General features: G+C 67.4%; 89 protein-coding genes (1 of these 89 cut by a window edge). 62 read left to right on the top strand and 27 right to left on the bottom strand.

All coding sequences use genetic code 11. The features are described from left to right. The first annotated feature begins 238 nt into the window (after window positions 1-238). From rplU to proB, 4 genes are all read left to right on the top strand, one after another. Complete coding sequence (gene rplU / locus H0X90_RS20430; protein ID WP_006025184.1) at window positions 239-550, top strand: 50S ribosomal protein L21; 312 nt, start codon at window positions 239-241, stop codon at window positions 548-550. A 24-nt stretch (window positions 551-574) separates the two neighbouring features. Further along, window positions 575-838: a 50S ribosomal protein L27 gene (gene rpmA / locus H0X90_RS20425; RefSeq protein WP_006476999.1), complete on the top strand. Its 264-nt coding sequence runs from the start codon at window positions 575-577 to the stop codon at window positions 836-838. 186 nt (window positions 839-1,024) lie between these two features. Next, window positions 1,025-2,137, top strand: a complete 1,113-nt coding sequence (obgE, locus tag H0X90_RS20420; RefSeq protein ID WP_006489254.1) for a GTPase ObgE — start codon at window positions 1,025-1,027, stop codon at window positions 2,135-2,137. An 89-nt stretch (window positions 2,138-2,226) separates the two neighbouring features. After that, window positions 2,227-3,345 carry a glutamate 5-kinase gene (proB, locus tag H0X90_RS20415; RefSeq protein WP_006476997.1) on the top strand — a complete coding sequence of 373 codons (1,119 nt, stop codon included), beginning with the start codon at window positions 2,227-2,229 and terminating at the stop codon, window positions 3,343-3,345. 95 nt (window positions 3,346-3,440) lie between these two features. On the opposite strand, the gene H0X90_RS20410 is transcribed toward proB, so the two are convergent. Continuing rightward, a complete protein-coding gene (locus H0X90_RS20410) occupies window positions 3,441-3,998 on the bottom strand; it encodes a CNP1-like family protein (RefSeq protein ID WP_006489238.1) in 558 nt (185 codons plus the stop codon). A 63-nt stretch (window positions 3,999-4,061) separates the two neighbouring features. Further along, on the bottom strand, window positions 4,062-4,706 hold the full coding sequence (locus H0X90_RS20405; protein WP_006496762.1) for an RNA pyrophosphohydrolase: 645 nt from the start codon (window positions 4,704-4,706) through the stop codon (window positions 4,062-4,064). Window positions 4,707-4,934: 228 nt separating this feature from the next. Here H0X90_RS20405 and H0X90_RS20400 point away from each other — a divergent pair, with 228 nt between their 5' ends. Then, window positions 4,935-6,671: a proline--tRNA ligase gene (locus H0X90_RS20400; protein WP_077189466.1), complete on the top strand. Its 1,737-nt coding sequence runs from the start codon at window positions 4,935-4,937 to the stop codon at window positions 6,669-6,671. 21 nt (window positions 6,672-6,692) lie between these two features. Continuing rightward, the gene (locus H0X90_RS20395) at window positions 6,693-7,301 is read left to right on the top strand and encodes a MarC family protein (RefSeq protein WP_006496761.1); all 609 of its coding nucleotides are present in this window, start codon (window positions 6,693-6,695) and stop codon (window positions 7,299-7,301) included. Window positions 7,302-7,381: 80 nt separating this feature from the next. On the opposite strand, the gene H0X90_RS20390 is transcribed toward H0X90_RS20395, so the two are convergent. Together H0X90_RS20390 and ffh are read right to left on the bottom strand one after the other, a co-directional pair. Continuing rightward, window positions 7,382-7,933, bottom strand: coding sequence for a hypoxanthine-guanine phosphoribosyltransferase (locus H0X90_RS20390; protein ID WP_006489240.1), 552 nt, complete (start codon window positions 7,931-7,933; stop codon window positions 7,382-7,384). Window positions 7,934-8,027: 94 nt separating this feature from the next. Continuing rightward, window positions 8,028-9,395, bottom strand: coding sequence for a signal recognition particle protein (gene ffh / locus H0X90_RS20385; protein ID WP_006476982.1), 1,368 nt, complete (start codon window positions 9,393-9,395; stop codon window positions 8,028-8,030). A gap of 89 nt (window positions 9,396-9,484) precedes the next feature. Between ffh and H0X90_RS20380 the strand changes: the two genes are divergently transcribed. The 7 genes from H0X90_RS20380 (at window position 9,485) to H0X90_RS20350 (ending at window position 17,415) form a co-directional block, all read left to right on the top strand. Further along, on the top strand, window positions 9,485-10,378 hold the full coding sequence (locus tag H0X90_RS20380; protein WP_006489256.1) for an inner membrane protein YpjD: 894 nt from the start codon (window positions 9,485-9,487) through the stop codon (window positions 10,376-10,378). 13 nt (window positions 10,379-10,391) lie between these two features. Continuing rightward, a complete protein-coding gene (locus H0X90_RS20375; protein WP_006496759.1) occupies window positions 10,392-10,706 on the top strand; it encodes a PP0621 family protein in 315 nt (104 codons plus the stop codon). After that, window positions 10,703-11,293, top strand: a complete 591-nt coding sequence (gene ampD / locus H0X90_RS20370) for a 1,6-anhydro-N-acetylmuramyl-L-alanine amidase AmpD (protein WP_196438161.1) — start codon at window positions 10,703-10,705, stop codon at window positions 11,291-11,293. The genes H0X90_RS20375 and ampD overlap by 4 nt, the downstream gene beginning before the upstream one ends. A gap of 451 nt (window positions 11,294-11,744) precedes the next feature. Further along, the gene (locus H0X90_RS20365) at window positions 11,745-14,750 is read left to right on the top strand and encodes a ribonucleoside-diphosphate reductase subunit alpha (protein WP_006496756.1); all 3,006 of its coding nucleotides are present in this window, start codon (window positions 11,745-11,747) and stop codon (window positions 14,748-14,750) included. Window positions 14,751-15,115: 365 nt separating this feature from the next. After that, window positions 15,116-16,327 carry a ribonucleotide-diphosphate reductase subunit beta gene (locus H0X90_RS20360; RefSeq protein WP_006476978.1) on the top strand — a complete coding sequence of 404 codons (1,212 nt, stop codon included), beginning with the start codon at window positions 15,116-15,118 and terminating at the stop codon, window positions 16,325-16,327. Between the two features lie 82 nt (window positions 16,328-16,409). Then, window positions 16,410-16,736 carry a hypothetical protein gene (locus H0X90_RS20355; protein ID WP_077021886.1) on the top strand — a complete coding sequence of 109 codons (327 nt, stop codon included), beginning with the start codon at window positions 16,410-16,412 and terminating at the stop codon, window positions 16,734-16,736. 28 nt (window positions 16,737-16,764) lie between these two features. Next, window positions 16,765-17,415, top strand: coding sequence for a histone H1-like DNA-binding protein (locus H0X90_RS20350; protein ID WP_006490719.1), 651 nt, complete (start codon window positions 16,765-16,767; stop codon window positions 17,413-17,415). A gap of 230 nt (window positions 17,416-17,645) precedes the next feature. Here H0X90_RS20350 and H0X90_RS20345 read toward each other — a convergent pair whose 3' ends face one another. The 10 genes from H0X90_RS20345 to H0X90_RS20300 all read right to left on the bottom strand — a co-directional run bounded on the left by H0X90_RS20345 (window position 17,646) and on the right by H0X90_RS20300 (window position 25,929). Beyond that, window positions 17,646-18,119 carry a glycine zipper 2TM domain-containing protein gene (locus H0X90_RS20345; RefSeq protein WP_006476977.1) on the bottom strand — a complete coding sequence of 158 codons (474 nt, stop codon included), beginning with the start codon at window positions 18,117-18,119 and terminating at the stop codon, window positions 17,646-17,648. A 19-nt stretch (window positions 18,120-18,138) separates the two neighbouring features. Next, window positions 18,139-19,077 carry a carbohydrate kinase family protein gene (locus H0X90_RS20340; RefSeq protein ID WP_006490717.1) on the bottom strand — a complete coding sequence of 313 codons (939 nt, stop codon included), beginning with the start codon at window positions 19,075-19,077 and terminating at the stop codon, window positions 18,139-18,141. 85 nt (window positions 19,078-19,162) lie between these two features. Next, window positions 19,163-19,666, bottom strand: coding sequence for a thiol peroxidase (gene tpx, locus H0X90_RS20335; protein ID WP_006476975.1), 504 nt, complete (start codon window positions 19,664-19,666; stop codon window positions 19,163-19,165). Between the two features lie 71 nt (window positions 19,667-19,737). Next, on the bottom strand, window positions 19,738-21,135 hold the full coding sequence (locus tag H0X90_RS20330; RefSeq protein ID WP_077189464.1) for a zinc-ribbon and DUF3426 domain-containing protein: 1,398 nt from the start codon (window positions 21,133-21,135) through the stop codon (window positions 19,738-19,740). 45 nt (window positions 21,136-21,180) lie between these two features. Further along, on the bottom strand, window positions 21,181-22,083 hold the full coding sequence (prmA, locus tag H0X90_RS20325; RefSeq protein WP_011544529.1) for a 50S ribosomal protein L11 methyltransferase: 903 nt from the start codon (window positions 22,081-22,083) through the stop codon (window positions 21,181-21,183). Window positions 22,084-22,085: 2 nt separating this feature from the next. Further along, window positions 22,086-23,453: an acetyl-CoA carboxylase biotin carboxylase subunit gene (gene accC / locus H0X90_RS20320; protein WP_006490723.1), complete on the bottom strand. Its 1,368-nt coding sequence runs from the start codon at window positions 23,451-23,453 to the stop codon at window positions 22,086-22,088. Window positions 23,454-23,538: 85 nt separating this feature from the next. Continuing rightward, the gene (gene accB / locus H0X90_RS20315) at window positions 23,539-24,012 is read right to left on the bottom strand and encodes an acetyl-CoA carboxylase biotin carboxyl carrier protein (RefSeq protein WP_077189463.1); all 474 of its coding nucleotides are present in this window, start codon (window positions 24,010-24,012) and stop codon (window positions 23,539-23,541) included. Between the two features lie 66 nt (window positions 24,013-24,078). Then, the gene (aroQ, locus tag H0X90_RS20310) at window positions 24,079-24,531 is read right to left on the bottom strand and encodes a type II 3-dehydroquinate dehydratase (protein WP_011350880.1); all 453 of its coding nucleotides are present in this window, start codon (window positions 24,529-24,531) and stop codon (window positions 24,079-24,081) included. A gap of 194 nt (window positions 24,532-24,725) precedes the next feature. After that, window positions 24,726-25,277 carry a TlpA disulfide reductase family protein gene (locus H0X90_RS20305; protein ID WP_077019911.1) on the bottom strand — a complete coding sequence of 184 codons (552 nt, stop codon included), beginning with the start codon at window positions 25,275-25,277 and terminating at the stop codon, window positions 24,726-24,728. Window positions 25,278-25,284: 7 nt separating this feature from the next. Then, window positions 25,285-25,929, bottom strand: a complete 645-nt coding sequence (locus tag H0X90_RS20300) for a hypothetical protein (RefSeq protein WP_034201043.1) — start codon at window positions 25,927-25,929, stop codon at window positions 25,285-25,287. Between the two features lie 246 nt (window positions 25,930-26,175). Here H0X90_RS20300 and mpl point away from each other — a divergent pair, with 246 nt between their 5' ends. From mpl to H0X90_RS20210, 18 genes are all read left to right on the top strand, one after another. Continuing rightward, window positions 26,176-27,561: a UDP-N-acetylmuramate:L-alanyl-gamma-D-glutamyl-meso-diaminopimelate ligase gene (mpl, locus tag H0X90_RS20295; RefSeq protein ID WP_006489410.1), complete on the top strand. Its 1,386-nt coding sequence runs from the start codon at window positions 26,176-26,178 to the stop codon at window positions 27,559-27,561. Further along, on the top strand, window positions 27,558-28,127 hold the full coding sequence (locus H0X90_RS20290; protein ID WP_006489407.1) for a YqiA/YcfP family alpha/beta fold hydrolase: 570 nt from the start codon (window positions 27,558-27,560) through the stop codon (window positions 28,125-28,127). Before mpl ends, H0X90_RS20290 begins: the two co-directional genes overlap by 4 nt. Before the next feature lie 79 nt (window positions 28,128-28,206). Next, window positions 28,207-30,291 carry an RNB domain-containing ribonuclease gene (locus H0X90_RS20285; RefSeq protein ID WP_006496746.1) on the top strand — a complete coding sequence of 695 codons (2,085 nt, stop codon included), beginning with the start codon at window positions 28,207-28,209 and terminating at the stop codon, window positions 30,289-30,291. Further along, a complete protein-coding gene (gene aroE / locus H0X90_RS20280; protein WP_006496745.1) occupies window positions 30,288-31,154 on the top strand; it encodes a shikimate dehydrogenase in 867 nt (288 codons plus the stop codon). Before H0X90_RS20285 ends, aroE begins: the two co-directional genes overlap by 4 nt. Window positions 31,155-31,168: 14 nt before the next feature. Beyond that, on the top strand, window positions 31,169-31,906 hold the full coding sequence (mtgA, locus tag H0X90_RS20275; RefSeq protein ID WP_006484660.1) for a monofunctional biosynthetic peptidoglycan transglycosylase: 738 nt from the start codon (window positions 31,169-31,171) through the stop codon (window positions 31,904-31,906). A 425-nt stretch (window positions 31,907-32,331) separates the two neighbouring features. Beyond that, the gene (locus tag H0X90_RS20270) at window positions 32,332-33,942 is read left to right on the top strand and encodes a S10 family peptidase (protein ID WP_006496743.1); all 1,611 of its coding nucleotides are present in this window, start codon (window positions 32,332-32,334) and stop codon (window positions 33,940-33,942) included. A gap of 84 nt (window positions 33,943-34,026) precedes the next feature. Beyond that, window positions 34,027-34,428 (top strand): EF-hand domain-containing protein, encoded by a 402-nt coding sequence (locus H0X90_RS20265; RefSeq protein ID WP_006496742.1) that lies wholly within the window; start codon window positions 34,027-34,029, stop codon window positions 34,426-34,428. A 350-nt stretch (window positions 34,429-34,778) separates the two neighbouring features. Continuing rightward, complete coding sequence (locus H0X90_RS20260) at window positions 34,779-35,678, top strand: IclR family transcriptional regulator (protein ID WP_012492967.1); 900 nt, start codon at window positions 34,779-34,781, stop codon at window positions 35,676-35,678. Then, a complete protein-coding gene (locus tag H0X90_RS20255; protein ID WP_006487542.1) occupies window positions 35,675-36,700 on the top strand; it encodes a 2-dehydro-3-deoxygalactonokinase in 1,026 nt (341 codons plus the stop codon). Before H0X90_RS20260 ends, H0X90_RS20255 begins: the two co-directional genes overlap by 4 nt. A 22-nt stretch (window positions 36,701-36,722) precedes the next feature. After that, window positions 36,723-37,400, top strand: coding sequence for a 2-dehydro-3-deoxy-6-phosphogalactonate aldolase (locus H0X90_RS20250; protein ID WP_034201041.1), 678 nt, complete (start codon window positions 36,723-36,725; stop codon window positions 37,398-37,400). Continuing rightward, a complete protein-coding gene (locus H0X90_RS20245) occupies window positions 37,400-38,179 on the top strand; it encodes an SDR family oxidoreductase (protein WP_034201040.1) in 780 nt (259 codons plus the stop codon). The genes H0X90_RS20250 and H0X90_RS20245 overlap by 1 nt, the downstream gene beginning before the upstream one ends. A 111-nt stretch (window positions 38,180-38,290) precedes the next feature. After that, on the top strand, window positions 38,291-39,286 hold the full coding sequence (locus tag H0X90_RS20240) for an arabinose ABC transporter substrate-binding protein (protein WP_006491025.1): 996 nt from the start codon (window positions 38,291-38,293) through the stop codon (window positions 39,284-39,286). 67 nt (window positions 39,287-39,353) lie between these two features. Continuing rightward, window positions 39,354-40,865, top strand: a complete 1,512-nt coding sequence (araG, locus tag H0X90_RS20235; protein WP_034201039.1) for an L-arabinose ABC transporter ATP-binding protein AraG — start codon at window positions 39,354-39,356, stop codon at window positions 40,863-40,865. A 69-nt stretch (window positions 40,866-40,934) separates the two neighbouring features. Beyond that, window positions 40,935-41,951, top strand: coding sequence for an L-arabinose ABC transporter permease AraH (gene araH, locus H0X90_RS20230; protein ID WP_006491027.1), 1,017 nt, complete (start codon window positions 40,935-40,937; stop codon window positions 41,949-41,951). Window positions 41,952-41,979: 28 nt separating this feature from the next. Then, complete coding sequence (locus tag H0X90_RS20225) at window positions 41,980-42,786, top strand: SDR family NAD(P)-dependent oxidoreductase (protein WP_006491029.1); 807 nt, start codon at window positions 41,980-41,982, stop codon at window positions 42,784-42,786. 50 nt (window positions 42,787-42,836) lie between these two features. Then, window positions 42,837-43,898 carry an aldose 1-epimerase gene (locus tag H0X90_RS20220; protein ID WP_034201038.1) on the top strand — a complete coding sequence of 354 codons (1,062 nt, stop codon included), beginning with the start codon at window positions 42,837-42,839 and terminating at the stop codon, window positions 43,896-43,898. Window positions 43,899-43,937: 39 nt separating this feature from the next. After that, window positions 43,938-44,765 (top strand): orotidine-5'-phosphate decarboxylase, encoded by an 828-nt coding sequence (gene pyrF, locus H0X90_RS20215; protein ID WP_006483119.1) that lies wholly within the window; start codon window positions 43,938-43,940, stop codon window positions 44,763-44,765. 239 nt (window positions 44,766-45,004) lie between these two features. Next, the gene (locus tag H0X90_RS20210; RefSeq protein ID WP_034201870.1) at window positions 45,005-46,063 is read left to right on the top strand and encodes a hypothetical protein; all 1,059 of its coding nucleotides are present in this window, start codon (window positions 45,005-45,007) and stop codon (window positions 46,061-46,063) included. 32 nt (window positions 46,064-46,095) lie between these two features. Here H0X90_RS20210 and H0X90_RS20205 read toward each other — a convergent pair whose 3' ends face one another. Genes H0X90_RS20205 through thiL form a run of 3 tightly spaced genes read right to left on the bottom strand, consistent with a single transcriptional unit; the run spans window position 46,096 to window position 48,161 of the window. Beyond that, on the bottom strand, window positions 46,096-46,596 hold the full coding sequence (locus tag H0X90_RS20205; RefSeq protein ID WP_034201037.1) for a CinA family protein: 501 nt from the start codon (window positions 46,594-46,596) through the stop codon (window positions 46,096-46,098). Between the two features lie 31 nt (window positions 46,597-46,627). Next, window positions 46,628-47,173, bottom strand: a complete 546-nt coding sequence (locus tag H0X90_RS20200; protein WP_034201036.1) for a phosphatidylglycerophosphatase A — start codon at window positions 47,171-47,173, stop codon at window positions 46,628-46,630. Continuing rightward, window positions 47,163-48,161 (bottom strand): thiamine-phosphate kinase, encoded by a 999-nt coding sequence (thiL, locus tag H0X90_RS20195; RefSeq protein WP_077189460.1) that lies wholly within the window; start codon window positions 48,159-48,161, stop codon window positions 47,163-47,165. The genes H0X90_RS20200 and thiL overlap by 11 nt, the downstream gene beginning before the upstream one ends. Before the next feature lie 134 nt (window positions 48,162-48,295). Between thiL and H0X90_RS20190 the strand changes: the two genes are divergently transcribed. The 3 genes from H0X90_RS20190 to H0X90_RS20180 all read left to right on the top strand — a co-directional run bounded on the left by H0X90_RS20190 (window position 48,296) and on the right by H0X90_RS20180 (window position 52,026). Beyond that, window positions 48,296-50,638 carry an NADP-dependent malic enzyme gene (locus H0X90_RS20190; protein WP_034178301.1) on the top strand — a complete coding sequence of 781 codons (2,343 nt, stop codon included), beginning with the start codon at window positions 48,296-48,298 and terminating at the stop codon, window positions 50,636-50,638. Between the two features lie 376 nt (window positions 50,639-51,014). Then, window positions 51,015-51,446 carry a ribonuclease domain-containing protein gene (locus tag H0X90_RS20185; RefSeq protein WP_006490731.1) on the top strand — a complete coding sequence of 144 codons (432 nt, stop codon included), beginning with the start codon at window positions 51,015-51,017 and terminating at the stop codon, window positions 51,444-51,446. Between the two features lie 16 nt (window positions 51,447-51,462). After that, window positions 51,463-52,026: a barstar family protein gene (locus H0X90_RS20180; protein ID WP_006476945.1), complete on the top strand. Its 564-nt coding sequence runs from the start codon at window positions 51,463-51,465 to the stop codon at window positions 52,024-52,026. 154 nt (window positions 52,027-52,180) lie between these two features. On the opposite strand, the gene H0X90_RS20175 is transcribed toward H0X90_RS20180, so the two are convergent. The 3 genes from H0X90_RS20175 to speE all read right to left on the bottom strand — a co-directional run bounded on the left by H0X90_RS20175 (window position 52,181) and on the right by speE (window position 54,328). After that, window positions 52,181-52,948 (bottom strand): 16S rRNA (uracil(1498)-N(3))-methyltransferase, encoded by a 768-nt coding sequence (locus tag H0X90_RS20175; RefSeq protein ID WP_006493615.1) that lies wholly within the window; start codon window positions 52,946-52,948, stop codon window positions 52,181-52,183. Between the two features lie 17 nt (window positions 52,949-52,965). After that, the gene (locus tag H0X90_RS20170; protein WP_006485715.1) at window positions 52,966-53,382 is read right to left on the bottom strand and encodes a glyoxalase/bleomycin resistance/extradiol dioxygenase family protein; all 417 of its coding nucleotides are present in this window, start codon (window positions 53,380-53,382) and stop codon (window positions 52,966-52,968) included. Window positions 53,383-53,470: 88 nt separating this feature from the next. Beyond that, window positions 53,471-54,328 carry a polyamine aminopropyltransferase gene (gene speE, locus H0X90_RS20165; RefSeq protein ID WP_006485711.1) on the bottom strand — a complete coding sequence of 286 codons (858 nt, stop codon included), beginning with the start codon at window positions 54,326-54,328 and terminating at the stop codon, window positions 53,471-53,473. A gap of 215 nt (window positions 54,329-54,543) precedes the next feature. Here speE and tkt point away from each other — a divergent pair, with 215 nt between their 5' ends. Next, on the top strand, window positions 54,544-56,616 hold the full coding sequence (gene tkt / locus H0X90_RS20160; RefSeq protein WP_006485709.1) for a transketolase: 2,073 nt from the start codon (window positions 54,544-54,546) through the stop codon (window positions 56,614-56,616). An 87-nt stretch (window positions 56,617-56,703) separates the two neighbouring features. Beyond that, the gene (gene gap / locus H0X90_RS20155) at window positions 56,704-57,714 is read left to right on the top strand and encodes a type I glyceraldehyde-3-phosphate dehydrogenase (RefSeq protein ID WP_006485712.1); all 1,011 of its coding nucleotides are present in this window, start codon (window positions 56,704-56,706) and stop codon (window positions 57,712-57,714) included. A 77-nt stretch (window positions 57,715-57,791) separates the two neighbouring features. Here gap and H0X90_RS20150 read toward each other — a convergent pair whose 3' ends face one another. Next, on the bottom strand, window positions 57,792-58,682 hold the full coding sequence (locus H0X90_RS20150; RefSeq protein ID WP_077189459.1) for a LysR family transcriptional regulator: 891 nt from the start codon (window positions 58,680-58,682) through the stop codon (window positions 57,792-57,794). A gap of 149 nt (window positions 58,683-58,831) precedes the next feature. Between H0X90_RS20150 and H0X90_RS20145 the strand changes: the two genes are divergently transcribed. Both H0X90_RS20145 and H0X90_RS20140 read left to right on the top strand, forming a co-directional pair. Beyond that, on the top strand, window positions 58,832-59,605 hold the full coding sequence (locus tag H0X90_RS20145) for an SDR family NAD(P)-dependent oxidoreductase (RefSeq protein ID WP_034201869.1): 774 nt from the start codon (window positions 58,832-58,834) through the stop codon (window positions 59,603-59,605). A 13-nt stretch (window positions 59,606-59,618) separates the two neighbouring features. Continuing rightward, window positions 59,619-60,677 carry an L-idonate 5-dehydrogenase gene (locus H0X90_RS20140; protein ID WP_077189458.1) on the top strand — a complete coding sequence of 353 codons (1,059 nt, stop codon included), beginning with the start codon at window positions 59,619-59,621 and terminating at the stop codon, window positions 60,675-60,677. Window positions 60,678-60,802: 125 nt separating this feature from the next. Here H0X90_RS20140 and H0X90_RS20135 read toward each other — a convergent pair whose 3' ends face one another. Then, complete coding sequence (locus H0X90_RS20135) at window positions 60,803-62,002, bottom strand: MFS transporter (RefSeq protein ID WP_012492961.1); 1,200 nt, start codon at window positions 62,000-62,002, stop codon at window positions 60,803-60,805. Window positions 62,003-62,314: 312 nt separating this feature from the next. Between H0X90_RS20135 and cynR the strand changes: the two genes are divergently transcribed. Then, window positions 62,315-63,205 (top strand): transcriptional regulator CynR, encoded by an 891-nt coding sequence (gene cynR / locus H0X90_RS20130; RefSeq protein WP_077189469.1) that lies wholly within the window; start codon window positions 62,315-62,317, stop codon window positions 63,203-63,205. Between the two features lie 30 nt (window positions 63,206-63,235). On the opposite strand, the gene H0X90_RS20125 is transcribed toward cynR, so the two are convergent. Beyond that, window positions 63,236-63,928, bottom strand: a complete 693-nt coding sequence (locus H0X90_RS20125; protein WP_034178446.1) for a FadR/GntR family transcriptional regulator — start codon at window positions 63,926-63,928, stop codon at window positions 63,236-63,238. Window positions 63,929-64,170: 242 nt separating this feature from the next. Between H0X90_RS20125 and H0X90_RS20120 the strand changes: the two genes are divergently transcribed. From H0X90_RS20120 to H0X90_RS20110, 3 genes are all read left to right on the top strand, one after another. Further along, window positions 64,171-65,490, top strand: a complete 1,320-nt coding sequence (locus H0X90_RS20120; RefSeq protein WP_006484664.1) for a C4-dicarboxylate transporter DctA — start codon at window positions 64,171-64,173, stop codon at window positions 65,488-65,490. Between the two features lie 104 nt (window positions 65,491-65,594). Next, a complete protein-coding gene (alc, locus tag H0X90_RS20115; protein WP_077189457.1) occupies window positions 65,595-66,602 on the top strand; it encodes an allantoicase in 1,008 nt (335 codons plus the stop codon). A 14-nt stretch (window positions 66,603-66,616) separates the two neighbouring features. Further along, entirely contained in the window at window positions 66,617-67,150 is a 534-nt protein-coding gene (locus H0X90_RS20110; RefSeq protein WP_006484667.1) for an ureidoglycolate lyase, read from the top strand. 94 nt (window positions 67,151-67,244) lie between these two features. Here H0X90_RS20110 and fur read toward each other — a convergent pair whose 3' ends face one another. Continuing rightward, entirely contained in the window at window positions 67,245-67,673 is a 429-nt protein-coding gene (fur, locus tag H0X90_RS20105) for a ferric iron uptake transcriptional regulator (protein ID WP_006400349.1), read from the bottom strand. Between the two features lie 141 nt (window positions 67,674-67,814). On the opposite strand from fur, the gene bamE reads away from it, so the two are divergent. From bamE to H0X90_RS20060, 9 genes are all read left to right on the top strand, one after another. Then, the gene (gene bamE / locus H0X90_RS20100; RefSeq protein WP_006496725.1) at window positions 67,815-68,612 is read left to right on the top strand and encodes an outer membrane protein assembly factor BamE; all 798 of its coding nucleotides are present in this window, start codon (window positions 67,815-67,817) and stop codon (window positions 68,610-68,612) included. A gap of 65 nt (window positions 68,613-68,677) precedes the next feature. Beyond that, window positions 68,678-69,475: a 4-hydroxy-tetrahydrodipicolinate reductase gene (gene dapB, locus H0X90_RS20095; protein ID WP_006485630.1), complete on the top strand. Its 798-nt coding sequence runs from the start codon at window positions 68,678-68,680 to the stop codon at window positions 69,473-69,475. A gap of 18 nt (window positions 69,476-69,493) precedes the next feature. After that, a complete protein-coding gene (locus tag H0X90_RS20090; protein ID WP_058901257.1) occupies window positions 69,494-70,162 on the top strand; it encodes a MotA/TolQ/ExbB proton channel family protein in 669 nt (222 codons plus the stop codon). Window positions 70,163-70,186: 24 nt separating this feature from the next. After that, window positions 70,187-70,645 (top strand): biopolymer transporter ExbD, encoded by a 459-nt coding sequence (locus tag H0X90_RS20085; protein ID WP_006496723.1) that lies wholly within the window; start codon window positions 70,187-70,189, stop codon window positions 70,643-70,645. Window positions 70,646-70,909: 264 nt separating this feature from the next. Then, window positions 70,910-73,504 carry a leucine--tRNA ligase gene (leuS, locus tag H0X90_RS20080; protein WP_059721662.1) on the top strand — a complete coding sequence of 865 codons (2,595 nt, stop codon included), beginning with the start codon at window positions 70,910-70,912 and terminating at the stop codon, window positions 73,502-73,504. 38 nt (window positions 73,505-73,542) lie between these two features. Further along, window positions 73,543-74,094 carry an LPS assembly lipoprotein LptE gene (gene lptE, locus H0X90_RS20075; protein WP_006483412.1) on the top strand — a complete coding sequence of 184 codons (552 nt, stop codon included), beginning with the start codon at window positions 73,543-73,545 and terminating at the stop codon, window positions 74,092-74,094. An 18-nt stretch (window positions 74,095-74,112) separates the two neighbouring features. After that, window positions 74,113-75,207 carry a DNA polymerase III subunit delta gene (holA, locus tag H0X90_RS20070; protein ID WP_077189456.1) on the top strand — a complete coding sequence of 365 codons (1,095 nt, stop codon included), beginning with the start codon at window positions 74,113-74,115 and terminating at the stop codon, window positions 75,205-75,207. A gap of 223 nt (window positions 75,208-75,430) precedes the next feature. Further along, complete coding sequence (locus H0X90_RS20065; protein ID WP_006483406.1) at window positions 75,431-76,702, top strand: glutamate-5-semialdehyde dehydrogenase; 1,272 nt, start codon at window positions 75,431-75,433, stop codon at window positions 76,700-76,702. 23 nt (window positions 76,703-76,725) lie between these two features. Beyond that, window positions 76,726-77,148: a CopD family protein gene (locus H0X90_RS20060; protein ID WP_089434541.1), complete on the top strand. Its 423-nt coding sequence runs from the start codon at window positions 76,726-76,728 to the stop codon at window positions 77,146-77,148. Between the two features lie 108 nt (window positions 77,149-77,256). Here the strand turns inward: H0X90_RS20060 and H0X90_RS20055 are convergent, their stop codons facing one another. After that, window positions 77,257-78,105, bottom strand: a complete 849-nt coding sequence (locus H0X90_RS20055) for a MurR/RpiR family transcriptional regulator (protein ID WP_006483414.1) — start codon at window positions 78,103-78,105, stop codon at window positions 77,257-77,259. Window positions 78,106-78,399: 294 nt separating this feature from the next. Between H0X90_RS20055 and edd the strand changes: the two genes are divergently transcribed. From edd to H0X90_RS20035, 4 genes are all read left to right on the top strand, one after another. Continuing rightward, window positions 78,400-80,256, top strand: a complete 1,857-nt coding sequence (gene edd / locus H0X90_RS20050; RefSeq protein WP_006483415.1) for a phosphogluconate dehydratase — start codon at window positions 78,400-78,402, stop codon at window positions 80,254-80,256. A 19-nt stretch (window positions 80,257-80,275) separates the two neighbouring features. Beyond that, window positions 80,276-80,902 (top strand): bifunctional 4-hydroxy-2-oxoglutarate aldolase/2-dehydro-3-deoxy-phosphogluconate aldolase, encoded by a 627-nt coding sequence (eda, locus tag H0X90_RS20045; protein ID WP_006483410.1) that lies wholly within the window; start codon window positions 80,276-80,278, stop codon window positions 80,900-80,902. A 219-nt stretch (window positions 80,903-81,121) separates the two neighbouring features. After that, window positions 81,122-82,483, top strand: a complete 1,362-nt coding sequence (locus tag H0X90_RS20040; protein WP_006483417.1) for a GntP family permease — start codon at window positions 81,122-81,124, stop codon at window positions 82,481-82,483. Window positions 82,484-82,496: 13 nt separating this feature from the next. After that, window positions 82,497-83,000, top strand: coding sequence for a gluconokinase (locus H0X90_RS20035; RefSeq protein WP_077189455.1), 504 nt, complete (start codon window positions 82,497-82,499; stop codon window positions 82,998-83,000). A gap of 71 nt (window positions 83,001-83,071) precedes the next feature. Here H0X90_RS20035 and H0X90_RS20030 read toward each other — a convergent pair whose 3' ends face one another. Continuing rightward, complete coding sequence (locus H0X90_RS20030) at window positions 83,072-83,719, bottom strand: TetR/AcrR family transcriptional regulator (RefSeq protein ID WP_034201027.1); 648 nt, start codon at window positions 83,717-83,719, stop codon at window positions 83,072-83,074. Window positions 83,720-83,996: 277 nt separating this feature from the next. On the opposite strand from H0X90_RS20030, the gene H0X90_RS20025 reads away from it, so the two are divergent. Further along, window positions 83,997-85,418, top strand: a complete 1,422-nt coding sequence (locus H0X90_RS20025; protein WP_077189454.1) for an FAD-binding oxidoreductase — start codon at window positions 83,997-83,999, stop codon at window positions 85,416-85,418. Between the two features lie 66 nt (window positions 85,419-85,484). Here the strand turns inward: H0X90_RS20025 and purB are convergent, their stop codons facing one another. Continuing rightward, complete coding sequence (gene purB / locus H0X90_RS20020; RefSeq protein ID WP_006483408.1) at window positions 85,485-86,873, bottom strand: adenylosuccinate lyase; 1,389 nt, start codon at window positions 86,871-86,873, stop codon at window positions 85,485-85,487. Window positions 86,874-87,128: 255 nt separating this feature from the next. Here purB and H0X90_RS20015 point away from each other — a divergent pair, with 255 nt between their 5' ends. The 6 genes from H0X90_RS20015 to H0X90_RS19990 all read left to right on the top strand — a co-directional run. Further along, entirely contained in the window at window positions 87,129-88,091 is a 963-nt protein-coding gene (locus H0X90_RS20015; RefSeq protein WP_006483851.1) for a LysR substrate-binding domain-containing protein, read from the top strand. 276 nt (window positions 88,092-88,367) lie between these two features. Next, window positions 88,368-89,654, top strand: a complete 1,287-nt coding sequence (locus tag H0X90_RS20010; protein ID WP_006483853.1) for a Glu/Leu/Phe/Val dehydrogenase — start codon at window positions 88,368-88,370, stop codon at window positions 89,652-89,654. A 247-nt stretch (window positions 89,655-89,901) separates the two neighbouring features. Next, a complete protein-coding gene (locus H0X90_RS20005) occupies window positions 89,902-90,795 on the top strand; it encodes a glutamate/aspartate ABC transporter substrate-binding protein (protein ID WP_006483860.1) in 894 nt (297 codons plus the stop codon). Window positions 90,796-90,879: 84 nt separating this feature from the next. Next, window positions 90,880-91,620, top strand: coding sequence for an amino acid ABC transporter permease (locus tag H0X90_RS20000; protein ID WP_006483858.1), 741 nt, complete (start codon window positions 90,880-90,882; stop codon window positions 91,618-91,620). Further along, window positions 91,620-92,297 (top strand): glutamate/aspartate ABC transporter permease GltK, encoded by a 678-nt coding sequence (gltK, locus tag H0X90_RS19995; protein WP_006483854.1) that lies wholly within the window; start codon window positions 91,620-91,622, stop codon window positions 92,295-92,297. The genes H0X90_RS20000 and gltK overlap by 1 nt, the downstream gene beginning before the upstream one ends. Continuing rightward, a protein-coding gene (locus tag H0X90_RS19990) for an amino acid ABC transporter ATP-binding protein (protein ID WP_006492344.1) crosses the window boundary here: on the top strand, window positions 92,294-92,622 show its beginning. The gene runs 397 nt beyond the window's last position; the window shows 329 of its 726 coding nt (coding positions 1-329); it begins with the start codon at window positions 92,294-92,296; the stop codon falls past the right edge of the window. Before gltK ends, H0X90_RS19990 begins: the two co-directional genes overlap by 4 nt.

Raw genomic sequence — 92,622 nt, 5'->3', positions numbered from 1 at the left:
GGGTGGGGGAGGCGGTGGACGACGACATGATGATGGAATTGGGTGGTGCGGCGGATTATAAGTCGAATCCGCGATATGCCGGTCTGTCAGACGTACCGGCAGCGCGATTTTGACCGTCTGGCCGAGGCCCGCGCGCGGTAATCGTCGATCGGTTTTGACTTCGGTGCTAACCCCATGTATAATCACGTGTTTTCCGCGCGTGGTGTGCGGAAAAATTGGATCCAGAGTGAGGTTCTCAATGTACGCGGTCATAAAAACCGGCGGCAAGCAGTACAAGGTTGCCGTTGGCGAAAAACTCAAAGTAGAACAGATACCGGCTGACATTGACGCTGAAATCACGCTCGACCAGGTTCTCGCAGTGGGCGAAGGCGAATCGATTAAGTTCGGTACGCCGCTGGTCAGTGGGGCTTCCGTCAAGGCCACCGTTGTGTCGCACGGTCGTCATGCCAAGGTCACCATCTTCAAGATGCGTCGCCGGAAGCACTACCAAAAGCACGGCGGCCACCGCCAGAACTACACTGAGCTGCGCATCGACGCGATCAACGCGTAAGCGCCTCGGTAAAGGAGCAATCAGATGGCACACAAAAAGGCAGGCGGCTCTTCCCGGAACGGCCGCGACTCCGAGTCGAAACGTCTCGGCGTGAAAGTGTACGGCGGCCAGGCAATCAATGCCGGCGGCATCATCGTGCGTCAGCGCGGTACGCGCATGCACGCTGGCGAGAACGTCGGCATGGGCAAGGATCACACCCTGTTCGCGCTGGTCGACGGTCACGTCAAGTTCGCGACGAAGGGCGCGGACAAGAAGCATCTGGTCATCGTCGTCCCGGCGGCTGCCTAAGTCAGGCACCCACGGGCTTCGTAGCCGAAAGGCCCCGCAGTCTTCGCGGGGCCTTTTTTATTGGGTCGCCGCCTGCAAATGCGGGCCGGCGACCCTCGCGCGAGCGGCGTACGATCGGCCGAACGGCAGATTGTTCAAGCGTGCCGGCGCGCGGCACAATAGCGGAAATACTGGGCGGAGTGACGAATGAAGTTCATTGACGAAGCACGAATCGAAGTCATCGCCGGCGACGGAGGCGATGGCAGCGCGTCGATGCGCCGCGAGAAATTCGTCCCGTTCGGCGGTCCGGACGGTGGCGACGGCGGCCGCGGCGGTAGCGTTTACGCGATCGCCGACCGCAACATCAACACGCTGATCGACTACCGTTACGCGAAGAAGCACCTCGCGCGCAACGGCGAAAACGGTCGCGGCTCGGATTGCTACGGCAAGGGCGGCGACGATGTCACGCTGCGCATGCCGGTCGGCACCATCATCAGCGACATGGACACGGGCGAGCTGATCGCCGACCTGACCGAGCACGACCAGCGGGTGATGCTCGCGCAGGGCGGCGCCGGCGGCCTCGGCAACCTGCATTTCAAGTCGAGCACGAACCGCGCGCCGCGCCAGAAGACGGACGGCAAGCCGGGCGAGCGGCGCATGCTGAAGCTCGAGCTGAAGGTGCTCGCCGACGTCGGCCTGCTCGGCATGCCGAACGCGGGCAAGTCGACCTTCATCTCGTCGGTGTCGAACGCGAAGCCGAAGATCGCCGACTACCCGTTCACGACGCTCGCGCCGAATCTCGGTGTGGTGCGGGTCGGTCCGAGCAAGAGCTTCGTGATCGCCGATATCCCGGGGCTGATCGAAGGCGCGGCCGAAGGCGCGGGCCTCGGGCATCAATTCCTGCGCCACCTGCAGCGTACCGGTGTGCTGCTGCATCTGGTCGATCTCGCGCCGTTCGACGAAAGCGTCGATCCGGTCGCGGAAGCGACGGCGATCGTCGGCGAGCTGCGCAAGTACGACGAGGCGCTCTACGAGAAGCCGCGCTGGCTCGTGCTCAACAAGCTGGACATGGTGCCGGAAGACGAGCGCGAGGCGCGCGTCGCGGATTTCCTCGACCGCTTCGGCTGGGACGGCCCCGTGTTCGAGATCTCGGCGCTGACGGGCCAGGGCTGCGAAGCGCTGTGCTACGCGATCTACGACTACCTTTCCGAGCATTCGGACGCGCATCGCGCGGCGGAGGCGGAGGATCTCGCGGCCGACGTGCGTTTCCGCGATGCGCCGCCGGCGAAGGGCGGCGCGACGCCGGGCGACGACGCCTGAGCGTTCGCCAACGCGCCGGGCGTGCCGCCCGGCGTTGGCGTTCAATCGCGCCCGGCCGGGCAGGCATCAGATACAGGAGACAGTGCAGGATGCGTTCGATCATCGCGGATTCGAAGCGATTGGTGGTGAAGGTGGGCTCCAGCCTCGTGACCAACGACGGCAAGGGGCTCGATCATGCTGCAATCGGCCGCTGGGCGGCCCAGATCGCTGCGCTGCGTGCGCAGGGCAAGGAAGTCGTGCTCGTCAGTTCGGGCGCGATTGCCGAAGGTATGCAGCGGCTCGGCTGGAGCAAGCGGCCGCGGGAAATCGACGAGCTGCAGGCCGCCGCCGCGGTCGGCCAGATGGGGCTCGCGCAAGTCTACGAAAGCCGCTTCACCGAGCACGGCATCCGCACTGCGCAGATCCTGCTCACGCATGCCGATCTGGCGGACCGCGAGCGCTACCTGAATGCGCGTTCGACGCTGCTCACGCTGCTGCGGCTCGGCGTCGTGCCGATCATCAACGAAAACGACACGGTCGTCACCGACGAAATCAAGTTCGGCGACAACGACACGCTCGGCGCGCTCGTCGCGAACCTGATCGAAGGCGACGCGCTGATCATCCTCACCGACCAGTCGGGGCTGTTTACGGCCGATCCGCGCAAGGACCCGAATGCGACGCTCGTCGGCGAGGCCAATGCGGGCGCCCCCGAGCTCGAGGCGATGGCAGGCGGCGCGGGTTCGAGTCTCGGTCGCGGCGGGATGCTGACGAAGATCCTCGCGGCGAAGCGTGCGGCGCACAGCGGCGCGAATACCGTGATCGCGAGCGGCCGGGAGGCCGACGTGCTCGTGCGTCTGGCGGCCGGCGAGGCGATCGGCACGCAACTGATCGCACGGACCGCGCGGATGGCGGCACGCAAGCAATGGATGGCCGACCATCTGCAGGTCCGCGGCCACGTCGTGATCGACGCGGGCGCGGTCGAGAAGCTGACGGCCGGCGGCAAGAGCCTGCTGCCGATCGGCGTGATCGACGTGCAGGGCGCATTCGCGCGCGGCGAAGTCATCGCATGTGTCGGCCCGGACGGGCGCGAGGTGGCGCGCGGGCTCACGAACTACAGCAGTGCGGAAACGAAGCTGATTCACCGCAAGCCGAGCGGCGAGATCGAGACCGTGCTCGGCTACATGCTGGAGCCCGAACTGATTCATCGCGACAACCTCGTGCTGGTGTGATCGCCGGCCGGGTGCCGTCGTTCAAATGAAAAAGCCCGCGCAATGCGGGCTTTTTCGTGCGGCGGGACGATGCGGGCGGCCCGCATCGCGTACCGTCAGCGCAACTGCGTCATCGCGGTGCGGTGGAACCGGATGTTTTCGAGGATCTGCCGGGTCGAGCCCTGCGGCATCTTGTTCGCGCAGAAGTAGTCCTGGTAGAGCGCGGAGTGGTAGGCGTTCAGCTCGCCGTTCTCGATGCGCCGCCAGTCGTTCTCGACCGTGCGATCCCAGCCGTTGTGGTCGGCGTTCAGGCCCGCGTACTGGCGCCATTCGTAGGTGTCGCAGCGGATGCCTTCGTAGTTCACGTTGCGGGCACCGGCCGGGCTCGTGATGACGACTGCGTAGCGCACGACGCCGTCGGTGCCGACGTCGAGCGACTTCGCATCGACGAAGAACTTGAGTGGCGTGTTCTGCGACACGTTGAACGGCAGCAGATCGCCCGTTTGCGGCAGCGGCGGCAGCGTGTCGACGGTATTTTCCTTCCAGCTTCCCTGACGGTCGAGCAGGTACACGAACTCGCTGTCATCCTTGTTGGACGGCGCTTTCGAGTTCGCGCAGCCGGCCAGGGCGGCCAGCGCGGCGATCGATGCGAGCGCGAGAGCAATCGCTTTCAATATGCATTCCTCGTAAAAAAAGGGCGCGACACAAGGTCGCGCCCGGTCATGCAGTCCGACTCGTCATTTGCCGACGATCACGCGGGGCGGCATCTCGTCGAGCGTGCTCGCCTCCACTTCGATCTCCGAACAGACTACCGATGCGTCGACAATCGTCAGCGTCTGGGCCTGTGCGCCGATGACGCGCGGATAGCGCGACACACGCGGCCCGCGCGGCTTCTCGGCTCGCTGCGCCGGGCGGCGCAGGAAGCGCGACAGTTCCGTCAGCGCCAACTGATAGACATCCCGCTTGAACTCGATCACCGCATCGAGCGGCACCCAGTACTCGTTCCAGCGCCACGCATCGAACTCCGGGTGGTCGGTCGCGCGCAAGCAAATGTCGCAATCGCGTCCAACCATCCGCAGCAGGAACCAGATCTGCTTCTGGCCGCGGTAATGACCGCGTACTTCGCGTTTGATGAACTTGTCAGGCACCTCGTAACGCAACCAGTCGCGAGTGCGGCCGATTATCTTGACGTGTTCCGGATGCAGGCCCGTTTCCTCGTGCAGTTCCCGGTACATCGCCTGCATGGGGGTCTCGCCGTACTTGATCCCACCTTGAGGAAACTGCCAGGAATGCTCGCGGAGCCGCTTGCCCCAAAACACCTCGTTGCGCGCGTTCAAGAGGATGATGCCGACGTTCGGGCGAAAGCCTTCACGATCCAGCATACAACCACCTTCGAATCCTTTAAAATTGCTTTGATTATAAACAGATAACGGGCGCTGCGCACCGTGACGGAGCGAATCCGCGCGGGGTACGCCGGCTGAATTGTCCCTGATTAGTCTGCTACGTCGTCTGCGCCATCGTCGTCCCTCGTTGTTCGCCGCGCGCAGCTTTTTCACCTTGAAACTTTTTCGGGCGCCCCGCCTGGGGGCGCCGTTTTTGGAACCGTCCGCATGAAAGCTTCCCGTTTCTTTATCGGCACCCTGAAAGAGGCACCCGCCGACGCAGAGATCGTCAGCCACAAGCTGATGGTCCGCGCCGGCATGATCCGTCGCGTCGCCGGCGGCATCTACAACTACCTGCCGGTCGGCCTGCGTTCGATTCGCAAGGTCGAGGCGATCGTGCGCGAGGAAATGAACCGGGCGGGCGCCATCGAGCTGCTGATGCCGGCCGTGCAACCGGCCGAGCTGTGGCAGGAGTCGGGTCGCTGGGAGCAGTACGGCCCCGAGCTGCTGCGCTTCAAGGACCGCAAGGACAACGATTTCGTGATCGGGCCGACGCACGAGGAAGTCGTCACCGACATCGCGCGCAACCAGATCAAGAGCTACCGGCAGATGCCGGTGAACTTCTACCAGATCCAGACGAAGTTCCGCGACGAGATCCGTCCGCGCTTCGGCGTGATGCGCGGCCGCGAATTCATCATGAAGGACGCGTATTCGTTCGACAAGGATGCGGCCGGCCTGAACGAGTCGTACCGCAAGATGTACGACGCGTACGTGCGCATCTTCTCGCGCCTCGGCCTCGAGTTTCGCGCGGTCGCGGCCGACAGCGGCTCGATCGGCGGCAACTTCTCGCACGAGTTCCACGTGATCGCCGACACCGGCGAGGACGCGATCGCGTACTGCCCGACGTCCGAGTTCGCAGCGAACGTCGAGGCGGCCGAAGCGCTGCCGCTGATTGGCGAGCGCGCGGCGCCCGCCGAAGCGATGGAAAAGGTCGCGACGCCCGGCAAGGCGAAGTGCGAGGCCGTCGCCGAACTGCTGTCGATCCCGCTCGAGCGCACGATCAAGTCGATCGTGCTCGCGACCGACAACGAAGGCGCCGAGCCGACCATCTGGCTCGTGATGCTGCGCGGCGACCACGACCTGAACGAGATCAAGGTGTCGAAGCTGCCGGGCCTGAAGAACCATCGCTTCGCGACCGAGCAGGAAATCGTCGAGTGGTTCGGCACGCCGCCGGGCTACCTCGGCCCGGTCGGCACGAAGAAGCCGGTGAAGGTGATCGCCGACCGCACGGTCGCGAACATGAGCGACTTCGTCGTCGGTGCGAACGAGGTCGACTATCACATCGCCGGCGTGAACTGGGGCCGCGACCTGCCGGAGCCGGACGTCGCCGACGTGCGCAACGTGAAGAAGGGCGATCCGTCGCCGGACGGCAAGGGCGTGATCGACATCTGCCGCGGCATCGAAGTCGGCCACGTGTTCCAGCTCGGCACCAAGTACTCGGAAGCGATGGGCGCGACGTTCCTCGACGAGTCGGGCAAGCCGCAGCCGATGCTGATGGGCTGCTACGGCATCGGCATCACGCGTATTCTCGGCGCGGCGATCGAACAGAACTTCGACGACCGCGGCATCATCTGGCCGGAGTCGATCGCGCCGTTCGAGGTCGTGCTGTGCCCGATGGGCTATGACCGCAGCGACCTGGTGCGCGAGACGGCCGACAAGCTGTACGCGGAACTCGTCGCGGCCGGCATCGACGTGATCCTCGACGATCGCGGCGAGCGCCCGGGGGTGATGTTCGCCGACTGGGAACTGATCGGCGTGCCGCATCGTCTGGTGATCGGCGAGCGCGGCCTGAAGGAAGGCAAGATCGAGTACCAGGGCCGCCGCGATGCCGAAGCGACGCTGCTGCCGGCCGACACGGCCGCGGCGACGGTCGCCGAGAAGATCCGCGCCGCGCTCGCGCACTAAGCGCGGCGACCGGGGGACACGATGGAATACACGTTCCTGTCGGCCACCGTGCTCCTCGTGCTGATCACGGATCCGCTCGGCAACATCCCGCTGTTCATTTCGGCGATGCGGGATGTGCCGCGCGAGCGGCGCGTGAAGCTGATCCTGCGTGAAGTGGGGATCGCGTTCGTGATCCTGCTGTTCTTCATGGTGGTCGGCGACCGCTTCCTGCGGATGATGAGCCTCACCGACCTGTCGCTGCGGCTCGGCGGCGGGATCGTGCTGTTCCTGATCGCGCTGCGGATGATCTTCCCGCATCCGGACGGCGCGCTCGGCAGCGATCCGCGCGCGGGCGGCGAGCCGTTCATCGTGCCGCTCGCGATTCCGGCGCTGGCCGGGCCGTCCGCGCTCGCGACGGTGATGCTGCTGACGTCGCAGGCGCCGGGCAAGATGTTCGAGTGGGTCGGCGCGCTGACGGTCACGATGATCGTCTGCGCGATCACGCTGGTGCTGGCCGAAAGGATTCAGGCGTGGCTCGGCGAACGGACCGTCGCGGCGTTCGAGCGGCTGATGGGCCTCGTGCTCGTCGCGATCTCGGTCGAGATGCTGCTCGCGGGCATTCGCGCGTTCGTGCACCAGTTGCAGCCGTAGCGCGGGCGGTCGACGAAAAAAAGCGGCGCGCCGGGAAACCGGCGCGCCGCTTTCTGTTTATATGGCGGGCAGGGCGGCGATCAGACGTTCGCGGTCAGCGCGCGGATCGTCGGCAGGTTGCGCCAGTAGCCCTTCGCGTCCATCCCGCAGCCGAACACGTAGCGGTCAGGCACCGAGAAGCCGCAGAAGTCCGGGTGCAGCGGTTTCGCCTTCGCGAGCGTCTTCTCGCACAGCACGGCCGACATGAAACGCTGCGCGCCCATGTCGAGGATGCGGTCGCGGATCGCGGCCATCGTCTCGCCTTCGTCGAGGATGTCGTCGAGTACGAGCACGATGCGGTCCTTCACCGATTCGCGCGGCGCGACGCGCCAGTGCATCTCCGGGCTGCCCTGCGTCGTGTTGCGGTAGCGGGTCAGGTGGATGTAGTCGAATTCGAGCGGGAAATCGAGATGCGGCAGCAGCATCCCGGTAAACACCGCGGCGCCGCCCATCACCGAGAGAACGAGCGGGAACGCGTCGCCGATCTCGGCGCGGATCGCGTCGGCCATCTTCGAGATCGACGCGTTGACGGCGTCGGCCGAGACGATCTCTTCGGAGTGGTCGAAAATGTGGAGGGCTTCTTCGCGGTTCATGTGTTCTGGCGGGCAGTCGGTATACAAATAAGAATGAAGCAGAACGGCAGGCGCGCGCTACGGCAAAAACCCGCGCGCCGGCCGACGGGCGAAATCAGCGCATGCCGGGCATCATGCCCTTCAGGCCGCGCATCATCTTCTGCATGTTGCCGCCCTTCAGCTTCTTCATCATCGTACGCATCTGGTCGTACTGGTTCAGCATCCGGTTGACTTCCTGCACCGGCACGCCCGCGCCGGCTGCAATGCGGCGCTTGCGCGTCGCCTTGATGATCTCGGGTTTCGCGCGCTCGGCGGGCGTCATCGAGCTGATGATCCCTTCCATCCGGCGGATCGACTTTTCGGCCTGGCCCATGTCGGCGCCGGCCGCCGCCTGCTGGAACTGCGCGGGGAGCTTATCCATCAGCGACGACAGGCCGCCCATGTTCTTCATCTGCGAGATCTGCGCGCGGAAATCGTTCAGGTCGAAATCGCCGCCTTTCTTGACCTTGTCGGCGAGCTTCTGCGCGGCCTGGACATCGACGCCGCGCTGCGCCTCCTCGACGAGCGCGAGGATGTCGCCCATGCCGAGGATCCGGTTCGCCATCCGGTCGGGGTGGAACACCTCGAGGCCGTCGAGCTTCTCGGCGACGCCGACGAACTTGATCGGCTTGCCCGTGACGTGACGCACCGACAGCGCGGCGCCGCCGCGCGAGTCGCCGTCGAGCTTGGTCAGCACGACGCCGGTGAGCGGCAGCGTGTCGTTGAACGCCTTCGCGGTGTTGACCGCGTCCTGGCCGAGCATCGCGTCGACGACGAACAGCGTTTCGGCCGGCTTCAGCGTGCCGTGCAGCGCGGCGATTTCCTGCATCATCGCCTCGTCGATGCCGAGGCGGCCGGCCGTGTCGACGAGCAGCACGTCATGGTAGTGGCGCTTCGCCCAGTCGACGGCGGCGAGCGCGATGTCGACGGGCTTCTGGTCCGGCGTGGACGGGAAGAAGTCGGCGCCGACCTGCTCGGTCACCGTTTTCAGCTGCATGATCGCGGCCGGGCGATACACGTCGCACGACACGGTCAGCACCTTCTTCTTGTACTTCTCGCGCAGCAGCTTCGCGAGCTTGCCGACGGTCGTGGTCTTGCCCGCGCCCTGCAGGCCGGCCATCAGGATCACGGCGGGTGGCGTGACCGCGAGGTTCAGCTCGGCGGCCTTGCCTTCGTAGTCGCCGCCGATCACGGCGGTCAGTTCCTTCTGGACCACGCCGACGAGCGCCTGGCCCGGCGACAGGCTGCTGATCACTTCTTCGCCGAGCGCCTTTTCCTTGACCTTGGCGATGAATTCGCGAACGACCGGCAGCGACACGTCGGCTTCCAGCAGCGCGAGACGCACCTCGCGGAGCATCTCCTGCGTGTTCGCCTCGGTGAGCCGGGCCTCGCCGCGCAGCGTCTTGACGACGCGCGCCATCCGTTGAGTGAGATTGTCGAGCATGGGGAGCGATGGACAGTGGGGCCCGAAGGCGCGGCGGAACCGAACAAAGGGAGCCGTCGCGGGAAGGGGGCCTAGTGTAAACTTCGAACATGGATATTGTACTGTATGCCCTCACCGCATTCCTGTACGGCGGCCTCGCCGTCGCAGGCTGGCGCTCGCACCGCCAGGGCGCGACGCCGCTCGTCGCGAGCGTGCCGGCCGTGCCGGTTCCGGCGTCCGCCGCGTCCGGGATGAGCGGGGCCGGCCGCGCGCTGCTGTTCGCCGCGCTGGTCGCGCACGGCGTGCTGCTCCACATGACGATCTTTCCGAACGACGCGATGGTGTTCGGCTTCGCGTTCGCGCTGTCGGCGATGTTCTGGCTCGGCGCCGGCATCTACTGGATCGAGAGCTTCTTCTTCCCGCTCGACAGCCTGCGCCTGCTGGTGCTGCCGCTCGCGTGCGGCGCGTCGCTGCTGCCGCTCGTGTTCGGCGGCGTGCGGGTGCTTCCTTATGCCGCAGCGCCGCTGTTCAAGCTGCATTTCCTGATCGCGAACATCGCCTACGGGCTGTTCGCGATCGCCGCGCTGCACGCGATCCTGATGCTGATGGTCGAGCGTCGCCTGCAGTCGCTGAGAAGCGGTGGGCGCGACGGCTCGACGGGCTGGATCGCGAGCTGGCTCGAAACGCTGCCGCCGCTGCTCACGCTCGAGAAGCTGCTGTTCCGCCTGATCGGCGCCGGCTTCGTGCTGCTGACGCTGACACTCGCGTCGGGCATCCTGTTCAGCGAGCAGGTCGACGCGCGCATGTTGCGGCTCGACCACAAGACGGTGTTCGCGATCCTGTCGTGGCTGATGTTCGGCGGCCTGCTGGTTGCCCGCAAGACGTCGGGCTGGCGCGGCCGCGGCGCCGCGCGCTGGGTGCTCGTGTCGTTCGCCGCGCTGCTGCTCGCGTATGTCGGCAGCCGGTTCGTTTTCGAGGTGCTGCTGCACCGCTCCGTGGTTTGACCGCAGGTTTCCGATGCGACAGATTCTTCTCCTGATCCTTCTCTTCTTCGCGGGTTCGTGGCTCGCGCGCAAGCTGCGCCACGCGCAGGAACAGGCGCAGGCGCGCGCCGGCCGCGGCGCCGGTTACGACGGTGCGCCCGGTGCTGGCGCCGGCGCCGCGCGCCCGAACGGCGACGCGCGGTCGCTGCCGGAACCGATGGTGCGCTGCGCCGAATGCGGCGTGCATGCGCCGAAGGGCGACGCCGTGGCCGCGAGCGGCGAATACTTCTGCAGCGTCGAGCATGCGCAGCGCCACGCCGCGCGCGTGAACGGCCGCGACGCGCGATGAGCGACGCGCCGGCGTTGTCGGTCGACGCGAACGGCTGGGTGCGCGAAGCGCGCCATGCGCCGTCGCCGAACTTCGAGATGCGGCCCGCGGGTGCGGTGCCGACGCTCGTGGTCGTCCACAACATCAGCCTGCCGCCCGGCGAATTCGGCGGCGACGCGATCGAGGCGCTGTTCCTGAATCGCCTCGACTGCGATGCGCACCCCTATTACCAGAGCCACCGGCGCGGCGTGCGCGTGTCCGCCCATTTCCTGATCCGCCGCGGCGGCGAGCTCGTGCAGTTCGTGTCGTGCGACGAGCGCGCGTGGCACGCGGGCGCGTCCGAGTTCTTCGGCCGCACGCGCTGCAACGACTTCTCGATCGGCATCGAGCTCGAGGGCGCGGACGACGTGCCGTTCGACGATGCGCAATACGCGGTGCTCGCCGCGCTCTCCCGCGCGCTCGCCGCGCGCTACCCGGTCGACGCGTTCGCCGGGCATTCGGACGTCGCACCGGGCCGCAAGACCGACCCGGGCCCGCATTTCGATTGGCAACGCTTCGCGAGCGATGCCGGTTTTTCCGCCGAATACTTTCCTTTCCGTCAGCACTGATCGCGGGTTTTTTTGAGCGGAGAAAGTTTTTTCTCCGACCAATGCCTTGCCGTGTCTGCGCGTGAGCGATGTCAAGACCTCTATCGCAAATTATCCGTTTGGACGTCCTCCGAATGTCCACTATACTTGGTGCCAGTTGAGTAGTTCTGTACTAGATATAGTGTGTGTCGCAGGGGAAAACCCGAGCGGCACCAGCCGGCGGCCACGCCGGCGGACAGGGTTCTCAGGGCGGCGCGTCAGGCCGGGCGGTCCGGGCGGCGCGATCAGCGCAGCGAACATCGACGGGGCAGGGTATACATGACGAAGCACACGACCGGTTTGGTTGTCGCGCATCGACCGAACCGGCTTCCCCGGCGCATCGCTCGCCTCTTACCGCTCGCGCACCGCATTGCGCAGCGTTCGTTTTAATCCGCGGTTCTCTCCGCACCATCCAACACCAGGAGCTTTGCACATGCAAACCACCGACAACGCGACGTCCCAGTACGAGAGCGCCTCGAGCCGTCCGCTCGGCGGGACCGAACAGGGCGCGAAGGCGCTCGCGCCGCAGGCCACGTTCGCCGACTACAAGGTGATCCGCCGCAACGGCAGCGTGGTGTCGTTCGAACCCTCGAAGATCGCGATCGCGGTGACCAAGGCTTTCCTGGCCGTCAATGGCGGGCAGGGCGCGGCATCGGCGCGCGTACGCGAGCAGGTCGAACAACTGACGCACAACGTCGTTCGCGCGCTCGTGCGCAGCCGCCCGAACGGCGGTACGTTCCATATCGAAGACATCCAGGACCAGGTCGAACTCGCGCTGATGCGCGGCGGCGAGCACAACGTCGCGCGTGCGTACGTGCTGTATCGCGAGAAGCGTCACCTCGAGCGCCAGCATGCGGGCGAGGAAGCGGCGGCCGCGGGCGGCGAGTCGACCACCGGCATCAACGTCGTCGACAACGGCGTCACGCGCCCGCTCGACCTGAACGCGCTGCGCGCGCTGATCGTGTCGGCGTGCGACGGCCTCGGCGCTGCGGTTAACCCTGACCCGATCGTCGCGGAGACGGTGAAGAACCTGTACGACGGCGTGCCGATGAGCCAGGTCTACGACTCGGCGATCCTCGCGGCGCGCACGATGATCGAAAAGGATCCGGCATACAGCCAGGTCACGGCCCGCATCCTGCTGCACACGATCCGCCGCGAGATCCTCGGCGAGGAAGTCGTGCAGGCCGAGATGTCGACCCGCTACGCCGAATACTTCCCGCAGTTCCTGAAGCGCGGCGTCGACGCCGGCCTGCTCGACGACAAGCTGCTGCAGTTCGACCTGAAGCGCCTCGGCGAAGCCCTCGACGCGAACCGCGACCTGCAGTTCGGCTACCTCGGCCTGCAGACGCTCTACGACCGCTACTTCCTGCACGTCGACGGCACCCGTATCGAAATGCCGCAGGCATTCTTCATGCGCGTCGCGATGGGCCTGTCGCTGAACGAGATCGACCGCGAAACGCGCGCGATCGAGTTCTACAACGTGCTGTCGAGCTTCGACTTCATGAGCTCGACGCCGACGCTGTTCAACTCGGGCACGCACCGCTCGCAGCTGTCGTCGTGCTACCTGACGACGGTCGCGGACGATCTCGACGGCATCTATGAAGCGCTGAAGGAGAACGCGCTGCTGTCGAAGTTCGCGGGCGGCCTCGGCAACGACTGGACGCGCGTGCGCGCACTCGGCTCGCATATCAAGGGCACGAACGGCAAGTCGCAAGGCGTGGTCCCGTTCCTGAAGGTCGTGAACGACACGGCCGTCGCGGTGAACCAGGGCGGCAAGCGCAAGGGCGCGGTCTGCGCGTACCTGGAATCGTGGCACCTCGACATCGAGGAGTTCCTGGAGCTGCGCAAGAACACCGGTGACGACCGTCGCCGTACGCACGACATGAACACGGCGAACTGGATCCCCGACCTGTTCATGAAGCGCGTGATGGAAGGCGCCGACTGGACGTTGTTCTCGCCGTCGACCTGCCCGGACCTGCACGACAAGTTCGGCGCCGATTTCGAGAAGGCTTACACGGCTTACGAAGACAAGGTCGCGCGCGGCGAGATCAAGCTGTTCAAGAAGATCCCGGCGCAGCAGCTCTGGCGCAAGATGCTCGGCATGCTGTTCGAGACGGGCCACCCGTGGATCACGTTCAAGGATCCGTGCAACGTGCGCTCGCCGCAACAGCACGTCGGCGTCGTCCACTCGTCGAACCTGTGCACGGAAATCACGCTGAACACGAGCGACACCGAAATCGCGGTGTGCAACCTCGGCTCGGTGAACCTCGTCGCCCACCTGGTGAAGCAGGCCGACGGCAGCTACGCGCTCGACCACGACAAGCTGAAGCGCACGATCAGCGTCGCGATGCGCATGCTCGACAACGTGATCGACATCAACTACTACGCGGTGCCGAAGGCGCGTAACTCGAACCTGAAGCACCGCCCGGTCGGCATGGGCATCATGGGCTTCCAGGACTGCCTGCACCTGCTGCGCACGCCGTACGCGTCGGAAGCGGCGGTCGAGTTCGCCGACCGTTCGATGGAAGCCGTCTGCTACTACGCGTACTACGCGTCGACCGAGCTGGCCGAAGAGCGCGGCCGCTACTCGAGCTACCGCGGTTCGCTGTGGGATCGCGGCATCCTCCCGCAGGACACGCTGAAGCTGCTGACGGAAGCGCGCGGCGGCTACGTCGAGGTCGACACGTCGGAATCGCTCGACTGGACGACGCTGCGTTCGCGGATCGCCGCGCACGGCATGCGCAACTCGAACTGCGTCGCGATCGCGCCGACGGCGACGATCTCGAACATCATCGGCGTGTCGGCCTGTATCGAGCCGACCTTCCAGAACCTGTACGTGAAGTCGAACCTGTCGGGCGAATTCACGGTGGTGAACGAGTATCTCGTCCGCGACCTGAAGGAACGCGGCCTGTGGGACGAGGTGATGGTCGCCGACCTGAAGTACTTCGACGGCATGCTGTCGCGCATCGACCGCATCCCGGCCGACCTGCGCGCGATCTACGCGACCGCGTTCGAGGTCGACCCGACGTGGCTGGTCGAAGCGGCGTCGCGTCGCCAGAAGTGGATCGACCAGGCGCAGTCGCTGAACATCTACATGGGCGGCGCGTCGGGCAAGAAGCTCGACGAGGTCTACAAGCTCGCGTGGCTGCGCGGCCTGAAGACGACCTACTACCTCCGCACGATGGCGGCGACGCACGTCGAGAAGTCGACGGTCGCACACGGCGCGCTGAACGCAGTGCCGACGGGCGGTGCAGGCAGCGGCAGCTCGGGCAGCGGCGGCGCGCAAGGCGCGGCGGGCGGTTTCGGTGCGGCAGGCGGCGATGCATCGTCGGGCGCGATCAACGCGGCGCCGGCACTCGCGCCGGTCGAAGCGGACGGTCCGGTGTGCACGATGCGTCCGGGCGATCCCGGCTTCGACGAATGCGAAGCGTGCCAGTAACGCAGTGCGCCTGACCTGAGAAGCAGGCCTGCGCGGCGCACACGACGACCGATCGAGGTTGCAGTGTGCGCCGCTCTCAACTAAAAAAATGATAAGGAATCTGTAACGCGACACCTGCGTTGCAGGCAGTGACAAGCGATCGAAACAGCCCCGACGGCGTCGCGTTTCGATCAGCGTTCGATGCGTCGAGCGCACCTCGCGATACAAGCGCGACTCACATCGCGCGCTGCATGAACGACGATGCGTTGCTCAAAGTGTTGTATCGAGGTCGCAACGCGAATCGAAAAAAGGATTTTTCGTGAGCGAACCCTTTTATCGCTCAGGAAAAGATGGTACAAACCGTTCTAAATTGATGGTGAGAATTTATGCTCAACTGGGATGACGAGAAGACTGCCGTAACCCCCGCGAGCGGAGCGCAGCAAAACGCGATGCGCACCTCCGCCGGGATGGCTGTCGGAATGCAGGCTGCAACGCCTGCCGCCCATCAGGTCCGTGACATTTTCGAAGGCGATCTTGCGGTGCCGCCGCAAGCATCGGCTGTTCCCGCCGGCGGTACGGAAGCGCGGGTCAATGTCGCCGACAAGCGCATCATCAACGGCCAGACTGACGTCAATCAGCTGGTGCCGTTCAAGTACAAGTGGGCGTGGGAAAAGTATCTGGCCGGTTGCGCGAACCACTGGATGCCGCAGGAAATCAACATGTCCCGCGACATCGCACTGTGGAAGGACCCGAACGGTCTGACCGAGGACGAGCGCCGCATCGTGAAGCGCAACCTCGGCTTCTTCGTGACGGCCGACTCGCTCGCCGCGAACAACATCGTGCTCGGCACGTACCGCCACATCACGGCGCCCGAGTGCCGGCAGTTCCTGCTGCGCCAGGCGTTCGAGGAAGCGATTCACACGCACGCGTACCAATACATCGTCGAATCGCTCGGCCTCGACGAAGGCGAGATCTTCAACGCGTATCACGAGGTCACGTCGATCCGCGCGAAGGACGAATTCCTGATCCCGTTCATTCATACGCTGACGGACCCGGCCTTCAAGACCGGCACGCTCGAGGCGGATCAGAAGCTGCTGAAGTCGCTGATCGTGTTCGCCTGCATCATGGAAGGCCTGTTCTTCTATGTCGGGTTTACGCAGATTCTCGCACTCGGCCGCCAGAACAAGATGACGGGTGCTGCAGAGCAATATCAGTACATCCTGCGCGACGAGTCGATGCACTGCAACTTCGGCATCGACCTGATCAACCAGATCAAGCTCGAGAACCCGCATCTCTGGACCGCGGAATTCCGCGCCGAGATCCGCGAGCTGTTCAAGCAGGCTGTCGAACTCGAATACCGCTACGCCGAAGACACGATGCCGCGCGGCGTGCTGGGTTTGAACGCGTCGATGTTCAAGAGCTATCTGCGCTTCATCAGCAACCGCCGTTGCCAGCAGATCGGCCTCGATCCGCTGTTCCCGAACGAGGAAAACCCGTTCCCGTGGATGAGCGAGATGATCGACCTGAAGAAGGAACGCAACTTCTTCGAGACGCGTGTGATCGAGTATCAGACGGGGGGCGCGCTGTCCTGGGAATAACCCGCAGCAGCGAACCCGTTACATGATGGAGCAGCCGGTGGCCTCTCGGCCCCGGCCCAAGGTTTAGGAGCAAGAACGCCTGATGCAAAGCATGCCCGGTGCCTTAACGGCCCAACGATACGACAGGCACTTTGCGAACCCTTCAGTGGGATGGGCAAACTTCCCTCCGGAAAAAGCGGACGGCCATGTGGCGGTCCGCTTGATCAAGCGATTAGGGGTAGCGGCGCGAGGTGCGCCGGCTACCGACTTGATTTGGCGCGCGAGGCCGGGTGGTCACGCGCGCCATACCGTATTCATTAGCGTAAGCGCGCGGTATCTGCGTACGCCGATGAATAGCCCGCTTCGAAGCGCACGTCCTGAACAGCGTCCGCGGGAAGCGGGTTTTGACGAAGGGTGTAGTTTGAACTGACTCTCATCTGAACCTGAAGGAGAACAACATGGCTACTGCCAAGAAGAAACCGGCTGCTAAGAAAGTTGCTGCCAAGAAGACCGTTGCGAAGAAGGCTGCTGCTCCGGCGAAGAAGGCCGCAGTGAAGAAGGTTGCTGCGAAGAAGGTCGCGGTGAAGAAGGTTGCCGCGAAGAAGGCAGCACCGGCGAAGAAGGCCGCTGCGAAGAAGGTCGCAGCCAAGAAGGTCGCAACGAAGAAGGTTGCAGCCAAGAAGGTCGCCGCGAAGAAGGCAGCACCGGCTAAGAAGGCCGCTGCGAAGAAGGTTGCCGCCAAGAAAGTCGCAGTGAAGAAGGTTGCTGCGAAGAAGGCCGCACCGGCGAAGAAGGCTGCTGCGAAGAAGGCCGCACCGGCGAAGAAGGCTGCTGCGAAGAAGGCCGCGCCGGCGAAGAAGGCTGCAGCGAAGAAGGCCGCGCCTGCGAAGAAGGCTGCAGCGAAGAAGGCTGCGCCCGCCAAGAAGGCTGCCCCTGCGAAGAAGGCTGCCGCACCGGCGAAGAAGGCTGCTGCTCCGAAGAAGGCCGTCGTGAAGAAGGCTGCACCGGCAACGACCGCGTCGACCGCATCGGTTGCGCCGGCATCGGGCGTGAAGACCGCGCTCAACCCGGCAGCGGCATGGCCGTTCCCGACCGGCAGCCGTCCGTAATCGCGGCTGAGCAGCATCACCCGGGCACTCACGTGGTGTCCGTGGGTTGAGTAGCGCTACTCAATCAATCCCGCCATCTGGCTCAGGTGGCGGGATTTTTTTCGTCCGCATGGATCATCGATCGGCTGGCCGACGCGTGCGTGGACGAAGGCGCGCGGACGAAAAAAAACGCATGTGCGGCTTCGCACATGCGTTCGACCGCGGCTTGCGCCGCGTGCTGAGGATGCCGGTTAGTGCGTGACGCGCGTGACGCCGCCGCTCGACAGCAGGCGCACGCGCTCGCCGGCGCGGAACGCTTCGCCGCTTGCCGCCTGCGTGATCGAGCGCAGATCGCCGTTGTCGAGGCGCACGGTGATTTCGACACCGTTCGCGGTGCTGAGGTTTTCGCCGACTGCGTTACCCGCGACCGCACCGACGAGGCCGCCGGCGATCGCCGTCAGGATCGAGCCTTTGCCGCCGCCGATCGCGCTGCCCGCGACCGCGCCGAGGGCGCCGCCGCCGAGCGTGCCGATCGCGCTGCCGCCGCCGTCGGACTGGATGCGCACCGCGCGGACGCTTTCGACCGTGCCCATGCGGACGGTCTGTTCGCGCTGCGCCTGGCCGACGCTATAGACATCCGCCGAGCCGGGTGCCGTGAAGCAGCCGGCGAGGGTCAGCGTGGCCGTCAGCATGGCCGCGAGCGTGAGGGTTTTTTTCGTCAACATCTTTGCTCTCCCACAATATTCATTTGAGACTGTAACCGAATGCAGTCTCGAAGCGTGCGTCGATTTCGGCGCGCGTCAGTACGTAAGTCTGGGGCCCTTGATGGGCGATCTTGAGCGAGCCCATCAGGCTCGCGAGGCGGCCGGTGGTTGCCCAGTCGAGGCCATGCTCGATGCCGTACAGCAGGCCGCCCCGGAAGGCGTCGCCGCAGCCGGTCGGATCGGCGATGCGCTCGGCCGGTACGACCGGAATCTGCTCCGCGCCCTGCTTGTGGCGGATGGTCGCGCCGTGCTCGCCGCGCGTGATGACGAGGGCGTCGACCCGGCTGGCGATTTCATCTTCGGACCATCCCGTCTTGTCGCTCACCAGCTTGGCCTCGTAGTCGTTGACCGCTACGTAGGTCGCAAGTTCAATGCTGCGGCGCAGCGTCGCACCGTCGAACAGCGGCAGACCCTGGCCCGGATCGAACACGAACGGCACCCCGGCCTTGGCGAGCTCTTCCACGTGCTGGACCATCCCGTCGAAGCCGTCCGGGCCGACGATCGCGAGCTTGATGTCCGGCGCGTCGCCCGCATGGTTCAGGTGCGACTGCATCATCGCGCCCGGGTGGAACGCCGCGATCTGGTTGTTGTCGAGATCGGTCGTGATCATCGCCTGCGCGGTGTACGTATCGGGCAGCACGCGAACGTGGTCGCGGCGCAGGCCGAGCTGGTCGAGCCGGTCGAGATACGGCTGTGCATCCAGCGCGCCCATCGTGCCCATGATGCGCGCATCGCCGCCGAGCAGGTGCAGCGCGTACCCGATGTTGCCTGCGCAGCCGCCGAATTCGCGGCGCATCGTCGGCACGAGGAAGCTCAGGTTGATGAGGTGCACCTGGTCGGGCAGGATGTGCTCGCGGAACCGCCCTTCGAAGGTCATGATGGAGTCGTAGGCGATCGAGCCGCAAATCAGCGTAGCCAAGGTGTGCGTTCCTGTAGAAATGAGGGGCCCTGCGCGACAACGCCGCGCGAAGGGCGCGGCGCGGCAGGGGAAAGCGGAAGAAAGCTTACTTCAGTGCGGCGAGCGCTGCATCGTAGTTCGGCTCGTCCTTGATTTCGCCGACGAGTTCCGCGTGGATCACCTTGTCCTGCGCGTCGAGCACGACCACTGCGCGTGCGGTCAGGCCGTTCAGCGGGCCGCTCGTCACGTCGACGCCGTACGCGTTCGCGAACGCGCGGCCGGTGCGGAACGTCGATGCCGTCACGACGTTCGCGAGGCCTTCGGTCGTGCAGAAGCGCGTGGCGGCGAACGGCAGGTCGGCGGACACGACGATCACCACGGTGTTGTCGAGCGACGACGCGGCTTCGTTGAACTTGCGGGTCGACGTCGCGCAGGTCGGCGTGTCGAGGCTCGGCACGATGTTCAGCACCTTGCGCTTGCCGGCGAAGCTGGCGAGCGACAGGTCGGCGAGGTCCTTGCCGACCAGCTTGAAATCGGCGGCTTGCGCGCCGACGGCCGGGAACGTGCCGGCGAGATCGATCGGGTTGCCACCCAGCGTAACTTTGCTCATGTTCGTGCTCCGAAATAGCGCGCCGCTCGGGCGCGCGGGTTGAGACGGGCGCGCAAGCGCGCCGCGGCGCGTCACGGATAGAAGATCTGGACGCGGAAATTCGAGGCGGGCGTGCCGTTCGTTTCGAGGCGGACGACCATCGTCTGCGTCGTGCCGGGCGGCAGCCCGGCGTCGATCGGCGTGCCCGGGCGCACGTAGTCGCGCGGCGCGAGCACGCGGCGCACGGTGACGTGATTGGTATCGTCGAGCAGCGTGAGTTCGAGCGACGGGTACGCGAGCGCGACGCGGTAGCGGTTCGTCAGCGGCACTTTCAGTTCGAGCTCGCGCGGGCCGTCGAGCTGGCGCAGGTCGGTCGCGTCGAGCCGCAGGCCGTCGATCGCGCGCGGCGGCGTGACCGTGCAGCCGAGCGGCGCGCAGGCCTGCCGGAACCAGCCTTGCGTGACGGGCCAGTAGATCATCAGCGTTTCGCGCTGCCACCACGCCAGTTGCACGGCGAGCAGCCCGACCAGCGCGGCCGCGATGAGGCCGCCGACAAAGCCGCCGAGCATCCCGCGTCGCTGCGGCGCGCGGGTCTCGCGCGTGACGGCGAAGTGTGGACGATCGTCATCAGCCAGTGCGGCGGGGAACGGGACGGCCGGTTGGACGGCCGGTTGGATCGCCGGCCGGGCTGCCGGTTCATCGGCCGCTGCCGCGGTCGGGCTGGTGTCGTGCCGGGTGAAGGTATCGGGTTCCGATGCGGTTTCGGCTTCGCTGACGGCCGGTGCGGGCGTGAACGCAAAACGCGGTTCGCGCGGCGCGTGTTCGTCGTCCGGCGCGGCGAAACGCGCGTGACCGACAGGTTCGGCGGGTTCAGCCGCGGTGTCCGCTTCCGACGGAGGACGAGCGACGAAGCGCGGCTCGCGCGGATCGCGCTCGACGGGCGCGTGCTCGGCCGCTTCGGGTTCATGCGGGTCGTGCCGCGTGTGCGGCGAATGCGGTTCGGCCGCTTGCTCGACGGCAGTCGACGAATCCAGCTCGGCCGGCGAGGACGCGAACGGTGCGGGCGTACCCGACAGATGAACGACGCCGGCTTCCGTGGACGGGAGCGCGACCGGTATCAGCGGCTCGGTGCGCACGGTCTCGACGCTGTGCTGCAGCGACGGATCGACGCCGGCGTCGAGCCACGGCGCCCACATGTCCCAGCCTTCCGGCTTGTAGTCGGTGCCGGTCGGCAGGCCGGAAGGCGGTGCGTCGGCGGCGAACAGCCGGGCCGGCACGGCCTGCGGCTGCGCCTCACTGTCGCTCGGCGCGGCAGCCGGTTCGGTCAACGCCGGCTCGGGCTGCTGCGCGTACTCGGGAACGAGCGATTCGGAGGCGTTGAAGACTTCGTGGCAATGCCCGCAGCGCACGAGCCCCTGATGCAGCGCGAGCTGTTCCTGCTGCAGCCGGAAGACGGTTTCGCAATGAGGGCAGCGCGTCGCAAGAAGCATGTCGAGCCGGGCGGCCTGCTGGCCAGAGTGAAGGACAGCGCTATTCTAATGGCTTTCGCGGCGGGTTCCGGCAAGGCATACCCAGCCTTCGTGTTCGCGCCAGACCGAGATGTCGACGTAGCGCGCATAAACGGCCGCGACTTCGTCCGCCTGGCGCGCGAGCACGCCCGACAGCGCGATGCGCCCGCCCGGCTTGACCTTCGATGCGAGCATCGATGCCATCAGCTTCAGCGGGTTCGACAGGATGTTCGCGACGACGATGTCGAATTCGCCGTCCGGGCATGCATCGGGCAGCCCGTACGTGACCTCCGCACGGTTGCGTTCGCTGTTCTGGCGCGCCGATTCGACCGCCTGCGGATCGATGTCGATGCCGATCACGGGGTTCGCCCCGCATTTCTTCGCGAGGATCGCGAGAATGCCCGAGCCGCAGCCGTAGTCGAGCACCGACTGGCCGGGCTTCACCGACTGCTCGAGCCACTCCATGCACAGACGGGTGGTGGGGTGGCTGCCGGTGCCGAATGCGAGGCCGGGATCGAGTTCGAGGACGAGCGCATCGGGGTCGGGCGCATCGTGCCACGACGGCACGACCCAGATCCGTTCGCCGATCGGGATCGGCTCGAACTGCGACTGCGTGAGCCGCACCCAGTCCTGCTCCTCGACTTCGCGCACGACGAACTTCGGCGTTTCGGCGAGGCCGATCTCGTTCGCGGCCGCCGCGAGCAGCACGGCTGGCTCATGGTCGGCCGACAGCAGCGCGACCACGCGCGAGTGCTGCCACGCGGTGCGATCGGGCACCAGGCCCGGCTCGCCGAAGAGCGGCTGTTCGTCGGGCGTGTCGGCGTCGGCGTCTTCGACGGACACCGACAGCGCGCCGAGATCGAGCAGCGCGTCGGACAGGGCCTCCGCATGCTCGCGGGCCAGTTCGACGACGAGTTCGCGATAACTCATGCTTACGCTTCTTCCGGTGCGACCTGCTGCTTCTGCGCGAGCCGGTTTTCGAGGTAATGGATGCTGGTGCCGCCTTCGACGAACTTCGAGTCGATCATCAGCTCGCGGTGCAGCGGGATGTTGGTCTGGATGCCTTCGACGACCATTTCCGACAGCGCGATGCGCATCCGGCGGATCGCCTGTTCGCGCGTCGCGCCGTAGGTGATCAGCTTGCCGATCATCGAATCATAGTTCGGCGGCACGAAATAGCCATTGTAGGCGTGCGAATCGACGCGCACGCCCGGGCCGCCCGGCGTATGCCACGACGTGATCCGGCCCGGCGACGGCGTGAACTTGAACGGATCTTCGGCGTTGATCCGGCATTCGATCGCGTGTCCGCGGAACTGGATGTCGCGCTGGCGCAGCGTGAGCTTCTCGCCGGCCGCGATGCGGATCTGTTCCTGCACGATGTCGACGCCCGTGATCAGCTCCGATACCGGGTGCTCGACCTGCACGCGCGTGTTCATCTCGATGAAGTAGAACTCGCCGTTTTCGTACAGGAATTCGAACGTGCCCGCACCGAGGTAGCCCATCTTCTTGCACGCGTCCGCGCAGCGGTCGCCGATACGGTCGATCAGGCGGCGCGGAATGCCCGGCGCCGGCGCTTCCTCGATCACCTTCTGGTGGCGGCGCTGCATCGAGCAGTCGCGCTCGCCGAGCCAGATCGCGTTCTTGTACGCGTCCGACAGCACCTGGATCTCGATGTGGCGCGGGTTCTCGAGGAACTTCTCCATGTACACCTGCGGGTTGCCGAACGCACGGCCGGCTTCCTCGCGGGTCATGTTGACCGCGTTGACGAGCGCGGCTTCGGTGTGCACGACGCGCATCCCGCGCCCGCCGCCGCCGCCGGCCGCCTTGATGATGACCGGATAGCCGATCGTGCGCGCAATCTTGACGATCTCCTTCGGATCGTCCGGCAACGCGCCTTCCGAGCCCGGCACGCACGGCACGCCGGTCTTGATCATCGTCTGCTTCGCGGTGACCTTGTCACCCATCATGCGGATCGTTTCCGGGCGCGGGCCGATGAACGTGAAGCCCGACTGCTCGACGCGCTCCGCGAAATCGGCGTTCTCCGACAGGAAGCCGTAGCCGGGGTGGATCGCCTCGGCATCGGTGACTTCCGCGGCGCTGATCAGCGCCGGCATGTTCAGGTAGCTCAGGTTCGACGGGGCCGGGCCGATACAGACGGCTTCGTCCGCGAGGCGCACGTACTTGGCTTCCTTGTCGGCTTCCGAGTAGACGACCACCGTCTTGACGCCGAGTTCGCGGCACGCGCGCTGGATGCGCAGCGCGATTTCACCGCGGTTGGCAATGAGGATTTTTTCAAACATAGCGAGTATTCGTCTCTTCGAGGGGCGCGCGAACGGCGCCTGGCGAGCATCGGCGGCGCGCGGCCGGCAGGGCCGCGCGGCGGGCTTAGCCGATCACGAAAAGCGGCTGGCCGTATTCGACGGCCTGGCCGTTCTCGACGAGGATTTCCTTGACCACGCCGGCCTTGTCCGACTCGATCTCGTTGAGCAGCTTCATCGCTTCGATGATGCAGATCGTCTGGCCTTCCTTGACCGTGTCGCCGGCCTGCACGAACGGGTCGGCGCCCGGCGACGGCGCGCGATAGAACGTGCCGACCATCGGCGACGTCACGACGTGGCCCTGCGGAGCGGCCGGTGCGGCGGCGGCGCCGGCGGCCGGCGCGGCAGCGCCTTCGGTCGGCAGCGCGACCGACGGAGCGGGCGCGCTGACTTGCGGGGCATACCCAGCCGTCGGCTGCACGTAGACCGGCGGCGCGTTCTTGACGATACGCACCTTGCCTTCGCCTTCCGTCACTTCCAGCTCGGAGATGCCGGATTCGGAAACGAGGTCGATCAGAGTTTTCAGCTTACGAAGATCCATCGGGAATTCCCCTTTCAATACGTGAAAGCGCCGGTTAGGGGCCGGCGCTGAATCTAGATCGCGAAATCAGCCGCGCGACGTGCCTTGCAGCTTGTCCAGCGCGTACTCGAGCGCGTACAGATAACCTTTCCAGCCGAGCCCGCAGATCACGCCTTCGGCCTGGTCGGAAAAGTAGGAGTGGTGCCTGAACGCTTCGCGGCGATGCACGTTCGACAGGTGAACCTCGACGAACGGGATGCCAACGCCGGCGATCGCGTCCCGGATCGCAACGCTCGTGTGCGTATACGCGGCCGGATTGATCAGGATGAAATCGGTCTGTTCCTCCCGCGCGGCCTGGATGCGGTCGACCAGCGCGCCTTCATGGTTGCTCTGGAACGACGACAGTTCGGCGCCGGCTTCCCGGGCGCGCGCGGCAAGCGCCTGATCGATCTGCGCGAGCGTGACGCGGCCGTACACCTCCGGTTCCCGGGTGCCGAGAAGGTTCAGGTTGGGGCCGTGCAACACCAGCAATCGTGTCATGGTCGCTTCTATTTCTGCGGAATTGCGCGAACTTTAGCGCTATTTAGAGAAATTTGTCTAGTTTTGCCGAACGGCCAGACGCGTCGGACCTGCAAGAATTACCGGTGCGAACGCAAAGTATCGGCGAATTCCCGCGAAATTGCGGCGATCGACCTGCAAATCGCCGGCAACGCGCGGGCCGCTGTCCGGGCCGATTACAGCGCGTCGAGTGTCTTTTTCAGCTCGGCCGGCTGGATTTGTCCTAATTTTGTCTCGCGGATCTTGCCGGTTTCGTCGATGACGACGGTAAACGGCAGCGCGCCGGCGGTATTCCCGAAATTACGGGCCAGATCGGCGCCCGCGTAGCCGCTGACGAACACCGGATAGTCGACCTTCACCTTCTGCAGGAAGTTCTTCACGTTCTGCTCGGAATCGACGCCGATCCCGACGAAACGGATGCCTTTCTGCTTGTACTGGTGCGACAGCGCGACCAGCTCGGGCATCTCCTCGACGCACGGGCCGCACCACGACGCCCAGAAATTGACGACGACCTTCTGGCCCTTGAAGGCGGTCAGCGTCGCCGGCTTGCCGTCGACGCCGGTGAGCGACGACGCCCACAGCTGCTCGACCGGATTGCCGTGGGTGGTCGGCGCGGCGACGGCGACACCGTCGTCGGCCGTGCCGCGGAACCAGTGACCGGCGGCGACTCCGCCGGCGACGGCGGCGGCCGCGACCACCGCGAGCGCCAACATGCGTTTCATCATCATCGTTGAATCATTCCGGTTCGGAAGGGGCCTGGCCTGCCGCGACGAGCGCGCGCAGCGCGGCGGCGTCCGCGCGGGCGACGCGGCCGCGCGCGTCGGCCTTCACCGCGCCGCGCAGGTCGTCGCTCGCATACAGCGCGAGATGGATGCCGATCGCATCCACGTCGCGCCGCGGGCGCCACAGGAAACTGAGCGTCTCGACGTCGCCGCGGCCCGCGAAATGCCGCGTCTCGGATACGTCGTACTGGACGTTCTGGTTCAGCAGGTAGATCGCGACGTCCTTCGGGTTGTCGGTGAATGCCTGCAAATGGATATCCGAATGCGCGTTCGCGGTGCCGTTCAGCACGGCGCCCGTCACATAAGGATGGAACTCGGCGAGCCGGCGCATCCAGTCGAGCGCGATCTCGCGCAGGCGGCGCAGTTCGTCCGGCTGCGTGTCGCTCTGGAACAGCGCGAGGTACTCGCGCAATTCTTCCTCGATCTGGTCGTTATCCGGCAGCCATTCGCCGGCAACGCGCGAATCGCCCAGCAACTGGCGCGCGGCCTTGCGTTTCGCGCCGGCGTAGTCCAGGCCGTCCTCCGCGATCAGGCGGGCGGCGGACTGGGCGATTTCCTCGCGGACGCGCCGCGGATCGACAAGAGGTTTGCGAGACATGATCCGGCAATCATACTCGATCGTCGCGGCGCCCGAGCACGGGTGCGGCGGCCCGCCGCCCGAGGGCGCCGGCGCCGTTCGCGCGCATCGTTCGGGTCGCCGGGCATCGCAGGCCGTCAGTTACAATAGTGTCCTTTGTGTCGCGGCAAGGTCGTGGGCCGGGCGCCGGCCGCACGGCCCGTCCGGCGCGACGCACACGCATCCTTTCCGAATCGACGGCGCCCGGCGGCGCGAAAGCATTCATCTATGCACATCCATATTCTTGGCATCTGCGGCACCTTCATGGGCGGTCTCGCCGTACTCGCACGCGAGGCGGGCCACACGGTGACGGGTTGCGACGCGGGCGTCTATCCGCCGATGAGCACGCAGCTCGAGGCGCAGGGCATCACGCTGATCGAGGGCTACGGCGCCGAGCAGATCGACCTGAAACCGGACCTGTTCGTGATCGGCAACGTCGTCACGCGCGGCAACCCGCTGATGGAGGCGATCCTCGATCGCGGCCTGCCGTACGTGTCGGGCCCGCAGTGGCTCGGCGAGCACGTGCTGGCCGGCAAATGGGTGCTCGCGGTCGCGGGCACGCACGGCAAGACGACCACGTCGTCGATGCTCGCGTGGCTGCTGGAGGACGCCGGGCTCAACCCGGGCTTCCTGATCGGCGGCGTGCCGTTGAACTTCGGCGTGTCCGCGCGGCTCACCGATTCGAGCTTCTTCGTGATCGAGGCCGACGAGTACGACACGGCATTCTTCGACAAGCGCTCGAAGTTCGTCCACTACCGGCCGCGTACCGCGGTACTGAACAACCTCGAATTCGATCACGCCGACATCTTCCCCGATCTCGCCGCGATCGAGACGCAATTCCATCATCTGGTACGCACCGTGCCCGGGGTCGGCCGGATCGTCACGAACGGCCGCTCGGATGCGCTCGAGCGCGTGCTGGCGCGCGGCTGCTGGAGCGAGGTCGAGCGTTTCGGCGTCGACGGCGGCTGGCAAGCGCTGCCGGCCGAGGACGGCGTGCCGGTCGACGAGCGCTTCGCGGTGTATTCGCACGCCGAGCGCGTCGGCGAAGTCGCGTGGCAGGTGCAGGGCGACCACAACCGGATGAACGCGCTCGCGGCGATCGCCGCCGCGCGCCACGTCGGCGTGCCGCCCGCGCAGGCGGCCGTTTCGCTCGCATCGTTCCGCAACGTGAAGCGCCGCATGGAAGTGCGCGGCAGCGTCGACGGCGTGACCGTCTATGACGATTTCGCGCACCATCCGACCGCGATCGACACCACGATCGCCGGCCTTCGTGCGCGCATCGGCCGCCAGAATGCCCGCATCCTCGCCGTGCTCGAGCCGCGCTCGAACACGATGAAGCTCGGCGTGATGAAGTCGCAATTGCCGGCGAGCCTCGCCGATGCCGATCTCGTGTTCGGCTACGGCGCGCCGACCGGGCGCGACGCGCTCGGCTGGAATCTCGCCGAAGCGCTTGCGCCGCTCGGCGACCGCGCGCGCGCATTCGACGATCTGCATCTGCTGGTGAAGGCGGTGGTCGAGGCCGCGCGTCCGGGCGACCACGTGCTCGTCATGAGCAACGGCGGCTTCGGCGGCGTGCACCAGAAGCTGCTCGATGCGCTCGGGAGCCGCACGTGATCCTGTATCTGCACGGCTTCCGGTCGTCGCCGGAATCGCAGAAGTCGCGGCTGCTCGCCGCGCGCATGGCCGAACTCGGCCGCACCGGCGAGTGGCGGTGCCCGTCGCTGTCGGTGTCGCCGCTCGAGGCGATCGCCGTCGCGGAAGCCGAGGTCGCGGGTGCCCGCGACGTCACCGTGATCGGCAGCTCGCTCGGCGGTTATTACGCGACATGGCTCGCCGAAAAGCACGGCTGGAAGGCCGTGCTGCTGAATCCGGCGATCGTGCCGCAGCGCGATCTCGAGCAGCATCTGGGCGAACAGCCGCTGTGGCACGGCGGCGGCACGATCGTCGTCGAGCGCCGGCATCTGCACGAACTCGACGCGCTGCGCGTGCCGGCGATCACGCGCGCCGACCGCTACTATTTGTTCGCGGCGACCGGCGACGAAGTGCTCGATTACCGCGAGATGCTGGCCCATTACCCGGGCGCGAAAACCCGCGTGATCGACGGCAGCGATCACGGGATCAGCGAATTTGCCGACTATGTCGACGACGTTCTCGCGTTTTGCGACGGAAAGACGTCTTAACCGGCCGCGTGCCGATCGAATCCCCATCATCATGCGGCGCCGCCGACGCGGCGCCCGGCAGTCTGAACGAGAGTACTGAGTGAACGTTTTCTTCGAGGAATCGGGCAGTTTCAAGGCGGGCAGCGTGCTGTCGCGCCAGGGCGACGCATTTCAGGTCGAGTTGCCCGGCGGGCGGCGTGCGAAGGTGCGCGCGAAAGACGTGCTGATCGAATTTGACAAGCCGGCCGCGGGCGAACTGATGCAGGAGGCCGACACGGCCGCGCAGCAGATCGATCTGGACTTCCTGTGGGAATGCGCGCCGGCCGACGAGTTCGCGTACACGGCGCTGGCCGCCGAGTACTTCGGCGCGACGTACGGCCCGGTCGAGCGCGCGGCGCTGGTGCTGCGGCTGCACGGCTCGCCCGTCTACTTCCGTCGCAAGGGGCGCGGCCAGTACCAGCGCGCGCCGGAAGAGCAGCTCAAGATGGCGCTCGCGTCGCTCGAGCGCAAGCGCCAGCAGGCGCTGGTGCAGGCGCAGTATGAAGAGGAGCTGAAGGCCGGCAAGCTGCCGGAAGCGTTCGCGGGCAAGGTGCTCGGGCTGCTCACGCGGCCGGACAAGAATTCGATCGAATACAAGGCGATGGAAGCGGCGGCCGGCGCGCGCGGCGTGTCGCCGGCGCGGCTGATGCTCGACTGCGGCGGCATCGAGTCGCCGCGTGCGCTGCACGAAGCGCGCTTTCTCGCGGAATTCTTCCCGCACGGCACGGGCTTTCCGCCCGTCACGGTCGGCCCGCTGCCGGACGATCTGCCGCGCGCGGACGTCGAGGCGTTCTCGATCGACGACATCACGACCACCGAAATCGACGACGCGTTCTCGGTCGAGCACCTGGCCGACGGCCGCGTGCGGATCGGCGTGCACATCGCGGCGCCGGCGCTCGGCATCGTGCGCGGCGACGCGGTCGACGCGATCGCGCGCGCGCGCCTGTCGACCGTCTACATGCCGGGCGACAAGATCACGATGCTGCCGGACGACGTCGTCGACGTGTTCACGCTGAAAGAGGGCGATTACCGCCCGGCGCTGTCGCTGTACATCATCGTCAACCGCGACACGCAGGACATCGTCGCAAGCGAGACGCGCGCCGAGCTCGTGTTCGTGAAGAGCAACCTGCGCCACAACACGCTCGACGAGCTCGTCAACGAAGAGACGCTCGCGGCCGGCACCGGCGACTACCCGCACAAGGACGACATCGCCGTGCTGTGGCCGCTCGCGCAGGCGCTGTTCGAGAAGCGCCAGGTCGCGCGCGCGGGCTACGGCCTGAAGCGCGAGGTGCAGCGCAACACCGACTACAACTTCTACGTCGAAGGCGAGCACGTGACGATCACGCCGCGCCGCCGCGGCTCGCCGCTGGACCTGATCGTGTCGGAGCTCGCGATCCTCGCGAACTCGACCTGGGGCGCGTTCCTGCACGACCACACGGTGCCGGGCATCTACCGCTCGCAGCGCGGCTTCGGCGCGCCGGGCCCGAAGCGCACTCGGATGCAGACGACGGCCGCGCCGCACGAAGGCCTCGGCGTCGCGCAGTACGCGTGGAGCACGTCGCCGCTGCGCCGCTACGTCGACCTCGTGAACCAGTGGCAACTGCTCGCGTGCGTGCAGCACGGCGTCACCGCGAAGCTCGCCGCGCCGTTCAAGCCGAAGGACGCCGATCTCTACGCGGTCGTGCAGGGCTTCGACGATACGTATACGGCCTACGCCGACTACCAGCGCCGGATGGAGTACTTCTGGTGCCTGCGCTGGCTCGCGCAGGAACAGAAGAAGCAGGTGGTCGCGAGCGTCGTGAAGGGCGATCTCGTGCGCCTCGAGGAAATCCCGCTGCTGCTGCACGTGCCGGGGCTCGGCGTGCATGCGCGCGGCACGCGCGTGCTGCTCGACGTGATGTCGCTCGACGAGCTGACGATCGAGGCGTCGGTGCGCCTCTTGAACGTGCTCGACGCGCCGACCGTGACGAGCGGCGACGCGGCCGACGAAGAGGACGACGCCGAAGGCGGCGACGACACGCTGGTCGACGCGGAAGACGCGTCGGCGGAAACCGAGGCCGAAGCGCTGGCCGAGGCAGACGGCGCGGCGGCCGACGGCGGCGAAGCCGCGAGCGGCAACGACGGCGAAGAGGGGCGCGCATCATGAGCGCAGCTGCGTCGACGAGCGGCGCCGACCGCTATGTCGTGTTCGGCAACCCGGTGGCGCACAGCAAGTCGCCGTTCATCCACGCGCAATTCGCCGCGCAGACCGGCGAGCCGATCGAATACACGCACCGGCTCGCACCGATCGACGGGTTCGAGGCAGCCGTGCGCGCGTTCGTCGCCGAAGGCGGACGCGGCGCGAACGTGACGGTGCCGTTCAAGCTGGACGCGCATGCGCTTGCCGACACGCTGTCGGCGCGCGCGGCGGCGGCAGGCGCGGTGAACACGCTGCGCATCGACGCCGACGGCCGCCTCCACGGCGACAACACCGACGGCGTCGGCCTCGTGCGCGACATCGAGGCGAATCTCGGCGTGTCGCTCGCGGGCGCGCGCATCCTGCTGCTCGGCGCGGGCGGCGCCGCGCGCGGTGTCGTGCTGCCGCTGCTCGATCGCGCGCCGCTGTCGATCGGAATCGTGAACCGCACCGCGAGCAAGGCCGAAGCGCTCGTCGGCCAGTTCATGCAGGCCGCGCACGACGCGGGCTGCACGCTCGCGGGCGGTGGCCCCGGCGTCGTGCGGGCCGAGCCGTACGACGTGGTGATCAATGCGACGGCCGGCAGCCTCGACGCCGCGCTGCCGGAATGCGACCCCGCGGCGTTCGGTGCCGGCACGCTCGCGTACGACATGATGTACGGCGCGCAGCCGACCGTGTTCATGCAGCACGCGGCGTCGCTCGGCGCGCGCACGGCCGACGGCCTCGGGATGCTGGTCGAGCAGGCGGCCGAATCGTTCTTCATCTGGCGCGGCGTGCGGCCGGACGGCGCGCCGGTGCTGGCCGCGCTGCGCCAGGCGCTCGCGGCGAGCTGAACGGAGCGCGGCACGTGGTGGCGGTGAGCGGCACGCAGCGCACGCGGACGGTGAGCCTCGCTCGCTGGGCCGTCTACGCGGGATCGGTGTTCGCGGGCGCGTGGCTCGCGACGCAATTGTTCTATCTCGCGCAGATCGCGCTGTGGTCGTTCGTGAATCCGGGCTCGACCGCCTTCATGCGCACCGACGCGTGGTGGCTGTCGCGCGACACGCCGCCCGCGCAGATCCGGCACCAGTGGGTGCCGTACGACCAGATCTCGCGCAACCTGAAGCGGGCGCTGATCGCGTCCGAAGATTCGACCTTCGCGACCAACAACGGCTACGACGTCGACGCGATCCTGCAGGCGTGGGAGAAGAACAAGGCGCGCGGCAGGATCGTCGCGGGCGGCTCGACGATCACGCAGCAGCTCGCACGCAACCTGTTCCTGTCGCGCGAGAAGAGCTACATCCGCAAGGGCCAGGAGCTGATCATCACGTGGATGCTCGAAACGGTGCTCGACAAGGAGCGCATCTTCGAGATCTACCTGAATTCGGTCGAATGGGGGCGCGGCGTGTACGGCGCCGAAGCGGCCGCGCGCTATTACTACAAGATTCCCGCGAGCCGGCTCGGCGCGTGGCAGTCCGCGCGTCTCGCGGTGATGCTGCCGAAGCCGCGCTGGTTCGATGCGCATCGCGGCTCGGCCTATCAGGCGCAGCGCGCGGCGGTCATCGCGCGCCGGATGGGCGCGGCCGAACTGCCGCAATCGGAGTGAGCGGCGCGCCCGCGCTGCTGCGTTGTCCATTCCGTCGTCGACGCGCGATTGGTGCGCTGCAGCGCATCCGTGTCGCCGCCATTTCGGGCCACATCCTTTAGACGAATCCGTCTATTTCGCTTTACTGAGCAATACCGATAAGTGCGCGATTTTGTTGACCGACATCGCACGAAATCCGTGCTTTTTTAGCCGCCGCGGGTAAACGCGAAAGTCGCTGAAAGCGCCGTGAAATGCAACGTTTCGCGAATCGAAGCATTCCTGAAAGGTGTGCGCTGCACCGCTTGCGCGCCAAATATTTCAAAATTTTTCAAAGCTGACGGGCTCGCGTATATTGGCCAGCGCCTCGGCTTATCGGCCGCAATCGAGGCGGGGGGGGCTTATCCGGCCGCTCGACACAAAAAACATCCGAGAGAAGGAACGCAACGATGCCAGCGAGCAAAGCGAAGCTGTTGTTGGGGGTGGTGTGTTCTTCGCTGATTCTGACGGCCTGCAACGACGACGTGACGTCGTCGTCTGCCGCGAGCGTCGCGAATTCAGCCGATCCCGCCGGTCAGGTCGACCGCGCGTACAACGATCCGAACAGTTATTCGTCGAGTGCGAACGCGTCGCTCGACGCGTCCGCCGCGGTCGAGAAAGCCGCCGTCACGCACCATCAGATCACGCTGAACGGCAAGACGATCCGGTACACGGCCACCGCCGGCCACCTCGTCGCCCGCAATCCGCAGACGGGCGCGCCCGAAGCATCGTTCTTCTACGTCGCCTACACGGCCGACAACCAGCCCGCGGCGAAGCGGCCCGTCACGTTCCTGTACAACGGCGGCCCCGGCTCGGCGTCGGTGTGGCTGCACCTCGGCTCGTTCGGCCCGCGCCGGATCCAGACCGGCGACCCGAACGCGAACACGTCGACGTTCCCGTTCGTCGACAACCAGGAAACCCTGCTCGACACGACCGACCTCGTGTTCGTCGATGCGATCGGCACCGGCTTCTCGGAAGCGGTCGCGCCGAACACGAACCAGACGTTCTGGGGCGTCGACCAGGACGCCGGCGCGTTCCGCGATTTCGTGACGCGCTACCTGAGCGTGAACCAGCGCAGCGCTTCGCCGAAATACCTGTTCGGCGAGTCGTACGGCACGCCGCGCACCGACGTGCTCGCGAACCTGCTCGAGACGGCCGGCGTGAAGCTCGACGGCATCGTGCTGCAGTCGTCGATCCTGAACTACAACACCAACTGCGACATGGCGAGCGACTATGTCGGCAACTCGAACAGGGGCGCGAGCCCGGTGAGCTGCGCGGGCTTCGTGCCGTCGTACGGCACGGTCGGCGCGTACTATCAGCTCGACAATCCGAACCCGTCGAACCTGCCGCAGTATGCGGACCAGATGCGCCTGCTGACGGCCGGCAGCTACGCGCCGGCCGTGAACGCGTACCTCGCGAGCCACACGCCGCCGCCGCCGAATCTCGTCACGACGATGGCGAATTCGACCGGCGTGAAGCAGGCGTTGTGGAATGCCGACTTCAACGTGGTCCCGACCTTCTTCGACAACAGCTTCCAGCTGTCGCTGATTCCGGGCACGCTGATCGGCCGCTACGATGCACGCGTGAACGTGCCCGTGTCGAGCCCGCTCGCGGCCGACGGCGATCCGTCCAGCTCGTTCATCACGAAGCCGTTCACCGACACGATCGGCAGCTACCTGCCGAACGAGCTGAAGTACACCGCGCAGTCGGCCTACTCGGTGAGCAGCAATGCGATCAACACGTGGGACTGGACGCACGACGGCCTCGCGATGCCCGACACGATTCCCGATCTGGCCGCGGCGCTGACGCTGAATCCGCAGTTGAAGGTGCTGTCGCTGAACGGGTATCACGACATCGCGACGCCGTTCTACCAGACCGAGCTCGACCTCGCGCGGCTCGGCACGCAACCGAACCTGACGATCAAGGACTATCAGGGCGGGCACATGGTTTATCTCGACGATACGTCGCGTCCGCAGGAGAAAGCCGATCTCGTGACCTTCTACGGCGCGGCCGCGCACTGATGCGATGCGTGAGGCCGGCGACAGGCGCCCCAGGTGGCGCTGCTCGCCGGCCGTCGACGACCTCATTCCAGACTGGAGCCTGACATGAAGAATCGTTTCATCGTCGTTGCCGCGGCGCTCGCATGCGCCGGCGCCGCAACATCCCTCTCCGCGTTCGCGCAGGCGAGCGACGCCGCCGCACCGGCGCGCGCGCGCCAGGCGCAGCTCGGCGACCCGTACGTGCCGCCGGCCGCGCGCCACGCGACCGCCGGCACGCAGACGACCGGCGCCGCGCTGCACGCGCAGGTGGTGCGCAAGCTCGCGCGGCAGTTCAGCGCGGCCGACACGCAGAACACGGGGTCGATCACCGAGGCGCAGGCGCGCGCGGCCGGCCTCGGCTATGTCGCGAACCATTTCCGGCAGATGGATGCCGCCGGTAGCGGCCGCGTGTCGTTCGCGGACGTACAGCGCTACATGCAGGCGCGCAGCAGCACGAGCCAGCAGTAAGCGCGGCACGCGGCGAACAAACGGGGGCGGAACCTGCGGAACGGCGGGTTCCGCCCCCGTGCGCATGGCGCGGCTGGGATACCGGGCTCGCCGTGGATTTAGCCGGGATTCTCATTATCTGGGCAACGCATTCAAATATTGGAGACGAATGCGTGCGCTCCTACAATCCGAAGCACATCGACAGCTTCGGACCCACGCATCGCGCGGCGCCCGTCGCACACGGAGACACCTTCCATGAAGTTCGCCGGGCGCTTTACTCGGTGCATCGACCGCCGCCACGCCGCCGCATCGGACGCAGTTCCGGCGCCGCGCGGGCGGCTTCACCGATTCCGTTGAAGAAGCCCCGCCCCATGACCAAGATGCCAGACTCCCTTGCCCTCGACGCCCGGCGCGCGATGCCGGACGATGCGTCGCTGACCGACAGCATCGGCGCGACCAGCACGCCGCTCGACCTCGCCGCGCAGCAGGCCGGCACGCAGACGCTGCTGCGCGGCCTCGCGATTCTCGAGGCGATCGCCAACGGCGCGCGCGACATGCGCGCGATCGGCGCCGCGCTCGGCACGACGCGCAGCACGACGCACCGGCTCGTCAGCAGCCTCGTGCAGGCGCGCTATCTGCGCCAGGTGCAGGGCGGCTACCTGCTCGGCCCGAAGCTGATCGAGCTCGGCACGATCGCGCTCGAGCAGATGCCGCTCACCGCGGTGGCGCGCCCGCATCTGGAAGCGCTCGCGGAAGCGACGCTCGACACGATCCATCTCGGCGTGCGCGACGGCGACGACGTGTTGTACATCGACAAGATTCCCGGCACGCGCGGCCTCGAGATGCGCTCGCGCGTCGGCCACCGGATGCCGCTCGCGTCGACGGGTATCGGCAAGGCGATGATGCTCGACCTCGATCCGGACCTGTGGCGCTCGCTGTTCGAGGCCGCGCGGCGCGCGCTGGCCGGCGTCAACTTCAAGCCCGACAACCGGCCCGAGACGAGCGCGTTCCTGCAGCGCATGGCCCATTACGCGGCCGGCGGCTATACGTTCGATCTCGAGGAAAACGAGGCGTCGATCCGCTGCGTGGCCGCGCCGATCCGCGACGCGTCGGGCGCGATCGTCGCGGCGGTGTCGGTCGCGAGCACGATTCCGTACATGCCGCACGACCGCATGGACGAACTGATTCCGCTCGTGCAGCGCGAAGCGCGAGCCATTTCCGCGGAACTGGGCTGGAGCCCGCCGCAGGGTACCCGCAGGATCAAACGATGACGACTTCGACCCGGCCCGCTCCGGATGCCAGTTCCGCTTCCCCGTCGCTGATCGCGCTCGACTGGGGCACCACGTCGCTGCGCGCGTATCTGTACGACGCGCACGGCGTGCCGATCGATACGCGCAGCCGGGCGGCCGGCGTGATGCACGTGCCGGGCGGCGGCGCGCGCGCGTTCGACGCGGTGTTCGAGGAAGCGTGCGGCGACTGGCTCGACCGTACGCCCGGCCTGCCGGTGCTCGCCGCCGGGATGGTCGGCAGCGCGCAGGGCTGGCGCGAAGCGCCGTACGTCGCGGTGCCGGCCGGCGCCGACGCGCTCGTCGCGGGGCTCATCACCGTGACGACGTCGCGCGGCGCGACGGTCTCGATCGTGCCGGGCGTGATCGCGACGGGCGAATTGCCCGACGTGATGCGCGGCGAAGAAACGCAGATCGTCGGCGCGCTCGCGAGCGATCCCACGCTTGGCGCCGATCGTTCAGGGGTACTGATCGGCTTGCCGGGCACGCATGCGAAATGGGCGTGGGTGAAGGACGGGATGATCGAACGCTTCCAGACCTTCATGACCGGCGAGCTGTTCGCGGTGCTGCGCGATCACACGATCCTCGGCCGCACGATGCGCCCGGGTGCGTCGCCCGACCGCGACGCGTTCGTGCGCGGCGTATCGGTCGCACGCGGCGCGCAGCACACGGGGCTGCTCGCGACGATTTTCAGCACGCGCACGCTGGGGCTGACCGACCGGCTCGCGCCCGATGCGCAGGGCGACTACCTGTCGGGCCTGCTGATCGGTCACGAGCTCAATGCGCTCGACGCGATGCTCGCGGAGCGTGGCATCGCGCTCGCCGATCAGCCGCTGCTGCTGATCGGCGACGACGGCTTGTGTTCGCGTTACGTCGATGCGCTCCAGGTATTCGGCCATGCGCATGCGCGCGTGGCCGCGCATGCGACCGAGCTGGGCCTGTGGCGGATCGCGTCGCGTGCCGGGCTCGTGCGCGCGGACGGCGAGCCCGTCTGCGCGGATCAATGAACTGCTTGCGGAGGAACTTTCGATGTCGTCCGACCTGACACTGCCCGCGCCGTACACGCCCCACGCCGCGCTGATGCGCGCGTTCGATGCGTGTCCGCTGATCGCGATCATGCGCGGCATCACGCCCGCCGAAGCGGCCGACCACGGCCGCGCGCTCTACGAAGCCGGCTTCCGGATCGTCGAGGTGCCGCTGAACTCGCCGGAGCCGTTCGACAGCATCGCGGAGCTGCGCCGCGCGTTGCCCGACGACATGATCGTTGGCGCGGGCACCGTGCTGCGCGCCGAGTACGTGGACCGCGTGCAGGATGCGGGCGGCGCGCTGATCGTGATGCCGCACAGCGACGCGGCCGTGATCCGCCGCGCGCGCGAGCGCGGGCTGGCGAGCGCGCCGGGCGTCGCGACGCCGACCGAAGCGTTCGCGGCGCTGACGAACGGCGCCGACGTGCTGAAGATGTTCCCGGCCGAACAGCTCGGCGTGAGCGTCGTGAAGGCCTGGCGCGCGGTGATCGACCGCGCGGTGCCGCTGATTCCGGTCGGCGGGATCGCGCCGGACAACATGCGGCCGTTCCTCGACGCCGGCGCGAACGGCTTCGGGCTTGGCTCGGCGCTGTATCGCCCGGGCCAGTCGGCCGACGCGACCGCGGCGAACGCGCGCGCGTTCCAGGTCGGCTTGCGCGCGGCGCGCGGCGGAGCCGCATGATGGGCCGCCTCGCGGGCAAGGTCGCGATGGTGACGGGCGCGGGCCGCGGCATCGGCGCCGCGATCGCGCGCGCGTTCGTGCGCGAAGGCGCGGCCGTCGCGCTCGTCGATCTCGACTTCCCGCAGGCGCAGCACACGGCCACCGCGATCGCGCACGCATGCGACGGCGCGCGCGTGCTGCCGCTGCAGGCGGACGTCGCGCGGCAGCAGGCGGTGCGCGAGGCGCTCGCGCAGGCCGAAGCGGCATTCGGCCCGCTCGACGTGCTCGTGAACAACGCGGGCATCAACGTGTTCGCCGATCCGCTGACGATGACCGACGACGACTGGCGGCGCTGCTTCGCGGTCGATCTCGACGGCGTGTGGCACGGCTGCCGCGCGGCGCTGGAGGGCATGGTCGAGCGCGGTCGCGGCAGCATCGTGAACATTGCGTCGACGCATGCGTTCAGGATCATCCCGGGCTGCTTCCCGTATCCGGTCGCGAAACACGGCGTGCTCGGCCTGACGCGTGCGCTCGGCATCGAATACGCGGCGCGCAACGTGCGCGTGAACGCGATCGCGCCGGGCTACATCGAGACGCAACTGACGCGCGACTGGTGGGACGCGCAGCCCGATCCGGCCGCCGCGCGCGCGGAGACGCTCGCGCTGCAGCCGATGAAGCGGATCGGCCGCCCGGAGGAGGTCGCGATGACGGCCGTGTTCCTGGCGTCCGACGAGGCGCCGTTCATCAACGCCGCGTGCATCACCGTCGACGGCGGGCGCGCGGCGCTGTACCACGACTGACGCAACTGACGTAACGATTCGAAAGACCGCACGTGCGACGGCCGCGCGCACGCTGCGTCGAAACCAACAAGCGGCTGCATCCTGTTCGATGAAAACAAGGAGACACTGGAGATGAAACGCAGAACGTTCGTAACGCTGGCCGCTGCGGCCGCGGTGGTGATGGGCAGCCCGGTCGCGCACGCGGCCGACCCGGTCAAGATCGGCTTCCTGGTGAAGCAGCCTGAGGAGCCGTGGTTCCAGGACGAATGGAAATTCGCCGAGATCGCCGCGAAGCAGAAGGGCTTCACGCTCGTGAAGATCGGCGCGCCGTCCGGCGAGAAGGTGATGAGCGCGATCGACAACCTGTCCGCGCAGAAGGCGCAGGGCTTCATCATCTGCACGCCCGACGTGAAACTCGGGCCGGGCATCGTCGCGAAGGCGAAGTCGCACAACCTGAAGATGATGACGGTCGACGACCGCCTCGTCGACGGCGCGGGCAAGCCGATCGAGTCGGTGCCGCACATGGGGATTTCCGCGTACAACATCGGCAAGCAGGTCGGCGACGGCATCGCGGCCGAGATCAAGAAGCGCGGCTGGGACATGAAGGACGTCGGCGCGATCGACATCACCTACGAGCAGTTGCCGACCGCGCACGACCGCACGAGCGGCGCGACCGACGCGCTGGTCGCCGCCGGCTTCCCGAAGGCGAACGTGATCGCGGCGCCGCAGGCGAAGACCGACACCGAGAACGCGTTCAACGCGGCGAACATCGCGCTCACCAAGAACCCGCAGTTCAAGCACTGGGTCGCGTACGGCCTGAACGACGAGGCCGTGCTCGGCGCGGTGCGCGCGGCCGAAGGGCGCGGCTTCAAGGCCGACAACATGATCGGCATCGGCATCGGCGGTTCCGATTCGGCGTTGAACGAGTTCAAGAAGCCGCAGCCGACCGGCTTCTACGGCACCGTGATCATCAGCCCGAAGCGCCACGGCGAGGAAACCTCGGACCTGATGTACGCGTGGATCACGCAGGGCAAGGCGCCGCCGCCGCTGACGCTGACGACGGGCATGCTCGCGACGCGCGACAACGTGGCGAAGGTGCGCGAGGAGATGGGGCTCGCGTCGAAGTAAGCGGCCCGCCGGCTGCCGCGGCAATGCGGCGGCCGGCGGTCGATCGATTCTGAAGTGGAGAGACGACGTGTCAGCGGCACTGCGTTTTGACAATATCGGCAAGGTGTTTCCCGGCGTGCGCGCACTCGACGGCATTTCGTTCGACGTGCATGCGGGCGAGGTGCATGGCCTGATGGGCGAGAACGGCGCGGGCAAGTCGACGCTGCTGAAGATTCTCGGCGGCGAATATCAGCCCGATGCGGGCAGCGTGCTGGTCGACGGCCAGCCCGTGCAGTTCGCGAATGCGGCCGCGTCGATCGCGGCCGGCATCGCGGTGATTCACCAGGAATTGCAGTACGTGCCCGACCTGACGGTCGCGGAAAACCTGCTGCTCGGCCGCCTGCCGAACGCGTTCGGCTGGGTGAGGAAACGCGAGGCGAAGCGTTACGTGCGCGAGCGGCTCGCCGAGATGGGCGTCGATCTCGATCCCGATGCGCGGCTCGGGCGGCTGTCGATCGCGCAGCGGCAGATGGTCGAGATCTGCAAGGCGCTGATGCGCAACGCGCGCGTGATCGCGCTCGACGAACCGACGAGCTCGCTGTCGCATCGCGAGACGGAAGTGCTGTTCAAGCTGGTCGACGACCTGCGTGCGCAGGGCCGCGCGCTGATCTACATCTCGCACCGGATGGACGAGATCTACCGGTTGTGCGATGCGTGCACGATCTTTCGCGACGGCCGCAAGATCGCGTCGCACGAAGCGCTGGCCGACGTGCCGCGCGAGCGGCTCGTCGCCGAGATGGTCGGGCGCGAGATCGCGGACATCTACCATTACGCGCCGCGCGCGCTCGGCGACGTGCGGTTTTCCGCCGAAGGCATCGACGGGCCGGCATTGCGCGAACCGGCGAGCTTCTCGGTGCGCGCGGGCGAGATCGTCGGCTTCTTCGGGCTCGTCGGCGCGGGTCGCAGCGAGCTGATGCGGCTCGTGTACGGCGCGGACCGCCGGCGCGCGGGCGTGCTGACGCTCGACGGCGCGCGCATCGACGTGAAGCGCACGGGCGACGCGATCCGCCACGGCATCGTGCTGTGCCCCGAGGACCGCAAGGAAGAAGGGATCATCGCGATCGCGTCGGTCGCGGAGAACATCAACATCAGCTGCCGCCGCCATTCGCTGCGCGCGGGTCTGTTCATCAACGGCAAGGCCGAGAGCGAAACGGCCGACCGCTTCATCCAGCGGCTGAAGATCAAGACGCCGAACCGGCGCCAGAAGATCCGCTTCCTGTCGGGCGGCAACCAGCAGAAGGCGATCCTGTCGCGCTGGCTTGCGGAGCCCGACCTGAAGGTCGTGATCCTCGACGAGCCGACGCGCGGCATCGACGTCGGCGCGAAGCACGAGATCTACGACGTGATCTACCGGCTCGCGGAGCGCGGCTGCGCGATCGTGATGGTGTCGTCGGAACTGCCGGAAGTGCTCGGCGTGTCCGACCGCATCGTCGTGATGCGCGAAGGCCGGATCGCCGGCGAGCTGCCGCGCGCGCAGGCGAACGAGCACGCGGTGCTGAACCTCGCGCTGCCGCAGACGAGCGCGGCCGAGGCGGCCTGACGCGGCATACGACATTCGAATCGAACACGCGCGGCGCGGGCCGCGCGATGCAGGAGCAGGAGACACATCATGCAAGTCAACGAAAACCTGGCCAGCGCCGCCGTGAAGCCGTCGGCCGACGCGCTGGTTCCGCAGCAGAGCGACCGCCAGAAGTGGTGGCAGCATCTGACCGAATACAGCCTGATCGCGATCTTCGCGGTGATGTTCATCACGATGTCGCTGACCGTCGATCACTTCTTCTCGATCGACAACATGCTCGGCCTCGCGCTGTCGATCTCGCAGATCGGCATGGTCGCGTGCACGATGATGTTCTGTCTCGCGTCGCGCGACTTCGACCTGTCGATCGGCTCGACCGTCGCGTTCTCGGGCGTGCTGTGCGCGATGGTGCTGAACGCGACCGACAACACGTTCGTCGCGATCGTCGCGGCGGTCGCGGCCGGCGCCGCGATCGGCTTCGTGAACGGCGCGGTGATCGCGTACCTGCGCATCAACGCGCTGATCACGACGCTCGCGACGATGGAGATCGTGCGCGGGCTCGGCTTCATCGTGTCGAAGGGGCAGGCGGTCGGCGTGTCGTCGGATACCTTCATCGCGCTCGGCGGGATGTCGATGTTCGGCGTGTCGCTGCCGATCTGGGTCACGCTGCTGTGCTTCATCGGCTTCGGCGTGCTGCTGAACCAGACCGTGTACGGCCGCAACACGCTCGCGATCGGCGGCAATCCGGAAGCGTCGCGGCTCGCGGGGATCAACGTCGAACGCACGCGCGTGTACATCTTCCTGATCCAGGGCGCGGTCACAGCCCTCGCGGGCGTGATTCTCGCGTCGCGCATCACGTCGGGCCAGCCGAACGCCGCGCAGGGCTTCGAACTGAACGTGATCTCCGCGTGCGTGCTCGGCGGCGTGTCGCTGATGGGCGGCCGCGCGACGATCTCGGGCGTCGTGATCGGCGTGTTGATCATGGGCACCGTCGAGAACGTGATGAACCTGCTGAACATCGACGCGTTCTACCAGTACCTCGTGCGTGGCGCGATCCTGCTCGCGGCCGTGCTGCTCGACCAGCTGAAGAACCGCGGCGTACGCGACTGACCGACCTGTTTCCACGGAGACGATCCGCATGACCATCGATACTTCCGCGCCGGACTCGCACGCCGCGAGCGACGCGCGCTTCGCGCGCTACCCGAGCCTCGAGGATCGCGCGGTGCTGATCACGGGCGGCGCGACCGGCATCGGCGCGTCGTTCGTCGAGCACTTCGCCGAACAGGGCGCGCGCGTCGCGTTCGTCGATCTTGACGCGGCGGCCGGCGCCGCGCTGGCCGAACGCCTCGCGCACGTGCGCCATGCGCCGCTGTTCCTGCCGTGCGACCTGACCGACATCGATGCGCTGCGCGGGGCGATCGACGCGATCCGCGCGCGCATCGGCGCGATCGCGGTGCTCGTGAACAACGCGGCGAACGACACGCGCCACGCGATCGGCGACGTGACGCCCGCGTCGTTCGACGCGGGCATCGCGGTGAATCTGCGTCACCAGTTCTTCGCCGCGCAGGCGGTGATCGACGACATGAAGCGGCAGGGCGGCGGCGCGATCATCAATCTCGGCTCGATCAGCTGGATGCTGAAGAACGGCGGCTATCCCGTCTACGTGATGGCGAAGGCGGCCGTGCAGGGCCTGACGCGCGGCCTCGCGCGCGATCTCGGCCCGTTCGGCATCCGCGTGAATTCGCTGGTGCCGGGCTGGGTGATGACCGACAAGCAGCGCCGGCTGTGGCTCGACGACGCGGGCCGCGCGGCGATCAAGGCCGGCCAGTGCATCGACGCCGAACTATTGCCGGCCGACCTCGCCCGGATGGCGCTGTTTCTCGCGGCCGACGACAGCCGGATGATCACCGCGCAGGACGTGATCGTCGATGGCGGCTGGGCCTGACCGTTCGCACCGACCTGCATCGTTTCTTCGACGAAGGAAAGGAGCTCACCATGACCGCCACGTCCTCGCGCGCATCGTCGTCCACCAGCCAGTCGCGCCGCGCGCGCCTGGCCGCCGCCGCCCAGCCGGTCAGCCCCGGCCCGCAGACGGCCGTGTTCGCGCAGGGCGTCGGCGCCGCGCATGCGGCGGCCGTCACGCTGTCGAACGCGTCGCTGCGGCTCGACGTGCTGCCGCACCTCGGCGGCGGCATCGCGCGCTTCGACTGGCGCGGCGAGAACGGCGCGCTGGTGCCGGTGTTCCGCCGTTGCGAGCACCCGGAGACGGCGACCGACCCGAACGAGCTCGCATGCTATCCGCTGCTGCCGTATTCGAACCGGATCGGCGACGGGCGCTTCGAATGCGACGGGCGCAAGGTCGCGGTGCCGCGCAACCGTCGCGACGAGCCGCTGCCGATCCACGGCGACGGCTGGCTCGCGCCGTGGCAGGTCGACGATGCGACCGACACGTCGCTGCAACTGTCGCTCGACCGGACGGCCGGCGCGCCGTATGCATTCCGCGCGATCCAGTCGTTCGAGCTCGACGACGCGACGCTGTCGATCGCGCTGACGATCGAGAACGCGGGACGCGCGCGGCTGCCGTTCGGGCTCGGCGTGCATCCGTTCCTGGTGCGCGATGCGGCGACCGAGCTGGCCGCGGCGGCGGGCGGCCTGTGGCTGTCGGGCGCCGATTTCCTGCCGGTGCGGCACGTCAGCGTGCCGCCGGCCTGGCAGTTCGGCGTCGCGTATCCGCTGCCGGCCACGCTCGTCAATCACGCGTTCACCGGCTGGGGTGGCCACGCGACGGTGAGCTGGCCGCGCCGGCGGCTGTCGCTGACCGTCGCGGCCGACGCCGACGCATACGTGCTCTACACGCCGCCGGGCGAGGATTTCTTCTGCTTCGAGCCGGTCGATCATCCGATCAATGCGGTGAACCTGCCGGGCGGCGCGGCCGCGCACGGGATGACGCTGCTCGCGCCCGGCGAGCGGCTCACGCGGCGTTTCGCGTTCACCGTCGAGCGCGCCGATGCGCGCAGCAATGCCGCGACACACGAGGGGCGCCGGCGACGCGGGTAAAATACGCGGTCTACCAACGGTTTGCCGCGAGTACCCGCCATGTCTTCCCCGCTTACTTTCATCGAATCGCTGCGCGCCGCGTGGCAACGCACGAATTCGCTGCTGTGCGTCGGCCTCGACCCCGAGCCGTCGCGCTTTCCCGTGCAGTTCGACGGCCAGCCCGACGCGATCTTCGAATTCTGCCGGCAGATCGTCGACGCGACCGCGCCGTACGCGAGCGCGTTCAAGCCGCAGATCGCCTACTTCGCCGCGCATCGCGCGGAAGACCAGCTCGAACGGCTGATCGCGCACATCCATCTACAGCATCCGGGCCTGCCCGTGATCCTCGACGCGAAGCGCGGCGACATCGGCAGCACGGCCGAGCAGTATGCACGCGAGGCGTTCGAGCGCTATCGCGCGGACGCCGTCACCGTGAATCCGTACATGGGCTACGACTCGGTCGAGCCGTACTTCGAGCATGAAGGCAAGGGCGTGATCGTGCTGTGCCGCACGTCGAACCCGGGCGGCTCGGACCTGCAGTTCCTCGACACGAACGGCCGGCCGCTGTACCAGGTGGTCGCCGACCTCGCGGCGAACAAATGGAACGCGAAGAACGGCCAGCTCGGCCTCGTGGTCGGCGCGACGTTCCCGAAGGAGATCGAGATCGTGCGCGGGATCGTCGGCGACATGCCGCTCCTGATTCCCGGCATCGGCGCGCAGGGCGGCGACGTGCAGGCGACCGTCAACGCAGGCCGCACGGCGGACGGCACCGGGATGATGATCAACTCGTCGCGCGCGATCCTGTACGCGAGCAAGGGCGAGGATTTCGCCGAAGCCGCGGCGCTCGCCGCGCAGAAGACGCGCGACACGATCAACGCGCATCGCTGATCGGCCGCACCGGCTGTCCGGGCCGGCGCCGGCGCCCGCCCGGGCAGCCGGCGCCGGCGTGCTCCCACGCGCGAGCCCGCCGCTTCCCTCCCGTTTTTCCGCTCCTCTGCCGGCCCGGCCCGCGCTGGCGCACGCGGACAACTTCCCGTCGCTTCCGCACCGCATCCCCGCGCACCAATCGCGCGATGCTGCGCTTGTCATCGATCTGTCACGAAAACGTCAAGAAAGGGAGCGACGCCATGCCCAAGCTGTCCCGCCGTCTTCTGAGCGCGTTCGCCGCGTCGTTGTGCATGACGTTCGCCCATGCGGCGGATCTGTCGCACTGGCCGGCCGACGGCGCGAAGGCGCTGAACGCGATGATCGCTGCGCACGCGAACCGCGGCGACTACGCGGTGTTCGACGCCGACAACACGACCTACCGCTACGACCTCGAGGAATCGCTGCTGCCGTACCTCGAAAATCGCGGCGTGCTGACGCGCGACGCGCTCGACCCGTCGCTGAAGCTGATCCCGTTCAAGGATTCCGCCGACTACAAGGAGTCGCTGACGAGCTACTACTACCGGCTGTGCGAGATCGACGATCTGGTCTGCTATCCGTGGATCGCGCAGGCGTTCGCCGGCCAGTCGCTCGCCGACCTGAAGCGCCACGTCGACGCGATGCTCGCCGACGGCAAGCCGATCCCGATCCGCTATTGGCAGGGTGACAAGGTGGTCGACGGCACGGTCAATCCGCCGCGCTTCTTCCGCGGGATGCAGGAGCTGTACAACGCGCTGCGCGAGAACGGCATCGAGGTCTACGTGATGACGGCCGCGCACGAGGAGCTCGCGCGGCTCGTGCTGGCCGACCCGAAGTACGGCTACAACGTGAAGCCGCAGAACGTGATCGGCGTGACGACGCTGCTGCGCAATCCGGCGACCGGCGCGCTGACGACGTCGCGGCTGCAGATCAAGGCCGGCAAGTACGACGAGGCCGCAAACCGCGCGCTGGTGATCACGCCGTTCCTGATGAACCCGATGACGTGGTACGAAGGCAAGCTCGGTTCGATCGTCGGCTGGATCGACCAGTGGAAGAAGCCGGTGCTCGTCGCGGGCGACACGCCGACGTCCGACGGCTACATGCTGCTGAACGCGACCGACGTCGCGCGCGGCGGCGTGCGCGTGTGGGTCAACAAGAAGGACAAGCAGATGGCGCAGATCCGCGCGTGGTCGGACGAATCGGCCGCGAAGCAGAAGTCGCTCGGCCTGCCGGTGACGGCGGACAAGAACTGGATCGTCGTGAAGCCCGACGCGATTCAATAAGCGAGCAGGGGCGCGGCACGCGCCCGGGCCGGTCAGCCTTCGCGCTCCTCGAGCAGCTTCAGCAGCCCGCGCAGTGCATGCGCGGCTGCCTGCGTGCGGATCTGTTCGCGATCGCCCTTGAAGACGAGCGTCTCGACATCGGTATGCAGCCGGTTGCTCCAGCCGAACGACACGGTGCCGACCGGCTTCTTCTCGCTGCCGCCGGCCGGGCCCGCGATGCCGGTGACGGACAGCGCGACCTGCGCGCGGCTGTTGCGCAGCGCGCCTTCGGCCATTGCGCGCGCGACGGGCTCGCTGACCGCGCCGTGCTTGTCGATCAGGTCGGCGGGCACGCCGATCATCTCGATCTTGGCCTGGTTCGAATAGGTGACGAAGCCGCGCTCGAACCACTGGCTGCTGCCGGAAATGTCGGTGATCGCCGTGGCGATCATCCCGCCGGTGCAGGATTCGGCGGTGGCGAGCGTGAGGTGCTCGTCACGCAGCTTGTTGCCTGCGCGGATCGCAAGCTGATGGACGACGGAATCGGTTGGCATGCGCGTCGGGAAACGGGAGTCGGGAAATCGGTCAGCCGCCGACGGAGCGCCACAGCGCGATCACGAGCAGCGTCATGAACGCGGCGACCAGGTCGTCGACCATGATGCCGAGCCCGCCTTTCAGGCGGCGGTCGAAGTAGCGGATCGGCGGCGGCTTGAGCATGTCGAAGAAGCGGAACGCGACGAACGCCCACAGCTGACCGACGAAGGTCGCGGGCGTGACGAACAGCATCACGAGCCAGATCGCGACGATCTCGTCCCAGACGACGGCGCCCGGATCGGCCACGCCGGCCTTTCTCGCGGTGAAACCGGTGACCCACGCGCCGGCCACGAAGCCGACGGCGATCAGCGCCCACCATTCGGGCACCGTCAGGTAGCGGTTGAGCACGACGAACGTGAGCCAGCCGAACAGCGAGCCGAACGTGCCGGGCATGATCGGCGCGAGGCCGCTGCCGAAGCCGAGCGACACGAGATGCGCGGGGTGCGACAGCATGAAGCGGGCCGTCACGCGGGTCGGCGCGGGTGGCGCGGCGCCGGGCTCGGCCGCGGCGGGCGCGGGCGTCGGATCAGTCTGCATGGAAGTGGTCGAAGCCGTGCAACGTGAGAGCGAGGGGCGCGCCGGCGGCGTCGCGCCACGCGATGGCGGGGTGCGCCGACGGCGCGGACAACGCGCGTATTGTACCGATTCGCGTGACCGGCACGCCGGCCGCGGCGCCCGCCGCTTCGACCGCCGCGCGGGCTGCCACCGGCGCGGTGAAGCACAGTTCGTAGTCGTCGCCGCCCGCCAGCGTGCAGCGGCGCTGCACGTCGGCCGGCAGCGTCGCGAGCGCGGCCGAGCGCGGCACCGCGTCGGCGTCGATCTCGGCGCGTACGTTCGAGCGCGTCAGGATGTGCTCGAGATCGCCGGCCAAGCCGTCCGACAGGTCGAGCGCCGCGTGCGCGACGCCCGCGAGCGCGAGGCCGAGCGCGACGCGCGGTTCGGGCCGCTCGAGCGCGCGCCGGAACGCGGCGGCTTCGTCCGCGCCGGCCGTCCACTCGCCGCGGGCGACGCCGAGGCCCGCGCGCGCGTCGCCGAGCGTGCCGGATACCCACACGTCGTCGCCGTCGCGCGCGGCATCGCGCCGCAGCGCCGCGTCCGGCGCGACTTCGCCGAACACGGTCACGCACAGGTTCAGTGGCCCGCTCGTCGTGTCGCCGCCGATCAGCTCGCAGCCGTATCGCTCGGCCAGCGCGAACAGCCCGTTGCTGAAGGCCTCGAGCCACGCCGCATCGGCGCGCGGCAGCGCGCATGCGAGCGTGAACGCGCGCGGCTCAGCGCCCATCGCGGCGAGATCCGACAGGTTGACCGCGAGCGTCTTGTGACCGAGCGCGTCGGGCGCGACGTCGGGGAAGAAATGTCGGCCTTCCACCAGCATGTCCGTCGAAATGGCCAGCAATTTCCCGGATCGGGGCGCAATCAGTGCGCAATCGTCGCCGATGCCGAGCGTCGACGCGCGCGCGCCCTGCGCGGCGCGGCGCGTGAAGAAGCGTTCGATCAGCGAAAACTCGGAGAGGGCGGCTGGCACGGCGGGCGATCCGAAACGGTGAAAGGAACGGCATTGTACGAGGCGAGCGGCGGCGCTCCTGCACTATCCAGTACATTTTTGTCGCGGCTGTTGCACCCGAATCGCCGGTCTGGCGGCCGATGATTGGCGCTACAATGCCGTCGAACAGTTATTCTAATCCGCCCGTCACGAGACACATGTCCACCCAAGCCTCCTCCAAAGCCAAGCTGCGCGAAGCCGCGCTCGACTATCACGAATTTCCGACCCCCGGCAAAATCGCGATCGCCCCGACCAAGCAGATGATCAACCAGCGCGACCTCGCGCTCGCGTATTCGCCGGGCGTGGCGTACGCGTGCGAGGAGATCGTCGAGAATCCGCTCAACGCGGCGCGTTTCACCGCGCGCAGCAACCTGGTCGGCGTCGTGACGAACGGCACGGCGGTGCTCGGTCTCGGCAACATCGGCCCGCTCGCGTCGAAGCCGGTGATGGAAGGCAAGGCCGTGCTGTTCAAGAAGTTCGCGGGCATCGACGTGTTCGACATCGAGCTGAACGAGTCGGACCCGCACAAGCTCGTCGACGTGATCGCCGCGCTGGAGCCGACCTTCGGTGGGATCAACCTCGAAGACATCAAGGCGCCGGACTGCTTCATCGTCGAGCGCGAAGCGCGCAAGCGGATGAAGATCCCGGTGTTCCACGACGACCAGCACGGCACCGCGATCGTCGTGGCCGCGGCCGTCACGAACGGCCTGAAGGTCGTCGGCAAGGACATCAAGAAGGTCAAGCTGGTGGCGTCCGGCGCGGGCGCTGCCGCGCTCGCGTGTCTCGACCTGCTGGTCGACATCGGGCTGCCGCTCGAGAACATCACGGTGACCGACCTGGCCGGCGTGGTCTACAAGGGGCGCGCCGAGCTGATGGATCCGGACAAGGAGCGTTTCGCGCGCGAGACCGACGCGCGCACGCTGGCCGAGGTGATCGACGGCGCGGACATCTTCCTCGGGCTGTCGGCCGCCGGCGTGCTGAAGCAGGAGATGGTGAAGGGCATGGCCGAGCGCCCGCTGATCCTCGCGCTCGCGAACCCGACGCCGGAAATCCTGCCGGAGCTCGCGCTCGAAGTGCGCCCGGACGCCGTGCTGGCCACCGGCCGCACCGATTATCCGAACCAGGTCAACAACGTCCTGTGCTTCCCGTTCATCTTCCGCGGCGCGCTCGACGTCGGCGCGACGACGATCACGCGTGAAATGGAGATCGCGGCCGTCAACGCGATCGCCGAGCTCGCGCAGCACGAGCAGAGCGACATCGTCGCGACCGCATACGGTATCCAGGATCTGTCGTTCGGGCCCGAATACCTGATTCCGAAGCCGTTCGATCCGCGCCTGATCGTGAAGATCGCGCCGGCCGTCGCGCAGGCCGCGATGGACGGCGGCGTCGCGACCCGCCCGATCGAGGACATGGAGGCGTACCGCGTCCATCTGCAGCAGTTCGTGTATCACAGCGGCACGACGATGAAGCCGATCTTCCAGATCGCGCGCGCCGCGCCGGAAGAGAAGAAGCGCGTGGTGTTCGCGGAAGGCGAAGAAGAGCGCGTGTTGCGTGCCGTTCAGATCATCGTCGACGAAAAGCTCGCGAAGCCGATCCTGATCGGCCGCCCGTCGGTGATCGAGCACCGTATCCAGCGCTACGGCCTGCGCCTCACGCCCGGCACCGATTTCACGGTCGTCAACACCGAGCACGACGAGCGTTACCGCGACTTCTGGCAGACGTACCACAAGATGATGGCGCGCAAGGGTATCAGCGAGCAGCTCGCGCGCGTCGAAATGCGCCGCCGCACGACGCTGATCGGCTCGATGCTGGTGAAGAAGGGCGAAGCGGACGGGATGATCTGCGGCACGATCAGCACCACGCACCGCCACCTGCACTTCATCGACCAGGTGATCGGCAAGCGTCCGGGCTGCAGCGTGTACGCGGCGATGAACGGCCTCGTGCTGCCGGGCCGCCAGATTTTCCTCGTGGATACGCACGTGAACGTCGATCCGACCCCGGAAGAACTGGCCGAGATCACGATCATGGCCGCGGAAGAAGTGCGCCGGTTCGGCATCGAGCCGAAGGTCGCGCTGTTGTCGCACTCGAATTTCGGCACGAGCAACGCACCGTCGGCGAAGAAGATGCGCGATACGCTCGCGATCCTGCAGGAAACCGCACCGGAACTGAAGGTCGACGGCGAGATGCACGGCGACGTCGCGCTCGACGCGGCGCTGCGCAAGGAGATCCTGCCGGAATCGACGCTGGAAGGCGACGCGAACCTGCTGATCCTGCCGAACATCGACGCCGCCAACATCGCGTACAACCTGCTGAAGACGGCCGCCGGCAACAACATCGCGATCGGGCCGATCCTGCTGGGCGCCGCGCAGCCGGTGCACGTGCTGACCGAATCGGCGACCGTTCGTCGCATCGTCAACATGGCGGCGCTGCTGGTCGCCGACGTGAACGCCGCGCGCTGAGCCAGAACGAACGCGCCACCCGGTCGAACCGGCGTGGCGCGCCCGGGAAAATTGTAAACAAAAGCAAAAAGAGGCGTGCCCGCAACGGGCACGCCGCCGGGCAGGGCGCACACGCGCTTCCCGCAAAGCAACAGCAGCATCTCTCCACTCCAGGCAGCGAGCGAGGCAAGGAGGCAGTTCTTGCCCACCGAGAGGTGCCGCACGCATTCTATCTTATGTAAGATAAATGTAGTGCGATTTCGGTAAAAAATGCGGAATTCGCGGCATCGCGAGGCTTTCGATTCCCAAACGGACATTGATTCGCGCGGCCAATAACGCTACGCTAACGCCTTTGTTGGTCGTCAACTACTTGATTTAACAGCGGGAACCCTGGTTCATGGCACGCAAGTGGCTCCGCAACGGCGCGCTCGCGTCCGTCTTCGCGATGTTCGCGATGGGTATCGTCGGCACGCCGACGGGCAGTCTGGTTTCCGCCGCTTACGCACGGGAGGCCGTTCCGGCCGACGTGGCTGCCAGCGGGCTCGATACGATCCCGACTGCCAGTCTTCCGCGCGAGGCCGTGACCACGCTAAGCCTGATCGCCGCCGGCGGCCCCTATCCGTACGAGAAAGACGGCGTCGTATTCGGCAATCGCGAGCGGATCCTGCCGAAGGCGAAGCGCGGCTACTACCATGAGTACACGGTGCCGACGCCGCGTGCGCGCAATCGCGGCGCGCGCCGGATCGTCTGTGGCGGTCCGTTGCGCCGGATCGACAACTGTTATTACACGGGCGACCACTACAACAGTTTTAAACGTATTGTTGAATGACTTCGGGACGAATGGCATGAGCGACTCCATCTACGCGCACGATACGGCGGCGGCGGAACTGTTCGCGGCCGGCGACGGCAATCTGTTTCAGCGTGTGATTCAGCTGCACGCGGCGGCGCAGGCCGGCGGCACGCCGGAGCAACAGGAAGCCGAGCCCGGGCTTTCATCGAACGAGGAGCCTATGAGCCTTTTCACGACCGTGCGACCCAATCTCGTGCAGTCGATCCGCGCGTTCCGCGTGCAGGATCTCGCCGACGAAGCCGGTCGGCTCGGCCAGCATTTCCTGTACGCGTATTGCGGCGCCGCGCAGTCGAAGCAGGAAGTGATGGAAACGATCGCGACCTCGTTCCTGTTTCCGAAGCATTTCGGGAAGAACTATGACGCGCTGTACGACTGCCTGACCGACCTCGTTGCGAAGGCCGGCGCGCAGCCCGGCTTCGTGATCGTCCTCGAAGGGCTGCCGATCGCGCAGAAATTCGACAAGGAAGGGCGCGAAACGCTGCTCGACGTGTTTCGCGAGGCGGCCGAATTCTGGGCCGAGCGCAAGGTCGCGTTCCGCGTGTTCTACTCGTTCGCGTAAGCGCATCGGTCCGCGTGGCCGATTCGCCGAACGACCCGTCAAAAGCCCGCTTCGAGCGGGCTTTTTTGCGTTTGCGATTCGCGCCCGGCTGCAGGGCGTGGCGCGCGAAGCACGGTGTGGGGCGAGCCGTTGAACGCGGCGCGCCGACGCGTTTTTACCACCCGCCCCAGCGCGCCGCCAACGCCGCGAGCACGGCCGCGCCGGCCGTCTCGGTACGCAGCACGCGCGGCCCGAGCGACAGCGCGGTGAACCCGCGTGCGCGAGCTGCATTTTCCTCGTCGGGCGACAGCCCGCCTTCGGGTCCGATCAGCAGCGTGACGGCGGCCGCGGGCGGCGCGTCGGGCAGCGACGCGAACGGGATGCTCGCGCGCGGCGACAGCAGCAGCCGCAGTTCGCCGTCGGCCGGCGCGGCCGGCAGCGCGTCGAGCCATGCACTGAAGCCGATGACCGGCGCGACGTCGGGCACGCGGTTGCGGCCGCATTGCTCGCACGACGCGCGCACGACGCCGCGCCAGTGCGCGACGCGCTTGTCCGCGCGTTCGCCGGACAGCTTCACGACGCCACGCGCGGTCGACAGCGGCACGACCGCCGCGACGCCGAGCTCGACGGCCTTCTCGATCACCCAGTCCATCTTGTCGCCGCCGGCGATCCCCTGCGCGAGCGTCACGCGATAGGGCGGCTCGGCCTCGGCGGGCTCGAACGAATCGACCTGCACGAGCGCGCTGCGCTTGTCGACCTCGACGAGCCGCGCGCGGTACTGGCCGCCCGTGCCGTCGAACAGCGCGAGCACGTCGCCGGGCTGCAGGCGCAGCACCTGCACGTGGCGCGCGACGTCGGCCGGCAACGCGAGCGTGGCGTCGGCGCGCAGCGCGGCGTCGACGAAAAAGCGCGGCACGGCCGCGGTGGTGGTGGCTTCGGTCATGCGTGTGGCGGTTTCGGTCATGCGTCGAGACGGCACCCGAGCGCCCAGCGGTAGCCGTCGAGATCCTCGATCTGCGCGAACCGGTCGCCCCAGAACTGATCCTGCGGCGCGCTCAGCGATTTCGCGCCCGCGTCGAGCGCGCGCTGCCAGGTGGCGTCGACGTCGTCGACATACAGATAGAACGATTGCGGCGCGGTGGCGTTCGCGTGCTTCGGCGTGAGCGCGGGCGAGCCGAACGCGCCTTCGGGCGCGAACATCACGATCAGCTGGCCGCGATAGGCCATCTCGACGTGCATGATCGCGCCGTCCTCGTCGTGCACGTCGCGCACCGTGAAGCCGAATGCGGCCTGGAAGAACTCGATGGCCGCGCGCGCGTTGCGCACGGCCAGGTAGGGCGTCAACCAAGGCACGTTGGCCGGACGTGGATCGGTCATGAAAATCTCCTGTTGCACAGTGTCGGCGCTTCTCGCGCCTGCGCCGGTCTCATGCTGGAACAACGGAACGTTGCGGCCGTCCGGATGTTCAGCGGCGAACGCCCAGTGTATCGCGCAGCGCGCGCGGCAGGGCAAAGAGGGACGCATGCAGTCGCGCATCGTAGTAGCGCAGGCCGTGGACGCGGCGGGCCGCGAGCCGTTCGTCGACATCGTGCGCGAACAGCGCGGCCGCATCGAGCGTGTCGCTCGCGATCGCCATCAGCCACTGCGAGCCGTACAGCGGCACGTGCGCGGACAGCGGATCGACGACCGCGAAGCTCGCGCGCAGGTCGTCGAGCAGCGCCGCGATGCGCGCGGCGTGGAACACCGGCGAGCCGAGATGCATCGAGATCGCGCCGCAGCGCGTGAGGATCCGCTTGAGCCGCGCGTAGAACGCGCGCGTATAGAGGCCGGCCGCCGGCGAATCGGGCGGCGTGAGGTCGAACACGACGAGATCGAAATGTTCGATCGTCGCCTCGACGAAATGCGCGGCGTCGCCGATCACGACCTCGACGCGCGGGTCGTCGAGCGCACCCTGGTGCACGTCGTCGAGATAGCGGCGCGCCATCCCGACCACCTCGTCGTCGAGTTCGGCGATCACGATCCGTTCGATGCACGCGTGCTTGAGCAACTGACGCGCGGCGCCGCCGTCGCCGCCGCCGAGCACGAGCGCCTTCTTCGGCGACGGATGCGCGAGCGCGGCCGGGTGCGTCATGCACTCGTGATACACGTACTCGTCGCCGACCGACGTCATCGGCCGGCCGTCCAGCGTGAACAGCCGGCCGAGCTGCGGGGTTTCCCAGACTTCGATCTGCTGGTGCGGGGACGCGACGTGCGCGAGCCGCCGCGCATTCGGGAAGCCGTAGGTGGCGTCGGGCGTAGGGTGAAAGAGAAGGGTCGTGCTCACGGGCGGGCCGCTGGGGCGGGCAGTTCCGACGCCTGAATTATAGGAGGCGGGCGGTTTGGTGGAAAACCGTGCCGGAACACGATGCGCCGACAAGGGAAATGTCAGCCCATCTGTTAAAATGACGAGCTTTGCAGCCCCGTCCGTTGGCTCCGTCCGCTTCGCGTCCGTCAGGCGCCGCACCGCGCGCCGGGAACGATTGACGCTCGAGCTTCCGGATGCCGCCGTGCCCCCGTTTCCTCGACTCGTTCTCCGGACTCGACATGACGACTTCGTCTCCCGCCTCCACCACCCTGATGGCCAACGCGATCCGTGCGCTCGCGATGGACGCCGTCCAGCAAGCGAACTCCGGCCACCCCGGCATGCCGATGGGCATGGCCGAAATCGGCGTCGCACTCTGGTCGCGCCATCTGAAGCACAACCCGACGAACCCGCACTGGGCCGACCGCGACCGTTTCGTGCTGTCGAACGGCCATGGCTCGATGCTGCTGTACTCGCTGCTGCACCTGACCGGCTACGACCTGCCGATCGAGGAGCTGAAGAATTTCCGCCAGCTGCACTCGAAGACGCCGGGCCACCCCGAATACGGGATCACGCCGGGCGTCGAGACGACCACCGGCCCGCTCGGCCAGGGTCTCGCGAACGCGGTCGGCATGGCGCTCGGCGAAGCGCTGATGGCCGACGAGTTCAACCGTGACGGCGCGAAGATCGTCGATCACCACACGTACGTGTTCCTCGGCGACGGCTGCCTGATGGAAGGTATCTCGCACGAGGCCTGCTCGCTCGCGGGCACGCTGAAGCTGAACAAGCTGATCGCGCTGTACGACGACAACGGCATCTCGATCGACGGCGACGTCGTCAACTGGTTCCACGACGACACGCCGAAGCGCTTCGAAGCGTACGGCTGGAACGTGATCCCGAACGTGAACGGCCACGACGTCGATGCGGTCGACGCGGCCATCGCGAAGGCGAAGCTGTCGGACAAGCCGACGCTGATCTGCTGCAAGACGGTGATCGGCAAGGGCGCGGCCACGAAGGCCGGCGGCCACGACGTGCACGGCGCGGCGCTCGGCGCGGAAGAAATCGCGAAGACGCGCGAAGCGCTCGGCTGGAAGTGGGAGCCGTTCGTGATTCCGCAGGAAGTCTATGCGGCCTGGGACGCGAAGGAAGCCGGCAAGCGCGCCGAGTCCGAATGGGACGCGACGTTCGCCGCTTATCGTGCGAAGTTCCCGGCGGAAGCCGCCGAATTCGAGCGCCGGATGGCGAACAAGCTGCCGGCCGACTGGGCCGAGAAGGCGGCAGCGATCATCGCCGGCGCGAACGAGCGCGCCGAGACGGTCGCGACCCGCAAGGCGTCGCAGCAGGCGATCGAAGGGCTGGCCGCCGCGCTGCCCGAACTGCTCGGCGGCTCGGCCGACCTGACCGGCTCGAACCTGACCAACTGGAAGGCGTCGAAGGCGGTGCGCGCGAATCCGGAAGGCGCGGGCGTGCTGCTCGGCAACCACATCAACTACGGCGTGCGCGAATTCGGCATGAGCGCCGCGATCAACGGCCTCGCGCTGCATGGCGGCCACAAGCCGTTCGGCGGCACGTTCCTGACGTTCTCCGACTACAGCCGCAACGCGCTGCGCGTGGCCGCGCTGATGAAGGTGCCGTCGATCTTCGTGTTCACGCACGATTCGATCGGCCTCGGCGAAGACGGCCCGACGCACCAGTCGATCGAGCACGTGTCGAGCCTGCGCCTGATTCCGAACCACGACGTCTGGCGTCCGGCCGACACGGTCGAGACGGCCGTCGCCTGGACTCACGCGGTCGCCGCGGATCGTCCGTCGAGCCTGATCTTCAGCCGCCAGAACCTCGCGTTCAACCCGCGTACCGATGCGCAGATCGCCAACATCGAGAAGGGCGGCTACGTGCTGAAGGACTGGGACGAAGAAATCGTCGCGCGCAAGATCATCCTGATCGCGACGGGCTCGGAAGTCGAACTCGCGATGAAGGCCGTCGAGCCGCTCGCGCAGCAGGGCATCGCGGCCCGCGTCGTGTCGATGCCGTCGACCAACGTGTTCGACCGCCAGGACGCCGAGTACCGCGAACGCGTGCTGCCGCACGGCGTGCGCCGCGTCGCGATCGAAGCGGGCGTGACGAGCTTCTGGCACAAGTACGTCGGCCTCGAAGGCGGCGTCGTCGGGATCGACACGTTCGGCGAATCGGCGCCGGCCGGCGTGCTGTTCAAGTACTTCGGCTTCACCGTCGAGCACGTCGTCGAGACCGCCAAGGCCGTGCTGGCCTAAAAGCATACGCGGCGCGCGCCACCCCTCGCGCGCGTCGCACCGTGAAGCTGCACGAAACGAATTTTTTCAGCCATCAGGAGATAGACCATGACGATTCGCGTCGCAATCAACGGCTACGGCCGTATCGGCCGCAACACGCTGCGCGCGTTCTATGAAAACGGCAAGAAGCACGATCTCGAGATCGTCGCGATCAACGACCTGGGCGATGCGAAGACCAACGCGCACCTGACCCAGTACGACACCGCGCACGGCAAGTTCCCGGGCGAAGTGTCGGTCGACGGCGACTACCTCGTCGTGAACGGCGACAAGATCCGCGTGCTCGCGAACCGCAACCCGGCCGAACTGCCGTGGGGCGAGCTGGGCGTCGACGTCGTGATGGAATGCACGGGCTTCTTCACGACGAAGGAAAAGGCGAGCGCGCACCTGAAGGGCGGTGCGAAGAAGGTGATCATCTCGGCGCCGGGCGGCAAGGACGTCGACGCGACGATCGTCTACGGCGTGAACCACGACGTGCTGAAGGCCGAGCACACGGTCATCTCGAACGCATCGTGCACGACGAACTGCCTCGCGCCGCTCGTCAAGCCGCTGAACGACAAGATCGGCCTCGAAACCGGCCTGATGACGACGATCCACGCGTACACGAACGACCAGGTGCTGACGGACGTCTATCACGAAGACCTGCGCCGCGCGCGTTCGGCCACGCACAGCCAGATCCCGACGAAGACGGGCGCGGCATCGGCCGTCGGCCTCGTGCTGCCGGAACTGAACGGCAAGCTCGACGGTTACGCGATCCGCGTCCCGACGATCAACGTGTCGATCGTCGACCTGTCGTTCATCGCGAAGCGCGACACGACGGTCGAGGAAGTCAACGCGATCATGAAGGAAGCATCGGAAGGCGCGCTGAAGGGCATCCTCGGCTACAACGACGCACCGCTGGTGTCGATCGACTTCAACCACAACCCGGCTTCGTCGACGTTCGACGCGACGCTGACCAAGGTGTCGGGCCGCCTCGTGAAGGTCTCGAGCTGGTACGACAACGAGTGGGGTTTCTCGAACCGCATGCTGGATACGGCTGTCGCGTTCGCGAACGCGAAGTAATCCCGCATGTCGCGCGGCCGCCGCAAGGCGGCCGGCGTGGCGAACGAGCCCGGCCCGGGGTTTCCCGGCCGGGTTTTTTATTGCCCGGCGTTCGCCGTCACGTGCTCGATCGCATCGACGAACGCGCGCTTCAGCGGGCTGTCGAGATCGGCCCACGCGAGCCCGATGCCGCTGCGATGCCCGGCCAGGTCGAGCGGCCGCGCGAGCACGTTCGGCGGCAGCGCGCTGGCCGCTTCCGCCGGAATCAGCCCGATCCCCATTCCCGCCGCGACGAGCGCGAGCATCGTCGTGAATTCGCCGAACTCCTGCGCAATGTCGAGCGTCGTGCCCGCGCGGCTCAGCGCGAGCAGCATGTCGTCGTGAAAGCCGGGCGCGTAGCGGCGCGCGAGCACGAACACGGGCTGGCCGCGCAGTGCGGCTGCCGAAACCGTGTGGTGCGCGGCGAGCGGATGGTCGAGCGGCAGCGCGACGACGAACCCTTCCTCGAGCACCACGCGCGTGTCGATGCCCGCATACGCGGCCGGCAGCCGGATCATCCCGAAGTCGATCCGGCGGTCGCGCAGCGCGGCGACTTGGTCGGGCGTCGGCATGTCCTTCAGTTCGAGCGCGATCAGCGGGTAGCGCTCGCGCATCGTGCGCAGCACGGCCGGCAGCAGCGCCGGCAACACCGACGATACGAACGCGATCCGCAGCGTGCCGATTTCGCCGCGGCTCGACAGCCGCGCGATCTGTTCCGCGCGCGCGGCCTGCTGCAGCGTCGCCCGCGCTTCCGGCAGGAACACGCGCCCGGTGTCGCTCAACTCGACCTTGTGCCGGTCGCGCTCGAACAGGCGCGCGCCGAGTTCCGCCTCGAGCGCCTTGATCTGCATGCTCAGCGCGGGCTGCACGATGAACAGGCGCTGCGCGGCGCGCCCGAAATGCAGCTCTTCCGCGAGCGTGACGAAGGCGCGCAATTGCTTGAGTTCCATGGGTGGCGGGGACGACGCGACGGTAATCAGTTTTCATGATAACCGGATCAAAAAAGACCATTGGCGCGGGCCGGGCCGGCGGCCGAAGATATCGTGAACACGAGACCGGGCGCGACGGGCGCCGGCTCGACTGGCACGAGGAGACATCCATGACCCATGCGCTTGACCGGTTCCGCCTCGACGGCCGCCGCGCGCTGATTACCGGTTCCGGCCGCGGGATCGGACTGACGCTCGCCCGCGGGCTCGCGGAAGCCGGCGCGGCGATCGTCATCAACGATCGCAATGAAGAGAAGGCCGCGACGCTCGCGCGCCGGTTTCGCGACGAAGGCTTCGCGGCCGACCATGCGGTGTTCGACGTGGCCGAGCACGCGCAGGTCCGTGCGGCGATCGACGAGTTCGAGGCGCGCGTCGGCGCGATCGACATCCTCGTGAACAATGCGGGCATCCAGCGCCGCGCGCCGCTCGACGCTTTCGACCCGGACGACTGGCATGCGCTGATGCGCGTGAATCTCGACGGCGTGTTCAACGTCGCGCAGGCCGTCGCGCGGCACATGATTGCGCGTGGCCACGGCAAGATCATCAACATCTGCTCGGTGCAGAGCGAGCTCGCCCGGCCCACGATCGCACCGTATGCGGCGACCAAGGGCGCGGTGCGGATGCTGACCAAAGGGATGTGCGCCGACTGGGCGCGCCACGGCATCCAGGCGAACGGCCTCGCACCCGGCTATTTCGAAACCGAACTGAATCGCGCGCTGGTCGACGACGCGGCGTTTTCTGACTGGCTGTGCAAGCGTACGCCCGCCGGCCGCTGGGGGCAGGTCGACGAGCTGTGCGGCGCGGCGATCTTCCTCGCGTCGGCCGCGTCCGATTTCGTGAACGGCCAGACGCTGTTCGTCGACGGCGGGCTGACCAGTGCCGTCTAACCAGGAGCGCGTCATGCGGTTGCGTTGCATGTGTGTGGTGATCCACGGGCCGAACGACCTGCGGGTCGAGGAGCAGGACGCGGGCGAGATCGGCCCGGGCCAGGTGCGTGTCGACGTCGCGATGGGCGGCATCTGCGGCTCGGACCTGCATTACTTCCGGCATGGCGGCTTCGGCGCGATCCGGTTGCAGCAGCCGATGGTGCTCGGCCACGAAGTCGCGGGCACGGTCGCGGCAGTGGCGCCGGACGTGACGTCGGTGAAGGTCGGCGATCGCGTCGCGGTCAATCCGAGCCGGCCGTGCGGCGTGTGCCGCTACTGTCTCGAAGGGCTGCCGAACCAGTGTCTCGACATGCGCTTCTACGGCAGCGCGATGCGGATGCCGCACGTGCAGGGCGCGTTTCGCAACGCGCTCGTGTGCGACGCGGTGCAGTGCGTGAAGGTCGCCGATCACGTGCCGCTGTCGCTCGCGGCGCTCGCCGAGCCGTTCGCGGTCGGGCTGCATGCGGTGTCGCGGGCAGGCCCGCTGATCGGCAAGCGCGTGCTCGTATCGGGGTGCGGGCCGATCGGCGTGCTGGCGGTCGCGGCGGCGCGCGTGCACGGCGCGGCGGAGATCGTCGCGACCGACGTCGTCGACGCGCCGCTGGAAATCGCGAGCGCGCTCGGCGCGGACCGCACGATCAATGCGGCGGCCGATGCCGGCTGGGTCGAACGCTACGGCGCCGGCAAGGGTACGTTCGACGTGATGATCGAGTGTTCGGGCAATGCGCGCGCGCTGCGCGACGGGCTGGACGTGATGCGCCCGCGCGGCATCGTCGTGCAGCTCGGGCTCGGCGGCGACGTGAGCCTGCCGCAGAACGTCGTGGTCGCGAAGGAGCTGTCGATCTGCGGCTCGTTCCGCTTCCACGCGGAATTCGCGCTGGCGGTGCAGTTGATCAACGCGGGGCGCGTCGACCTGCGGCCGGCCGTCACGCGCGTGTTCCCGATGCGCGACGCGAACCTCGCATTCGAACTGGCAGGCGACCGCCAGCGGGCGATGAAGGTGCTGATCGATTTCGCGAGCGAGGCCGCGTGACGGTGCGGCGCTGGCGCGTCGAGACGGCAGTGACGCCCCTGGCAAAAAGGCACGCCCGCGATGCGCGGCGCGTGCCTTTTTCGTCGTGCGGCGCAAACGAATTGCTGGATTGCCGCTCTACCGCCTCATTGCGTGACCTGCCGCGAACCGACGCGTTGCGACGCGAGCCACAGCGCGATCAGCACACCCGATAGCGCGGCACCCGCGATACATACGCCGCGCCAGCCGTCGAGGCCGTACGCGACGCTCGCCGCGAACGAGCCGAGCGCGCCGCCGATGAAGTAGCTCGTCAGGTAGATCGTCGTCACGCGGCTGCGCGCATGGCCGGCCAGCGCATAGATCACGCTCTGGTTCGAGATGTGCATGCCCTGCACGCCGACGTCGAGCAGCAGGATGCCGGCGATCAGCGCCGCGAGCGAATGCGCGCCGGTCGCGATCAGCGCGAACGCGCCGAGCACGGCCGCCGCGAACAGGCCGGTGGCGGCATTGCCGTGGCCGCGATCGACCAGCCGGCCGGCCGACGTCGCCGCGAGCGCACCGACTGCGCCGACGATGCCGAACAGGCCGATCTGTCCTTCGGAATAGCTGTACGGCGGCTGGCTCAGCAGGAACGTGAGACCCGTCCACAGCAGGCTGAAGCACGCGAACACGAGCGCGCCGTAGGTCGAGCGCAGCGCGATCAGCGGCTGCGCGCGCACCAGCGCGACGAGCGACTTCATCAGCGCCGCATAGTCGAGCCGCGCGTCGCGCCGATCCTTCGGCAGCTTCACGGCGAGCACTGCGGTCAGCGCGAGCACCAGCACCGCGGCGATGCCGTACACCGCGCGCCAGCCGAACCCGTCGGCGATCGCGCCGGCCGCGACGCGCGCGAGCAGGATGCCGAGCAGGAGCCCGCTCATCACGGTGCCGACCGCGCGGCCGCGCGAGCGCGCATCGGCGAGCGACGCCGCGAACGGCACGAGCAGCTGCGTCGAACAGGTGACGAAGCCGACCGCGACGTTCGCGACGACGAACATCGTGAAGTTGGTGCTGAACGTGACCGCGACCAGCGCGACGACGTTCAGCATCAGCAACCGCACGATCAGCGTATGGCGATTGACCGCATCGCCGAGCGGCACGATCAGCAGCAGGCTGGCCGCATAGCCGAGCTGCGTCAGCGTGACGAGATAGCCGAGCTCGGTCGGCGCGCGCCCGAAGCTGTGCGCGATCGCGGCGAGCAGCGGCTGCGCGTAGTAGATGTTGCCGATGACGATGCCGCACGCGCACGCGAACAGCAGCGTCATGCCGCGGGTGAGGGGAGGGTGGTTGTCGTGATGCGGTTCCATGATCGCGAAAAACGGCGGCGCCGGCCGGCGGCACGGGGCCGTCGGCTGCGCGGGGTGACGGAAATCGGGGCCCGCGTCGACGGATCGGCGGTGAGCCGATGCGCGCCGGGCGGATCGCGGCCGGGCCCGGATCGGGCGGGCGGCGGATCGTCGTGCGGCGGGCGGTGGCAGGGCAGGCCCGGGCGTGCCGCTCCGGTGCGCCGGCAGCGGCGGTGCGCGGAAGCGGATGTGCGTATGATGCGGGAATCGACCCATAGCGTCCAAGACTGGATCGTTATGGTCTCTATTGGCAAAACCAATACGTTGGCCGCGATGCTTCTCCGCCACATCCGCTATTTCCTGGCCGTCGCCGAGCAGCGCAGTTTCACGCGCGCGGCCGACGCGCTGCACGTGTCGCAGCCGACGCTGTCGCAGCAGGTCCGCCAGCTCGAGGAAACGCTCGGCGTGCAGCTGTTCGACCGCTCGGGCCGCACGGTGCGGCTCACCGAATTCGGCGAGGTCTATGCGCGCCATGCGCGCGCGGCGCTGCACGAGCTCGATACCGTGCAGCGCGCGCTGCACGATGTCGCGGATCTCGGCCGCGGTTCGCTGCGGCTCGCGATGATGCCGACATTCGCGGCCTACCTGAGCGGCTCGCTGATCGACGCGTTCCATGCCGACCATCCGAACGTCGCGCTGACGATCGACGCGATGCCGCAGGAACGCATCGAGGCGCTGCTCGCGGACGACCGGCTCGACGCCGGTTTCGCGTTCATGCCGCCGCGCGCGCCGGACATCGACGCGCTGCCGCTGTGGGACGAGCCGCTCGCGCTGGTGACGGGCCGCACGCATCGGCTCGCGCGCCATCGCCGCGCGCTCACGCCGGCCGAACTCGGCGGCGAGCCGCTGGTGCTGCTGAGCCGTGCGTTCGCGACGCGCGAGCGGATCGACCGGTATTTCGTCGAGCACGACGCGCGACCGTTGATCGCGATCGAGACGAATACGGTCAGCGCGGTGCTGGCGCTCGTGCGGCGCGGCCGGCTCGCGACGGTGCTGCCCGACGCGGTCGCGCGCGAGAGCGGCGACCTGTGCGCGCTGGAGATCGATCCGCCGCTGCCGACGCGCACGGCCGCGCTGCTCACGCGCAAGGGCGCGTACCGCAGCGTCGCGGCCCGCGCGCTCATCGAGCGCGTGCGCGCGTATCGCGATCGGTCGGAACGGTGACCGGACCGGCCGGGCGGCGGCGCGGGAGGATTACGCGCCGGGCGTCGGGAAGAAGATGCCCGCGCGCTGCGCGGCGTTCGCGATGTGCGTTTCGATCGCGGTGCCGGCGGCCGCCGCATCGCGCGCGATCAGCGCGTCGACGATCGCGCGGTGCTCGTGCCACGTCGACAGCAGCAGCTCGCGCCGGTAGAACGGCATGCGCTGGCTTTCCTTCATGATGTCCGCGCTGCTGCGCAGGATGGACTCGATCGCCGCGTTGCCGGCCAGATGGATGATCCGCATGTGGAAGTCGAAATCGAGCCGCGACGCCTCGTCGAGCGCGCTTTCGGTCAGCGCGACGTGCAGGTCGGCGAGGTTGTCCTCGAACCACGCGATGTCGGCATCGCTGACCACGTGCGCGGCCATTCGCGCGGCGAACCCTTCGAGCGCATAGCGCATCTGGTAGGTATCGGGCGGCGACGACTGCTCGGCGAATTGCCACGGATGCGCGGCCGACGCCTGCGCGCTTTCGACGTACACGCCCTTGCCCGCGCGGATGCGCAGCATCCCGAGCGCCTCGAGCGTCGACAGCGCCTCGCGCAGCGACGCGCGGCTGATCTCCAGCTCCTCGGAGAGCTGGCGCTGGGCCGGCAGCAGGCTGCCGACCGGATACACGCCTGCCTCGATCCGGTCGCGGATCGTTGCGATGGCGGCGTCGGTCACGGTATGCGGAACATTTTTCATGATGTGAACGATGGCCGGTCTGACCGGGATTGTAATCCGCACGCGGGCGGTGCACGACGGCCCTACGGGAAAGCCACGATCCGCCCCTTTCCGATGCGCCGGCGGGGCGTGCACAGGGGCGGGAAATCCCTATTTTGTCCGTCCTTGACGCCACTATATCGGCTTCCTACTATCCACCATAACACCACTGGTCTTACCAGTATGAACAGACGAAACTGCAACCGTTGGATCGGGAGAGCGCCGTGTCGAAATTCCTCAATTCGCTGTTTGGCCGGGTAGTCGTCGCATTGATCCTGGGGGTCGCGCTAGGCGCGTTCTTCCCGCATTTCGCCGAGTCGCTGCGACCGCTCGGCGACGGCTTCCTGAAGCTCATCAAGATGGTCATCGGCCCGATCGTGTTCTGCGTCGTGGTCAGCGGGATGGCCAATGCGGGCGACCTGAAGAAGGTCGGCCGGGTCGGCCTGAAAGCCGTCGTCTACTTCGAGGTGATGACGACGCTCGCGCTCGGCATCGGGCTCGTGCTCGCGTGGCTCACGCGCCCGGGCGTCGGGATGAACATCGACCTGCGCTCGCTCGACGCGGCGTCGCTGTCGACGTACGCGAAGAACGCCGAAAGCCTGAAGGACACGGCCGGCTACCTGATGAAGATCATTCCCGAGACCGCGATCGACGCGTTCGCGAAGGGCGACATCCTGCAGATCCTCGTGTTCGCGGTGCTGTTCGGCTCCGCGCTGTCGCTGCTCGGCGACAAGGCGCAGCGCGTCAATTCGCTGATCGAGGAACTGTCGCACGTGTTCTTCCGGATCATCGGCTTCATCATCAAGCTCGCGCCGCTCGGCGTGCTCGGCGCGATCGCGTTCACGACCGGCAAGTACGGCGTCGCGTCGCTCAAGCAGCTCGGCTACCTGGTCGCGGTGTTCTACCTGAGCTGCTTCGTGTTCGTCACGGTCGTGCTCGGTGCGGTGATGCGGCTCGCGGGCTTCTCGGTGTTCAAGCTGATCCGCTACCTGCGCGAGGAACTGTCGATCGTGCTCGGCACGGCGTCGTCGGACGCGGTACTGCCGCAGGTGATGAGCAAGCTCGAATACATGGGCATCAAGGATTCGACCGTCGGCCTCGTGATCCCGACCGGCTATTCGTTCAACCTCGACGGCTTCTCGATCTACCTGACGCTCGCCGTGCTGTTCATCGCACAGGCCACCAACACGCCGCTGTCCACGCACGACCTGATCGTCGTGCTGCTCGTGTCGCTCGTCACGTCGAAGGGCGCGCACGGCATCCCCGGCTCGGCGATCGTGATCCTCGCGGCGACGCTGTCGGCGATTCCCGCGATTCCGGTGCTCGGCCTCGTGCTGATCCTGCCGGTCGACTGGTTCGTCGGCATCGCCCGCGCGCTGACCAACCTGATCGGCAACTGCGTCGCGACGGTCGTCGTCGCGGTGTGGGAGAACGACATCGACCGCGCCCGCGCGAAACGCGTGCTGAACCGCGAGCTGCGCTACGTGGCCGACGCGCCGGGCAGCGCCGCACCGGTCGCCGGCGACCAGGCCCACGCGCTCTGAACGCGACTCCCGCGCGGCGCGGCGCCCCTGGCCGCCCCGCGCGACCGAACTTCATGCGACCGGTGCGATGACGTGCCGGCGCTTCTCAACATGATGGAGACGACATGGCAGCCCCCATTCTCGATCCGAACGCGCCGGCTTTCACGCGGCGCTACATGAACCTCGCCGACCCGCGCCTCGGGGCGCAGGCGCTGTTCGCCAGCGACGAATTCTTCGCGCCGAAGGAGCGCATGCTGAATCCGGAGCCGGCCGTGTTCATTCCCGGCAAGTACGACGACCACGGCAAGTGGATGGACGGCTGGGAAACGCGCCGCAAGCGCACGACCGGCCACGACTTTTGCGTGGTGCGTCTGGCGCGGCCGGGCGTGATTGTCGGCGTCGATCTCGATACGAGCCACTTCACCGGCAACTTCCCGCCGGCCGCGTCGATCGAGGCCTGCGCGGTGGACGGCGACACGCCGCCCGACGACGCCGAGTGGCGCACCATCGTCCCCGCGACGACGCTGCAGGGCAACTCGCATCACTACGTGAGCGTCGACGATGCGCGGCCGGTCACGCACCTGCGCGTGAACCTGTATCCGGACGGCGGGCTCGCGCGGCTGCGCGTGTACGGCCAGCCGCAGCGCGACTGGCGTCACGTGCCGGCCGGCGAGCTGGTCGATCTCGCGGCGATCGAGAACGGCGGTTATCTGGTGGCCGCGAACAACCAGCACTTCGGCCCGGCCTCGCAGATGCTGATGCCGGGGCGCGGCGTGAACATGGGCGACGGCTGGGAAACGCGGCGCCGCCGCGAGCCCGGCAACGACTGGGCGATCGTCGCGCTCGCGCGGCCGGGCATCCTCCGGCGCGTCGAGGTCGACACGGCGTTCTTCAAGGGCAATTTCCCCGATCGCTGCTCGCTGCAGGCCGCGCACGTCACGGGCGGCACCGACGATTCGCTCGTCACGCAGGCGATGTTCTGGGCCGAACTGCTCGGCGAGCAGAAGCTGCAGATGGATCACGTGCACACGTTCGACCAGCTCGCGGCGCTAGGCCCCGTCACGCACGTGCGGTTCAACATCTTCCCGGACGGCGGCGTGTCGCGCCTGCGTCTGTGGGGCGAGCCGGCTTGAAGGAGGGCAGCGGCATGAGCGGAACCCCGATCCTGCGCGTCGAGCGCCTGACCCGCGAAGCGTTCGCGCCGTTCGGCGACGTGATCGCGCTCGAAGGCGCGCGGCATTTCCCGATCAACGGCGGCACGACCGAGCGCTTTCACGATCTCGCGACGATCGACGTCTGCGCGGACGGCGGCCGGCCGCTCGTCAGCGTGTTTCGCGCGCAGCCGCGCGCGGTGCCGGTCGCGATCACGCTGATGGAGCGTCATCCTCACGGCAGCCAGGCGTTCATCCCGCTCGCGGCGGTGTCGCGCTACGCGATCGTCGTCGCGCCGGCCGGCGAATTCCGGCCCGACGCGATGCGCGCGTTCCTGGCCGAGGGCTGGCAGGGCGTCAATTATGCGAAGGGCGTCTGGCACCATCCGCTGCTCGCGCTCGACGCGGTCAGCGATTTCGTGATCGTCGATCGCGGCGGGCCGCAGCCGAATTGCGACGAGATCCCGCTGGAATGCGCGTGGGCGCTCGAGTTCGAGCCGGCCTGCGCGGGCGCCGAAGGGCTTTCGTAAGCCTTCCGGGCGCGCGGCGCCATTCCCCGAAAAAGCGGACGGCCCGGGCGGCGAGATGCCGGCCGGGCCGTCTTGCGTGCGCGGGTGGCGCGCTTCAGTGCTTGCGGTGCGGGCAGTTCTCGGTCGTGCACGAACCGTACATCGCGAGCGAGTGCTCCTGGAGCCGGAAACCGCGTTCCTTCGCGATCGCCTGCTGGCGGCTCTCGATCTCGGCGTCGAAGAATTCCTCGACGCGGCCGCAATCGAGGCACACGAGGTGGTCGTGGTGCGAACCTTCGTTCAGCTCGAACACCGCCTTGCCGGATTCGAAGTTGCTGCGCGACAGCAGGCCGGCCTGCTCGAACTGCGTGAGCACGCGATAGACGGTGGCGAGCCCGATGTCGAGCTGCTCGTTGAGCAGGTTGCGGTAGACGTCTTCGGCCGTCAGGTGGCGCACGGGGCTCTGCTGGAAGATCTCGAGAATCTTGAGGCGCGGTAGGGTGGCCTTTAGCCCGATATTCTTGAGATCCGTCGGATTGGTCATGGCTAGGCATCCCTAGAGTACAATGCAGGGCTTCAATGTTACCGGCTTTTCGCCGTTCCAGATATACGCGCGGCCTGCACGCGGGCCAGCACGGTGAAGGAAATGATCCCAGAATCGCTTTCGCACTTTCAGAGGAGTCGCATGCGGAGTGCCATCATCGCTGCCGCCGCCGTTGTCGCGCTGGCGGGTTGTTCGTCGTACGACAGCGTGACGCAGCGCATTGCGCAGAGCATCACGCCGTATCGGATCACCGTCGTGCAGGGCAACTTCGTGTCGCAGGAGAAAGCCGCACAGTTGCAGGCCGGCATGACGCGCGAGCAGGTCCGCGCGCTGCTCGGCACACCGCTGCTGGCGGACATGTTCCACGCGGATCGCTGGGATTATCTCTTCTACTTCAAGCGCGGCTCGACGTCGATCGTCCAGCAGCGCGACCTCGTGGTCAACTTCTCGGGCGATCGCGTCACGAGCTGGACCGGCGCCGACAACCTGCCGTCCGAGCTCGACCTGCTGGCCGACATCGACGGCGACCGCGGCGGCAAGAAGGCGAAGGCCGCTGCCGCGGCGAAGAAGGCTTCCGAAGCCGCGGCCGCCGCGAGCGCCGCGCAGGCTGCCGCTGCGGCGAGCCCGGCCACCGTGCCGGCATCCGGCGCGGCGGTCGACCAGGATGCGAACGCCCAGGCGGCGCGCGCGGCGAACCGCGCGACCAACCAGGTGTCGGGCCAGGGTTCGGGTTCGCGCCGGTTCACGCCGGCCGCGCAGGCCTCGGGCGGCGCGCCGGTGCCGGGCGGCCAGCCGCCGGGCGCCGCGCCGGCGATCCAGCCGCAGTTCCAGTTCCACCGTCCGCCGCCGCCGAACGTGTCGAACGAGGCGTCGCCGCCCGTCGGCCCGCAAGGCTCGGACAACCTGCAGAACCAGCCGCTCACCGCACCGGCGCAGTAAGCGGCCGGCGTGCGGAAACGGGGCGGCATGCGCCGCCCGCCTTTAGACCTGTCGTGTAGAAAGCCATGAAGATTGCGATTGCCGGCGCATCGGGCCGAATGGGCCGGATGCTGATCGAAGCCGTTCTCAACGATGCCGACGCGCAGCTCGTCGGCGCGCTCGACCGCGCCGGTTCGCCGTTCCTCGGCCAGGACGCCGGTGCGTTCCTCGGCAAGGACACCGGGATCAAGCTGACCGACGATCTCGACGCCGTGTTCGCGCAGGCCGAGTACCTGATCGATTTCACGCGTCCGGAAGGCACGATGGCCCATATTGCGGCCGCGCTGCGCCACGACGTGAAGCTCGTGATCGGCACGACCGGCTTCACCGCCGAGCAGAAGGCCGAGCTGCAAGCCGCGGCGGGCAAGATCGGCATCGTGTTCGCGGCGAACATGAGCGTCGGCGTGAACGTCACGCTGAAGTTGCTCGAATTCGCGGCGAAGCATTTCTCGCACGGCTACGACATCGAGATCATCGAAGCGCATCACCGCCACAAGGTCGACGCGCCGTCGGGCACCGCGCTGATGATGGGCGAAGCCGTCGCCGGCGCGCTCGGCCGCTCGCTCGACGACTGCGCGGTGTACGGCCGCCACGGCGTGACGGGCGAGCGCGATCCGTCGTCGATCGGCTTTGCCGCGGTGCGCGGCGGCGACATCGTCGGCGATCACACCGTGCTGTTCGCCGGGATCGGCGAGCGCATCGAGATCACGCACAAGTCGTCGAGCCGCGTGTCGTACGCGCAGGGCGCGTTGCGTGCGGTCCGCTTCCTGTCGGCGCGCGGCGCCGGCCTGTTCGACATGCAGGACGTGCTCGGCCTGCGCTGACACCGCGAGGAAACTCCGATGGCGATTCCCACCGGCGTTGTCCACTACCTCGAAAGCGGCGATGCGATCACGCACGCCGTCTCCTATGTGCTGCTGGCGATGTCCGTCGCCAGCTGGTGCTTCCTCTTCATGAAAGCCTGGCTGCTGGTCCGCGCGAAGCGGCAGGGGCCGCGCGCGCTCGCCGCGTTCTGGCGCGCGCCGTCGCTCGACGCGGGCATCGCCGCGCTGGCCGGCGCCGATCGCGAGCGCGTGTTCGTGCCGCTCGCCGAAGCCGCGCGCGATGCGGCCGACGACCACGACCCGGCCGCGCTGGCCGCGCGTGTCGAGCGCAGCGAACGCGTGCTGCGCGCGTTGCGTCACGCGATGCTGCGCTCGCAGCGGCGTCTCGAATTCGGCCAGGTGCTGCTCGCGTCGATCGGCAGCACCGCGCCGTTCGTCGGGCTGCTCGGCACCGTGTGGGGCATCTATCACGCGCTCGGCAGCATCGCCGCGAGCGGGCAGGCGCAGATCGAGAACGTCGCGGGGCCGGTCGGCGAGGCGCTGATCATGACCGCGTTCGGGCTGGTCGTCGCGATTCCCGCGGTGCTCGCGTACAACATCCTCGGCCGGCTCGTCCGGCAGCTCGCCGAGGAACTCGACGGCTTCGCGCGCGATCTGCACGTCTTCGTGTGCGCGCAGGGCGCCTGACGCGCCGGTTCCGGAGGAACGACCATGGCATTCGGCGGGCTCGAGCACCACAAGACGTCCGCGCCGATGGCGGAAATCAACATGACGCCGCTGATCGACGTGATGCTCGTGCTGCTCGTCATCTTCATCATCACCGCGCCGCTGATGACGCACGCGATCCGGCTCGACCTGCCGAAGGTCGCGGCCAGCGTCGCGCGCGACACGCCGCAATCCGTCACCCTGTCGATCGACGACGCGGGCAAGCTCTACTGGGACGACGCGCCCGTGGCGCTCGACGCGCTGCCGGCGCGGTTCAAGGCCGCCGCCGCGGGCGCCGCGCCGCCCGAACTGCGGCTGCGTGCGTCGCGCGCGACGCGCTACGACGTGATCGCGCAGGTGATGGGCGCCGCGCAGGCCGCGGGCCTCACGCGGATCGGCTTCGTGACCGACGTGCCGCCGGCCGGGAGCGCGGCCGCGCCGGCCGCCGCCGGCGCGAAACCCTGATACGCCTGATACGCCGTCGCTGCGGGCCCCGGCGCGCGCTCCCCGGTTTGGAAAAATTCATTCCGGGGGCCGGCGCAAGCCCGTTATTGGCGTGAACGGGCCCTGGCCCGCGCGACCGGCCGTGCGGGCCCGCACGGGCGGTATAATCGACGTTTTTCCCGGCGCGGAACCGGTCAGCCCGTTCCCGCGCCGGGCACGCACGATTTTCGATCCAATCCTGCGCGCGAGCCGTCGCGCCGCTTAAAGCCTAGCCCGAACCACACCATGCACGAGAGATACGTACCCGCCGACGTCGAAGCCGCCGCCCAGGGCGACTGGCGCGCAGCCGATGCCTACAAGACGAAGGAAGATTCGCAGAAGCCGAAGTTCTACTGCGTATCGATGCTGCCGTACCCGTCCGGCAAGCTGCACATGGGTCACGTGCGCAACTACACGATCAACGACGTGATGTACCGCTATCTGCGGATGAACGGCTACAACACGCTGATGCCGATGGGCTGGGACGCGTTCGGGATGCCGGCCGAGAACGCCGCGATGGCGAACGGCGTGCCGCCCGCGAAGTGGACCTACGACAACATCGACTACATGAAGGGCCAGATGCAGTCGATGGGCCTCGCGATCGACTGGTCGCGCGAAATCGCGACGTGCAAGCCCGACTACTACAAGTGGAACCAGTGGCTGTTCCTGAAGATGCTCGAGAAGGGCATCGCGTACAAGAAGACGGGCACCGTGAACTGGGACCCGGTCGACCAGACCGTGCTCGCGAACGAGCAGGTGATCGACGGCCGCGGCTGGCGCTCGGGCGCGCTCGTCGAGAAGCGCGAGATCCCGATGTACTACCTGCGCATCACGCAGTACGCGGATGAGCTGCTGAACGATCTCGACGGCCTCGGCTGGCCCGAGCGCGTGAAGATCATGCAGCAGAACTGGATCGGCAAGAGCTTCGGCGTGAACTTCGGCTTCCCGTACGAACTCGACGGCGAGCAGAAGCTGCTGCGCGTGTTCACGACGCGCGCCGACACGATCATGGGCGTCACGTTCTGCGCCATCGCGGCCGAGCACCCGCTCGCCACGCGCCTCGCGCAGGACAAGCCGGAACTGCTCGCGTTCATCGAAGAATGCAAGCGCGGCGGTGTCGCCGAGGCCGACGTCGCGACGATGGAGAAGAAGGGCGTCGCGACCGGCTTCTCGGTCAAGCACCCGCTGACCGGCGAGCCGGTCGAGGTGTGGATCGGCAACTACGTGCTGATGAGCTATGGCGAAGGCGCGGTGATGGGCGTGCCGGGCCACGACGAGCGCGATTTCGCGTTCGCGAAGAAATACGACCTGCCGATCAAGCAGGTGATCGCGAGCGAAGGACAGACGTACTCGCTCGACGCATGGCAAGAGTGGTACGGCGACAAGGAAACCGCGGTCTGCGTGAACAGCGGCAAGTACGACGGCCTGCGCTACGCGGAAGCGGTCGACGTGGTCGCGGCCGACCTGAAGGCCGGCGGCTTCGGCGACAAGCAAGTCACGTGGCGCCTGCGCGACTGGGGCGTGTCGCGCCAGCGCTACTGGGGCACGCCGATCCCGATCATCCACTGCCCGTCGTGCGGCGACGTGCCGGTGCCGGAGCAGGATCTGCCGGTCGTGCTGCCGGAAGACCTCGTGCCGGACGGCACGGGCAACCCGCTCGCGAAGTCGGAAGCGTTCCTGAACTGCACGTGCCCGAAGTGTGGCGCGGCCGCGAAGCGCGAAACCGACACGATGGACACCTTCGTCGATTCGTCGTGGTACTTCTCGCGCTACACGGCGCCGGACGCCGAGACCATGGTCGACGCGCGCACCGATTACTGGATGCCGATGGACCAATACATCGGCGGCATCGAGCACGCGATCCTGCACCTGCTGTATTCGCGTTTCTGGACCAAGGTGATGCGCGACCTCGGCCTCGTGAAGTTCGGCGAGCCGGCGAAGAACCTGCTCACGCAGGGGATGGTGCTGAACGAGACGTACTACCGCGAGGACGCGGCAGGCAAGAAGACCTGGTACAACCCGCTCGACGTGACGGTCACGCACGACGACAAGGGGCGCCCGGTCGGTGCGACGCTGAACGCGGACGGCCAGCCGGTCGTGCTCGGCGGCATCGAGAAGATGTCGAAGTCGAAGAACAACGGCGTCGATCCGCAACTGCTGATCGACCAGTACGGCGCCGATACCGCGCGCCTGTTCACGATGTTCGCGGCACCGCCCGAGCAGCAGCTCGAGTGGTCGGGCGCGGGCGTCGAAGGCGCGAGCCGCTTCCTGCGCCGTGTGTGGAGCTTCGGCTACGGCAACCGCGAAGCGCTCGCCGCGCGCGCCGGGTTCGACGCCGCGACGCTCGGCGACGCCGACAAGGCGCTGCGCCGCGAGATCTACAGCGTGCTGAAGCAGGCCGATTTCGACTACCAGCGCCTGCAGTACAACACGGTCGTGTCGGCCGCGATGAAGATGCTGAACGCAATCGACGGCGCGAAGGGCGCGACGCCCGCCGTGCTGCGCGAGACGTACGGCGTGCTGCTGCGCGTGCTGTACCCGGTCGTGCCGCACGTCACGTTCGAGCTGTGGAAGGCGCTCGGCTACGCGGACGAATTCGGCCCGCTGCTCGATGCGCCGTGGCCGAAGGTCGACGAGGCCGCGCTCGAGCAGGCCGAGATCGAACTCGTGCTGCAGGTGAACGGCAAGGTGCGCGGTGCGCTGAAGGTCGCGAAGGATGCGAGCCGCGACGCGATCGAAGCGGCGGCGGTCGCCGACGAGGCATTCGCGAAGTTCAGCGACGGCAAGCCGGCGAAGAAGATCGTCGTCGTGCCGGGCCGCCTCGTGAACATCGTCGTCTGACGGCCGCCGGCCGTCGGACGTACCCAGAAGGAGCGAAGGTGATCCGCAGATCGTTTTTGATGCTCGTCGGCAGCGCGGTCGCGCTGTCGGCATGCGGCTTCCAGTTGCGCGGCCAGCAGGACTACGCGTTCAAGCACCTGTTCGTGGCCGGTGCGCCGGCGCCCGTCGAGGCGCGGCTCACGCGCCTCGTCCAGGCCGGCAGCGACACGAAGATCGTCAAGTCGGCGGACGACGCCGACGCCGTGCTGCGCATGTGGGAGTCGCGTGGCCAGAACACGCTGACGCTCAACAAGTACGGCTCCGCGCAGGAATACGCGCTGTTCTACACGCTGAACTACACGCTGACGAGCAAGGACGGCACCGTGCTGATCCCGCCGAGCGCGATCGCGCTGAACCGCGCGATGACGTACAGCGACCAGTACACGAACGCGAAGGCGCAGGAAGCCGACATCCTGTACGGCGACATGCAGAACGACGCGGTCGACCAGCTGATGCGGCGCCTCGCGATCGTCCACTCGCTGACGCCGGCGCCGGAGGACGTGGTGCCGGGCGTGGCGCCGCGCGCGCCGCTGCCGCCGCCGCCGCTCTGATCGCGGGCGCACGCAGCGATGCAATTGCGACTTGATGCGCTGGAGCCGCACCTCGCGAAGGGGTTGGCCGGGCTTTATACCGTCTACGGCGACGAGCCGCTGCTCGCGCAGGAAGCGTGCGACCGCATTCGTGCGGCCGCACGCGCGGCCGGCTTCACCGAGCGGTCGGTGCATACGGTCGAGCGCGGCTTCGACTGGAGCGTGCTGCTCGGCGCGACCCAGGCGATGTCGCTGTTCGGCGAGCGCCAGCTGATCGAACTGCGCATTCCGTCGGGCAAGCCCGGCAAGGAAGGCGCCGACGCGCTGAAGACGCTCGCGGCCACGCCCAACCCCGACGCGCTGATGCTCGTCACGTTGCCGCGCCTCGACGCGGCCACGCAGAAATCCGCATGGTTTACCGCGCTGCAGAACGGCGGCGTCGCGCTGAAGATCGATCCGGTCGACCGTGCGCAACTGCCGAACTGGATCGGCCAGCGACTCGCGATGCAGGGCCAGCGCGCCGCGCCCGGCGAGGACGGGCGGCGCGCGCTGCAGTTCATCACGGAGCGCGTCGAGGGCAACCTGCTCGCCGCGCACCAGGAAATCCAGAAGCTCGGGCTGCTGTATCCGCAGGGCGCGCTGTCGTTCGAGCAGGTGCACGACGCGGTGCTGAACGTCGCGCGCTACGACGTGTTCAAGCTGAACGAAGCGATGCTCGCCGGCGACGCCGCGCGGCTCGCGCGGATGATCGACGGGCTGAAAGGCGAGGGCGAGGCGATCGTGCTCGTGATGTGGGCCGTCGTCGAGGAGTTGCGCACGCTGCTGCGGATCAAGCGCGGCACGACGGCCGGCAAGCCGCTCGCGACGCTGCTGCGCGAGAACCGTGTGTGGGGGCCGCGCGAGCGGCTGATCGCGCCCGCGCTGAACCGCGTGTCGGAGGCGGTGCTCGAAAAGGCGCTCGCGTTCGCCGCGAAGCTCGACCGGCAGGTCAAGGGGCTGACGGCCGTCACGCCGGGCCGCCGCACGCAGGACGAACCGCCGCCCGATCCGTGGGACGGGCTGTTCCAGCTCGCGATGACGGTCGCGGGCGCCCGCGGCGAGCGACCGCCGACCGCGGGTCGCGTGCGACGCTAAGTCCCGTTCGGGCCTTCAGCGCGCGCTGCGCAACCCGCTTACAATGCTTCGATAGCTGGCGCGGCATATCGGCCGCTGCCCTGCACGGACGGTTGTCCCGCGAATCGTCACTCCCGGACGGCAGTCCCGGGTGGCCGTCCCCGGGTGGCCGTCCCCGGGTGGCCGTCCCCCGCTTCCCCACGAATTCATGCCGCTCCGCGCGGCTCGCTTCTCGAGTCACACGATGGATATCGATCAGTACATGACCGACCTGGGCCGCCGCGCCCGGCACGCTTCCCGCGCGATGGCGCGCGCCAGCACGGCCGCGAAGAACGCGGCCCTCGACGCCGTGGCCCGCGCGATCGAGCGCGACGCGCAGGCGCTGAAGGAGGCGAACGCACGCGACGTCGCCCGTGCCCGTGAAAAGGGGCTCGATGCGGCGTTCGTCGACCGCCTGACGCTGTCGGACAAGGCGCTGAAGACGATGGTCGAAGGGCTGCGCCAGGTTGCGTCGCTCGCCGATCCGATCGGTGAGATCGGCAACCTCAAGTTCCGCCCGAGCGGGATCCAGGTCGGCCAGATGCGCGTGCCGCTCGGCGTGATCGGCATCATCTACGAGTCGCGCCCGAACGTGACGATCGACGCGGCCGCGCTGTGCCTGAAGTCCGGCAATGCGACGATCCTGCGCGGCGGCTCCGAAGCGCTCGAATCGAATGCGGCGCTCGCGAAGCTGATCGGCGAAGGGCTCGAGGCGGCAGGCCTCCCGCAGGACGCGGTGCAGGTCGTCGCGACGGCCGATCGCGCGGCGGTCGGCAAGCTGATCACGATGACCGAATACGTCGACGTGATCGTGCCGCGCGGCGGCAAGAGCCTGATCGAACGGCTGATCAACGAGGCGCGCGTGCCGATGATCAAGCACCTCGATGGCATCTGCCACGTGTACGTCGACGATCGCGCCGATCTCGACAAGGCGCTGACCGTCTGCGACAACGCGAAGACGCACCGCTACGGCACCTGCAACACGATGGAGACGCTGCTCGTGTCGAGCGGCATCGCCGCGAAGCTGCTGCCGCCGCTCGGCAAGCTGTATCGCGACAAGCAGGTCGAACTGCGCGTCGATGCGACCGCGCGCGCGGTGCTCGCCGACGCGGGCGTCGGCCCGCTCGTCGACGCGACGGAAGCAGACTGGCACACCGAGTATCTGGCGCCGGTGCTCGCGATCAAGGTCGTCGACGGCCTCGACGCCGCGATCGAGCACATCAACCATTACGGCTCGCATCACACGGACGCGATCGTCACCGAGGATCACGACCGTGCGATGCGTTTTCTGCGCGAAGTCGATTCTGCGAGCGTGATGGTCAACGCGTCGACGCGCTTCGCGGACGGTTTCGAATTCGGCCTCGGCGCGGAAATCGGCATCTCGAACGACAAGCTGCACGCGCGCGGCCCGGTCGGCCTGGAAGGGCTCACGTCGCTGAAGTACGTGGTGCTCGGGCACGGCGAAGGCCGTCAGTAAGTCAACAGCGAGGCGCACAACCGATGGCAATGCTCTGGGTCAAGACGTTCCATGTCGTTCTGATCGCCGCGTGGTTCGCGGGGCTGTTCTACCTGCCGCGCATCTACGTGAACCTGGCCATGGAGACCGATCCGGCCGCGGTGCGGCGCCTGCTGCTGATGGCGCGCAAGCTGTTCCGTTTCATGACGATGATCGCGGTGCCGGCGCTCGCGTGCGGGCTGTGGCTGTGGCTCGTGATCGGCATCGGCCAGGGGCAGGGCTGGATCCACGCGAAGGTGACCGTGGTGCTGCTGCTGATCGTCTACCACGCGTATTGCGGGCACCTGCTGCGGGTGTTCGAGCGCGGCGAGAACCGCCGCACCGACAAGTGGTATCGCGTGTTCAACGAGCTGCCGGTGCTCGGCATGCTCGCGGCGGTCGCGCTGGTGGTGATCAAGCCGTTCTGAGCGGCGCGGCCGGCGGCGGCGCGGCCGGCGGTACGTCACCGCCGAATCGTGCGCAACGGCGCCCCTCGGGGCGCCGTTGTTCGTTTACGCGCGGCGTCGTCGCGACCGCTACTCCTTCGTCGGGTCGTCGATCCGGCGCCGCGTGATCGCTTCCTTCGCGCGGCCGACCCGTTCCATCAGCGCCGGCCCGCGCGACAGCGCGACGCCGACCGCGAGGATGTCGCCGATCGCGAGATGCGACATCCGCGACGTCATCGGCGAGAACACGTCGGTTTCCTCGGCGACGTTCGACGCGAGGCTGACCGTCGCGAGCTTCGCGAGCGGCGAATGGCTTTGCGTGATCGCGACGACTTTCGCGCCGCACGCGAGCGCGGAGCGCGCGGCGTCGACGATGTCGCGCGTGCGGCCGGTGTTCGAGATCGCGACGACGACGTCGTGCGGCCCGAGCAGCGCCGACGACATCGAGAACGTGTGCGGATCCGAATACGCGACGCTCGGCACGCCGAGCCGGAAGAACTTGTGCTGGATGTCCTGCGCGGCGATGCCCGAGCCGCCGGCGCCATAGAACTCGATCCGCGACGCGTTCGACAGCAGCGCGATCGCGTCGGCGACGCTGCCCGCCGACAGGCTGTTGCGCACCTCGATCAGCGCGCCGATCGTGCGGTCGAACACCTTGCCGATGATGCCCGGCGCGGGTTCGTCGGGCTCGACGTCGCGGTACACCGACGACACGCCCGGCGCGACGCTCTGCGCGAGCCGGATCTTGAATTCGCGAAAGCCGCTGCAGCCGAGCGCCTGGCAGAAGCGCGCGATCGTCGGCTGGCTGACGCCGGCGCGGGTCGACAACTCGGTCATCGCGAGGTCGAGCACCTCGCGCGGCGCGGCGAGGATGTAGTCGGCGAGCTTGCGCTCGGACGGGCGCAGCTCGGGGCGGATCGCTTCAATGCGGGGCAGCATGGGACGGCACGTGGAAATCGGGTTCGGATGCGGGAGTGTATCGCAATCGAATTGTAGAAAATCTACATAAAAATACTAGCGATATTGCAGAAGTTTCGGCGTGGGTCGAGTAAGGTGGATTAGGGTTTTCACTGATTAAAGCCTTGCGGGTGGCGGGAATAACGGTTGCGAGGGCGCGAAACCACATTGCGTGCTTGTAGTTTTTCTACTAGACTGCCTTCGTTCGATCGACGAAGCTCGACCGTCCCCACGATTCCAACCGCCGGTGTCGGCCGGCATACAGGAGCGCCCAGCATGACGTCGCTGCACCCCACTCTGGCGAAGGTCACCGAACGCGTGATCGCCCGCAGCCAATCGACCCGTTCCGCCTATCTGCAGCGCATCGACGGCGCGCAAGGCAAGTTCCCGGCACGCGGCGCGCTGTCGTGCGCGAATCTCGCGCACGGCTTCGCGGGCCTCGAGGGTAACGACAAGTTCGCGATCAAGGCGATCCGCGAGCCGAACATCGGCATCGTGTCCTCGTACAACGAGATGCTGTCCGCGCATGCGCCGTACAAGGACTTCCCCGACATCATCAAGGCCGCCGCGCGCGAGAACGGCGGGGTCGCGCAGTTCGCGGGCGGCGTGCCGGCGATGTGCGACGGCGTCACGCAGGGCAACCCGGGGATGGAGCTGTCGCTGTTTTCGCGCGAAGCGATCGCGATGGGCACGGCGATCGCGCTCACGCACAACATGTTCGACGCGGCGCTCTGCCTCGGCATCTGCGACAAGATCGTGCCGGGCCTCCTGATCGGCGCGCTGCAGTTCGGCCACCTGCCGACGATCTTCGTGCCGGCCGGCCCGATGACGAGCGGCCTGTCGAACGACGACAAGGCGAAGATCCGCCAGCAGTTCGCGACCGGCCAGGTCGGCCGCGACGCGCTGCTCGAAGCCGAATCGGCCGCGTATCACGGCCACGGCACCTGCACGTTCTACGGCACCGCGAACAGCAACCAGATGCTGATGGAGCTGATGGGGCTGCACCTGCCGGGCTCCGCTTTCGTTCACCCGCACACGCCGCTGCGCACCGCGCTGACGGCCGAGGCCGCGCGCCGCGTGCTCGACCTGACCGTCGAGCGCGGCCACTACACGCCGATCGGCCATGTGATCGACGAAAAGGCGATCGTCAACGGGATCGTTGCGCTGCTCGCGACGGGCGGCTCGACCAACCACACGCTGCACTTGGTCGCGATCGCGCGCGCGGCCGGCATCCTGATCGACTGGAACGACTTCGACGAGCTGTCGGCCGTCGTGCCGCTGCTCGCGAAGATCTATCCGAACGGCAAGGCCGACGTGAACCATTTCCACGCGGCGGGCGGTGTCGCGTTCCTGGTACGCAACCTGCTCGAAGGCGGGCTGCTGCACGAGGACGTGACGACGGTCGCAGGCAAGGGGCTTGCACACTATACGAAGGAGCCGAAGCTGATCGACGGCAAGCTGACGTGGGTCGACGGCGCGGCCGAGAGCCACGACACGAAGGTGCTGCGCGGCATTCGCGAGCCGTTCCAGCCGGACGGCGGCCTGCGCCTGATGCAGGGCCGGCTCGGCCGCGGCGTGATCAAGATCTCGGCGGTCGCGCCCGAGCACCGCAAGGTGACGGCGCCCGCGATCGTGTTCGACTCGCAGGAAGCCGTGCAGGAAGCGTTCGATCGCGGCGAGCTGAAGCGCGATTTCGTCGCGGTGGTGCGCTTCCAGGGCGCGCGCGCCAACGGCATGCCCGAGCTGCACCGTTTGACGCCGCTGCTCGGCGTGCTGCAGGATCAGGGCTTCCACGTCGCGCTGGTCACCGACGGCCGCATGTCGGGCGCGTCGGGCAAGGTGCCGGCCGTGATCCACGTGTCGCCGGAAGCGTTGCTGGCCGGCCCGATCGGCAAGGTCAAGACGGGCGACGTGCTCGTGATCGACGCGGAAGCCGGCGTGCTCGACATCGAGGTCGACGACGCCGAGTGGCACGCGCGCCCGGTCGCGCAGCCGCGCCACCAGGCCGAGAACGAAGTCGGTTTCGGGCGCGAACTGTTCGGCGTGTTCCGCGCGGCCGCAGCGCCGGCCGAGCAGGGCGCATCGGTTTTCGGGACGCTGGTCGGCGAAACCGCCGTCAGCGTCGCCGCATGAATTTCAAGGAGCCAATTCAATGAAGACGATTGCTGAAATCGTGAAGCTGGGCCCGGTCATTCCGGTGCTCGCATTCGACTCGGTCGAGCAGGGCGAAAACGTGTCGCGTGCATTGCACGCGGGCGGCGTGAAGGTGCTCGAGATCACGCTGCGCACGCCGGCCGGCCTGGAGGCGATCCAGCGCGCGAGCCAGCTCGCGGACGACATCGTCGTCGGCGTCGGCACGATCACGAAGCCCGAGCACTGCGCGCAGGCGAAGCGCGCGGGCGCCACGTTCGGCGTGTCGCCGGGCCTGACGAAGGAACTGCACCTCGCGTCGCTCGACGCGGGCCTGCCGCTGCTGCCGGGCGTGATGACGCCGAGCGACATCATCCAGGCGCTCGAATTCGGCTACGACATCGTGAAGTTCTTCCCCGCGCAGCAGGCGGGCGGCGTGCCGATGCTGCAGGCGTTCCACGGTCCGTTCCCGGCGCTGAAGTTCTGCCCGACGGGCGGCATCACGGTCGATACCGCCCCGAACTTCCTGAAACTGCCGAACGTCGTGTGCGTCGGCGGCTCGTGGCTCACGCCGAAGGCCGCGCTCGCCGCGCAGGACTGGGCCGAAGTCACGCGCCTCGCGCAAGCGGCGAGCCAGCTGCCCCGTTAATACTTGTATGAAATGAAGAATCAGCCCTCGGAAAGCGAGCGTTAGTGCTTGTTTTACCGAGGGTTTTTGCTGATGGAACCGGTTCTATCCGCGGATCGCAAAGATAAGTAAAATTCAGCGTCCTGACGGGGTGGGTACCCCCCGTGTTTCGGAGACCTGCATAGCCGGGCATACTCGCAACGACTCGCCCGGTTCGAACAATTCTAGGAGGAGTGCCACATGGGGGCCGTCCAAGGCAGCATGCTGCTCGTATTCACGCTGATCGCGATTGCCGCGCTGATCCTGATGATCGCGCGCTACAAGATCTACCCGTTCCTGGTGCTGATCATCGTCTCGCTCGGCCTCGGTCTCGTCGTCGGCATGCCGATGGACAAGATCGTCAAGTCGTTCGAAACGGGCACCGGCGGCACGCTCGGCCACATTGCGATCGTCGTCGGCCTCGGCACGATGCTCGGCAAGATGATGGCCGAATCGGGCGGCGCCGAACGGATCGCGACCACGCTGATCGACTGGTTCGGTGAAAAGAACATCCACTGGGCGATGATGTTCGTCGCGATCATCGTCGGCCTGCCGGTGTTCTTCGAAGTCGGCTTCGTGCTGCTGATCCCGATCGCGTTCAACGTCGCGAAGCGCACCGGCAAGTCGCTGCTCGTCGTCGGCCTGCCGATGGTGGCCGGCCTGTCGGTCGTGCACGGGCTGATCCCGCCGCACCCGGCCGCGCTGCTGGCCGTCCAGCAATACGGCGCCGACATCGGCAAGACGATCGCCTTCGGTCTCGTCGTCGGCGTGCCGACCGCGATCATCGCGGGCCCGCTGTTCGCGCTGACGATCTCGAAGTTCGTGAAGCTGCCGGAAAACAACCCGCTCGCGTCGCAATTCGTCGATTCGAACGCGGATGGCCGCAAGCGCGAACTGCCGAGCTTCGGCATCACGCTGTTCACGATCCTGCTGCCCGTCGTGCTGATGCTCGTCGGCAGCTGGGCCGACCTGGTGTTCGCACCGAAGTCGCTGCCGAACAACCTGCTGCGCTTTGCCGGCAACTCGGACGTCGCGCTGCTGATCGCCGTGCTCGTGAGCTTCTTCACGTTCGGCAAGCTGCAGGGCTTCAACCGCGACCAGATCCAGAAGTTCTGCGGCGAGTGCCTGGCGCCGATCGCCGGGATCACGCTGATCGTCGGCGCGGGCGGCGGCTTCGGCGGTGTCCTGCGCGACAGCGGGATCTCGCAGCAGATCGTCGAGACCGCGAAGCATGCGCACCTGTCGCCGCTGCTGCTCGGCTGGTTCGTCGCGGCGCTGATGCGTCTCGCGACGGGTTCGGCGACGGTCGCGATGACGACGGCCTGCGGTATCGTCGCGCCGATCGCGGCGGCGTCGGGCGCGTCGGTCAGCCCGGAGCTGCTGGTGCTCGCGACGGGCTCGGGCTCGCTGATCTTCTCGCACGTGAACGACGGCGGGTTCTGGCTGATCAAGGAATACTTCGGGATGACGGTGGGTCAGACGTTCAAGACCTGGTCGCTGCTTGAAACCATCATCTCGGTGCTCGGTCTCAGTTTCACGTTGCTGCTGAGCATGGTTCTGTAACAAGGGGTAGTCAATGATTCTGATCGCAATGGGCGTGTCGGGCGCCGGCAAGTCGCTGATCGGCGAAATGCTGGCGGAACGCCTGTCGTGCAGCTATACCGATGGCGACGCGTTTCACAGCGCGGCGAACAAGGAAAAGATGCACCACGGTATTCCGCTGACCGATGAAGACCGCTGGCCGTGGCTGCGCACGATTCGCGCGGCCATCGAGGAAAAGCAGCACGCGGGCGAGACGGCCGTGTTCACGTGCTCGTCGCTGAAGCGGTCGTACCGCGAGGTGCTGCGCGGCGCCGACACCGACGTGCGGTTCGTGTATCTGAAGGGTTCGTTCGAAGTGTTGCAGGAGCGCCTGAAGAGCCGCACCGGCCATTTCTTCGATCCGTCGCTGCTGAAGAGCCAGCTGGACACGCTCGAGGAGCCGGGCCCGGACGAGGCGATCGAGGTCAGCATCGAGCTGACGCCCGAGCAGATCGTCGATCAGGTCATGCTGAAGATCGGCCTCGCGCAGCAGCACTGAGCGCGGTCCGCGGCCATCGTCATGGAAAAGGCGCCTTCGGGCGCCTTTTTCGTTTGCGATGCGTGGGCCGGTCAGGCCGTGCGCGCGCGTTGCGCGATCCCGTCGAGCAGCACGTCGAGCATCGTGTCGTGCACGACGGCCGGATCGAGTTGCGCATAGAGCGGGGCGGCCGACTTGACGAGCGGATGCCCGGCGTCGGACAGCGCGTGCATTTCCGCGAGTTCGACGTCGTTCGCGGCACGCGTGAGGCCGCCCGTTTCGGCGGCGGCGAGGCCGATCACGCTCGCGTACCAGCCGACGCATACCGCCGGCAGCGCCGCACGCGGGATGCCGGCGTCGGTCAGCGCGCGATGCACGGCCTCGATGTGCGCGAGATCGGCCGGCCCCGTACTCATGTGCCGCTGCAGCAGCGCGAACGCGGCCGGGTAGCGCAACGCGAGTGCGCGGTACTGACGCGCGAGGTCGCGCAGCCGTTCGCGCCACGGCAGGGAAGGATCGACCGGCACGAGCGAGCGCGACAGCGCATTCGCGATCGCGCGGCTCAGGCCTTCCTTCGACTTGAAGTGATACAGCACGCTCATCGGGTCGCAGCCGACCGACTGCGCGAGCTTGCGCACGCTGAACGCGGCTTCGCCGACGTCTTCGAGCAGCGCGAGCGCGGCCGTGACGATCGCGTCCTTGTCGAGGCCGCGCGGCCCCTGGGCAGGTTTGTCTTTCATCGAGACGGGCTGGCAGGCCGGCACGGCGCCAGTTGTAAACTTGACGAAAGCTTATTCTACACTGTAGAATTATTTCTGCGGTGTAGAAATTGGGTGTCCCGGCACCTTTCAATACGTGCTTTCGCACAGTCCGGGATCCAGGCGGCACGAGCGTGCCCGCCGTCAACACGGGCCATCGCGCCCCCTTTCTCGTTGACACCCATGTGGAACCGGCTGCCCCCACCCGCGAAGCCAGCAGGCTCTTCGACAGGCGGCCCAAGACCATGCAAGTGCAATCATGACGTCCAACAACAAGCCCTTGATCCAGGGCGAAGCGCGTTTCGAGCAAACGCAACTGAACATCGAAAAAGACAACTGGAACTGGTGCGATCCGGCCCGCTACGACGGCGAGCATCCGGCGAACTGGTACGAAGCGTCGCTGTCGCGCCATGAAAACAGCGCGCCGCTCGCGCATGACATCGTGTGCGACGTGCTCGTGATCGGCGCGGGCTTGCTCGGCGCGTCGGCCGCGCTGCATCTCGCGCAAGCGGGCGTCGACACGATCCTCGTCGACAAGCATCACGTCGGTTCGGCCGCGTCGGGCCGCAACGGCGGCCAGCTGACGCCCGGCCTCGCGCGCTGGGAAGCCGCCGACATGATCGAGAACCTGTCGCACGACGATGCGAAGCGGCTTTGGCGCTTCGCGTCGGTCGAGTCGATGGACCTGATCGACGAGATCGGCGCGCGTTACGCGCTCGATCTCGACCGCAAGCGCGGCCACGTGACGGCGGCGGTTCACCCCGGCCACATGAGCGCGCTGCTCGACGGCGCGGATGCGCGCCGTCATCTCGGCGATGCGGGCGTGACGCTCGTCGGCCGCCATCAGCTGCACGACGAATACGTGCGCTCGGGGCTGTACCACGGCGCGGCGATCGACGCGATCGGCGGGCAGATCCATCCGCTCGCGCTGGTGCGCGGCCTCGTGCACGGCTTCCGGCTGAACGGCGGCGCGCTGTACGAGGGCACCGAAGTGCTCGAGCTCGACGAGACGCCCGCGGGCGTCGTCGCGACGACGCCGGGCGGCACGATCACCGCGCGCCGCGGCGTCGTGCTCGCGCTGCACAACACGACGTTCCGGCTGCTGGACGACGGCGCGGCGACCACCGTGCCGTTCTTCACGTACGTGAGCGTGACGGCGCCGCTCGACGTCGACGTCGCGACGCTGATGCCGGCCGGGATGCCGGTGTACGACACGCAGTTCCAGATCGACTACTACCGGCCGGTACGCGGCAACCGGCTGCTGTTCGGCGGGCAGGGCACCGGCACCTGCTGGGCGCAGCCCGACGTCAACGCGTATCTGCTGACGCGGCTGAACACGGTGTTTCCGCAGCACGACGGCCGCTTCGCGCTCGACTACTGCTGGAGCGGCGTCAGCGACTTCACGCTGAACGGCGCCACCGACAGCCGCAAGACCGACGGCCGCGTGCCGATGTACATGGTGCAGGGCTGGAGCGGGCACGGCGTCGCGCAGACGGTGCGGATCGGCAAGGCGATCTGCGACGATTTCGTCGGTCGCAACGACGATTTCTCGATGCTCACGGGCATCGACCATCGCGCGATTCCGCTTGGCCGGCAGTTGTCGCCGATCGCGATTCCGGCCGCGAAGGCGGCGATGAGCGTGATGAGCGCGCTCAACCCGGGGCGGATGATTTCGTTCTGATCGTCCGACAAGCAAAAAGCCCGATGCGATTGCTCGCATCGGGCTTTTTTCGTCAGGCGGCGGTGCTTACGCGATTCGCTTCGCGAGTTCGACGGCCTTGCCGATGTACGACGCCGGCGTCATCGCGAGCAGGCGCTCCTTCGCATCCTGCGGGATCGCCAGCGTGCCGACGAATTCCTGCAGCGCCTCGCGCGTGATGCCCTTGCCGCGCGTCAGTTCCTTCAGCTGCTCGTACGGGTTCTCGATGCCGTAGCGGCGCATCACCGTCTGCACCGGCTCGGCGAGCACTTCCCAGCAGTTGTCGAGATCTTCGTTCAGGCGCTGCGGGTTCACTTCGAGCTTGTCGAGGCCGCGGATCAGCGAGTCGTACGCGAGCAGCGAGTAGCCGAGCGCGACGCCCATGTTGCGCAGCACCGTCGAGTCGGTCAGGTCGCGCTGCCAGCGCGACACCGGCAGCTTGTCGGCGAGGTGGCGCAGCGTCGCGTTCGCGAGGCCGAGGTTGCCTTCCGAGTTCTCGAAGTCGATCGGGTTGACCTTGTGCGGCATCGTCGACGAGCCGATTTCGCCGGCTTTCGTCTTCTGCTTGAAGTAGCCGACCGAGATGTAGCCCCACACGTCGCGGTCGAGGTCGAGCAGGATCGTGTTCGCGCGGGCGACCGCGTCGAACAGTTCGGCCATGTAGTCGTGCGGCTCGATCTGGATCGTGTACGGGTTGAACGTGAGCTTCAGGCGGTTTTCGATCACGTCGCGCGAGAACGCTTCCCAGTCGAATTCCGGATACGCGGACAGGTGCGCGTTGAAGTTGCCGACCGCGCCGTTCATCTTGCCGAGGATCTCGACCTTCTCGATGCGCGTGATCGCGCGGGCGAGGCGGGCCGCGACGTTCGCGAGTTCCTTGCCGAGCGTCGTCGGGCTGGCCGGCTGGCCGTGCGTGCGCGACAGCATCGGCTGTTCGGCGTGGGCGTGCGCGAGCGCGACGAGGCGCTGGTAGACCGTGCGCAGCGCCGGCAGGATCACGTGTTCGCGCGCGCCGGCGAGCATCATCCCGTGCGACGTGTTGTTGATGTCCTCGGACGTGCACGCGAAGTGGATGAATTCGCTCGCCTTCTCGAGTTCGGCCTGGCCCTTCACCGATTCCTTCAGCCAGTATTCGACGGCTTTCACGTCGTGGTTCGTCACGCGCTCGATTTCCTTGATGCGCGCGGCGTCGTGCGCGGTGAAGCGCTCGGCGAGCTGCAGCAGGAACTGTTCCGACGCATCGGAGAAGCGCGGGACTTCCGCGAAGCCGGCGCGCGACAGCGCGATCAGCCAGTGCACCTCGACGGTGACGCGGTGGCGCATGAAAGCGGCTTCGGAGAGCCAGTCGCGCAGCGCTTCGGTCTTGCTGGCGTAGCGGCCGTCGATGGGCGAGAGCGCGGTGAGGGCGAAAAGCGTATCGGGACGAGTGTCGGACATGATCGGGCGGGCCTTGGGGCCGGGTCGAGCGAGGGGAAGGAGAATCCGGCATTTTACCATTGGCGCGGGCCGATCCCGGCCGAACCGGTCCGGCCGCGGTGGCCGCGGGCGCGCGACGCCCGGGCGGCGCCGCAGCGACGCGCCAATGGCCGGCCGGCGGGCGCCCGCGCCGGCTCGCCGGGCCGCGCTCGACACCGCCGGCCGGGTCCGCCCGCCGGTAGAATGCAGGCTTCTTCCCGACCGCCGCCCGCCTGCATGGAACTGAAATGGCTCGAAGACTTCGTCTCCCTCGCGGAAACGCGCAGCTTTAGCCGGTCCGCCGAGCTGCGGCACGTGTCGCAGCCGGCGTTTTCGCGGCGTATCCAGGCGCTCGAGGCGTGGCTCGCGACCGAGCTGATCGATCGGTCGGTCTATCCGACGCGGCTCACGCAGGCCGGACAGATCTTCTACGAGCAGGCGCTGACGATGCTGTCGCAGGCGCACGAGGCGCGCACGCTGCTGCGTGGCCACGTCGGCGCGCCGGTGCCGACGATCGAATTCGCGGTGCCGCACACGCTGTCGCTCACGTATTTCCCGCGCTGGCTGCAGCGGATCGAGGCGAAGATGGGCCAGGTCCACACGCGGCTGCGCGCGCTGAACGTGCACGACGCGGTGCTGTCGCTCGTCGAGGGCGGCTGCGATCTCGTGATGGGCTACCACCACCCGAGCCACCCGGTCGCGCTCGACCCGGCGCGCTACGACATGCTGATCCTCGGCAGCGAGCCGATCAGCCCGTTCTCGGCGCCCGGCCGCGCGGGCCGGCCGCGCCATACGCTGCCGGGCGCGGCCGACGCGCGCGTGCCGTACCTGTCGTATACGCCGAACGCGTATCTCGGCCGGATGACCGAAGTCATCATCGCGAATGCGCCGACCCGGCTGTTCCTCGATCGCGTGTACGAAACCGACATGGCCGAAGGGCTGAAGGCGATGGCGCTCGCGGGGCACGGCGTCGCGTTCCTGCCGCACAGCGCGGTCGACGATGCGGTCGCGGGCGGCCGGCTGATCCGGCTCGACCGGTCGGCGCGCGGCGCGCATCCGTTCACGCTGACGATGGAGATCCGGCTGTACTGCGACAAGCTCGCGCTGCAGGGCGACGAGCCGCGGCAGAAACTGGTGCGCGCACTGTGGGACGTCGTGCGTGACGAACTGCGCGACACAGCCGGCGACACGGCGGATTAACCGCCGGCGGTTAATCCGCCAACCGGGCCCGGCCGGCCAACGGCGGCCTTGCGGCGCCTGTCGGACGGCGGTCCGGCGGGCGGCATGCATCCACGCCATCCGATTTTTCGCGAACGCGATGCACGGCCGATCGCGGCCGTTCTTGCGCAAATCGACCGCGGATTTGCGAAAAATCGCGATCATGCAAGAAACGCATAATCGAATAAACAAACGGCATTGGATAAAAAAAACGGGTTTTTCGACAATGTGCGCAATCCGTTGAACGTTGGAGCATCCATGTCTTCGCAACAGCAGTCCATCCCGTCCTACCTGCACGCCGACGATCTCGGCCCGTGGGGCAACTACCTTCAGCAGGTCGATCGCGTCGCGCCGTACCTCGGTTCGCTGTCGCGCTGGCTCGAAACGCTGAAGCGCCCGAAGCGCATCCTGATCGTCGACTGCCCGATCGAGCTCGACAACGGCACCGTCGCGCACTTCGAAGGCTATCGCGTGCAGCACAACGTGTCGCGCGGCCCGGGCAAGGGCGGCGTGCGCTACCACCAGGACGTGACGCTGTCGGAAGTGATGGCGCTGTCGGCATGGATGTCGGTGAAGAACGCGGCCGTGAACGTGCCGTACGGCGGTGCGAAGGGCGGCATCCGCGTCGACCCGCGCAAGCTGTCGCGTGGTGAGCTCGAGCGCGTGACGCGCCGCTACACCAGCGAAATCGGCATCATCATCGGGCCGAACACCGACATTCCGGCACCGGACGTCAACACCAACGAACAGGTGATGGCGTGGATGATGGACACGTATTCGATGAACCAGGGCCAGACGTCGACCGGCGTCGTGACCGGCAAGCCGATCTCGCTCGGCGGTTCGCTCGGCCGCAAGGAAGCAACGGGCCGGGGCGTGTTCGTCGTCGGTTCGGAAGCGGCGAAGAAGAAGGGCCTCGAGATCGAAGGCGCGCGCATCGCGGTGCAGGGCTTCGGCAACGTCGGCGGCATCGCGGCGAAGCTGTTCCAGGAAGCGGGTGCGAAGGTGATCGCGGTGCAGGATCACACGGGCACGATCTACCAGCCGGCCGGCCTCGATTCGAACAAGCTGCTCGACCACGTCGCACGCACGGGCGGCGTCGCGGGCTTCGAAGGCGCCGAGCCGATGCCGAACGACGAGTTCTGGACGGTCGAGACCGACATCCTGATCCCGGCGGCACTGGAAAACCAGATCACCGAGAAGAACGCGGCGAAGATCCGCACGAAGATCATCGTCGAAGGCGCGAACGGCCCGACGACGACGGCGGCGGACGACATCCTGAGCGCGAACGGCGTGCTGGTGATTCCCGACGTGATCGCGAACGCGGGCGGCGTGACCGTGTCGTACTTCGAGTGGGTGCAGGATTTCTCGAGCTTCTTCTGGACGGAAGACGAGATCAACCATCGTCTCGAGCGCGTGATGCGCGAAGCGTTCGCCGGCGTGTGGGCGGTCGCGGAAGAGCACAAGGTGACGGTGCGTACGGCGGCGTTCATCGTCGCGTGCAAGCGCATCCTGATGGCGCGCGAAATGCGCGGCCTCTACCCCTGATCGGGCGTCCCTAACCGGGCGTCCCTGATCGTCGACTATGATCGATTCATGACGCAATCCACCCGATTGCGGATATGAACCCTCGCGGGCGGTGCCGGATCCGGCATCGCCCGCGCGCGCATTCGGAGCGCCCGAAGCCTGGAGGAAGGCTTCGCACAGGGCGATTCGTAGTGCGGTAAACAACCAGTACTTTCAAAAATATTACTTTGATACACTGGCGCGGGTTTTAGCCAAGGAGATGACCAAAATGAAATTCCACAAGGCAGTCCTGACGGTCGCGGCGCTTTGCGCGTTCGCAAGCGGCGCGCATGCTCAGGAGACGGGCACGCTGAAGAAGATCAAGGACACGGGCGTGATCGCGCTGGGCCACCGCGAATCGTCGATTCCGTTCTCCTATTACGACCAGAACCAGCAGGTGGTCGGCTATTCGCGCGAGTTCCAGCTGAAGGTGGTCGACGCGGTGAAGAAGAAGCTGAACCTGCCGAACCTGCAGGTGAAGAACATCCCCGTCACGTCGCAGAACCGTATTCCGCTGGTGCAGAACGGCACGGTCGACATCGAGTGCGGCTCGACGACCAACAACCTCGAGCGCCAGCAGCAGGCTGCGTTCTCCGACACGATCTTCGTGATCGGCACGCGCCTGATGACGAAGAAGGATTCGGGCGTCAAGGATTTCGCCGACCTGAAGGGCAAGACGGTCGTGACGACGGCCGGCACGACGTCGGAGCGCCTGCTGCGCAAGATGAACAACGACAAGCAGCTCGGCATGAACATCATCAGCGCGAAGGATCACGGCGATTCGTTCAACACGCTGGAATCGGGCCGCGCGGTCGCATTCATGATGGATGACGCGTTGCTCGCGGGCGAGCGCGCGAAGGCGAAGCAGCCGGGCGAATGGGTGATCGTCGGCACGCCGCAATCGGAAGAGGCTTACGGCTGCATGATGCGCAAGGGCGACGCCGACTTCAAGAAGGTCGTCGACGACGCGATCTCGCAAGTCGAGAAGTCGGGCGAAGCCGCGAAGATCTACGCGAAGTGGTTCGAGAACCCGATCCCGCCGAAGGGGCTGAACCTGAACTTCCCGCTGTCCGATTCGATGAAGAAGCTGTACGCGAACCCGAACGACAAGGCGCTCGACTGACCACACGGCCGTTGATGCAGAAATGACGCTACTGAAACGGAAGAGGCCACGCTTCTTCCGTTTCTTTTTGCTGGAGTCTTGCCCATGTCTTACCACTGGAACTGGGGCATCTTTCTGAGCCCCGTGTCGACCGGCGAGCCGACGACTTATTTCGGATGGCTGATGTCCGGCTTCTGGGTGACGATCGAAGTGTCGCTCGTCGCCTGGGTCATCGCGCTGATCGTCGGGTCGCTGTTCGGCGTGCTGCGCACCGTGCCGAACAAATGGCTGTCCGCGATCGGTACCGTGTACGTGTCGATCTTCCGGAACATTCCGCTGATCGTGCAGTTCTTCGTCTGGTATCTCGTGATACCCGAGTTGCTGCCTGCGTCGATCGGCACCTGGATCAAGCAGTTGCCGCCGACCACGCAGTTCTTTACCGCGTCGATCGTCTGTCTCGGCCTGTTCACGGGCGCGCGCGTGTGCGAACAGGTGCGTTCGGGGATCAACGCGCTGCCGAAGGGCCAGCGCGCGGCCGGCCTCGCGATGGGTTTCACGCAATGGCAGACGTACCGCTACGTGCTGCTGCCCGTGGCATACCGGATCATCGTGCCGCCGCTCACGTCGGAATTCCTGAACATCTTCAAGAACTCCGCCGTCGCGTCGACGATCGGTCTGCTCGACCTGTCCGCGCAGGCGCGCCAGCTCGTCGACTACACCGCGCAGACCTACGAGTCGTTCATCGCGGTCACGCTCGCCTACGTGCTGATCAACCTCGTCGTGATGGCGTTCATGCGCTGGATCGAAGGCCGTACGCGGCTGCCCGGCTATATCGGAGGCAAGTGATGCATCAGTTCGACTGGAGTAGTATTCCCGGCGCGCTGCCGACGCTGTGGTCGGGGGCGGTCGTCACGTTCAAGATCACGCTGATCGCGATCGTGGTCGGGATCGTCTGGGGCACGCTGCTGGCGCTGCTGCGGCTGTCCGGCGTCAAGCCGCTCGCATGGTTCGCGAAGGCGTACGTGACGGTGTTCCGCTCGATCCCGCTCGTGATGGTGCTGCTGTGGTTCTTCCTGATCGTGCCGCAGGTGCTGCAGGGCGTGCTCGGGCTGTCGCCGACGATCGACATCCGCCTTGCCTCGGCGATGGTCGCGTTCTCGTTGTTCGAAGCCGCGTATTATTCCGAGATCATCCGCGCCGGCATCCAGGCGGTGCCGCGCGGGCAGGTGAATGCCGCGTTCGCGCTCGGCATGAACTACGCGCAGGCGATGCGCCTCGTGATCCTGCCGCAGGCGTTCCGCGCGATGGTGCCGCTGCTGCTCACGCAGGCGATCGTCCTGTTCCAGGATACGTCGCTCGTGTACGTGATCAGTCTCGCGGACTTCTTCCGCACGGCCGCCAACATCGGCGATCGCGACGGCACGACCGTCGAGATGGTCCTGTTCGCCGGCGCATGCTATTTCGTGATTTGCTCGTTGGCGTCTGCTCTCGTCAAGGGTCTCCAGAAAAAGGTCACAAGATGATTTCCATCAAGAACGTTTCGAAGTGGTACGGCCAGTTTCAGGTCCTCACCGAATGCACGACCGAGGTCAAGAAAGGCGAGGTGGTCGTCGTGTGCGGGCCGTCGGGCTCGGGCAAGTCGACGCTGATCAAGACCGTGAACGGCCTGGAGCCGTTCCAGCAGGGCGAGATCCTCGTGAACGGCCAGTCGGTCGGCGACAAGAAGACGAACCTGTCGAAGCTGCGCTCGAAGGTCGGGATGGTGTTCCAGCATTTCGAGCTGTTCCCGCACCTGTCGATCACCGAGAACCTGACGCTCGCGCAGATCAAGGTGCTCGGCCGCGGCAA

Source organism: Burkholderia sp. 9775_39 (genome assembly GCF_015712225.1).
GTDB lineage: Bacteria > Pseudomonadota > Gammaproteobacteria > Burkholderiales > Burkholderiaceae > Burkholderia > Burkholderia cenocepacia.
Note: the sequence above shows the minus strand (reverse complement) of the source record. Positions and strands in the feature narration are given on the sequence as shown.

Bases quoted from the DNA above. Each gene is read 5' to 3' on its own strand.
- edd (WP_006483415.1), top strand. From the start codon at position 78,400: ATGACGTCGCTGCACCCCACTCTGGCGAAGGTCACCGAACGCGTGATC.
- gltK (WP_006483854.1), top strand. From the start codon at position 91,620: ATGCATCAGTTCGACTGGAGTAGTATTCCCGGCGCGCTGCCGACGCTG.
- H0X90_RS20000 (WP_006483858.1), top strand. From the start codon at position 90,880: ATGTCTTACCACTGGAACTGGGGCATCTTTCTGAGCCCCGTGTCGACC.
- H0X90_RS20140 (WP_077189458.1), top strand. From the start codon at position 59,619: ATGCGGTTGCGTTGCATGTGTGTGGTGATCCACGGGCCGAACGACCTG.
- prmA (WP_011544529.1), bottom strand. From the start codon at position 22,083: ATGAGTTATCGCGAACTCGTCGTCGAACTGGCCCGCGAGCATGCGGAG.
- H0X90_RS20300 (WP_034201043.1), bottom strand. From the start codon at position 25,929: ATGTCTCGCAAACCTCTTGTCGATCCGCGGCGCGTCCGCGAGGAAATC.
- H0X90_RS20400 (WP_077189466.1), top strand. From the start codon at position 4,935: ATGAAAGCTTCCCGTTTCTTTATCGGCACCCTGAAAGAGGCACCCGCC.
- araH (WP_006491027.1), top strand. From the start codon at position 40,935: ATGCAAGTCAACGAAAACCTGGCCAGCGCCGCCGTGAAGCCGTCGGCC.
- ffh (WP_006476982.1), bottom strand. From the start codon at position 9,395: ATGCTCGACAATCTCACTCAACGGATGGCGCGCGTCGTCAAGACGCTG.
- H0X90_RS20040 (WP_006483417.1), top strand. From the start codon at position 81,122: ATGGGGGCCGTCCAAGGCAGCATGCTGCTCGTATTCACGCTGATCGCG.
- H0X90_RS20190 (WP_034178301.1), top strand. From the start codon at position 48,296: ATGCCGTCGAACAGTTATTCTAATCCGCCCGTCACGAGACACATGTCC.
- tpx (WP_006476975.1), bottom strand. From the start codon at position 19,666: ATGAGCAAAGTTACGCTGGGTGGCAACCCGATCGATCTCGCCGGCACG.
- H0X90_RS20030 (WP_034201027.1), bottom strand. From the start codon at position 83,719: ATGAAAGACAAACCTGCCCAGGGGCCGCGCGGCCTCGACAAGGACGCG.
- H0X90_RS20240 (WP_006491025.1), top strand. From the start codon at position 38,291: ATGAAACGCAGAACGTTCGTAACGCTGGCCGCTGCGGCCGCGGTGGTG.
- mpl (WP_006489410.1), top strand. From the start codon at position 26,176: ATGCACATCCATATTCTTGGCATCTGCGGCACCTTCATGGGCGGTCTC.
- H0X90_RS20245 (WP_034201040.1), top strand. From the start codon at position 37,400: ATGGGCCGCCTCGCGGGCAAGGTCGCGATGGTGACGGGCGCGGGCCGC.
- H0X90_RS20205 (WP_034201037.1), bottom strand. From the start codon at position 46,596: ATGCCAACCGATTCCGTCGTCCATCAGCTTGCGATCCGCGCAGGCAAC.
- H0X90_RS20270 (WP_006496743.1), top strand. From the start codon at position 32,332: ATGCCAGCGAGCAAAGCGAAGCTGTTGTTGGGGGTGGTGTGTTCTTCG.
- H0X90_RS20345 (WP_006476977.1), bottom strand. From the start codon at position 18,119: ATGTTGACGAAAAAAACCCTCACGCTCGCGGCCATGCTGACGGCCACG.
- H0X90_RS20025 (WP_077189454.1), top strand. From the start codon at position 83,997: ATGACGTCCAACAACAAGCCCTTGATCCAGGGCGAAGCGCGTTTCGAG.
- aroE (WP_006496745.1), top strand. From the start codon at position 30,288: ATGAGCGCAGCTGCGTCGACGAGCGGCGCCGACCGCTATGTCGTGTTC.
- rpmA (WP_006476999.1), top strand. From the start codon at position 575: ATGGCACACAAAAAGGCAGGCGGCTCTTCCCGGAACGGCCGCGACTCC.
- aroQ (WP_011350880.1), bottom strand. From the start codon at position 24,531: ATGACACGATTGCTGGTGTTGCACGGCCCCAACCTGAACCTTCTCGGC.
- fur (WP_006400349.1), bottom strand. From the start codon at position 67,673: ATGACCAATCCGACGGATCTCAAGAATATCGGGCTAAAGGCCACCCTA.
- accC (WP_006490723.1), bottom strand. From the start codon at position 23,453: ATGTTTGAAAAAATCCTCATTGCCAACCGCGGTGAAATCGCGCTGCGC.
- H0X90_RS20360 (WP_006476978.1), top strand. From the start codon at position 15,116: ATGCTCAACTGGGATGACGAGAAGACTGCCGTAACCCCCGCGAGCGGA.
- pyrF (WP_006483119.1), top strand. From the start codon at position 43,938: ATGTCTTCCCCGCTTACTTTCATCGAATCGCTGCGCGCCGCGTGGCAA.
- eda (WP_006483410.1), top strand. From the start codon at position 80,276: ATGAAGACGATTGCTGAAATCGTGAAGCTGGGCCCGGTCATTCCGGTG.
- H0X90_RS20225 (WP_006491029.1), top strand. From the start codon at position 41,980: ATGACCATCGATACTTCCGCGCCGGACTCGCACGCCGCGAGCGACGCG.
- tkt (WP_006485709.1), top strand. From the start codon at position 54,544: ATGCCGCCGTGCCCCCGTTTCCTCGACTCGTTCTCCGGACTCGACATG.
- H0X90_RS20250 (WP_034201041.1), top strand. From the start codon at position 36,723: ATGTCGTCCGACCTGACACTGCCCGCGCCGTACACGCCCCACGCCGCG.
- H0X90_RS20170 (WP_006485715.1), bottom strand. From the start codon at position 53,382: ATGACCGATCCACGTCCGGCCAACGTGCCTTGGTTGACGCCCTACCTG.
- H0X90_RS20375 (WP_006496759.1), top strand. From the start codon at position 10,392: ATGCGACAGATTCTTCTCCTGATCCTTCTCTTCTTCGCGGGTTCGTGG.
- H0X90_RS20350 (WP_006490719.1), top strand. From the start codon at position 16,765: ATGGCTACTGCCAAGAAGAAACCGGCTGCTAAGAAAGTTGCTGCCAAG.
- obgE (WP_006489254.1), top strand. From the start codon at position 1,025: ATGAAGTTCATTGACGAAGCACGAATCGAAGTCATCGCCGGCGACGGA.
- H0X90_RS20395 (WP_006496761.1), top strand. From the start codon at position 6,693: ATGGAATACACGTTCCTGTCGGCCACCGTGCTCCTCGTGCTGATCACG.
- H0X90_RS20135 (WP_012492961.1), bottom strand. From the start codon at position 62,002: ATGGAACCGCATCACGACAACCACCCTCCCCTCACCCGCGGCATGACG.
- H0X90_RS20010 (WP_006483853.1), top strand. From the start codon at position 88,368: ATGTCTTCGCAACAGCAGTCCATCCCGTCCTACCTGCACGCCGACGAT.
- H0X90_RS20065 (WP_006483406.1), top strand. From the start codon at position 75,431: ATGGATATCGATCAGTACATGACCGACCTGGGCCGCCGCGCCCGGCAC.
- H0X90_RS20090 (WP_058901257.1), top strand. From the start codon at position 69,494: ATGGCGATTCCCACCGGCGTTGTCCACTACCTCGAAAGCGGCGATGCG.
- H0X90_RS20085 (WP_006496723.1), top strand. From the start codon at position 70,187: ATGGCATTCGGCGGGCTCGAGCACCACAAGACGTCCGCGCCGATGGCG.
- H0X90_RS20255 (WP_006487542.1), top strand. From the start codon at position 35,675: ATGACGACTTCGACCCGGCCCGCTCCGGATGCCAGTTCCGCTTCCCCG.
- holA (WP_077189456.1), top strand. From the start codon at position 74,113: ATGCAATTGCGACTTGATGCGCTGGAGCCGCACCTCGCGAAGGGGTTG.
- H0X90_RS20180 (WP_006476945.1), top strand. From the start codon at position 51,463: ATGAGCGACTCCATCTACGCGCACGATACGGCGGCGGCGGAACTGTTC.
- ampD (WP_196438161.1), top strand. From the start codon at position 10,703: ATGAGCGACGCGCCGGCGTTGTCGGTCGACGCGAACGGCTGGGTGCGC.
- H0X90_RS20015 (WP_006483851.1), top strand. From the start codon at position 87,129: ATGGAACTGAAATGGCTCGAAGACTTCGTCTCCCTCGCGGAAACGCGC.
- H0X90_RS20355 (WP_077021886.1), top strand. From the start codon at position 16,410: ATGCAAAGCATGCCCGGTGCCTTAACGGCCCAACGATACGACAGGCAC.
- H0X90_RS20150 (WP_077189459.1), bottom strand. From the start codon at position 58,682: ATGGAACTCAAGCAATTGCGCGCCTTCGTCACGCTCGCGGAAGAGCTG.
- purB (WP_006483408.1), bottom strand. From the start codon at position 86,873: ATGTCCGACACTCGTCCCGATACGCTTTTCGCCCTCACCGCGCTCTCG.
- H0X90_RS20365 (WP_006496756.1), top strand. From the start codon at position 11,745: ATGCAAACCACCGACAACGCGACGTCCCAGTACGAGAGCGCCTCGAGC.
- bamE (WP_006496725.1), top strand. From the start codon at position 67,815: ATGCGGAGTGCCATCATCGCTGCCGCCGCCGTTGTCGCGCTGGCGGGT.
- H0X90_RS20185 (WP_006490731.1), top strand. From the start codon at position 51,015: ATGGCACGCAAGTGGCTCCGCAACGGCGCGCTCGCGTCCGTCTTCGCG.
- H0X90_RS20260 (WP_012492967.1), top strand. From the start codon at position 34,779: ATGACCAAGATGCCAGACTCCCTTGCCCTCGACGCCCGGCGCGCGATG.
- accB (WP_077189463.1), bottom strand. From the start codon at position 24,012: ATGGATCTTCGTAAGCTGAAAACTCTGATCGACCTCGTTTCCGAATCC.
- H0X90_RS20380 (WP_006489256.1), top strand. From the start codon at position 9,485: ATGGATATTGTACTGTATGCCCTCACCGCATTCCTGTACGGCGGCCTC.
- H0X90_RS20175 (WP_006493615.1), bottom strand. From the start codon at position 52,948: ATGACCGAAGCCACCACCACCGCGGCCGTGCCGCGCTTTTTCGTCGAC.
- H0X90_RS20330 (WP_077189464.1), bottom strand. From the start codon at position 21,135: ATGCTTCTTGCGACGCGCTGCCCTCATTGCGAAACCGTCTTCCGGCTG.
- H0X90_RS20390 (WP_006489240.1), bottom strand. From the start codon at position 7,933: ATGAACCGCGAAGAAGCCCTCCACATTTTCGACCACTCCGAAGAGATC.
- H0X90_RS20035 (WP_077189455.1), top strand. From the start codon at position 82,497: ATGATTCTGATCGCAATGGGCGTGTCGGGCGCCGGCAAGTCGCTGATC.
- alc (WP_077189457.1), top strand. From the start codon at position 65,595: ATGGCAGCCCCCATTCTCGATCCGAACGCGCCGGCTTTCACGCGGCGC.
- H0X90_RS20265 (WP_006496742.1), top strand. From the start codon at position 34,027: ATGAAGAATCGTTTCATCGTCGTTGCCGCGGCGCTCGCATGCGCCGGC.
- H0X90_RS20060 (WP_089434541.1), top strand. From the start codon at position 76,726: ATGGCAATGCTCTGGGTCAAGACGTTCCATGTCGTTCTGATCGCCGCG.
- gap (WP_006485712.1), top strand. From the start codon at position 56,704: ATGACGATTCGCGTCGCAATCAACGGCTACGGCCGTATCGGCCGCAAC.
- cynR (WP_077189469.1), top strand. From the start codon at position 62,315: ATGCTTCTCCGCCACATCCGCTATTTCCTGGCCGTCGCCGAGCAGCGC.
- H0X90_RS20110 (WP_006484667.1), top strand. From the start codon at position 66,617: ATGAGCGGAACCCCGATCCTGCGCGTCGAGCGCCTGACCCGCGAAGCG.
- H0X90_RS20405 (WP_006496762.1), bottom strand. From the start codon at position 4,706: ATGCTGGATCGTGAAGGCTTTCGCCCGAACGTCGGCATCATCCTCTTG.
- H0X90_RS20145 (WP_034201869.1), top strand. From the start codon at position 58,832: ATGACCCATGCGCTTGACCGGTTCCGCCTCGACGGCCGCCGCGCGCTG.
- proB (WP_006476997.1), top strand. From the start codon at position 2,227: ATGCGTTCGATCATCGCGGATTCGAAGCGATTGGTGGTGAAGGTGGGC.
- H0X90_RS20055 (WP_006483414.1), bottom strand. From the start codon at position 78,105: ATGCTGCCCCGCATTGAAGCGATCCGCCCCGAGCTGCGCCCGTCCGAG.
- rplU (WP_006025184.1), top strand. From the start codon at position 239: ATGTACGCGGTCATAAAAACCGGCGGCAAGCAGTACAAGGTTGCCGTT.
- dapB (WP_006485630.1), top strand. From the start codon at position 68,678: ATGAAGATTGCGATTGCCGGCGCATCGGGCCGAATGGGCCGGATGCTG.
- H0X90_RS20220 (WP_034201038.1), top strand. From the start codon at position 42,837: ATGACCGCCACGTCCTCGCGCGCATCGTCGTCCACCAGCCAGTCGCGC.
- H0X90_RS20125 (WP_034178446.1), bottom strand. From the start codon at position 63,928: ATGAAAAATGTTCCGCATACCGTGACCGACGCCGCCATCGCAACGATC.
- H0X90_RS20210 (WP_034201870.1), top strand. From the start codon at position 45,005: ATGCCCAAGCTGTCCCGCCGTCTTCTGAGCGCGTTCGCCGCGTCGTTG.
- H0X90_RS20005 (WP_006483860.1), top strand. From the start codon at position 89,902: ATGAAATTCCACAAGGCAGTCCTGACGGTCGCGGCGCTTTGCGCGTTC.
- H0X90_RS20200 (WP_034201036.1), bottom strand. From the start codon at position 47,173: ATGCAGACTGATCCGACGCCCGCGCCCGCCGCGGCCGAGCCCGGCGCC.
- leuS (WP_059721662.1), top strand. From the start codon at position 70,910: ATGCACGAGAGATACGTACCCGCCGACGTCGAAGCCGCCGCCCAGGGC.
- H0X90_RS20305 (WP_077019911.1), bottom strand. From the start codon at position 25,277: ATGATGATGAAACGCATGTTGGCGCTCGCGGTGGTCGCGGCCGCCGCC.